Annotated in this window: 103 protein-coding genes and 2 pseudogenes (2 of these 105 cut by a window edge); 49 read left to right on the top strand and 56 right to left on the bottom strand. The window is 64.5% G+C overall.

All coding sequences use genetic code 11. From position 1 onward, the window contains the following. From CCOS864_RS16185 to CCOS864_RS16175, 3 genes are all read right to left on the bottom strand, one after another. On the bottom strand, window positions 1–192 hold the start of the coding sequence (locus CCOS864_RS16185; RefSeq protein ID WP_115087275.1) for a polyamine ABC transporter substrate-binding protein. It extends 903 nt beyond the left edge of the window; only the first 192 of its 1,095 coding nucleotides appear in the window; its start codon is at window positions 190–192; its stop codon lies off the left edge, out of view. Window positions 193–231: 39 nt separating this feature from the next. Further along, on the bottom strand, window positions 232–1,047 hold the full coding sequence (locus CCOS864_RS16180) for a carbon-nitrogen hydrolase family protein (protein WP_115087274.1): 816 nt from the start codon (window positions 1,045–1,047) through the stop codon (window positions 232–234). A 94-nt stretch (window positions 1,048–1,141) separates the two neighbouring features. After that, window positions 1,142–1,729, bottom strand: coding sequence for an SMI1/KNR4 family protein (locus CCOS864_RS16175; RefSeq protein WP_115087273.1), 588 nt, complete (start codon window positions 1,727–1,729; stop codon window positions 1,142–1,144). A gap of 241 nt (window positions 1,730–1,970) precedes the next feature. On the opposite strand from CCOS864_RS16175, the gene CCOS864_RS16170 reads away from it, so the two are divergent. The 3 genes and pseudogenes from CCOS864_RS16170 to CCOS864_RS16160 all read left to right on the top strand — a co-directional run. Next, the gene (locus CCOS864_RS16170; protein WP_115087272.1) at window positions 1,971–2,504 is read left to right on the top strand and encodes a sigma-70 family RNA polymerase sigma factor; all 534 of its coding nucleotides are present in this window, start codon (window positions 1,971–1,973) and stop codon (window positions 2,502–2,504) included. Beyond that, entirely contained in the window at window positions 2,504–3,469 is a 966-nt protein-coding gene (locus CCOS864_RS16165; protein ID WP_115087271.1) for a FecR domain-containing protein, read from the top strand. Before CCOS864_RS16170 ends, CCOS864_RS16165 begins: the two co-directional genes overlap by 1 nt. Window positions 3,470–3,882: 413 nt before the next feature. Continuing rightward, window positions 3,883–5,952, top strand: a pseudogene (locus CCOS864_RS16160) (TonB-dependent siderophore receptor); the annotation flags it as partial. Between the two features lie 133 nt (window positions 5,953–6,085). On the opposite strand, the gene CCOS864_RS28600 reads toward CCOS864_RS16160, so the two are convergent. Together CCOS864_RS28600 and CCOS864_RS16150 are read right to left on the bottom strand one after the other, a co-directional pair. Next, window positions 6,086–6,607, bottom strand: coding sequence for a methylated-DNA--[protein]-cysteine S-methyltransferase (locus CCOS864_RS28600; protein WP_115087658.1), 522 nt, complete (start codon window positions 6,605–6,607; stop codon window positions 6,086–6,088). Window positions 6,608–6,620: 13 nt separating this feature from the next. Further along, window positions 6,621–7,178: a helix-turn-helix domain-containing protein gene (locus CCOS864_RS16150; protein ID WP_010221765.1), complete on the bottom strand. Its 558-nt coding sequence runs from the start codon at window positions 7,176–7,178 to the stop codon at window positions 6,621–6,623. Between the two features lie 96 nt (window positions 7,179–7,274). Here CCOS864_RS16150 and CCOS864_RS16145 point away from each other — a divergent pair, with 96 nt between their 5' ends. Next, window positions 7,275–8,198 carry a DMT family transporter gene (locus CCOS864_RS16145; RefSeq protein WP_115087269.1) on the top strand — a complete coding sequence of 308 codons (924 nt, stop codon included), beginning with the start codon at window positions 7,275–7,277 and terminating at the stop codon, window positions 8,196–8,198. A gap of 18 nt (window positions 8,199–8,216) precedes the next feature. On the opposite strand, the gene CCOS864_RS16140 is transcribed toward CCOS864_RS16145, so the two are convergent. From CCOS864_RS16140 to CCOS864_RS16130, 3 genes are all read right to left on the bottom strand, one after another. After that, window positions 8,217–8,903: a TIGR04211 family SH3 domain-containing protein gene (locus CCOS864_RS16140; protein WP_115087268.1), complete on the bottom strand. Its 687-nt coding sequence runs from the start codon at window positions 8,901–8,903 to the stop codon at window positions 8,217–8,219. A gap of 182 nt (window positions 8,904–9,085) precedes the next feature. Beyond that, on the bottom strand, window positions 9,086–10,459 hold the full coding sequence (ppnN, locus tag CCOS864_RS16135; protein WP_115087267.1) for a nucleotide 5'-monophosphate nucleosidase PpnN: 1,374 nt from the start codon (window positions 10,457–10,459) through the stop codon (window positions 9,086–9,088). An 86-nt stretch (window positions 10,460–10,545) separates the two neighbouring features. After that, on the bottom strand, window positions 10,546–11,664 hold the full coding sequence (locus CCOS864_RS16130) for a DmpA family aminopeptidase (RefSeq protein WP_115087266.1): 1,119 nt from the start codon (window positions 11,662–11,664) through the stop codon (window positions 10,546–10,548). Between the two features lie 166 nt (window positions 11,665–11,830). Between CCOS864_RS16130 and CCOS864_RS16125 the strand changes: the two genes are divergently transcribed. Together CCOS864_RS16125 and CCOS864_RS16120 are read left to right on the top strand one after the other, a co-directional pair. Next, on the top strand, window positions 11,831–12,622 hold the full coding sequence (locus CCOS864_RS16125; protein ID WP_115087265.1) for a response regulator transcription factor: 792 nt from the start codon (window positions 11,831–11,833) through the stop codon (window positions 12,620–12,622). 3 nt (window positions 12,623–12,625) lie between these two features. Further along, window positions 12,626–13,249: a glutathione S-transferase family protein gene (locus tag CCOS864_RS16120; protein WP_115087264.1), complete on the top strand. Its 624-nt coding sequence runs from the start codon at window positions 12,626–12,628 to the stop codon at window positions 13,247–13,249. Window positions 13,250–13,445: 196 nt separating this feature from the next. On the opposite strand, the gene ampC is transcribed toward CCOS864_RS16120, so the two are convergent. Next, window positions 13,446–14,600, bottom strand: coding sequence for a class C beta-lactamase (gene ampC, locus CCOS864_RS16115; protein ID WP_115087263.1), 1,155 nt, complete (start codon window positions 14,598–14,600; stop codon window positions 13,446–13,448). A 131-nt stretch (window positions 14,601–14,731) separates the two neighbouring features. Between ampC and CCOS864_RS16110 the strand changes: the two genes are divergently transcribed. Beyond that, on the top strand, window positions 14,732–15,607 hold the full coding sequence (locus CCOS864_RS16110) for a LysR family transcriptional regulator (protein WP_115087262.1): 876 nt from the start codon (window positions 14,732–14,734) through the stop codon (window positions 15,605–15,607). Here CCOS864_RS16110 and CCOS864_RS16105 read toward each other — a convergent pair. From CCOS864_RS16105 to CCOS864_RS16080, 6 genes are all read right to left on the bottom strand, one after another. After that, the gene (locus CCOS864_RS16105; RefSeq protein ID WP_115087261.1) at window positions 15,597–16,646 is read right to left on the bottom strand and encodes an NAD(P)/FAD-dependent oxidoreductase; all 1,050 of its coding nucleotides are present in this window, start codon (window positions 16,644–16,646) and stop codon (window positions 15,597–15,599) included. The genes CCOS864_RS16110 and CCOS864_RS16105 overlap by 11 nt on opposite strands. After that, the gene (locus CCOS864_RS16100) at window positions 16,643–17,068 is read right to left on the bottom strand and encodes a hypothetical protein (RefSeq protein WP_115087260.1); all 426 of its coding nucleotides are present in this window, start codon (window positions 17,066–17,068) and stop codon (window positions 16,643–16,645) included. The genes CCOS864_RS16105 and CCOS864_RS16100 overlap by 4 nt, the downstream gene beginning before the upstream one ends. Further along, window positions 17,065–17,484: an LIC_13387 family protein gene (locus CCOS864_RS16095; protein ID WP_010221778.1), complete on the bottom strand. Its 420-nt coding sequence runs from the start codon at window positions 17,482–17,484 to the stop codon at window positions 17,065–17,067. The genes CCOS864_RS16100 and CCOS864_RS16095 overlap by 4 nt, the downstream gene beginning before the upstream one ends. 59 nt (window positions 17,485–17,543) lie before the next feature. Further along, window positions 17,544–20,204, bottom strand: coding sequence for a DUF4132 domain-containing protein (locus tag CCOS864_RS16090; protein ID WP_115087259.1), 2,661 nt, complete (start codon window positions 20,202–20,204; stop codon window positions 17,544–17,546). 3 nt (window positions 20,205–20,207) lie between these two features. Then, window positions 20,208–20,603 (bottom strand): hypothetical protein, encoded by a 396-nt coding sequence (locus CCOS864_RS16085; RefSeq protein WP_115087258.1) that lies wholly within the window; start codon window positions 20,601–20,603, stop codon window positions 20,208–20,210. Between the two features lie 81 nt (window positions 20,604–20,684). After that, on the bottom strand, window positions 20,685–21,497 hold the full coding sequence (locus tag CCOS864_RS16080) for an AraC family transcriptional regulator (protein ID WP_115087257.1): 813 nt from the start codon (window positions 21,495–21,497) through the stop codon (window positions 20,685–20,687). 79 nt (window positions 21,498–21,576) lie between these two features. Between CCOS864_RS16080 and CCOS864_RS16075 the strand changes: the two genes are divergently transcribed. Beyond that, window positions 21,577–22,569, top strand: a complete 993-nt coding sequence (locus CCOS864_RS16075; protein WP_115087256.1) for a bile acid:sodium symporter family protein — start codon at window positions 21,577–21,579, stop codon at window positions 22,567–22,569. Here the strand turns inward: CCOS864_RS16075 and CCOS864_RS16070 are convergent. From CCOS864_RS16070 to CCOS864_RS16050, 5 genes are all read right to left on the bottom strand, one after another. Continuing rightward, on the bottom strand, window positions 22,550–23,467 hold the full coding sequence (locus CCOS864_RS16070) for a bestrophin family protein (protein ID WP_115087255.1): 918 nt from the start codon (window positions 23,465–23,467) through the stop codon (window positions 22,550–22,552). The two genes, CCOS864_RS16075 and CCOS864_RS16070, sit on opposite strands and share 20 nt — an antisense overlap. A gap of 113 nt (window positions 23,468–23,580) precedes the next feature. Continuing rightward, window positions 23,581–24,486: a hypothetical protein gene (locus CCOS864_RS16065; protein ID WP_115087254.1), complete on the bottom strand. Its 906-nt coding sequence runs from the start codon at window positions 24,484–24,486 to the stop codon at window positions 23,581–23,583. Window positions 24,487–24,785: 299 nt separating this feature from the next. Continuing rightward, complete coding sequence (locus CCOS864_RS16060; protein WP_115087253.1) at window positions 24,786–25,649, bottom strand: hypothetical protein; 864 nt, start codon at window positions 25,647–25,649, stop codon at window positions 24,786–24,788. A 101-nt stretch (window positions 25,650–25,750) separates the two neighbouring features. Next, complete coding sequence (locus CCOS864_RS16055) at window positions 25,751–26,470, bottom strand: DUF899 domain-containing protein (protein ID WP_115087252.1); 720 nt, start codon at window positions 26,468–26,470, stop codon at window positions 25,751–25,753. Window positions 26,471–26,653: 183 nt separating this feature from the next. Continuing rightward, complete coding sequence (locus tag CCOS864_RS16050) at window positions 26,654–27,310, bottom strand: HAD family hydrolase (protein WP_115087251.1); 657 nt, start codon at window positions 27,308–27,310, stop codon at window positions 26,654–26,656. A 77-nt stretch (window positions 27,311–27,387) separates the two neighbouring features. Here CCOS864_RS16050 and lexA point away from each other — a divergent pair, with 77 nt between their 5' ends. The 4 genes from lexA to CCOS864_RS16030 are packed head-to-tail and all read left to right on the top strand — an operon-like array spanning window position 27,388 to window position 33,124. Next, window positions 27,388–28,005 carry a transcriptional repressor LexA gene (gene lexA / locus CCOS864_RS16045; protein ID WP_208644385.1) on the top strand — a complete coding sequence of 206 codons (618 nt, stop codon included), beginning with the start codon at window positions 27,388–27,390 and terminating at the stop codon, window positions 28,003–28,005. Beyond that, window positions 28,005–28,622 carry a translesion DNA synthesis-associated protein ImuA gene (imuA, locus tag CCOS864_RS16040; RefSeq protein WP_115087250.1) on the top strand — a complete coding sequence of 206 codons (618 nt, stop codon included), beginning with the start codon at window positions 28,005–28,007 and terminating at the stop codon, window positions 28,620–28,622. Before lexA ends, imuA begins: the two co-directional genes overlap by 1 nt. A gap of 6 nt (window positions 28,623–28,628) precedes the next feature. Then, entirely contained in the window at window positions 28,629–30,044 is a 1,416-nt protein-coding gene (locus CCOS864_RS16035) for a Y-family DNA polymerase (RefSeq protein ID WP_115087249.1), read from the top strand. Then, window positions 30,020–33,124: an error-prone DNA polymerase gene (locus tag CCOS864_RS16030; RefSeq protein ID WP_208644384.1), complete on the top strand. Its 3,105-nt coding sequence runs from the start codon at window positions 30,020–30,022 to the stop codon at window positions 33,122–33,124. The genes CCOS864_RS16035 and CCOS864_RS16030 overlap by 25 nt, the downstream gene beginning before the upstream one ends. A gap of 109 nt (window positions 33,125–33,233) precedes the next feature. On the opposite strand, the gene CCOS864_RS16025 is transcribed toward CCOS864_RS16030, so the two are convergent. The 3 genes from CCOS864_RS16025 to CCOS864_RS16015 are packed head-to-tail and all read right to left on the bottom strand — an operon-like array spanning window position 33,234 to window position 37,155. Beyond that, the gene (locus tag CCOS864_RS16025) at window positions 33,234–34,082 is read right to left on the bottom strand and encodes an aldo/keto reductase (RefSeq protein WP_115087247.1); all 849 of its coding nucleotides are present in this window, start codon (window positions 34,080–34,082) and stop codon (window positions 33,234–33,236) included. Beyond that, window positions 34,082–34,906, bottom strand: coding sequence for an HNH endonuclease family protein (locus tag CCOS864_RS16020; RefSeq protein WP_148708545.1), 825 nt, complete (start codon window positions 34,904–34,906; stop codon window positions 34,082–34,084). Before CCOS864_RS16020 ends, CCOS864_RS16025 begins: the two co-directional genes overlap by 1 nt. Before the next feature lie 29 nt (window positions 34,907–34,935). Next, entirely contained in the window at window positions 34,936–37,155 is a 2,220-nt protein-coding gene (locus tag CCOS864_RS16015) for an AAA family ATPase (RefSeq protein ID WP_115087245.1), read from the bottom strand. Window positions 37,156–37,189: 34 nt separating this feature from the next. Between CCOS864_RS16015 and CCOS864_RS16010 the strand changes: the two genes are divergently transcribed. Then, window positions 37,190–38,395, top strand: coding sequence for a phospholipase effector Tle1 domain-containing protein (locus CCOS864_RS16010; protein ID WP_244211929.1), 1,206 nt, complete (start codon window positions 37,190–37,192; stop codon window positions 38,393–38,395). A gap of 10 nt (window positions 38,396–38,405) precedes the next feature. Here the strand turns inward: CCOS864_RS16010 and CCOS864_RS16005 are convergent, their stop codons facing one another. Continuing rightward, entirely contained in the window at window positions 38,406–39,302 is an 897-nt protein-coding gene (locus CCOS864_RS16005) for a LysR family transcriptional regulator (RefSeq protein WP_115087243.1), read from the bottom strand. A 137-nt stretch (window positions 39,303–39,439) separates the two neighbouring features. On the opposite strand from CCOS864_RS16005, the gene CCOS864_RS16000 reads away from it, so the two are divergent. The 3 genes from CCOS864_RS16000 to CCOS864_RS15990 all read left to right on the top strand — a co-directional run bounded on the left by CCOS864_RS16000 (window position 39,440) and on the right by CCOS864_RS15990 (window position 42,390). Then, a complete protein-coding gene (locus CCOS864_RS16000) occupies window positions 39,440–40,138 on the top strand; it encodes a CoA transferase subunit A (RefSeq protein ID WP_115087242.1) in 699 nt (232 codons plus the stop codon). A gap of 32 nt (window positions 40,139–40,170) precedes the next feature. Next, on the top strand, window positions 40,171–40,827 hold the full coding sequence (locus tag CCOS864_RS15995; RefSeq protein ID WP_115087241.1) for a CoA transferase subunit B: 657 nt from the start codon (window positions 40,171–40,173) through the stop codon (window positions 40,825–40,827). 132 nt (window positions 40,828–40,959) lie between these two features. Continuing rightward, entirely contained in the window at window positions 40,960–42,390 is a 1,431-nt protein-coding gene (locus tag CCOS864_RS15990; RefSeq protein ID WP_115087240.1) for a short-chain fatty acid transporter, read from the top strand. Between the two features lie 47 nt (window positions 42,391–42,437). Here CCOS864_RS15990 and CCOS864_RS15985 read toward each other — a convergent pair whose 3' ends face one another. The 3 genes from CCOS864_RS15985 to dkgB form a co-directional block, all read right to left on the bottom strand. After that, complete coding sequence (locus CCOS864_RS15985) at window positions 42,438–42,875, bottom strand: carboxymuconolactone decarboxylase family protein (RefSeq protein WP_115087239.1); 438 nt, start codon at window positions 42,873–42,875, stop codon at window positions 42,438–42,440. A 102-nt stretch (window positions 42,876–42,977) separates the two neighbouring features. After that, a complete protein-coding gene (gene pdxR, locus CCOS864_RS15980; protein WP_115087238.1) occupies window positions 42,978–44,408 on the bottom strand; it encodes a MocR-like pyridoxine biosynthesis transcription factor PdxR in 1,431 nt (476 codons plus the stop codon). A gap of 142 nt (window positions 44,409–44,550) precedes the next feature. Further along, a complete protein-coding gene (gene dkgB, locus CCOS864_RS15975) occupies window positions 44,551–45,360 on the bottom strand; it encodes a 2,5-didehydrogluconate reductase DkgB (protein ID WP_115087237.1) in 810 nt (269 codons plus the stop codon). 160 nt (window positions 45,361–45,520) lie between these two features. Between dkgB and CCOS864_RS15970 the strand changes: the two genes are divergently transcribed. Further along, window positions 45,521–46,141 carry a TetR/AcrR family transcriptional regulator gene (locus tag CCOS864_RS15970; RefSeq protein ID WP_115087236.1) on the top strand — a complete coding sequence of 207 codons (621 nt, stop codon included), beginning with the start codon at window positions 45,521–45,523 and terminating at the stop codon, window positions 46,139–46,141. Between the two features lie 89 nt (window positions 46,142–46,230). Here CCOS864_RS15970 and CCOS864_RS15965 read toward each other — a convergent pair whose 3' ends face one another. The 5 genes from CCOS864_RS15965 to CCOS864_RS15945 all read right to left on the bottom strand — a co-directional run bounded on the left by CCOS864_RS15965 (window position 46,231) and on the right by CCOS864_RS15945 (window position 51,916). Then, window positions 46,231–47,517 carry a ComEC/Rec2 family competence protein gene (locus tag CCOS864_RS15965; RefSeq protein ID WP_115087235.1) on the bottom strand — a complete coding sequence of 429 codons (1,287 nt, stop codon included), beginning with the start codon at window positions 47,515–47,517 and terminating at the stop codon, window positions 46,231–46,233. Continuing rightward, window positions 47,514–49,247 carry a gluzincin family metallopeptidase gene (locus tag CCOS864_RS15960; RefSeq protein WP_115087234.1) on the bottom strand — a complete coding sequence of 578 codons (1,734 nt, stop codon included), beginning with the start codon at window positions 49,245–49,247 and terminating at the stop codon, window positions 47,514–47,516. The genes CCOS864_RS15965 and CCOS864_RS15960 overlap by 4 nt, the downstream gene beginning before the upstream one ends. Before the next feature lie 44 nt (window positions 49,248–49,291). Then, window positions 49,292–50,113: a WG repeat-containing protein gene (locus CCOS864_RS15955; protein WP_166675702.1), complete on the bottom strand. Its 822-nt coding sequence runs from the start codon at window positions 50,111–50,113 to the stop codon at window positions 49,292–49,294. Window positions 50,114–50,190: 77 nt separating this feature from the next. Next, window positions 50,191–50,670: a GNAT family N-acetyltransferase gene (locus CCOS864_RS15950; protein ID WP_038995679.1), complete on the bottom strand. Its 480-nt coding sequence runs from the start codon at window positions 50,668–50,670 to the stop codon at window positions 50,191–50,193. Window positions 50,671–50,704: 34 nt separating this feature from the next. Next, window positions 50,705–51,916, bottom strand: coding sequence for a multidrug effflux MFS transporter (locus tag CCOS864_RS15945; RefSeq protein WP_115087232.1), 1,212 nt, complete (start codon window positions 51,914–51,916; stop codon window positions 50,705–50,707). Between the two features lie 90 nt (window positions 51,917–52,006). Between CCOS864_RS15945 and pdxR (CCOS864_RS15940) the strand changes: the two genes are divergently transcribed. After that, the gene (pdxR, locus tag CCOS864_RS15940; RefSeq protein ID WP_115087231.1) at window positions 52,007–53,467 is read left to right on the top strand and encodes a MocR-like pyridoxine biosynthesis transcription factor PdxR; all 1,461 of its coding nucleotides are present in this window, start codon (window positions 52,007–52,009) and stop codon (window positions 53,465–53,467) included. A gap of 64 nt (window positions 53,468–53,531) precedes the next feature. Further along, entirely contained in the window at window positions 53,532–54,296 is a 765-nt protein-coding gene (gene tam, locus CCOS864_RS15935; protein ID WP_115087230.1) for a trans-aconitate 2-methyltransferase, read from the top strand. Here tam and CCOS864_RS15930 read toward each other — a convergent pair. Beyond that, the gene (locus CCOS864_RS15930) at window positions 54,293–54,676 is read right to left on the bottom strand and encodes a DUF2784 domain-containing protein (RefSeq protein WP_010221808.1); all 384 of its coding nucleotides are present in this window, start codon (window positions 54,674–54,676) and stop codon (window positions 54,293–54,295) included. The two genes, tam and CCOS864_RS15930, sit on opposite strands and share 4 nt — an antisense overlap. A 124-nt stretch (window positions 54,677–54,800) precedes the next feature. Here CCOS864_RS15930 and CCOS864_RS15925 point away from each other — a divergent pair, with 124 nt between their 5' ends. Then, complete coding sequence (locus CCOS864_RS15925) at window positions 54,801–55,430, top strand: LysE family translocator (RefSeq protein WP_115087229.1); 630 nt, start codon at window positions 54,801–54,803, stop codon at window positions 55,428–55,430. Window positions 55,431–55,486: 56 nt separating this feature from the next. Here the strand turns inward: CCOS864_RS15925 and preA are convergent, their stop codons facing one another. The 3 genes from preA to hydA all read right to left on the bottom strand — a co-directional run bounded on the left by preA (window position 55,487) and on the right by hydA (window position 59,689). Next, window positions 55,487–56,761 carry an NAD-dependent dihydropyrimidine dehydrogenase subunit PreA gene (gene preA, locus CCOS864_RS15920; protein WP_115087228.1) on the bottom strand — a complete coding sequence of 425 codons (1,275 nt, stop codon included), beginning with the start codon at window positions 56,759–56,761 and terminating at the stop codon, window positions 55,487–55,489. Then, window positions 56,762–58,129, bottom strand: a complete 1,368-nt coding sequence (locus tag CCOS864_RS15915) for an NAD(P)-dependent oxidoreductase (protein WP_115087656.1) — start codon at window positions 58,127–58,129, stop codon at window positions 56,762–56,764. A 114-nt stretch (window positions 58,130–58,243) separates the two neighbouring features. Then, on the bottom strand, window positions 58,244–59,689 hold the full coding sequence (gene hydA, locus CCOS864_RS15910; RefSeq protein ID WP_115087227.1) for a dihydropyrimidinase: 1,446 nt from the start codon (window positions 59,687–59,689) through the stop codon (window positions 58,244–58,246). Window positions 59,690–60,020: 331 nt separating this feature from the next. Between hydA and CCOS864_RS15905 the strand changes: the two genes are divergently transcribed. Together CCOS864_RS15905 and CCOS864_RS15900 are read left to right on the top strand one after the other, a co-directional pair. After that, window positions 60,021–61,508 carry an NCS1 family nucleobase:cation symporter-1 gene (locus tag CCOS864_RS15905; RefSeq protein WP_115087226.1) on the top strand — a complete coding sequence of 496 codons (1,488 nt, stop codon included), beginning with the start codon at window positions 60,021–60,023 and terminating at the stop codon, window positions 61,506–61,508. Between the two features lie 45 nt (window positions 61,509–61,553). After that, window positions 61,554–62,837: a Zn-dependent hydrolase gene (locus CCOS864_RS15900; protein WP_115087225.1), complete on the top strand. Its 1,284-nt coding sequence runs from the start codon at window positions 61,554–61,556 to the stop codon at window positions 62,835–62,837. 92 nt (window positions 62,838–62,929) lie between these two features. Here CCOS864_RS15900 and CCOS864_RS15895 read toward each other — a convergent pair whose 3' ends face one another. Continuing rightward, the gene (locus CCOS864_RS15895) at window positions 62,930–63,799 is read right to left on the bottom strand and encodes a LysR family transcriptional regulator (RefSeq protein WP_115087224.1); all 870 of its coding nucleotides are present in this window, start codon (window positions 63,797–63,799) and stop codon (window positions 62,930–62,932) included. Between the two features lie 190 nt (window positions 63,800–63,989). Between CCOS864_RS15895 and CCOS864_RS15890 the strand changes: the two genes are divergently transcribed. From CCOS864_RS15890 to CCOS864_RS15880, 3 genes are all read left to right on the top strand, one after another. Then, entirely contained in the window at window positions 63,990–65,306 is a 1,317-nt protein-coding gene (locus CCOS864_RS15890; protein WP_115087223.1) for an MFS transporter, read from the top strand. An 18-nt stretch (window positions 65,307–65,324) separates the two neighbouring features. Next, window positions 65,325–66,716 carry an FAD-dependent oxidoreductase gene (locus tag CCOS864_RS15885; protein WP_115087222.1) on the top strand — a complete coding sequence of 464 codons (1,392 nt, stop codon included), beginning with the start codon at window positions 65,325–65,327 and terminating at the stop codon, window positions 66,714–66,716. A gap of 94 nt (window positions 66,717–66,810) precedes the next feature. Beyond that, window positions 66,811–67,518 (top strand): YebC/PmpR family DNA-binding transcriptional regulator, encoded by a 708-nt coding sequence (locus CCOS864_RS15880; RefSeq protein ID WP_115087221.1) that lies wholly within the window; start codon window positions 66,811–66,813, stop codon window positions 67,516–67,518. Window positions 67,519–67,589: 71 nt separating this feature from the next. Here CCOS864_RS15880 and CCOS864_RS15875 read toward each other — a convergent pair whose 3' ends face one another. Continuing rightward, window positions 67,590–68,879: a leucine-rich repeat-containing protein kinase family protein gene (locus tag CCOS864_RS15875; RefSeq protein ID WP_115087220.1), complete on the bottom strand. Its 1,290-nt coding sequence runs from the start codon at window positions 68,877–68,879 to the stop codon at window positions 67,590–67,592. Between the two features lie 142 nt (window positions 68,880–69,021). On the opposite strand from CCOS864_RS15875, the gene CCOS864_RS15870 reads away from it, so the two are divergent. Beyond that, complete coding sequence (locus tag CCOS864_RS15870; protein ID WP_115087219.1) at window positions 69,022–70,911, top strand: propionyl-CoA synthetase; 1,890 nt, start codon at window positions 69,022–69,024, stop codon at window positions 70,909–70,911. 134 nt (window positions 70,912–71,045) lie between these two features. On the opposite strand, the gene zapE is transcribed toward CCOS864_RS15870, so the two are convergent. Then, window positions 71,046–72,146, bottom strand: a complete 1,101-nt coding sequence (gene zapE / locus CCOS864_RS15865; protein WP_115087218.1) for a cell division protein ZapE — start codon at window positions 72,144–72,146, stop codon at window positions 71,046–71,048. A 281-nt stretch (window positions 72,147–72,427) separates the two neighbouring features. Here zapE and CCOS864_RS15860 point away from each other — a divergent pair, with 281 nt between their 5' ends. The 7 genes from CCOS864_RS15860 to CCOS864_RS15830 all read left to right on the top strand — a co-directional run bounded on the left by CCOS864_RS15860 (window position 72,428) and on the right by CCOS864_RS15830 (window position 78,724). Then, entirely contained in the window at window positions 72,428–72,916 is a 489-nt protein-coding gene (locus CCOS864_RS15860; protein ID WP_115087655.1) for a Csu type fimbrial protein, read from the top strand. Window positions 72,917–72,948: 32 nt separating this feature from the next. After that, window positions 72,949–73,476 (top strand): Csu type fimbrial protein, encoded by a 528-nt coding sequence (locus CCOS864_RS15855; RefSeq protein ID WP_115087217.1) that lies wholly within the window; start codon window positions 72,949–72,951, stop codon window positions 73,474–73,476. A gap of 17 nt (window positions 73,477–73,493) precedes the next feature. Then, a complete protein-coding gene (locus CCOS864_RS15850) occupies window positions 73,494–74,027 on the top strand; it encodes a Csu type fimbrial protein (protein WP_115087216.1) in 534 nt (177 codons plus the stop codon). Window positions 74,028–74,030: 3 nt separating this feature from the next. After that, window positions 74,031–74,534 carry a Csu type fimbrial protein gene (locus CCOS864_RS15845; RefSeq protein ID WP_115087215.1) on the top strand — a complete coding sequence of 168 codons (504 nt, stop codon included), beginning with the start codon at window positions 74,031–74,033 and terminating at the stop codon, window positions 74,532–74,534. Between the two features lie 40 nt (window positions 74,535–74,574). Further along, entirely contained in the window at window positions 74,575–75,366 is a 792-nt protein-coding gene (locus CCOS864_RS15840) for a fimbrial biogenesis chaperone (protein ID WP_115087214.1), read from the top strand. Between the two features lie 68 nt (window positions 75,367–75,434). Continuing rightward, window positions 75,435–77,762, top strand: coding sequence for a fimbria/pilus outer membrane usher protein (locus CCOS864_RS15835; RefSeq protein WP_244211933.1), 2,328 nt, complete (start codon window positions 75,435–75,437; stop codon window positions 77,760–77,762). Further along, complete coding sequence (locus CCOS864_RS15830) at window positions 77,759–78,724, top strand: Csu type fimbrial protein (RefSeq protein WP_115087212.1); 966 nt, start codon at window positions 77,759–77,761, stop codon at window positions 78,722–78,724. Before CCOS864_RS15835 ends, CCOS864_RS15830 begins: the two co-directional genes overlap by 4 nt. Here CCOS864_RS15830 and CCOS864_RS15825 read toward each other — a convergent pair. After that, a complete protein-coding gene (locus CCOS864_RS15825) occupies window positions 78,688–79,896 on the bottom strand; it encodes an MFS transporter (protein WP_115087211.1) in 1,209 nt (402 codons plus the stop codon). The genes CCOS864_RS15830 and CCOS864_RS15825 overlap by 37 nt on opposite strands. Window positions 79,897–79,988: 92 nt before the next feature. On the opposite strand from CCOS864_RS15825, the gene CCOS864_RS15820 reads away from it, so the two are divergent. From CCOS864_RS15820 to CCOS864_RS15795, 6 genes are all read left to right on the top strand, one after another. Continuing rightward, window positions 79,989–80,438: a winged helix-turn-helix transcriptional regulator gene (locus tag CCOS864_RS15820; RefSeq protein ID WP_115087210.1), complete on the top strand. Its 450-nt coding sequence runs from the start codon at window positions 79,989–79,991 to the stop codon at window positions 80,436–80,438. Between the two features lie 105 nt (window positions 80,439–80,543). Beyond that, window positions 80,544–82,046 (top strand): APC family permease, encoded by a 1,503-nt coding sequence (locus CCOS864_RS15815; protein ID WP_115087209.1) that lies wholly within the window; start codon window positions 80,544–80,546, stop codon window positions 82,044–82,046. Beyond that, window positions 82,006–82,590, top strand: a complete 585-nt coding sequence (locus CCOS864_RS15810) for a DUF3156 family protein (protein ID WP_115087208.1) — start codon at window positions 82,006–82,008, stop codon at window positions 82,588–82,590. Before CCOS864_RS15815 ends, CCOS864_RS15810 begins: the two co-directional genes overlap by 41 nt. A gap of 117 nt (window positions 82,591–82,707) precedes the next feature. Continuing rightward, entirely contained in the window at window positions 82,708–83,652 is a 945-nt protein-coding gene (feaR, locus tag CCOS864_RS15805; protein WP_115087207.1) for a transcriptional regulator FeaR, read from the top strand. Between the two features lie 131 nt (window positions 83,653–83,783). After that, a complete protein-coding gene (locus CCOS864_RS15800) occupies window positions 83,784–85,007 on the top strand; it encodes a multidrug effflux MFS transporter (RefSeq protein WP_115087206.1) in 1,224 nt (407 codons plus the stop codon). 27 nt (window positions 85,008–85,034) lie between these two features. After that, on the top strand, window positions 85,035–85,619 hold the full coding sequence (locus CCOS864_RS15795) for a TetR/AcrR family transcriptional regulator (RefSeq protein ID WP_115087205.1): 585 nt from the start codon (window positions 85,035–85,037) through the stop codon (window positions 85,617–85,619). A gap of 82 nt (window positions 85,620–85,701) precedes the next feature. On the opposite strand, the gene CCOS864_RS15790 is transcribed toward CCOS864_RS15795, so the two are convergent. Both CCOS864_RS15790 and CCOS864_RS15785 read right to left on the bottom strand, forming a co-directional pair. Beyond that, window positions 85,702–86,067 carry a cupin domain-containing protein gene (locus CCOS864_RS15790; protein WP_115087204.1) on the bottom strand — a complete coding sequence of 122 codons (366 nt, stop codon included), beginning with the start codon at window positions 86,065–86,067 and terminating at the stop codon, window positions 85,702–85,704. A 34-nt stretch (window positions 86,068–86,101) separates the two neighbouring features. After that, window positions 86,102–87,400: an NAD(P)/FAD-dependent oxidoreductase gene (locus CCOS864_RS15785; RefSeq protein WP_115087203.1), complete on the bottom strand. Its 1,299-nt coding sequence runs from the start codon at window positions 87,398–87,400 to the stop codon at window positions 86,102–86,104. Window positions 87,401–87,564: 164 nt separating this feature from the next. Here CCOS864_RS15785 and hpaR point away from each other — a divergent pair, with 164 nt between their 5' ends. Continuing rightward, entirely contained in the window at window positions 87,565–87,987 is a 423-nt protein-coding gene (hpaR, locus tag CCOS864_RS15780) for a homoprotocatechuate degradation operon regulator HpaR (protein WP_115087202.1), read from the top strand. A gap of 86 nt (window positions 87,988–88,073) precedes the next feature. Here the strand turns inward: hpaR and hpaI are convergent, their stop codons facing one another. From hpaI to CCOS864_RS15740, 8 genes are all read right to left on the bottom strand, one after another. Then, complete coding sequence (gene hpaI, locus CCOS864_RS15775) at window positions 88,074–88,877, bottom strand: 4-hydroxy-2-oxoheptanedioate aldolase (RefSeq protein ID WP_115087201.1); 804 nt, start codon at window positions 88,875–88,877, stop codon at window positions 88,074–88,076. Between the two features lie 10 nt (window positions 88,878–88,887). Next, window positions 88,888–89,691: a 2-oxo-hept-4-ene-1,7-dioate hydratase gene (gene hpaH / locus CCOS864_RS15770; protein WP_115087200.1), complete on the bottom strand. Its 804-nt coding sequence runs from the start codon at window positions 89,689–89,691 to the stop codon at window positions 88,888–88,890. Window positions 89,692–89,702: 11 nt separating this feature from the next. Continuing rightward, complete coding sequence (locus tag CCOS864_RS15765) at window positions 89,703–91,007, bottom strand: MFS transporter (RefSeq protein ID WP_115087199.1); 1,305 nt, start codon at window positions 91,005–91,007, stop codon at window positions 89,703–89,705. Between the two features lie 48 nt (window positions 91,008–91,055). Next, complete coding sequence (locus CCOS864_RS15760; protein WP_115087198.1) at window positions 91,056–91,448, bottom strand: 5-carboxymethyl-2-hydroxymuconate Delta-isomerase; 393 nt, start codon at window positions 91,446–91,448, stop codon at window positions 91,056–91,058. Between the two features lie 105 nt (window positions 91,449–91,553). Next, window positions 91,554–92,411: a 3,4-dihydroxyphenylacetate 2,3-dioxygenase gene (gene hpaD, locus CCOS864_RS15755; protein ID WP_115087197.1), complete on the bottom strand. Its 858-nt coding sequence runs from the start codon at window positions 92,409–92,411 to the stop codon at window positions 91,554–91,556. Window positions 92,412–92,535: 124 nt separating this feature from the next. Next, window positions 92,536–93,996 (bottom strand): 5-carboxymethyl-2-hydroxymuconate semialdehyde dehydrogenase, encoded by a 1,461-nt coding sequence (hpaE, locus tag CCOS864_RS15750; protein ID WP_115087654.1) that lies wholly within the window; start codon window positions 93,994–93,996, stop codon window positions 92,536–92,538. 5 nt (window positions 93,997–94,001) lie between these two features. Beyond that, entirely contained in the window at window positions 94,002–94,775 is a 774-nt protein-coding gene (locus CCOS864_RS15745; protein ID WP_115087196.1) for a fumarylacetoacetate hydrolase family protein, read from the bottom strand. Then, complete coding sequence (locus CCOS864_RS15740; RefSeq protein WP_115087195.1) at window positions 94,775–95,446, bottom strand: fumarylacetoacetate hydrolase family protein; 672 nt, start codon at window positions 95,444–95,446, stop codon at window positions 94,775–94,777. The genes CCOS864_RS15745 and CCOS864_RS15740 overlap by 1 nt, the downstream gene beginning before the upstream one ends. 143 nt (window positions 95,447–95,589) lie before the next feature. Between CCOS864_RS15740 and hpaA the strand changes: the two genes are divergently transcribed. Beyond that, a complete protein-coding gene (hpaA, locus tag CCOS864_RS15735) occupies window positions 95,590–96,492 on the top strand; it encodes a 4-hydroxyphenylacetate catabolism regulatory protein HpaA (RefSeq protein ID WP_115087194.1) in 903 nt (300 codons plus the stop codon). 18 nt (window positions 96,493–96,510) lie between these two features. Here hpaA and CCOS864_RS15730 read toward each other — a convergent pair whose 3' ends face one another. From CCOS864_RS15730 to CCOS864_RS15715, 4 genes are all read right to left on the bottom strand, one after another. Continuing rightward, window positions 96,511–96,948: a hypothetical protein gene (locus tag CCOS864_RS15730; RefSeq protein ID WP_115087193.1), complete on the bottom strand. Its 438-nt coding sequence runs from the start codon at window positions 96,946–96,948 to the stop codon at window positions 96,511–96,513. Between the two features lie 97 nt (window positions 96,949–97,045). Beyond that, on the bottom strand, window positions 97,046–98,599 hold the full coding sequence (locus tag CCOS864_RS15725; protein WP_115087192.1) for an ABC transporter substrate-binding protein: 1,554 nt from the start codon (window positions 98,597–98,599) through the stop codon (window positions 97,046–97,048). Between the two features lie 4 nt (window positions 98,600–98,603). Beyond that, window positions 98,604–99,800: an LLM class flavin-dependent oxidoreductase gene (locus CCOS864_RS15720; RefSeq protein WP_115087191.1), complete on the bottom strand. Its 1,197-nt coding sequence runs from the start codon at window positions 99,798–99,800 to the stop codon at window positions 98,604–98,606. Between the two features lie 11 nt (window positions 99,801–99,811). After that, a complete protein-coding gene (locus CCOS864_RS15715) occupies window positions 99,812–101,035 on the bottom strand; it encodes a lipase family protein (protein ID WP_115087190.1) in 1,224 nt (407 codons plus the stop codon). A 273-nt stretch (window positions 101,036–101,308) separates the two neighbouring features. On the opposite strand from CCOS864_RS15715, the gene CCOS864_RS15710 reads away from it, so the two are divergent. From CCOS864_RS15710 to CCOS864_RS15685, 6 genes are all read left to right on the top strand, one after another. After that, window positions 101,309–102,382, top strand: a complete 1,074-nt coding sequence (locus CCOS864_RS15710) for a sigma-54 interaction domain-containing protein (RefSeq protein WP_115087189.1) — start codon at window positions 101,309–101,311, stop codon at window positions 102,380–102,382. A gap of 184 nt (window positions 102,383–102,566) precedes the next feature. Beyond that, window positions 102,567–104,249: a nitrite/sulfite reductase gene (locus tag CCOS864_RS15705; protein ID WP_115087188.1), complete on the top strand. Its 1,683-nt coding sequence runs from the start codon at window positions 102,567–102,569 to the stop codon at window positions 104,247–104,249. Then, window positions 104,237–104,731 carry a DUF934 domain-containing protein gene (locus tag CCOS864_RS15700; protein ID WP_115087187.1) on the top strand — a complete coding sequence of 165 codons (495 nt, stop codon included), beginning with the start codon at window positions 104,237–104,239 and terminating at the stop codon, window positions 104,729–104,731. Before CCOS864_RS15705 ends, CCOS864_RS15700 begins: the two co-directional genes overlap by 13 nt. A 198-nt stretch (window positions 104,732–104,929) precedes the next feature. Next, window positions 104,930–106,768, top strand: a complete 1,839-nt coding sequence (locus CCOS864_RS15695; protein WP_166675703.1) for an amidohydrolase — start codon at window positions 104,930–104,932, stop codon at window positions 106,766–106,768. A 48-nt stretch (window positions 106,769–106,816) separates the two neighbouring features. Then, a complete protein-coding gene (locus CCOS864_RS15690; protein ID WP_115087185.1) occupies window positions 106,817–107,323 on the top strand; it encodes a GNAT family N-acetyltransferase in 507 nt (168 codons plus the stop codon). Window positions 107,324–107,372: 49 nt separating this feature from the next. Continuing rightward, a complete protein-coding gene (locus tag CCOS864_RS15685) occupies window positions 107,373–108,068 on the top strand; it encodes a glutathione S-transferase N-terminal domain-containing protein (protein ID WP_115087184.1) in 696 nt (231 codons plus the stop codon). Window positions 108,069–108,174: 106 nt separating this feature from the next. On the opposite strand, the gene CCOS864_RS15680 is transcribed toward CCOS864_RS15685, so the two are convergent. After that, window positions 108,175–109,791 carry an inorganic phosphate transporter gene (locus CCOS864_RS15680; RefSeq protein WP_115087183.1) on the bottom strand — a complete coding sequence of 539 codons (1,617 nt, stop codon included), beginning with the start codon at window positions 109,789–109,791 and terminating at the stop codon, window positions 108,175–108,177. Between the two features lie 128 nt (window positions 109,792–109,919). On the opposite strand from CCOS864_RS15680, the gene CCOS864_RS15675 reads away from it, so the two are divergent. Continuing rightward, window positions 109,920–110,318, top strand: a complete 399-nt coding sequence (locus CCOS864_RS15675) for a DUF488 domain-containing protein (RefSeq protein WP_115087182.1) — start codon at window positions 109,920–109,922, stop codon at window positions 110,316–110,318. A 121-nt stretch (window positions 110,319–110,439) separates the two neighbouring features. Beyond that, entirely contained in the window at window positions 110,440–110,871 is a 432-nt protein-coding gene (locus CCOS864_RS15670) for a GNAT family N-acetyltransferase (RefSeq protein ID WP_115087181.1), read from the top strand. Between the two features lie 267 nt (window positions 110,872–111,138). Here CCOS864_RS15670 and CCOS864_RS28470 read toward each other — a convergent pair. After that, window positions 111,139–111,878 (bottom strand): annotated as a pseudogene (locus CCOS864_RS28470) (right-handed parallel beta-helix repeat-containing protein); its annotated part runs 106 nt beyond the window's last position; the annotation flags it as partial.

Below are 111,878 nucleotides of genomic sequence, written 5' to 3'. Positions count from 1 at the left end.
CTGCATCACATCGCTGTTGTCGAACACGTCATACACCGGGGCGATGCCCGAGGCCTGCTGAAATTCCTTGGTGGTGTTGGGGGCTATGTAGTCGTACCAGTTGTAGATGTGCACGCTGGGCGTGGCGGCCTGGGCTGCAGCGAGGTTCAGCAGCGCGGCCAGGGCCAGGGGCAGGCGACGGATCGACTTCATGGGGGCACTCCGGGATCTTGTTATTGTAAGGGGTAGCGCTCAGGGGATCAGCAGTTCGCGGCGGCCATCGGCGTGGTCCACCCTTTGGCCGGGCAGTTGCAAGCGCCGGTCGGCGAGGTAGTCGTAGTCGCGGCGGGCGTGCTCTAGTTGCTGCAGGTCCAGTTCGACCACCTGCCGGCAGGCTTCACGACCGGCTTCGAACAGCAGACGCCCGTGCGGGTCGACCACCGCGCTGCCGCCGGCGAATACCAGGCCGTCATCGCCTGGGCCGACGCGGTTGACCATCAGCGCGAAGGCCTGGTTTTCCTGGGCGCGGGCCATGATCGCGGTGCGATGCACCGGGCCGTAGGGGTCCATGTTGCCGTTGGTTACCACGATCAGGTCGACGCCCAGTTGCGCCAGGGCGCGGCTGCTTTCTGGCAGCTCGATGTCGTAGCAGATCAGCAGGCCGATGCGCAGGCCTTTCCAGCTCACCGTGGTGTAGCGATCGCCAGGCTCGAACAGGCCGCGTTCCGAGGGCCAGAGGTGGGTCTTGCGGTAGCGCAGGGCGATGCCTTGTGGCGTGAGCAGCAGTGAGGTGTTGTAGTAGCCGTCGTCGGCCTTTTCGGCAAGGCCGATCACCACCGCGACCCCGCGTTCGCGTACCGCTTGCAGCACGGCCTGGACGCTGGGGCCGTCCACGCTTTCGGCAACCTTGGGCAACTGCGCGGCGCTGGCGAAACCCATCAACTGGGTTTCCGGGAACACCAGCAGGTCGGTGTCGGCTGCACAACCGGCAATGGCTTCCAGGGTGCGTTGCAGGTTGTAGGTGGTATCGCCGTCGCGGCCGGCGAGTTGTATCAGTTCGATCTTCATCGGGGTTCCTTGCGTGGGGCTGGAACCGAGTATGCGGCGCGACGGCGTGGGCGGTAATCACGTTGATGGAGTAACCCTGAATGGGTAATGGCGCTCAGATCTCCCGTTCAACAAAGGCGAAGTCGTCGTCGATCAACTGCTGCAGGTACTCATCGAAGCTCTCGGCAATCACTTCATAGCTGTCCGGGTCGTGCAGGTAGCGCAGCACCTGGCCGACGGTGCCGGCGGCGGCGGGGTTGAAGTCGATGTACAGCTTCGAGGTGCCGCCGTTGTTCATGCAGTGGGAGAAGCACAGGCGCTGGTTCATGCCCAGGTCGATGTCGATGCCCGGGCCGACGGTTTCCGGGTATTCGTCCAGGAAGTCGCCGTAGATGCCGCGAATGCTATCGGTATAACCTCTGGCGTCTTCGAGGACCTGCTCGGCGGCGCTGAGGTAGTAGGGGTACTCGAACACGTCCGAACCGAGGATCAGGACGATGACTGTGCCGCCTGGGTAGTCACGGAAATGGGTACCGTCGATATGGCCGAGCAGTTCCAGCAGGCTTGCGGGACACAGCGGGTAATGGTTACTGAGTTTCTGCAAGGCTTCGGCCGAGGCGCCGTGGGTGAGGTTCAACTGCTCAAGCGACTCGCTTGGCAGCGCCTGACGCAGGCCGGTGAGGTACGTGGTGACGAGGGACATGAGGGGCGGTTCCTTCCTGAAAGAGCACAGATGATAGCCAGGCTGGCGTAAATTCACCGGGATTGCGAGCGCTGCACGCTCGATCGCGGGCAAGACCCGCTCCCACAGGGTTTGTGCAAGACCTGTGGGAGCTGGCTTGCCAGCGATGCGGCCGGTGGGCCAGCTTTAGTGCGGCGCTCTTCCAAGCCCTTCTATCATTCGCATAGAATGATAGAAATTCTCATTTGCTCTTCGAGTCGCCATGACCGATTCCAACCCCGCCCTGCGTCAGCAGGTCAGCCACCTCTACCGGGCTCATCACCGCTGGCTGACCGGCTGGCTGCGCCCGCGGGTGGAATGCCAGGACCTGGCCGCCGACCTGGTGCAGGATGTGTTCGTCCGCGTGCTCAGCGCCGACGATGCCAGTGACCGCCTGCGCGCCGTGCGCGAACCCCGGGGCTACCTGGCGACCATCGCCCGGCGCTTGATGATCGATCATTTTCGCCGCGCGCGGCTCGAGCGCGCCTGGCTGCAGGCGCTGGCCGAGCAGCCCGAAGCCCTGGACATCTCCGCCGAAGCCCGGGCCATCCTGCTGGAAACCCTGTGCGAGCTGGACGGCATGCTTGCCGGCCTCGGCGCCCGGGTGCGCAAGGCTTTTCTGCTTTCGCAACTGGACGGCATGACCTACAAGGCCATCGCCGAAACCCTTGGCATCTCGGTGGTTACGGTCAACCGCGACATCGCCAAGGCCCTGCACCATTGCACGCTGTACAGCCTGCAACACGAGGTCGACTGATGGCCGCCCTGGACTCGCGCCAGCTCGCCGCCCTCGAGCAGGCCGCCGCCTGGCGTGCGCGCCTCGGTGATGAAAGCGCCGGCAGCGCCGAACACGCCGCCTGGCACGCCTGGATGCAGGCCGACGAGCAGCACCGCTGGGCCTGGCAGCAGGTCGAACGGGTGCAGCAACGCCTGCAGCAGATGCCCACGCGCCTGGCCGGGCGCACCCTGGAACTGGCCGGCCAGCAGCCGGCGCTGGGCCGTCGTGGTGTACTCAAGGGGCTGGTACTGATGGCCGGTGCCGGTGGGCTGGGCTGGAGCGGCTATCAGCAGGCGCGCCAAGGCCCCTGGTTCGCCGACTACCACACCCGTACCGGCGAACGCCTGAGCCTGACCCTGGACGATGGCAGCCAGGTCCAGCTCAACACCGCCAGCGCCCTGGACGTACGTTTCGACCCTCAGCAGCGCCTGCTGGTGCTGCGCGACGGCGAGGTGCTGATCACTACCGCCAAGGACCCGGCCAATCGACCCTTCCGGGTACAAACCCGTCACGGCACGCTGCAGGCGCTGGGCACGCGTTTCTCGGTGCTGGCCGGCGAAAACACCACGCGCCTGGCCGTATTCGAAAGCCGTGTGCAGGTGCTGCCGGGCGAGCAGGGTGGCGGCGCGCTGCTGGAGGCCGGAGAGCAATGCCGTTTTGCCAACCCGGCGCTGGTGCTCAGTTCGCCGCTGGAAACCAACCTGGACGCCTGGAGCAAAGGCCTGCTGATCGCCAACGAGCAGTACCTGGGGGCGTTTGTCGCCGAGCTGGCGCGCTACCGCCGTGGCTGGTTGCGCTGCGCGCCGGAAGTGGTGGGGCTGCGCATCAGCGGCACCTTCAGGCTCGACGACCCGGCGCAGATCTTCCGCGCCCTGGAAAGCACGCTACCGGTAACGGTCAGCCAGCGCACGCCGTATTGGGTGACGGTAAAGGCACGCCAGTAAAAGTATTTTTCATGCAAATGATATTAATTCGTCTTGTCGTTCGACTTATGGAAGGCAGGCCCACTGCCTGAATGCCAACCAGAAGAGAACGCATCGAATGAGAACCCGCCGGATTCACCACGCCCTGCGCTGTTGCGCGCTGTTGTTGCCCTTGAGCATCGGCCACGCGCAGCTACGACCTGGGGCAGGACGATCTTGGCCAGGTGCTGACCCGTTTTGCCGCCGAGGCGGGAGTGGTGCTGTCGTTTGACCCGGCGCTGACCCAAGGCCAGCGCAGCGAAGGCCTGCATGGCCAGTATGGGGTCGAGGAGGGCCTGCGCGCCTTGCTCGCCAGCAAGGGCCTGGCGGTGATCAGGGAAGCGGACGGGCGTTACAGCCTGGTACGGGAAGTGAGCGAGGCGGGTGCGATCAACCTCAGCGCCACCGAGGTCACCAGCAACCAGTTGGGTACCATCACCGAAGAGAGCCGCTCCTACACCCCCGGCACCATTGCCACCGCCACACGATTGGTACTGACCCCGCGCGAGACGCCGCAGTCGATCACCGTGGTGACCCGCCAGCACATGGATGACTTCGGCCTCAACAACATCGACGACGTGATGCGCCACACCCCGGGCATCACCGTCTCGGCCTATGACACCGAGCGCAACAGCTACTACGCGCGCGGCTTTGCCATCAACAACTTCCAGTACGACGGCATTCCCTCGACCTCGCGCAACGTCGGTTACTCGGCCGGCAACAGCCTCAGCGACATGGCCATCTACGACCGCGTCGAAGTGCTCAAGGGCGCTACCGGATTGCTGACTGGCGCAGGCTCCCTGGGCGCCACCATCAACCTGGTGCGCAAGAAGCCCACCGCCGAGTTCAAGGGCCACTTCGCCCTTGGCGCCGGCAGCTGGGACAACTACCGCAGCGAACTGGACGTCAGCGGCCCGCTGACCGACAGCGCCAATGTGCGTGGCCGGGCGGTGGCGGCCTATCAGGACAAGCACTCGTTCCTTGATCACTACCAGCGCAAGACCAGCGTCTACTACGGCATCCTCGAGTTCGACCTCGACCCTGACACCTTGCTGACCGTTGGCGCCGACTACCAGGACAACAACCCCAAAGGCTCCAGCTGGTCGGGCACCGTGCCGCTGTACGATGGCAATGGCGACACCAACAATGTCTCGCACCACTTCAACAACGCGGCGAAATGGAGCAGTTGGGAGCAATACACCCGCACCGTGTTCGCCAGCCTCGAGCATCACCTGGACAACGGCTGGGTGGCCAAGGCCCAGCTCGATCACAAGATCAACGGCTACCACGCGCCGCTCGGCTCGATCCAGGGCTACCAGCCACGCAAGGACGGCACCGCCGGCATCTATGCGCAGAAGTACACCGGCGAGACCGTGAGCGACTCCCTCGACCTGTATGCGAGCGGGCCGTTCCAGTTGTTCGGCCGCGAGCATGAGCTGGTGATCGGCAACTCCTTCACCGCCTCGCGCTGGAAGGGCAACGACTACCGCAATGTCACCCATGCCAACAACAACATCGCGGACTTCCCCAACTGGGACGGCGACATTGGCGAACCCGACTGGGGCCCGGTGGCGGCGCGCACCGACGACAAGGTGCGCCAGAACGGCACCTACCTCACAGCACGCCTGCACCCGACCGACGACCTGACCCTGCTGCTCGGCGGGCGCCTGGTCAACTACAGCTACGACGGGATCGAGGACAACAACAAGGAAAACGACCGCCTGGTACCGTACGTTGGCGCGGTCTATGACCTCAACGACACCTACTCGCTGTACGCCAGCTACACCGATATCTTCATGCCCCAGGACGCCTGGTTCCGTGACCGTACCAACCGCCTGCTGGACCCGGACGAAGGGCAGAACTACGAACTGGGTCTGAAGGGTGAATTCCTTGACGGCCGGGTCAACGCCAGCCTTGCCTATTTCGAGATCCATGAGAGCAATCGTACGGTCGAGGACAACCAGTACAACGGCAACCCGACCAACCCCGACGTGGCCTTCGCCTGGATGGGCGTGAAAGCCAAGACCAAGGGCTTCGAGGCCGAAGTCTCGGGTGAGCTGGCGCCGGGCTGGCAATTGCAGGCCGGTTACACCCATAAAGTGATTCGCGATGACGATGGCCAGAAGGTTTCGACCTGGGAGCCGCAAGACCAGGTCAGCTTCTACACCAGCTACAAGCTCAAGGGCGCACTCGAGCGGCTGACCGTCGGCGGTGGTGCGCGTTGGCAGGGCAAGGGCTGGCAGGTGCTGCACAATCAGCCCAAGGACATCGACGAGGAATTCGCCCAGGATCCGTTCTGGCTGGTGGACCTGATGGCCCGCTACCAGTTCACCGATAGCTTTTCGGCCACTGTGAATGCCAATAACCTGTTCGATAAACGCTATTACACCAATATCGGTTTCTATAATTCGATGTCTTATGGTGACCCGCGCAACTTGATGTTGACCACCCGCTGGGATTTTTGACTGGCTAAATAACAACGCCCCCTGAACCCTATGTAAATACTGTCAGTAGGGCGCCTGCAGCTCCCACAGCAAATCTGTGTACGCCGTACCTGTGGGAGCTGGCTTGCCAGCGATGAGGCCGGTTCAGCCAACATCAGCCGTCGTCTGAATTGCGACGTTCGTGCTCCAGCAACCAGCGCTTGCGTTCAATCCCACCGCCATAACCGGTCAGCGCGCCGTTGCTGCCCACCAGCCGATGGCAGGGGATGGCCAGGCTCACCGGATTCAGTGCATTGGCCAGGCCTACTGCCCGCGCGGCTGCGGGGTTACCAAGCTGTGCGGCGATCTGCCCGTAGGTGCGGGTGCTGCCCACCGGGATCGCTCGTAACGCCGCCCAGACGCGCTGCTGGAACAGGGTGCCGCCAGCGTCAATGGGCACTGCATCAAACGCCTGCAATTGGCCCGTGCAGTAGGCCTGCACGGCATCGGCGAGCGCCGCCAGCCCCGCGGTTTCACGCAACTGCACGCCTGTGCCGAAGCGGCTACGCAGCAGCCGCAGCAGGCGTTTTTCGGGCGCATCGAATTCCAGTGCCAACAGTTGCTGGCCGTCACTGACGATCAGCACCTGGCCCATCGGCGCCGGCAAGTGCAGGCGGCGCAGCAGCAGTTCGCTCATCAGCATTCCTCGTTCAGGCGTGTTCGATCAGCATCACGGCCAGGGTGTCGGCGTCCAGCGCGTCGAACAGGTGCGGGGTATCGGCCGAATAGCTCATGTAGTCGCCGGCCGCCAGTGTCACCGCCTGCTCGACCGGCCCCACTCGGGCGCGGCCGTGGCACAGGATCACATGCTCAAGGGTACCCGGTGGATGCGGTTTTGACAGCCGTGGCTCACCTGGCTGCACCCGCACCCGGTAAATATCGCGCTGAGCCCCCGCCGGACAGGCGGCGAGCAAGGTGGCGGCGTAATTGGCCTGCTCGGCGTGGCTGGCGGCGCCTTCATTGGCGCGAATCACCTGCACATGCTGACGCGGCTGGCCCATCAGCCGGCTGACCGGCACTTGCAGCGCGCCGGCCAGGGCCCAGAGGGTTTCCAGGCTGGGGTTGCCGACCCCGGACTCCAGCTGCGACAGGGTGGACTTGGCCAGGCCTGCGCGCTTGCCCAGTTCGGTCACTGACAGGCCCAGGCGCTCACGCTCGCGGCGGATGGCGCTGGCCAGCAAGAGGATGGGGGAGTGTGCTTCGATCATTTGTTCGCTATACCGGTCAATTGTTCGTCTTGACGAACGGTTTTCATCTGTTCAGCATAACGGACCTTTGTTCGATATGACAGGAGTCAGCTCGCCATGCACCTGAAAACACGCGGCACCCTGGAGATGACCGCCGCCATGCTGATCTCCGGCACGGTTGGCTGGTTCGTCCTGGCCGCAGACCAGCCTGCGGCCGCCGTGGTGTTCTGGCGCTGCCTGTTCGGTGCGTTGGCACTACTGCTGGCCTGTGCCGGGCTGGGTTTGCTGCGGCGAGGGAGGATTAGCCGGCGCCAGGCATTGGCGGCGGCAGTCGGCGGGGTGGCGCTGGTGCTGAACTGGGTGTTGCTGTTCAGCGCCTATGGGCATGCCTCGATCGCCGTGAGCACCGTGGTCTATCATACCCAGCCGTTTATGCTGGTGGGCTTGGGCATGCTGTTGTTCGCCGAGAAGATGACCGCTGGCAAAGCCGGCTGGTTGCTGGCGGCGTTCGCGGGAATGCTGCTGATCGTCATGGCCGGATCGAGCGCTGATGCGGTCGCCGGTGATTACCGTCTGGGCGTGCTAATGGCGCTGGGTGCGGCGTTTTTCTATGCGATTGCCGCCGTTATCACCAAGCGATTGCACGGTGTGGCGCCGCAATTGATCGTGCTGATCCAGATGCTGGTCGGTGTAGGGCTGCTGGCGCCCTTTGCGCAGGTGCCGGGGTTGACGCGTGCGCCCGCTACCTGGGCCTGGCTGGCCACCATCGGCATCGTCCACACCGGGCTGATGTCGACCCTGCTGTACAGCGCTATCCAGAAGATCCCCACCAGCCTGGTCGGCGCCTTGTCGTTCATCTACCCGGTGGTGGCGATCCTGGTCGACTGGCTGGCCCTGGGGCACCCGCTCAGTGCGCTGCAACTGGCCGGTTCCGGCTTGATTTTGCTGGCGGCGGCGGGGATGACCTTTGGCTGGACGCTGCGGATCACGACCGCTACGCGGCCGATCGCTGGCAAGGCCAGCTCCCACAGGGGGCGCTGAGCGTCCCAGGACTATCCCTCAGAACCACCGATCGTTGCGTTTGCGCCCACGGCTCAAGGCCGGCAGGATCAAGCCAGCGAGCAGGCCGGCACCGGCGATGCCGCCGCCGTAGACCATATAGCGCATCAGCACCTGCTTGTTCTCGTCACCCAGACGCGCCTGGGTGCTGCGCAGTTCCGACTGGGTATCGCCGAGCTCGGCATTCAGCGCCTTGTTGCGTGCTTCCAGCTCGTCGATCAGCGCCTTGCGCGAATCAAGCGTCTCCTGCATGCCTTGCACGCGGGTTTTCCAGCTGTCGTCGATGGTCTTCAACTGCTCGCTGAGCTGGGTCACCTGCCCGGTCAGTTGCGGCAGGCGTTCGGCCTGGCCGGGCACGGCCTGCAGGTCGCTGCTGGTGATCCACACGGTGTCTCCGGACTCGCCGCGCACCTGGCTGTAGTTGCCCTGAGTGGTCAGCAAGGTGACCTTTTGCCCGGACTTGAGGTTGCCAACAATGCGGTGGCCATCGGTGGGGCCGCTGCGCACGTAGGTGGTCAGGCTGTCGCTGACCCAGCGTTCGCTGCTGGGCGCGGTTTCTTCGGCGTGCAGCGGGTGGGCAAGGACCAGCAGGGCGCCTATCAGGCTACCGCTCAGCAGGCGGCGCGCGCCCGGGGTGCAGGAGGAAAACAGCGCGGGCGCCGCAGAAACAGGACGAGAGATAGGCATGATGGTCTTCGCGTGAAATAAACAATAAAAGCCCGATGACTGGGCCGGTGAAGAGTCGGCGTGCGCGCAGGCCGCCAGCTGAAAGACCATATTTCTGCAGGCAGGTTCACTGAAGGGGGTAGGAAAATAGCAGCAAATGTTGCGGGCACTGGCTGTGCCCGCAAGCGGGGGAGGGGCTTGAATCAGCTCACGACGCGGTAGCAGGGCACGTATTCGGCACCGCCCGGCAGCTTCATCCGGTGCTGGTCGACGAACGCCTGCAGCAGGTGGCCGAGGGGTTCGAGCACGGCGCTGTCACCCTTGATTTCGTACGGGCCTTTCTCTTCGATCAGGCGGATACCCTTGTCCTTGACGTTGCCGGCGACAATCCCGGAAAACGCCCGGCGCAGGTTGGCGGCCAGTTCGTGCGGCGGCAGCTCGCGGCTGAGCTTGAGCCCGGTCATGTTTTCGTGGGTCGGGTCGAAGGGGCGCTGGAAGCCTTCTTCGATCTTCAGCAGCCAGTTGAAGTGGAAGGCGTCGTTGCGTTCGCGGCGGAACTGCTTGACCTCCTTGAGCCCGTCAACCATCTGCCGAGCCACTTCGGCCGGGTCGTCGATGATGATCTGGTAGTGCTCCTGGGCCTTCTCGCCGAGGGTGGCACGCACGAACGCATGCAGCTGCTGCAGGTACGGCGCGGCGCTTTTCGGCCCGGTGAGGATCACCGGGAACGGCAGGCCGCGGTTGTCCGGGTGCATGAGGATGCCGAGCAGGTAGAGGAACTCTTCGGCGGTACCGGCGCCACCGGGGAAGATGATGATACCGTGGCCGACGCGTACGAAGGCTTCCAGGCGTTTTTCGATGTCCGGCAGGATCACCAGTTCGTTGACGATCGGGTTGGGCGCTTCGGCGGCGATGATGCCCGGCTCGGTCAGGCCCAGGTAGCGGCTGCCGCTCATGCGCTGCTTGGCATGGGCGATGGTCGCGCCCTTCATCGGGCCCTTCATCACGCCCGGGCCGCAGCCGGTGCAGACGTCCAGCTTGCGCAGGCCCAGCTCGTGGCCGACCTTCTTGGTGTACTGGTATTCCTCGGTGCTGATCGAGTGGCCGCCCCAGCACACCACCATTTTTGGCTCGACGCCCGGGCGCAGGGTGCGGGCATTGCGCAGCAGGTGGAAGACGTAGTCGGTGATGCCCTGGGAGCTTTCCAGGTCGATGCGCTGGCTGGCCAGTTCGCTTTCGGTGTAGACGATATCGCGCAGGGCGCTGAAGAGCATTTCACGGGTGCTGGCGATCATTTCGCCATCGACGAAGGCATCAGCCGGTGCGTTCAGCAGTTCCAGGCGCACGCCACGGTCCTGCTGGTGAATGCGCACCTCGAAGTCTTTGTAGGCTTCGAGGATGGTCTTGGCGTTGTCGACGTGCGCGCCGGTGTTGAGGATTGCCAGCGCGCACTGGCGGAACAGGGTGTACAGGCTGCCGGAACCGGCTTCACTCAGTTGCTGTACTTCACGTTGAGACAGTGTTTCCAGGCTGCCTTTTGGGCTGACAGATGCATTGATAACTTCACGTTGGGGCATTCTGGGTTTCCTGTGAGCGGGTAAACGTCCATCTTCAGAACACCACCATACCGACAAATTGTCGCAGCAACGAGTGCCTTTCGCTGTCAGGCCTTGTCGGCAACACCTGGGGCGGCTCGCCAGCCGACGGCCTGCAGGGCATCGAGCAACTGCTCGGGTTTGAGTGCCAGTACCTTGCTGCCATGGGCTTCGAGGTCGGTGGCCGCCAGCAGGGCATTGACGATGGCTTCCTCCACGGCATCGGCCGCCGCGCTGAACAGCGCCGAGATATGATCGTTGTTGACCATCTGCACCGTGCTGGTCGGCGGCCCCGGGTGGCCAAAGTTGGCCGCCGGCAGGCTGTTGCCGGTCGAGAAAGCGATGAAGATGTCGCCACTGGAGTCTTCGGTGCCGCCGCCGACCCGTGCCAGCCCGACACTGGCCCGTTGCGCCAGGCGCGTGCACTGGTGCGGCAGCAGCGGCGCGTCGGTGGCCAGGGTGATGACGATCGAACCCATGCCCGGCTCGCCGACGTTGCGCGGTGCGCTAAAGGGCGAATGCACTGCACCCAGCACCTGGCCGACCGGGTAGCCGGCTACCCGCAAGGCGCCGCGCACACCGTAGTTGGCCTGCACCAGCACGCCGACGGTCCAGCCGCCGGCCGCGCTGTCCAGTACCCGCGAAGCGCTACCGATACCGCCCTTGAATTCGTGGCAGATCATCCCGGTGCCGCCGCCGACGCAACCTTCAGCCACCGGCCCCGATTGCGCAGCGGCAAGCGCCGCGTGGACATGCTCGGCAGTGACATGCTGACCCCAGATGTCGTTGAGCACGCCGTCGTAGGTTTCCAGTACCGTGGGCATGCACCAGTAGGTGCGCGCCTTGCCCATCTCGCGCTCGGCCGCCACCAGCGCATCGCGGACCACACCGACGCTGTGGGTGTTGGTGTAGGCAATCGGCGTGGTCAGCAAGCCGGCCTCGCGAATCCACTCAAGGCCAGTGGCATCGCCATTGCCGTTGAGTACGTGCACGCCGGCAAAGCACGGCTGCAGGCTGGCGGCCTGGGCCCGAGGCTCGATCACCGTGACCCCGGTATTGACCGCGTTGTCGCCGCTGCCGCGCTGCACGGTGTGATGGCCGACACGCACGCCCGGCACATCGGTGATGGCGTTGAACGCGCCAGGGGTGCCCACGCCGATACGAATGCCCAGATCACGTACACGCATTGATTCACAGCTCCTGTAGGAAGGTTTGAAGGGCCCGCAATGGCCGTTGCTCGCACAGCATGACAAGTACTCGGGCAACGGCAATACTGCGTGCCGGTGTGCAGAGTCTAGGAACTCGACCTGCCGCTGGCGATTCCCCCCAATCGTTACCCCCTAGGAGTTACCGGTGAACCTGCTATTCGAAGCCGCCGCCCATCACCACGCCCTGGCCCGGGTCATCGACCAGCTGGGCAGGCCGGGGTTCTGGCACCAGTTGATCGTGCTGCTCGATCAACTGGTGCCTTGCGACACTGCCCTGGCCTTGCTGGTGGAGCGCGACGGTGCGCCGCGGGTGCTGGAGGAATTCGACCGTGGCTTTCGCGATGCGCCTGCGGCGGCGCCACTGTACCTGGGCGGCCTGTACCTGCTCGACCCGTTTATCCAGGCCATGCGCGACGGCCTGGCCGATGGCGTGTACCGCATGGAAGAGGTGGCGCCGGACGAGTTTCGCAAGAGCGACTACTTCAACAACTACTTTCGCGCCCTGGTCGGCGAGGACGAGCTGCAGCTGATCCTCAACCTCGAACCGGGCAAGGTCCTGGCCATTTCGTTGGGTGCCAACCAGCGTTACCAGACGGCGACCATCGGCCAGCTGACCCTGCTGGCGCCGTGGCTGCTGGCCCTGATGCGCCAGCACTGGCAACAGCAGCATCCACAGCAGGTCAGCGAGCATTCGACCCCGGTCGAGCGTGCCCTGGAGCATTTTGGCAGCGACACCCTGTCGGCCCGCGAACTGGAAACGGCCCGCCTGGTGCTGCGCGGCAACTCCAGCAAGGCCATCGCCAAGCGCCTGGACATCTCCCAGGAGACGGTCAAGGTGCATCGCCGCAACCTGTACAGCAAGCTTGGGGTGTCGTCCCAATCGGAGCTGTTCAGCCTGTTCTTGCAACACCTGGGACAACACCACCATCAGGAGTGAATGATGCTACGGATACTGGGCAAGGCTTCATCGATCAACGTGCGCAAGGTGCTGTGGACCTGCGCCGAATTGCAGCTGCCGTTCGCGCGCGAAGACTGGGGCTCGGGCTTTCGCTCGACCGCGGAGGAGGCGTTCCTTGCGTTGAATCCGAATGCCATGGTGCCGGTGATTCAGGACGGCGATTTTGTGCTGTGGGAGTCCAACAGCATCATCCGTTACCTGGTTTCGCAGTACGGCGGCCAGCAGATGTACCCGGCTGAACCGAAGGCGCGGGCGCGGGTCGATCAATGGATGGACTGGCAGGCTACCGACCTCAATGGCGCGTGGAGCTATGCCTTTGTCTCGCTGGTGCGCAAGGCGCCGACCCACCAGGACCCTGAAGCGCTGGCGGCGGGTTGTCGCAACTGGGCGCGCAACATGACCATCCTTGAGCGTCAGCTGGAGCGTACCGGAGCCTATGTGAGTGGCGCGGACTTCTCCCTGGCCGACATTCCCATCGGCCTGTCGGTCAACCGCTGGCTGCAGACCCCGCTGGAGCGTCCGGCGCTGCCGGCGGTCGAGGCTTACTACGATCGCCTGAACGAACGTGAAGGCTATCGCTTGCATGGGCGCAACGGTTTGCCTTGAGGTCAACTTTAAACATTGCGTCGGGCCTGTGGGAGCCGGACTTGCCGGCGATCGAGCGCGCAGCGGTCGCAATTCAGGCAACGCTGGATGTGCTGGCTGCACCGGCTTCATCGCTGGCAAGCCAGCTCCCACAGGTCCGGCGTACACAAATCCACTGTGGGAGCGGCGGTGCGACGCCTCGACTTGCCCCGCGATTCTACTGATCCAAAGCCGTGAGGATCCGATGCGCCACCTTCACCCGCTCGGCAATCGGGTAGTTCTTGTTCGCCAGCAACACGATGGCAATGCGTTTTGACGGCACAAACGCCACGTAGGCACCAAAACCATCGGTCGAACCGGTTTTGTTCAACAGGGTGTCGGCCGGCAGCGGCCGCGCCGGTTTCAACCAGGTCACAGGTTGCGGCTCCAGCACCATCGACGGCGCATTGCCGGCCTGCAACTGCTCAAGGCTAACCGGGTAGGCATACTGCTCCCAACCCAGGCCCTGGGTCATTTCACCGACCTGGTAATAGCCGGTCTGCGTCGTGGCGATGGCCCGCTGCAGCGGTTTGCTCAGGCTTTGCGGCTGGATGTTCAGGTCCAGGTAATGCAAGAGGTCCACAGCCGTCACTTTCAAACCATAGGCTTCGGCATCCAGCGGCCCGGGGCCGACGCGCACGGGTTGATCCTGCTTGTTGTAACCCTGGGCGTAGTTGCCCATCTGCGCGGCAGGCACCTGCAGGTAGCTGTGCTGCAGGCCCAGTTGCGGTAGCAGCTGTTTTTCCATCAACTCGGCAAACGGCGTACCCAGGCTTTTGGCCGCGAGGTAGCCGAACAGGCCAAGGCTGGGGTTGGAATACAACCGGTGGGTGCCAGGGGCGTAGTCGGCTTTCCAGTGACCGTAGTAACCGGGCAGGTCGGCCTCGCCCTTGATCTCATCCGGGAACTGCAGGGGCAGGCCGCCGGCGCTGTAGGTGCCGAGGTTGAGCAGGGTGATGCCATCGAATGCCGTGCCTTTGAGCGCCGGCCAGTGCTTGCTGGCCGGGTCGCCGAGGCTCAGCTTGCCACTGGCCTGGGCAAAGCCTGCGAGGGTGGCGGTGAAGGTCTTGCTCAGCGAACCGATCTCGAACAGGGTGTCGGCGTTCACCGCCTGGCCGTTTTGTTTCGACGCTACCCCGTAGTTAAAATAGTGCTGTTGGCCATCGACGCTGATGGCCACGGCCATGCCGGGGATCGCCTGTTGCTGCATCAGCGGGCGGATGGCGCCGCTCACTGTTGATTCCAGCGGCGTCTCGGCAAAACTTTGCCCAGCGACCAGGCAAAGGGCAAGGGAGGCCAGAATCCCTGGCTTGAGGTTGGTTGTTTGGTGCATGATCGGCAACCTTTCCATAAGTGGACTGTTGTGAGCCTGGCTGCAGCAGGGAGCGCCAATCTAGGCGCTTTGCGCAGGTTGCACAAACGATGATATTTCGCAGCAGCCATTAGAAAAATTTGGGAGTCTGCATGATCCGACCGCACCTGCCCCTGAACGCCCTGCGGGCGTTCGAGGCTTCGGCCCGGCACCTTAGTTTTACCCGCGCGGCCATCGAGCTGTGCGTGACCCAGGCGGCGGTCAGCCATCAGGTCAAGAGCCTCGAAGCCCAGCTCAAGGTCACCCTGTTCAAGCGCCTGCCACGCGGGCTGATGCTCACCAGCGAAGGCGAGACCTTGCTGCCGGTGCTGCGCGAATGCTTCGACCGCATCGCCCAGACCCTCGACTGCTTCGACGGCGGCCACTACCGCGAGGTGCTGACCGTGGGTGCGGTGGGCACCTTTGCCGTTGGCTGGCTGCTGCCGCGCCTGCCCGAGTTCCAGGCCCTGCACCCGTTTATCGATTTGCGCCTGTCGACCAACAACAACCGCGTCGATGTCGCCGCTGAAGGCCTGGATTACGCCATTCGCTTCGGTACCGGCGCCTGGCATGGCATCGATGCGCAGCCGCTGCTGGAGGCGCCGCTGTCGGTACTGTGCGTGCCGTCGATTGCACTGCAGTTGCATACCCCCGCCGACCTGCTGCAACAAACCCTGTTGCGCTCCTACCGCAGCGATGAATGGGCCGAATGGTTCCAGGCTGCCGGGCTGTCTGGTGCCGTGCAGCCTTCGCGGACCATGGTCTTCGATTCGTCGCTGGCGATGATGGACGCGGCCCTGCAAGGCGCCGGGGTGGCCCTGGCGCCGCCGTTGATGTTCGAACGGTTGCTGGCCAGCGATGCCATTCGCCAGCCGTTTGCCCTGGGCATCAGCACCGGCAGTTACTGGCTGACGCGCCTGCAGTCGAAGGCCGAAAGCCCGGCGATGACGGCATTCAAAAGCTGGTTGTCGAAGGCGGCTACAGGCTGAAGCGTGAAGGCCGGCAGCCTCGCAGCTCGGGCGCAAGCTGGCCATCGATCAGCTCTTGCGCAACCAGGCGACCGACCACCGCTGCCAGGGTCACGCCCGAATGCATCACCGCCAGGTACAGCCCGCTGACAGCGGGCAAGGCCCCGATGATCGGAATGCGATCATCCGGCATGGGCCGCCAGCCAACCTCGGTGCTGATCAGTTCAAGCTCCTGGCCCCGATGCAAACTGTCCCGAATGGTATTCAGCGCCCGCTGGGCAATAGCCTCGGGGCCGTTTTCGCCGTCGGCATCAAGGTAGTCTTCAGCGGCCAGGACCCGCTCGGGCGTCGGTTGGCGGATTTCCAGTTCGTTGCTGGCGATCAGGGTGTGCACCAGTCGCTCGTGTGCCCGCAGGCGGATCAGGATCGACGGCGACGGGTGCAGCGGTAATGTCACGCCCAAGGGCTGCAGCAAGGCCTTGCACTCGGTGCCGGCCGCCAGTACCAGACGCTCGCAGGCAATCAGCCCGCCAGTTGTAACGAGTGCCGCGACGGCGCCGTCAAGGCATTCGATGGCCAGCACCTGGGTGTCGGTCAGCACGTTGGCGCCGTTGGTCTGGGCGCGCTCCAGCAGCAAACGGGTCATCGCTGGCGGGTCGATGGAGCCTTCCTGCGGCGCAAACAGCGCCTGCTGCCGGGGCGCTTTGAAATGCGGCTCAAGCTGTTGCACACGAGCGGGGTCGATCGGCTCGACGCCGTCAGCAGGCGACAGCGCCTGGTTGAACGACAGCGCGCCGGTCCAGTTGATCGGCGCCGTGCCCAGCTCGTTCTGCAGCCGGTGATACTCGGCAATCGCCAGGCCGCGCAGTTGGGCAAATTCGCCGGGCTGTGGTGCCGTTGTGTTGAGCCAGCCAAAGGCCTGTGAGGTGACGCCCAGGCCTGCTTGGCCCTTGTCGATCACCGTCACCTGGGCATGCTTGCTCAAGTGATAGGCAATCGAGGCACCGATGATGCCGGCGCCGATCACCACCACGCTCGGGCGTTGAATGCCTGTTGTCATTGGCGATTCTCCGGCCAGGTGGCGGTCGGGAAGTAGCTTTCCATCCCCGGCTCCTTGTGCTCGACGCCGTCGCGCTGCCAGTAACAGGTCAAGCGCGCGTAGTTGTCCAGGTCACCGTGGATCAGGCAGGTCGAGCGGTGCCCGGGGCAGGTGAAACGCAGCACTTTGGCCTTGGCAATGGCCGCGACCTCGACCTGGCCGATGGCGGTCCGGGTCTTGCCGTCGATGGTCTTCGCCAGCACCAGTTGACCGTCCAGATAGCGCAGGGTGGCCCGGCCCGAATACGTGGCGCCGTTGTCCGGTTGTTTGCCGACCAGTGCATAAGGCCCGACCACAAAGCCGTAGAGCGGGTCCGGATAGTCTTCATCATCGGCCACGCAAACCGTGCCGATCAGCATCAAACCCAGCAGCAACAGCCTCATAGCGGCAGGGCCTGAAGCATGACGGCGCCAACAAACAGCAGCAGCGCAAGGCTGATGCCGATCAGGGGAATGTTGAACCAGTAGCGCCGCGCCAGCAGCGCCATGCTCGCCAGGAACACAACCCCCAGGCCCAGCAGAAAGCCGTCACGCAGCAACGCCTGCGGTGCTGCCAGGGCCAGGTAGCCATACACCAGGCCGAACAGCATGGCGCCCAGGCTATGGCTGGCATTGAAACCCACCCAGGCACGCCACACCGTCGTCTGCCGGGAAATCACCGGGGAGATTTTTTGCATCTGTTCGCCCAGCGCCGGGTCACGCGGCTGGAACTTGTTGCTGGCGAAGGTATAGACCAGGTGCACAGTGCCCAGGAGCAGGGCGATGGCAGCGCTGGCACAGATCAGTAGTTGAGCGATCACGGGCAATCCTTTGGCAGGTGAATAAAGCGCCGCCGGTGGGCCAGCGGCGCACAGACAATCTACTTCAAGGCCAGCTGGCGGGTGATGGTCGGGTCGCTGATCTTGTCGTCGTCGATCAGCAACATGGCCTTGGAGAGGATGATCGACAGCAGGGCATCGCCCTCGAACGGCAGGTACTGCGGCGTGGTCTGTTGGCGCGCCTTGGCGTCGGGGACGATGCACAGGTACTGATCGTTGGGCAGCATCAGGATATTGCCCGAGCCCAGGTGGATCTTGTAGCTGCGCAGCTTGCCGGTGACTTCCAGGAAGCGCCCGTGCAGGGCCCATTTGTCCTTGAGGCGGGTCATGCGCGGCAGCAGTTTTTCCAGCAGTTGCTTGCGCGTTTGTGCGGTGGCGCCCAGTTCGCCGAACGAATGGTTGTGCCAGTAATCGCGGTAACGGCCGTCCGGCCCGCCGTCGGCCCACAGCGGGTCGTTGGCCAGCGAGGCGACGCCGACGAACAGGTCGACATCGCGCATCACTTCGCTGAGCACCAGCGCCGGCACCTGCTCCAGCGGCAAGGGCGCGGCGTCTTCGGCGTTGTCCCAGCGGTTCATGGCATAGCCGCCGCCACCGGCATGGGCACTACGCTGTGCGGCGTCGATGGGGTAGAAGCGTACCTGGTCGGTGCTCAGGCGCAGGAAGGCCCCGGCTTCGTTGGTGTCGACGCCGTAGTCGTCGCCCACGCCCTCGATCCAGAACTCGGCGCGCAGGCCCCAGGCCGGCAGTTCACGGGTGGCCGGCGGGTAGGTGTCATCGACCATCAGCCGCAGTTTGTTGCGCCAGCCGCGGGCGGCGGCCAGGGCGTGGAACTGGTGCTGACGCAGAATGTGCGCAGCGAAGCGGTTGGAATAGGTGGCGGTGTTGCGCTCGGCTTCGGTCAGCAGGTAGACCTCGCGGTGGGCCTGCTTGAACGGCTGGGTGATCTGCAGCGTTTCGATGCGCTCGCGCCAGGCGAGGATCTCTTCCAGCGGGCGGCCGATCGGGTGCCAGAGGCGCACTTGGGCGTCGCTGGAAGGGCTGATGGTGTTGCCCTCGAGGCTTTGCAGGCGGTCCTCGCTGAACACCACGGCGTGCTGCTGGCCGCTTTCGCTGATCACCCAGATCAGCCGCCGCGCCAGGGTGCCGATCAGCGGATGGTCAAGGTAGCGCTCCTGCCATTGGCCGAACGCCCAGTGCTTTTCCAGCAGGAACAGGCTGTCCAGGCGCTCGGCCTGGGCCGGGAGCATGGCGCCGATGTCCTTGACCGCACCTTGCAGCTCCTTGAGCTCCTCCTTGTAGTCAGCCTTGACCTTGGCCGGCACCGATTTCTGCGGCGTGCCGTCGGCGCGGAACCAGCTCAGGCTGGCGCTCTTGCCGTCGACTTTGAGTTCGGCGACAAAGGCGCCGTCATCGAAGCTTTCGCGGCGCAGGCCGACCTGTTCCAGGCCGTAGGTCGGCACGCCGAGCTCTTCGATCTGGTCACGCGGCAGCTGCAGGGCTTCGGCGGCGCTGGTGAAGGCCTTTTCGATTTCCTTCTGCGCGGTACCGAACTTGACCCGCACCTTGAGCAGGGCCAGTTGCCCGACGGCTTCGCTGCTGGGGATCGACGACAGGGCGAATACCGCTGCGTTGCCGACCTTGGGCGCTCGCGGGCCGATGCCGCGCACCTTGCGGTAGGCGCTCAACGCGAGGCGGGCGATGGCCCGGGTCAGTTCGCTGTCGGCCAGCGGCGCGCTCATCCATAACAGGCCGCGCAGCACCGTGGCATTGCCATCGTGCATGCGCGCGCGGTCATCGCTGCTTTCCCAGCCAACGTTGAGCAGTGCACCGCAGCGCCCGGCATCGACCCGCGCAAACCAGCGCAGCAGGGCTTCCCGCAGCGAGGCTTCACCGACCTTGAGCAGCAGCGCCTGGGCGTTCTTCAGCCATTTCGCCGACGGCCGCGCCGAGGTCGCCGCAGCGGCCTGACGCAACAGTGCCAGCCAGTCTTCGCGCCCCTCGGGGCTGAGTTGTTCGAGGTCTTCGAGGGCCAGCTGGGTCCAGTGTTCGCACGGCGCCAGCACCTGCCAGGCGCCGTTGCCCAGCAGCGGGTCGAGCTTGGCCATCAGCTGTTCGCCGAAGTTGCCGTAGTGACCGAGGTCAGCGCACTGGCTGCGTAGCATGATCAGCAGGTCGCGCAGGTCGTCGGGCACTTGTTGGTAGTTTTGCGCAATGACCCAGTCAGTCACGGTCAGGGTCGGCAGGGTGCCGTAATAGGCAAAGCGGTAGCTGGTGAACCACTGCAGCACAGGCTCGGCCAACTGGCCGACGTCGGCGCCGTTTTCCATCAGCCAGGTCATCAGCGCCGGTAGCACGCCATAGTCGAAGATGTGCGAAAAGGCATGGCCGGCACTGGCCGTGCTCAGCTCACCGTTGTAGGCCACCACCCGTTCGATCAGGGCCAGGACCAGGCGCGTACGAAACGCCGGGTCGGCATCCAGGGCCATGATCGCCGGCAGTTTGCTCAAGGCAAAGACCATGGCATCAGGGCGGCCATGGATCTTCTGCACCAGCGGCAGCAGTTCGCTGATCAACTCATGTTCGTGGCGCAGTTCGGAGCCGGCCAGCAGCGGGTAGCCGTCCGGGCCGATGTGTTCGACCGGGCCCAGCTCGGATTGCGGGCGGTCATGGCGAAACGCCTGAAGTTGTTCGAGTGCCATGGTTCAGCCTCCTACCAGTGGGGTCAGTTTGATGAAATTGACCACGCTGTCGTGACGGATGGTCAGGACTTCGTCGAGGCTTTCGGCCTGACGCTCGTCGAGGAGGATGAAAAAGCCGTTGCGCTCGAAGGCGTCGCAGGCGATGTCGACCTGCTTGCGCCAGTCGATACTCGGGCGCTCAATCGGGCGCTCGCCATTGAGCGCGGCTTCCAGCGACTCGGGGGTGACCAGGCGCTGGCGCCGGCTGTGGTCGGTTTCATGGTTGCGCTGCTGGACTTCCTGATGGACCCGCTCGCGGATCAACTGGCGCACGGTGATGGTGTCGGTGGCAAAGTGCAGGGCGAAATCATCGAAGACTTCGCCCGAGACCGACTCGTCGCGGACGGTGAGCGTTGCCATGGGAACTCCTTTTCTGGCAAGAGGCAAAACGGATAGGCGCAAGGGTATCAGGCTGGCCAGGCGATTTCGACGTGCAGGCGCTTACTGATCGCTGCCGGTTCGCGCGCGAAAGAACTCACCCGGCGGCAGGCCGAACTGCTTGCCGAAGGCGGCGATAAACGCTGATAGCGACTCATAGCCGCAGGCCAGGGCCACGTCGGTGACCCGCTCGCCGCGCTCAAGGGCAGGCAGGGCGCTGAGCAGGCGCATGCGCTGGCGCCAGAGGCGAAAGCTCAGGCCGGTTTCACGTTGAAAACGGCGGCTCAGGGTTTTCTCCGAAACGCCTGCTTGCCGCGCCCAGTCGGCCAGCCCGGTAGGCGAGTCGGGTTGCGCCTGCAGGTGGCTGCACAGTGCGCGCAGGTCACGGTCGAGCGGCAGGGGCAGCATCAACTGCTGCTGTTCGGCGCTGTCCAGCTGGTCGAGCAACACCTGCACCAGGCGCCCGTCAGGGCCATCGCTGTCGTACTCCACCGGCAGTTCGCTGAAGGTGCGGATCAGCTCGCGCAACAATGGGTCGACCGCGATGACCCGGCATTGCGGGTCGCTCCAGCTCGGCGGCGCTGTTTCCAGGTAAAGGCTGCGCAGGCAGGTGCTGTCGGCACAACTGACCCGGTGCTGCACCTGCGCCGGTACCCACACCGCCCGCTGCGGCGGCACCAGATAGAAACCCAGGTCGGTGTGCACCTCCAGTACGCCGCGAATGGCGTAGGACAACTGTCCCCAAGGGTGCGAGTGGCGGTAGCCGAGCACCACGTTGGGCAGCGCCTGTACATGGCCATATACCGGGCGTGGCAGTGCGGTCAGCTGCTCCAGTGACTGCGGGGTGACTGCGGGGTGTTGTCCTTTTGGCGACACTGGCGGGGCGCTGGCGTTAGTGAAAGTCGGGCAAAGACCTTAACGTCTGCAACGCCACAATAACAAGCCGGGAGCGGCCATGAAGTACCTGCGGATGCTGTTCGACAATTTCACCCTGGCGTTGCTCGGGGTCATCCTCATTGCCACCCTGTTGCCTTGCGAAGGCAGTGGCGCCGTGGTGTTCGGCGGGCTGACCAACCTCGCCATCGGCCTGCTGTTCTTTTTGCATGGCGCCAAGTTGTCGCGCGAGGCGGTCGCCGCCGGTGCCGGGCATTGGCGCCTGCACCTGCTGGTATTTGCCTGCACCTTCGTGATGTTCCCGTTGCTGGGCATGCTGTTCAAGCCGTTGTTCCTGCCGCTGGTGGGCGATGAACTGTACCTGGGCGTGCTGTACCTGTGTGCCTTGCCGGCCACGGTGCAGTCGGCCATCGCCTTTACCTCGCTGGCCCGCGGCAACGTGCCGGCGGCGATCTGCAGTGCGGCCGCGTCGAGCCTGCTGGGCATCGTACTGACGCCGTTGCTGGTGGTGCTGCTGATGGGCGTCGAAGGTGACAGTGGCTCGAGCCTGGATGCAGTGCTGAAGATCGTTGCGCAACTGCTGGTGCCGTTCGTGGCCGGGCAACTGGTGCGGCGCTGGATCGGCACCTGGGTAGCGCGCAATGCACGCTGGTTGAAGCGCGTCGACCAGGGTTCGATCCTGCTGGTGGTCTACACCGCCTTCAGCGATGCGGTGGTCAGCGGTCTGTGGCATGCGGTACCGCCGTCGCGGTTGCTGGGCCTGGCGCTGGTCTGCTGCCTGCTGCTGGCCGTGGTGCTGTGGCTGACCAGCGCGCTGGGGCGCTGGCTGGGTTTCAACCTCGAAGACCGCATCACCATTTTATTTGCCGGTTCGAAAAAGAGCATGGCCACCGGCGTGCCGATGGCTCAGGTGCTGTTCGTTGGCGGTGGCATCGGCGCGATGATCCTGCCGCTGATGCTGTTTCACCAGATCCAGTTGATGGTCTGTGCGGTGCTGGCTCAGCGTTACGCCGCGCGCAGCGAAGCGTCGACGCTTACAACAGAACTCCTTTGACCGGTTGCAATTGCGCCGGTGCTGCTTCGCCTTCCAGTTCGCGCACGGCGATTTCCAGGTTGCGGCACATGGCATCCAGGGCCAGGTCGTTGGGCTGGGTGTCGAACGGGTCGGCAATCTGGTCGCCCAGGGCATCCAGGCCGAAGAAGGTGTAGGCCAGCACGCACACGGCAAAGGGCGTGAACCAGCCGATGCTGTCGACCAGGCAGAACGGCAGCAAAAAGCAGTAGACGTGGACGATGCGGTGCAACATGAGGATGTAGGGGTAGGGGATGGGCGTGTTCTTGATCCGCTCGCAGCCGCCCAGCACGTAAGACAGTCGGTTCAACTGCTGATCGAGGTTGGCCTGGATCACCTCGCCGGCACCGGCGTCGCGGGCCTGGGCCATGAAGCGCTGGCCGAGCACGCCGAGCAGGCGGCTGGCGGGCGCGTCGCTAGTGGCCAGGGCAGTGCGTGTAGACGTGTCGAGCAGGCGCTGGCGGTCGGCACTGGCCGGGGTGCCGCGTAACTGGTCGCGCAGCACGTAGGCGAAGGCGATCAGCGGGTCGAGCAGGGCGCGGCGTTGGCTGGCGTCGAGGTCGGGCAGCAGGCTCAGGGTCTGGCGGGTCAGGTTGCGGCTGACGATCAGCAGCTCGCCCCACAGCGTGCGCGCTTCCCAGAAGCGCTGGTAGGCCACGGTGTTGCGAAAGCCGAGGAAGATCGCCAGGGTCAGGCCCCAGAGGGTGAAGGGTGTGGCGGTGAGGATTACCTTGTACTCGAACAGGGTGCCGTGGGTGGCCACCACCGCCGAGCTGATCAACACGGTGTACAGCACCTTGCGCCAGATCGCCGGGATGATCGAGCCCTTGAGCGAGAACAGCAGGACGCGGATGGAGGGTTTTTGCGGCTGGATGATCATGCGAGGCAAGCCTTGGCAGTGGCGCGAAAATATCCGCGCCACTGTAAGGCAAAGGCGCCTGCGGTAGCTAGGCGCTGCAGAAGGTGAGGTGCCTACCAACTCACCTGGACAGGCTAGGCAGTTGTTAAGGTGAAGTTGTCGAGGTAGGCGTAGTCTCGGCAGATGACCACGATCCAGGCAATCTGTTCGCCGTCTGGAGCGTTGTATTTCACCTCATGGTGCCTGGGCTCTCCCGTGTATGACAAAGTGGTCAGCAGGTTGCCATGCAGCCCATAGAACTCGACCTCACCAGGAAATTGCCTCCAGGTCCAGAAGAACTTCAGCTCGGAGCACGGGAGCACGGGAGTGATCTGCAGTTTTTGCGGATTGTTCGGCTGATGGTGCTGTTGGCGTTGAAGTGTGATGGCTGGACCTTCTCGCATGCCGGGTTCTGCGGCTGTCGGTTCGATGAAGGCTTTGATGCCCAGAGGATCTTCGAGGAGCTTGATGGTCATGGTCTTGCTTAGCAGTTGAACTTCCTCACCCTGGGAAATCGTTTGTGCAGGCTGGCCATCGAGGTTCTCGGTGATGGTAACTGGGTATATCTGGATATCGTCGAAGCTGAAATCCGCGCCATGGTCACTGCCGTTGCCGGTATCGTCACGACCGATAAGTTCGATAGCGTGGGAATGTTCGCGGGCGCGGAACTGCCAGCGAAGGATCTGCCATTCAGGTGCGGTGACAGCAAACTCGCCCTCGAGGGGGATGCCATCCAGCTCAAATGACAGGTGAGGGGTCTTGGAGCTGTTGCCGTTGCGTTTTACCCGCATCGACAGACGATAGACGGTGTCGGGCGCAAGGCCTGTCAGTTCCTTGCTGATCACCCTGCCCAACAGGTTACCGGCAAAATTTTCGAAGTGCGCCCAGTGGTTGGCGCCGTCGGAGGTCACCGCCAGGGTCTGGCCGTTGGGGCCTTTCTGCCAGCCGTTCCATGGGTCAATGCCGGGTTTGAAATCGGTGAGATCGATAAACAGTGCCATACGTCCTGCCTCCGGGGTGGTGCCTGTCGGTCGACAGGCCTCGGTGCATTCGAGCACCGCCAGGGCGTGCTGACTACTGGCAAAAATGCTAGGTGCCGCGGCTATTCATCGAGCCCTTGAGCGAGAACAGCAGGACGCGGATGGAGGTTTTTTGCGGCTGGATGATCATCAAGGCAGGCCCTGTACAGTAGCGCGAGGATTTCCGCGCGCTACTGTAGGGCAAAGCCGGGAGGGTTCACAGTCTGGCGTTGATGGAACAGGATGGGCTCATACCATTGAGCACAACCTGTGCAATGGGGCTACAAGCTCCACAGGGTGAAATAGGCCAGCAATGAGGAGTCGTTGGCGTTCACTTCGATACGGGCGATATCAGTGTGCCCTGGCGCGGCATACTCAATCCAGTTGTTAACTGCGTTTCCGGAGGGGCGAGGAAGGGTTTGTGTATTTTGCAGGATGCCTTGAGCGTCATAGAACCTTACTTCGCCTCTTTCGTTGCGACTTCTCCACTCGAACCTGACTTTCTCGCACAGCCAGGCAAGGCTGATATTAACCTGCAGTGGCGAAGCCGGGGCGCCATCTACGTAGTGAATTGACAGGTACTGGTAGTCGTTCCCCGTAGGTAGAATGCCTGTTCTACCCCCCGGCTCAGCCTGCAAGCTTACGGTCATGGTCGGTAGCGGAAGGCTTTGGCCGTTGCTGATGTACTGGTTCGGGTAGCCATAGAAGCGCTCAGCGGTCTGCTTCGGGTAGATGCGGATATCGTCAAAGCCGAGGCCGTCTGCCAGCTCCCCCGTGATACCGTGCCCGAGCAGCTCCAGTCGGTGCTCTGCGCGGGCGGCCTGGAATGTCCAGCGCAGGGTCTGCCAGTGCTGATCACGCACTTCGAACCGCTCCTCCAGAGGCTCGCCGTCCAGCTCGAACCACAGGGTAGGCGTCAGCAGATTGTCGTGATGGCGTTTGACGCGCAGGGACACCCGGTATGTTTCTCCGGGTTCGAGTCCTGTCAACGTTTTGTTCAGGAGTCGGCTGGTGTTGTCAAAACTGACAAAGTGGTTCCCGTGATCGCGATTGATGATCAATTTGCTGCCGTCCGGACCTCTTTCCCAACCATTCCACGGATCCTCGGGAATTTCGAAACCGGTGTGCTCGATAAACAGTCCCATACGCCCTGCCTCCGGGGTGGTGCCTGTCGGTCGACAGGTCTCGGTGCATTCGAGCACCGACAGGGCGTGTTGACTACTGACAAAAATACTAGGTACCCCAGCTATTCATGGCAGCAGTGGGGTGGTTGGGCGGCACCTTCATAACGGTCGTGGTGGCGCACCCAGTCCATGGTGCCTTCCTCGTTGCGGCCCTTGGGCATCAGGTCGAGGAAGTTGTAGGTGCCGACCAGGATGTCCAGGCCCCGGGCAAAGCTTGAGTAGGTGTGAAACAGCGTGCCGTCGGCGTCGCGGTAGAACACGCTAAGGCCCGGCAGCTCGGTTTCCTCGCCCGCGTAGGGTTCATAGTTGTACTGATCGCTGCCCTTGCCGCCGACGCCGAAGTCCTGGTTGAAACTGCTGGCATGGGACGAGACCCAGGGAAACTTCCAGCCCATGCGTTGCCTGAACGCCTGGAACTGGGCGTACGGTGCACGGGATACCGCCACCAGCGACACATCGTGATGGGCCAGGTGCAGGTTGGCGCCGTCGAAGTGGTCGGCCAGGAACGAGCAGCCGGGGCAGCCTTCCTCCCAGCCTTCGCCGAACATGAAGTGGTAGACCAGCAACTGGCTGCGGCCGGCGAACAGGTCGCCGAGGTCCAGGCGGCCCTCGGGGCCTTCGAAGCGGTAGTCCTGTTCGACCCGTACCCAGGGCAGGGCGCGGCGGGCTTTGCTCAGTTCATCGCGCTGGTGGGTCAGGGCCTTTTCATGCAGCAACAGCTGGCGGCGGGCGCTGAGCCATTCGCTGCGCGAGACCACCTGGGGGTTTTGATGGTTGTCCATGGGTACGGCTCCGCTGGGGGATGTACTCATGGTCGATTGCCGGGTGGGGGATTCGACAGGGGTGAGTGCAGGGCTGATGAACGGTGGTGAAGCTATCGCCGGCAAGGCCGGCTCCCACAGAGACCTGTATGCACCGGGACCCTGTGGGAGCTGGCCTTGCCAGCGATGGGCGCGCCGCGGTCTTCAGCCAGACATCCGCCCGATCAACGCCCACAGCCGCTCATCCTCGAAATCCTTCACCACCAGTTGCGCACCGGCCTCAAGCAAGGCCTCGGGCCGCTGGCTGGTCGACAGCCCGACGGTGAAGATCCCCGCGCCACTGGCCGCCTTCACCCCCGGCACCGAGTCCTCGAACGCCAGCGACTGTGCCGCCCGCGCCTGCAGGCGCTCAAGGCCGGTGAGGTAGGGCAGCGGGTCGGGCTTGGCCCGGGCCAGTTCTTCGGCCACCAGTACATGTTCAAAGCGTTCATTCAGGCCCATGGCGCCGAGCATGTGCACGGCGTTGGCCCGCGGCGCGTTGGTGACCACGGCAACGCCGATGCGCTGGCGCTCGGCATGCTCGAGCAGGCGCAGCAGGCCGGCGGTAGGCTGCAAGGTGGGCGACAGGGCGCGAAAGCGCGCCTCCTTGCGGTCGGCAAACTGCTGGTGCTCGCTCACCGGCCGGTCAGGGAACAGATAGCGGCACAAGTCGGCATTGGCCCGGCCGCTGACGTGGGCATCGAACTCCGCTTCGGTGAACACCCGGCCTTCTTCGAGCAACAGCTGTTGCATGGCCAGCAGGTGGAGTTTGTCGGTATCGGTCAGGGTACCGTCGAGGTCGAACAACAGGGCATCAAGCATGGTCGGCTTCCGCTGCGGTGGCCGAGCATGATAACCGGATCAGCGGGGCTGGCCAGATGCGTAGGAAAAGAGTACAAATGTACTCCATGAATAAACTATCGCCCAAACGCCGCGCTATCCTCGACTTCATTCGTCAGCGCATCGCCGATCAGGCCCAGCCGCCGAGCCTGGCCGATATCGCCACGGCTTTCGGTTTTGCCTCGCGCAGTGTCGCGCGCAAGCATATCCAGGCGCTGACCGAAGCCGGCTTCATCGAGGTCACCCCCAACCAGGCCCGTGGCATTCGCCTGGCCGGCGCCTTGCGCCGCCCCGAGGTGCTGGAGATCCCCGTGCTCGGCCAGGTCGCCGCCGGCCGGCCGATCGGCCCGGACGTGGATATCCACGAACAGCTGATGCTCGACGCACACTTGTTCAGCCGCTCCCCGGACTACCTGCTCAAGGTGCGGGGCGACTCGATGATCGACGACGGCATCCTCGATGGCGACCTGGTCGGCATCAAGCAGCAGGCCGACGCCCGTGACGGGCAGATCATCGTCGCGCGCCTGGACGGCGAGGTGACCATCAAGCGCTTCGAACGCGCCGGCGGGCATTACCGTCTGCTGCCGCGCAACCCGGCGTATGCCCCCGTCGAGGTTGGCCCGGAGCACGACTTCGTCATCGAAGGGGTGTTCTGCGGCCTGGTGAGGCGCGGCTGATGGGCGCGGTGGTCAGCCTCGACGGCCTGCTCGACCAGCAACGGGTCTGGAAGGGCCGGCCGCAGGCCTTGCCCCAGGGCCTGCAGCCCACCGGTCATGCTGCCCTGGATGCGGCACTGCCCGGTGGCGGCTGGCCGGCCGGGGCACTGACCGAACTGCTGCTGGCGGCAGAAGGCTGTGGCGAGCTGCAACTGCTGTGGCCCAGCCTGGCGCGCCTGACCCAGGCCGGCGAGCGGGTGGTGCTGATTGCCCCGCCGTTCATTCCCTACCCACCGGCCTGGCAGGCGGCAGGGGTCGATCTGCAGTGGTTGGCGGTGGTCCAGGCGGGGCCAAGCGAGGTGCTCTGGGCCGCCGAGCAGTGTTTGCGCTCGGGCAGTTGCGGCGCCGTGCTGTGCTGGCCGCATAAAGCGGATGATCGCGCCTTGCGCCGCTTGCAGGTCGCTGCCGAAAGCGGCCAGACCCTGGCCTTTGCCTGTCGCCCGCAACAGGCCGCGCTCAACCCGTCGCCGGCGGCACTGCGCATTGCCGTCGATGCCCAGCCGGCCCAATGGCGGGTGCTCAAGTGCCGGGGCGGCCTGGCCCCGGCCACGCCCATTGCCTGTCCCGGGCGAGGCTGATGGATCATGCTCTGGGCCTGTATCCTGCTGCCGCAGCTGGCACTCGATGCCGTGCTGCGTGCTCGCGACGACGTCGACACGCCGCTGGTGCTGCTCAGCGGCCCGGCCCAGCGCCGGGTCTTGCAGGCGGTCAATCCACCGGCGGCCGCCTTGGGCCTGCGCGCCGGACAGTCGCTGACCACCGCCCAGGCCCTGGCCGGCAGTTTTACCTGCGTCGAGCACGACCCGGCAGCCATCGAGCAGTGGCAGCAATTTTTGGCCGCCTGGGCCTACCGCTTCAGCTCCCAGGTCAGCCTGCATTACCCGCGGGTGCTGTTGCTCGAAGTCGAATCCAGCCTCGGCCTGTTCGGGCCCTGGCCAGCCTTTGAAGCGCGGCTGCGTGCCGAGCTGAGGGCCCTGGGTTTTCGTCACCGTATTGTCCTGGCCAGCAACCCGGTGGCGGCGCGCATGCTCGCCAATGTTCACGATGGCCTGGCCCTGGAGTGCCCGGAGCAAACCCGCGTGGCGCTGGAGCAGATGCCCATCGACCGTGTCGGCCTGCCCGCCGAGGCCGCCAGCGCCTTTGCGCGCATGGGCCTGCGCCAGCTCGGCCAGGTCCTGGCCTTGCCTCGTGACGCCCTGGCCCGGCGCTTTGCCGCACCGGTGCAACTGCACCTGGACCGCCTGCTCGGGCGGCGACCCATGGCCCTGGAATTCTATTTGCCGCCGGACCGCTTCGATGCGCGCCTGGAACTGAACTTCGATGTCGAATCCCATCAGGCCTTGCTGTTCCCCCTGCGCCGGCTGATCAACGACCTTGCCGCTTTCCTTGCCGGGCGTGACAGCGGCGTGCAGCGCTTTGCCCTGCACCTGGAGCATGCCGAAGGGCCCGACACCTGCGTGCCGGTCGGCCTGCTGGCGGCCGAGCGTGACCCGTCGATGCTGTTCGAGCTGGCCCGTGGCCGCCTTGAGCAACTGCAGATTGCCGCACCGGTGCGCAACCTGCGCCTGCTGGCCGAAGACCTGCCGGCGTTTGTGCCACAACGCACCGAGCTGTTCGACCCGCGCCCACAGCAGAACCAGCCCTGGGAGCAACTGCGCGAACGCCTGCGCGCACGGCTTGGCGACGAGGCGGTGCGCGGTCTCACGGCCCAGGCCGATCACCGCCCGGAATGCGCCTGGCACAGCGGTAACGGGCCGCGTCAGGCGCCGCCATTGTCGAGTGCGCCGCGCCCGGGCTGGTTGCTGGTCGAGCCCCAGGCCTTGCCGGGGACTGGCGTGCACCTGCTGACCGGCGCCGAGCGCATCGAGTCCGGCTGGTGGGACGGCGGCGATGTGCGCCGTGACTACTACCGGGTGCGCACCGCCAGCGGTTTGCAGGGTTGGGCCTACCGCACCCTCGGTGAAGACGGCCCGTTGTGGCTGCAGGGCTGGTTCGCATGAACACGCCGGGTTACGCCGAACTGCATTGCCTGTCCAACTTCAGTTTCCAGCGTGGCGCCTCCAGTGCCCAGGAGCTGTTCCAGCGTGCCCGCCAGCATGGCTACCAGGCCCTGGCGATCACCGACGAGTGCACCCTGGCCGGTATCGTCCGCGCCTGGCAGGCGGCCAGGGCGGCGGACCTGGCGCTGATCGTCGGCAGCGAAGTGCGCCTGCACGACGGCCCCAAGCTGGTGCTGCTGGCGGAGAACCTCACGGGTTACCAGCACCTGTGCAAACTCATCACCCTCGGCCGGCGACGGGCGAAGAAGGGCGAGTACCAGTTGCTGCGCGAAGATTTCGACAAACCCCTGGAAGGCCTGTTGGCGCTATGGGTGCCGGACGGCGCCGAGCATGACCTGGCCACCGGCCGCTGGTTGCGCGAGGTGTTCGCCGAGCGGCTATGGCTGGCGGTCGAGCTGCACCGTGGCCCGGATGACCCGCGGCGCCTGCAACAACTGCTGGCCCTGGCCGACAGCCTCGGCATCGCCGCGGTGGCCAGCGGCGATGTGCACATGCATGCCCGCGGCCGCCGCGCCCTGCAGGACAGCATGACTGCCATCCGCCATCACTGCAGCGTTGCCGAGGCCGGGCAGCGCCTGTTCGCCAATGGCGAGCGGCACCTGCGCCCGCTGGCGCAACTGGCCGAGCTGTATCCGCCGGCATTGCTTGAGGAAAGCCTGCGCATTGCCGCGCGTTGCCGTTTCGACCTTGGCCAGTTGCGCTATCAGTACCCCCGCGAACTGGTGCCTGAAGGCCAGACGGCCAGCGCCTGGCTGCGTCATCTGTGCGAGCAGGGCCAGCGCTGGCGTTGGCCCGAAGGTATCGGCGACAAGGCTCGCCAGTCCCTGGAGCATGAGCTGGAACTGATTGCCGAGCTCAACTACGAAAGCTACTTCCTTACCGTTCACGACATCGTCAACTTTGCCCGGGGCCAGGGCATTCTCTGTCAGGGGCGTGGCTCGGCGGCCAACTCGGTGGTGTGCTTCGTGCTCGGCATCACCGAGCTCGACCCGATGAAAAGCCACCTGCTGTTCGAGCGCTTTTTGTCCCGCGAGCGCGACGAGCCGCCGGACATCGACGTCGACTTCGAACACGATCGCCGCGAAGAGGTGCTGCAGTACGTGTTCCGCCGCTATGGCCGTCACCGCGCGGCACTCACCGCAGTGGCCAGCACCTATCACGCCGCCGGTGCGGTGCGCGATATCGCCCGGGTGCTGGGTTTGCCGGTGCAGCAGATCAACGCCCTGGCTGATTGCTGCGGGCGCTGGAGCGACCGCCTGCCACCACCCGAGCAACTGCGCGAAGCCGGTTTCGACCCCGACAGCCCGTGGCTGCGCCGGGTGCTGGCGTTGACCGGCGAGCTGATCGGTTTTCCCCGCCACCTGTCCCAGCACCCGGGTGGCTTCGTGATTTCCGAACAGCCGCTGGACAGCCTGGTGCCGGTGGAAAACGCCGCCATGGACGAGCGCACGGTGATCCAGTGGGACAAGGACGACCTCGACCTGGTCGGCCTGCTCAAGGTCGATATCCTTGCCCTGGGCATGCTCAGCGCCTTGCGCCGTTGTTTCGACCTGCTGTATCGCCATCGCGGCCGCGAGCTGACCCTGGCAAGCATCCCGGCCGACTGCACGGCGACCTACGACATGATCGGCCGCGCCGACACCGTCGGCGTATTCCAGATCGAGTCGCGGGCGCAGATGGCCATGCTGCCGCGGCTCAAGCCGAAGAACTTCTACGACCTGGTGATCGAGGTGGCTATCGTCCGCCCCGGGCCGATCCAGGGCGACATGGTTCACCCCTACCTGCGCAGGCGCCAGGGGCTTGAGCCGGTGAGCTATCCGTCCGAGGCGCTGAAGCAGGTCTTCGAACGCACCCTCGGTGTGCCGCTGTTTCAGGAACAGGTGATGGAACTGGCCATGGTTGCCGGCGGTTATTCGGCGGGCGAGGCCGACCAGTTGCGCCGGGCCATGGCCGCCTGGAAGCGCCACGGCGGCCTGGAGCCGCACCGCGAACGGCTGACCCGGGGCATGCTCGACAACGGCTACAGCGCAGCATTTGCCGAACGCATCTTCGAGCAGATCAAGGGCTTTGGCAGTTATGGTTTTCCTGAATCCCACGCCGCCAGCTTCGCCCTGCTGACCTACGCCAGTTGCTGGCTCAAGTGTCATGAACCGGCGATCTTTGCTTGCGCGTTGATCAACAGCTGGCCCATGGGCTTCTACAGCCCCGACCAGATTTTGCAGGACGCCCGCCGCCACCGTATCGAAATCCGTCCGGTGGATGTCTGCCACAGCGACTGGGACTGCAGCCTGGAGCCGGGGGCAGGGCAGGCCCTGGCCATTCGCCTGGGCCTGCGCCAGGTGCGCGGCTTTCGTCTGCAGGATGCCCAGCGTATCGAACAGGCCCGGGCCGAGCGCAGCTGGCGTGATGTCAGCGACCTGTGCGAGCGGGCTCGCCTGGATGCCCGTGGCCGTGAGTTGTTGGCCGATGCCGGGGCCTTGCGTGGCCTGGCCAGTGACCGCTACCGGGCGCGCTGGAGCGTGGCGGCGGTGCAGGCGCAGTTGCCGTTGTTCGCCGGCATCGAGGCCCCGCTGGAAGAGCCGGTGGATTTACCGCAGCCGTCGCTGAGCGAGGACATGTTCGCCGACTACGCCAGCGTCGGCACCACCCTCGGCCCGCATCCGCTGACCTTGCTGCGCCGCCGCCTCAATGCCCTGGGTTGCCGCAGTGCGCAGGCGCTGGAGCAGGCAGGGCACGGCGACCGGGTCAGCGTGGCGGGGCTGGTGACCGGGCGTCAGCGGCCGGGGACGGCCAGCGGGGTGACTTTCGTCACCCTTGAAGACGAGTTCGGCAACGTCAACGTAGTGGTCTGGCGCGACCTGGCCGAGCGTCAGCGCCGGGTGCTGGTGGGCTCGCAACTGCTGCGGGTGACTGGGCGGCTGGAGTGCGAGAGCGGGGTGCGGCACCTGATTGCCCAGCGCCTGGAGGATCTGAGCCCGCTGTTGCAGGGGCTGGATGTGCGGAGCCGGGATTTCCATTGATTGGGGCTGCTACGCAGCCCATCGCCGGCAACGCCGGCTCCCACAGGGGATCGGTGTGCGCCGCCCTTGTGGGAGCTGGCTTGCCAGCGATGAGGCCCTCAGAAACGCCTTAAACCATCGACAGATGCTGCTTGCGCGTCGGCGGCGCAAAGGCCCGGTCAATCGCCCGCAAGTCTTCACTGCTGAGCACCAGGTTGGCCGCCGCCGCATTCAGGCGCACATGCTCAAGGTCTACCGCCTTGGGAATGGCGATCACGTCGTCCTGGCGAATCACCCAGGCCAGGCTCACCTGCGCCGGCGTCGCGCCATGGCGCTCGGCAATCTCGGCCAGGGTCGGGTGCTTGAGCAAGCGCCCGGCCTGGGCCAGCGGGCAGTAGGCCATGGTCGGCAGCTGGCGCTTGTGGCTCCAGGGCAGCAAATCGTATTCGATGCCGCGCTGGGACGGGTTGTACAGCACCTGGTTGACGGCGCAATCGCGGCTCACCTGATACAGCTCGCGCAGGTCGTCGACATCGAAGTTGGATACACCCCAACGGCCGATCTTGCCCTCGGCACGCAAGCGCTCGAAGGCTTCGACGGTTTCGGCCAGCGGGTACTGGCCGCGCCAGTGCAGCAGGTACAGGTCGATATGCTCGGTGCCAAGGCGTTGCAAGCTACGTTCGCAAGCTGCCGGAATGCCTTTGAGGCTGGCGTTGTGCGGGTACACCTTGCTGACCAGAAACACCTGGTCGCGACGCCCGGCAATGGCCTTGCCGACAACCTTTTCCGCGCCACCTTCGGCGTACATCTCGGCGGTATCGATCAGGCTCAGGCCCAGTTCGATGCCGTGCTGCAAGGCGGCGACTTCGGCGTGCTGCCGGCCCGGGTCTTCGCCCATGTACCAGGTACCCTGGCCAATCCTGGAAAGCCTGGAGGATGGCGTTTGCAATCGTGCGTGGAGGTCCTTTCTATCAGTCATCAGCAATTGAGTCCGTAGTTCTTGAAAATGGTGCGGGCAACGGCCAGAAAAGGTTCATTTGGCGCCAGGTGGCTTCTGGCATCTTCGAGCAATTGCCGGGCGTGCTCCTTGAGATCTTGCTTGAGCGCCGGATTGTCAGCCTGGCGCATCATCTCAATGGCTTTGAGCGCTCGTTCCAGTGCCGCCTTGACGCGTTTTTCCTTGAGCTGCCGTTGTTCGACGAGGTCGCGACGCAGTAATCCGTACACTTCGATGGAGACCTGCCCCTTCGGGCTGGGCACCAGGTTGGCATCTATCTGGATTGTTCTGGGGCGGACCAGGCCCTTGGCAAGAAACTCCAGGTGCTGCTCGGGGTCATCCACGCAAGGATTGAGCAGCAGCTCTATTTCATTTTTTTGCGCGGCGTGGTCGCGCCAGCGCAACATCTCATTGACCACAGGGAACAGATTGGCTTTGCCAGACATGCCCGTGCTGTCATCGGCGAAGGTCTTGCCGCGTTTACGGTTGCAATCGATGCACGACGGTAGCAGGTTGTCCCAGTCGGCGGCGAGCCAGTAGTAGCCGGGCTTGCTCATCTTGCCATTGATCACCACTGCGCCTTTGGGGCGAAAGTGCTCGATGTCTTCCGGTCCACCGGCGGCGTAATTGAATTCGCAGTAAGCACATTTCTTGTGGAACAGCACGCGCAGGGCTTCGACGATTTCCGGGTCTTTGTAGACGCTGAACTCGAAGGGCGGCGGCGGGGTTCCAGGCGTGGCATTGACGATATGCGCGATCGCGCGCTGGGTCTCGTCCTGGCCGGCTGACTGCGCCCCATCGAGCACGCTCGGAGCGGCGCCGCGTTGTACCCTGATCATGATTCAGGCCCTTTCCCGTCGTGCGCCACAGGCTGGGCGGGCTCAAGCTGGATTTCCGCCCACAGGCTCTTGAGTTCGATGAGCGCGTCATGCTCATCCTCCGCCGGCAGCTCGCGGGCGCTAGCCATGCGCTCGGCCAGGAACCTGTCGGCCGCTTCATAAACCATGTGTTCCCGTGGCGTCAGGCCCATCTTGTTATTGCCGCGCAACTGCTCGCTGACGGCCTGCAGGCGATCCTGCTGGCCAGGGCTGCGTTGCTCCATGGCCAGCAGGCGGTAGTACTCCTCGAACAGGCGGTCGATCTCCACGTCCTCGGTCGAATGCAGGCCGAAGTACTCTGAAGCCAGCAGTTGATCGACGCGCATGAAGCGCGGGGAGGGCAGTTCAGTGTTCTTTGTGGTCATGGCCGTGACCGGGCCGTCGAGCGTGCGGGTCAGTACGGCGATTTCACTGCTGTCCAGTCCCCTGAGGGTGAGGGGTTCATGGCTGGTGGCAATGAACTGGACCCGCGGAAATACCTCGCGCAGGCGCTGCACAATGCGCATTCGCCAGCGCGGATGCAAATGGGCGTCGACTTCGTCGATCAGCACAATGCCTTCAGCCGAGGACATATCCTGCCAGCCCAGGCGCATGATGCTCATGATGTCCATGGCCAACGCCAGCACGGCCTGGTAGCCACTGCTGACGGCGGTCAGGGTATCTTGCCCGGAGGGGCTCTTGACGATGATCTGATGGTTGCGGCGAACCAGTTCGACGCCGTCGGCGCTGGGCAGCAACGACGCCAGTGAGCGGGCGAAGCGATTGAATTCTGCCGAACTGGCGGTGTTGAGCCAGGGTACTCCGTTGTCGAGGAAACGTGTCGGGTCGAACAGGTTTTCCACTTTGCTTCGGGCAGCAGCAGACGGGTCGGTTGGCTGTGGTTTACCCATCAAACGCGTCGCGCCATAAGCCAGTACCATGACTTTGGGCTCCGCTGGCTTGATGCTGATTTTATTGCCACGCCGGGTCAGGGTCATGACGATAGGTTCCGACATGCCGGACAGCTCGACCCTGACTTCGCCGCGGGCCGCGCCTTTTTGCAGCAGGTCGGTGGCCTGTACGCCCAACCGTTCGACACCGCTCTGGCCAATCAGCGCGCACGCCAGTGCCTGGAGCAAGGTGCTCTTGCCCGTGCCGTTCTCACCGAGCAGCATGTACCAGGAGCCGACCTTGCCATCGCTGAACGAGGGCTCGAGTTGCAGGTGGTCAACCGCGCGGACATGCCTGAACTCCACGCGCTCGATGTACTGGGACATCCGATACAGTTGTTCTGGCGGCTGCGATTGCTCGATCGAGAATGACTCCAGCTCCTTGGTTCTTTGTGTCAGGTTTCTGGAGGCATCGCGCAGCGTCTTGCTGTTACTTGCGCTGCTTGAGGCACCCAGCGCGGTGTTGAAGCTGAGGAAGTCAGCCATGCGCTTATGGCTGCTGGGGAACTGCGCGACCACTTTCTCCGCCCAGGCCCGTACAAACTGGCGGCGCATGGCGCAGAACGGGCTCTGCGGCCTGACCATTTGAGCCAGGTACTCCAGGCTCTTTTTGTCGGGGCGCCTGTTCTTCATCAGCGCTTGCAGATGTTCGAGGTTGCGCAGGTCATCCGACCTGGCCTTGATCAGGTTGCTGCGGTTAAGCCCCAGCACATCGATGGTGGCCTGACCGCGTTCGGTTTCGCTGGTGATCTTGCCATCGCTGAGGAACAGGAACACCCCATCAAGGTCATCTTCAGCGGGATCGAGCAGCAGGTTCTGTTCCTGGCGCAGGGCTTCACCGATTGCACCGACTCTGGCCCGTGGCCCTTGCACCGGGAAGCGCGGCCCTTTGAGTGCGTTGCATTCAGCGCAACTGGGCAGGTAGTTGCTCCACTCGAACGCCAACCACCAATAGTGGTCATCGGACACGCCGCCACTGAAGTCAGTGCTGCCGTAGCGCGGCCTGAACAGCTCGATTTCCGGGCGGCTGACCAACTGCTCGCAATACGCGCACTTGTTGACCTGGCGCTCGCTCCAGAGCAGACGAATATCCGGGTGCAGGCGTGCGGCGATGCGTTGGAAGCCAAAGCGCGCCTGAGCCCTTTTCGCCGCAGGCTGTTGGTAGAACGCCTCGGCATCACTGCGTAGCCTGGTAAACGCCGCTGAAGAAAACACCTCTGGCATTGGCCCGCGTTCGATCCTGATCATCGGGTTAGGCTCCAGTGAGGAGGGTATTACTGCTGTGCACAATCACCTGACTATAGCTGCTGGAACGGCGGTGATGGCGATGAAGCATCATTGGCCTATAGTCGAGGCGTCAGCACAGGAGATTTTGCACATGGCGCGGCAACTCGTGATATGCCTGGATGGGACTAACAACCGCTTCAGCCAGCAACCGACGCACATTCTGCGCCTTGTGCGGGCGCTCAACCCTGACCCGCAGCAAGTCCTGTCTTACTATGACCAGGGCGTCGGTACGTTCGGCCTCAAGGAAACCCTGTTCGAATGGCAGAAGCTTCCGGCGCGGATCTTTGGCCTGGCCTTCGGCTGGGGGCTCAAACGCAATGTCGAGGGTGCGTACCGTTTTCTCGCCGAGCAATACCAGCCGGGCGACCAGGTGTTCGTGTTCGGCTTCTCGCGAGGTGCTTACGCGGCCAGGGCGCTTGCCGCACTGGTGCATGGGTTGGGGCTGGTAGCGGCCCATCAGACCCATCTTTTCGATTATGCCTGGTCCATGCTCCTGGCCCGTGACAAGGACAAGAACAACGAGCCTGATTTTGCCTTGCAGCGCCAGTTCAAGGAAACGTTCGGCCGCGACCTCGACATCACCTTTCTTGGCCTGTTCGACACGGTGAAATCCCTGGGCTGGATTTATGACCCGGTCAGTATTCCCTATACCGCCAGTAACCCGAGTGTGCTGAAGGTGCGCCATGCCGTGTCGCTCGATGAGCGGCGTTGTTTCTTTCGCCAGCACTTGTGGCGGGCCAAGCCGACGGACTCGACCGATGTCAAAGAGGTGTTTTTTCGTGGCGTGCACTGTGATGTCGGTGGTGGCTATGCGGTTGCCGAATCACCGCTGGCCCTGGTGGCCTTGCGCTGGATGTTTGCCCAGGCCGGTGCGGCAGGTTTGGCACTGGACGCCCAGGCTTGTCAGGCACAATTGAACCCGTTGGCCGGCGTGGCACCGGATCCTCTGGCAAATTCCCATGACTCGATGAACCATGCCTGGCGGGTCGCCGAATGGGTGCCGCGGCTGGTATGGAGCAAAGGCAGGCGCAAGCTGGTCATTGGCGCCATGCCGCCGTTTCGCCAGCCTTACCCCAGAGTATTGCCAAATGCCCTGCTGGTGCATGAATCGGTTGATGCGCGAATCAAGGCCGGCGGTTACGCGTCGGCAAGCATTATCAACGGTGTCACCCAGGTGACGTATGTCGCCGATCTGCCTTGAGTGAGCGTGCTCACCCTGGCGGATTGCCGGCGGTGCACTCCAGCAGAACGTCCAGCAGCGCCTGGGCCGCTGCCGAGAGTTTATGGTCGGCCAGCAGGGTCACGCCAATACGCCGTTCTATACTCGGCTCCACCAGCGGCACGCAACGCGCGCCCAGCTCCTGCATCTGGCCGATGCACAGCGCCGGCACGGCACTGACGCCCAGGCCATTGGCAACCATGCGGCCGATGGTCGACAACTGATGGCTTTCAAAGGCCACCGCCAGCTTGCCGTGTTCGGCGGCCAGGTGCTGCTCCAGCAGCAGGCGCACTGCCGAGGGGCGTTGCAGGGCGATGAAGTCTTCTGCCAGCAGTTCGCGCCAGCTCACCTGCGGCTGTTGCGCCAGCGGTGAATCGGCCGGCACCACGGCGACGAAGCGGTCCAGGTACAGCGGCCTGAAACACAGTGGCTCGCTGGCTTCGGGTTCGAAGCCGATGCCCAGTTCGACGCGCCGGTGGCGGACCAGTTCCAGCACCTGTTCGTTGATGACGTCGTGCACAGTGACGTTGACCCGCGGGTAGCGCTGGCGAAACACCTTCAGCGCCGCCGGCAGCAGGTTACCGGCAAAGGCCGGCATGGCGGCGATCGATACTCGCCCAAGCTGCAGGGTAAAGCGCTGGCGCAGCAGTTCTTCGGTGTTGTCCCAGTCGGCCAGCAGTTGCCGGGCCAGCGGCAGCAGCACTTCGCCCTCCGGGGTCAGGCTGACGCTGCGGGTGGTGCGGCTGAGCAGGGCGCCGCCGAGGTTGTCCTCCAGGGCCTTGATGGTCAGGCTCAGGGCCGGCTGCGACAGGTGCAGTTGTTCGCCCGCCTGGGCAAAGCTCTGGTACTTGGCGACGGTGACGAAGGCGCGCAGCTGTTTGACGTTCATTTGGCTAGACTATTCTTTTGAAAAATTAATCAATCGATCATAAAAACAAAATTAACAAATAAGTGCTCAGGGGTGAAGATGGTTCAAACGCTCGCCGACACCCCTGTCGGATCAACAACTACAAAAGGCGGATCAGCATGGCCGGACTGGACAAGCGCGTAGCAACCTATGAACAGGCCCTTGAAGGCCTGACCGACAACATGACGGTACTGGCCGGTGGTTTCGGCCTGTGCGGCATCCCGGAAAACCTCATCGCCGAAATCAAGCGCCGTGGCGTCAGGGGCCTGACCGTGGTGTCCAACAACTGCGGCGTCGACGGCTTTGGCCTGGGCGTGCTGCTCGAAGACCACCAGATCCGCAAGATGGTCGCCTCCTACGTGGGCGAGAACGCCGAATTCGAGCGTCAGTTGCTCAGCGGCGAGCTGGAAGTGGAGCTCACCCCGCAAGGCACCCTGGCCGAGAAGATGCGCGCCGGCGGCGCCGGTATCCCGGCCTTCTTCACCGCCACCGGCTACGGCACCCCGGTAGCCGAGGGCAAGGAAGTGCGCGAGTTCAACGGCCGCAAGTACATCCTCGAAGAAGCCATCACCGGCGACTTCGCCATCGTCAAGGGCTGGAAGGCCGACCACTACGGCAACGTGGTGTACCGCAACACCGCGCAGAACTTCAACCCGCTGGCCGCCACTGCCGGCAAGATCACCGTGGTCGAGGTCGAAGAGATCGTCGAGCCGGGCGTGCTGCTGCCGAGCGAAATCCATACCCCGGGCATCTATGTCGACCGGGTCATCGTCGGCACGTTCGAGAAGCGTATCGAAAAACGCACCGTCAAAGCCTGACCTGACCCCAGAACAACAAAGAGATCCTGACCATGGCACTTACCCGCGAACAAATGGCCCAACGTGTAGCCCGCGAACTCAAGGACGGCTACTACGTCAACCTCGGCATCGGCATCCCGACCCTGGTGGCCAACTACGTCCCGGCCGATATGGACGTGATGCTGCAATCGGAAAACGGCCTGCTGGGCATGGGCGAATTCCCCACCGAAGGGCAACTGGACGCCGACATGATCAACGCCGGCAAACAGACCGTCACCGCCCGTACCGGTGCCTCGATCTTCAACTCGGCCGAATCCTTCGCCATGATCCGCGGCGGTCATGTCGACCTCACCGTGCTGGGCGCCTTTGAAGTGGACGTGGAAGGCAACATCGCCTCCTGGATGATCCCCGGCAAGCTGGTCAAGGGCATGGGCGGGGCGATGGACCTGGTGGCCGGTGCCGAGAACATCATCGTCACCATGACCCACGCCTCCAAGGACGGCGAGTCCAAGCTGCTGCCGCGTTGCAGCCTGCCGCTGACCGGCGCCGGTTGTATCCGCAAGGTGCTGACCGACCTGGCCTATCTGGAAATCGAGAACGGCGCGTTCATCCTGCGCGAGACTGCGCCGGGGGTGACGGTTGAAGAGATCATCGAGAAGACCGCTGGCAAGCTGATTGTGGCGGATGATGTTAAAGAAATGACCTTCTGATCTGAGTTTTTCGTAGTTCTTGCTGGCCTCATCGCTGGCAAGCCAGCTCCCACAGAGTGGACCTTGTGGGAGCTGGCTTGCCAGCGATGGGGCCTTGTGCCGTTCCGATAAAACCAATAAAAGGAAAATCCCGTGGCCGCTGATATTCAAGACAGCCGCTCCGCCCGTTTCGCCCTGCGTTGCTCGAACTGGGCCGAACGCTGGTTCCCCGATTCCTGGGTGTTCGCTGCCCTGGCCGTGGTGCTGGTATCGGTTGCCGCCCTGGCCATGGGCGGCAAACCCGCCGACACCGCCAAGGCCTTCGGTGACGGCTTCTGGAGCCTGATCCCGTTCACCATGCAGATGGCCTTCGTGGTTATTGGCGGTTATGTGGTGGCCAGCTCGCCACCCGCGGTCAAGCTCATCGACCGCCTGGCGCGAATCCCCAGCAATGGCCGCTCGGCGGTATGCTGGGTAGCGCTGATCTCGATGGTCGCCTCGTTGCTCAACTGGGGTCTGTCGCTGGTGTTCGGTGGTCTGCTGGTCCGCGCCCTGGCGCGCCGCACCGACCTGAAGATGGACTACCGTGCCGCCGGTGCCGCCGCCTATCTGGGCCTGGGCGCCGTTTGGGCCCTGGGCCTGTCATCCTCGGCCGCGCAACTGCAGGCCAACCCGGCCAGCCTGCCGCCGTCGATCCTGGCAATCACCGGGGTGATCCCGTTCACCGAGACCATTTTCCTCTGGCAGTCGGGGGTGATGCTCGCCGCGCTGGTGGTGGTTTCGCTGGTCGTGGCCTACGCCACCGCGCCCGGCCCGAATAGCGCCCGCAGCGCCGAAGCCTGCGGCGTCGACCCGAGCTTCTCGGCACCGCCGACGCCCCAGCGGACCCGCCCGGGCGAGTGGCTGGAGTACAGCCCGATCCTGATCCTGTTGCTGGTGGCGCTGGCGGCCGGCTGGCTGTACAACGAGTTCTCGACCAAGCCTGCGATCACCGCGATTTCCGGGCTGAACACCTACAACCTGCTGTTCATCATGGCCGGGGCCTTGCTGCACTGGCGACCGCGCAGCTTCCTCGATGCGGTGGCCCGTGCGGTGCCGACCACCACCGGGGTGCTGATCCAGTTTCCGCTGTACGGTTCGATCGCGGCGATCCTGACCCAGGTCCAGGGCGCCGATGCGCAGAGCCTGGCGCACCATATCTCGACCTTCTTCGTGCAGATCGCCACCCACGACACCTATGCCTTGCTGATGGGCGTGTACTCGGCGGTGCTGGGTTTCTTCATCCCCTCGGGTGGCGGCAAGTGGATCATCGAAGCGCCCTACGTGATGCTGGTGGCCAATGACCTGCGGTATCACCTGGGCTGGGCGGTGCAGATCTACAACGCCGCCGAAGCGCTGCCGAACCTGATCAACCCGTTCTACATGCTGCCGCTGCTGGGCGTGCTGGGGCTCAAGGCGCGCGACCTGATCGGCTTCTCGTTCGTGCAGTTGCTGGTGCACGTGCCGCTGGTGCTGTTTCTGCTGTGGATCCTCGGCACCACCTTGCAGTACACACCGCCGGTGATGCCAACACCTGCGGGCTGATTGAAACACTGCAAGGCCCGCTCCCACAGTCTGTGTCCAAACACAGATCAGCTTGGGATCATTGCAAAGCCGACGCCAAAGCGGTTCCAGGCGTTGATGGTGGCGATGGCCAGGGTCAGGTTGACCACTTCGGCTTCGCTGAAGTGCTCGAGCAGGGTGCGGTACTGGTGCTCGGGGGCGCGCTGGTCGGGCAGGCGGGTCAGGCTTTCGACCCAGGCCAACGCTGCACGCTCGCGCGGGGTGAAGAATTCGGTCTCGCCCCAGACACTCAAGGTCTGCAGGCGCGCTTCGCTTTCGCCACTCTTGCGTGCATCGTTGGCGTGCAAGTTGACGCAATAAGCGCAACCGTTGATCTGCGAGGCACGCAGGCGTACCAGTTCCAGCAGCGAGTTCTCCAGCCCGGATTTGCCCAGGGCCATTTCCAGGCCGATCATGGCCTTGTAGGCCTCAGGTGAGTGTTTGGCCCATTCGATACGGTTGCTCATGTGTGCTCTCCATCAAGGTCTGCGGTAGGCGGCAATAGCGCTACCTTACCGCCAGGCCGGGCGAGCCCGAATAGCCAATTTTGTTCTTTGTCAGGAGGCCAATCAACCCATGGCCTGGAGGGTGTCGCGCAGCCGGTCTAGGGCCGGGTCGATGTCCAGCAGTTCGATGGCGCCAAAGCCCAGCAGCAGGCCCTGGCGCACCGGCACCCGGGCATGGAAGGGGGCCAATGAATAGAGGCCGACCTCGACCTTGCGCGCCATGCTGATCAGGAACTCGACGTCCAGGTTACCCCGGGCCAGGGCGCTCATGTGGTAACCGGCAGTGGCCGGCACGACCTCGAACCACGGCGCCAGGTCACCCTGCAGGCGCGCCAGGATCCGTTCGCGGCGCGCGGCGTAGACCTCGTGCACGCGGCGGATGTGCTTAAGCAGCGAGCCTTCGCCGATGAACTGCGCCAGGGCCCACTGGTTGAGGGTCGGGGTATGCCAGTCGGTCAGTTGCTTGGCAATGCAGATCGCTTCGCGCAGCGCTTCGGGGACGATGCAGTAACCCAGGCGCAGCTCCGGCAACAGGGTTTTGGAGAAGGTCCCGACATAGGCCACCAGGCCGTTGCGGTCGAGGCTTTGCAACGAGTCGGTGGGCCGGCCTTCGTAGCGGAATTCGCTGTCGTAGTCGTCCTCGATGATGATCGCGCCCAACTGCGCGGCGCGCGCGAGCAGGGCCTGCCGGCGCGCCGGGCTCATCGGCATGCCCAGCGGAAACTGGTGTGACGGGGTCACGTAGATCAGCCGCGCGCCTGCGGCGATCTGCTCCACACACATGCCTTCAGCGTCGACCGGCACGCACTGCAGTTCGGCGCCCTGGGCCAGGAACAACTGGCGCGCCGGGGTGTAGCCCGGGTCTTCCATTGCCACCTGGCAACCGGGTTCTATCAGCACCCGGGCGATCAGGTCCAGGGCTTGCTGGGCACCGTTGCACACCAGCACATCATTGCTGCTGCAGCGTACGCCGCGGGCGAAGGCGATATGCCGGGCAATCGCCTCGCGCAACTCCGGCAGGCCCTGATGGGCGCTGTAGCGGGCGCTGCTGTGGCGGATCTGGCGCAGGGCGTACTGGTTGCAGCGGCGCCAGTCATCGAAGGGGAACTGCACCTTGCTTGAGGCGCCGCCGATGAAATCGTAGCGCAAGGTCGGCAGTTTGAGGTCCGCCAGCGGGTTGGCGCGGGCCCGCCATTTGGCCAGGGTCGCGGCGCTGGCCAGGGGGATGGCCGCCGTCGGTGCCGGGGTACGGGTCGGGGAAGGGCTGATGAAGGTGCCTTTGCCGACCTGGCCGCTGAGCAGGTTGTCGTAGGTCAGGCGCGAATAGGCTTCGGCCACGGTCTTGCGCGACACCCCCAGTTGTTCGGCCAGCAGGCGGCTGGGTGGCAGTTGCGTGCCGGCGGCCAGGCGGCCGCTGTCGATGCCGTCGCGCAGCTGTTGGTAAAGCTGCTCGGCCAGGCCCTTGCGGCCTTGCAGGCTGATGTGGAGTTCCATGATGAAGGTGCGTCCGCAGGCGTTGTCTGCCGTTCAGGTTACCTGATTCGGCGCCGTTGATCCCCTGGCGCAACGCCAACGCCTGCGGCCGGCAACACCGCCTGCAGTACCTGAACCTGGCCCAGGCCTGCACCGCCCGCGGTTAGTCCCAGGCCGGCGCCAGGCGCTCGGGGCTGGTCAGGCGCAGGCCGCTGTCGAGGGTGGCGATTCTGCCCATGTCTTCATTGCTCAGCTTGAGTTCACGGGCCTTGAGGTTGCTGGCCAGGTTCTCGCGCCGGGTCGAGGACGGGATCACCGCATAGCCCAGTTGCATGGCCCAGGCCAGAGTCACCTGTGCCGGGGTGGCGGCGTGTTGCGCGGCAATCTGCTGGATGACCGGATCCTCCAGGACCTTGCCGTAGCCCAGGGTCATGTACGAGGTCACGGCAACGCCTTGACTGTGCATGAAGTCCACCAGTTTGCGGTTCTGCAGGTACGGGTGCAGCTCGATCTGGTTGGTGGCGATGGCGTCTTTGCCGACCACCTCGATGGCCTGGCGCAGCAGGTCGATGGTGAAGTTGGACACGCCGATCTGCCGGGTCAGGCCCTGCTTTTGAGCTTCGGCCAGGGCGCCCATGAATTCGCTGACGGGCACTGCGCCCTTGGGCGATGGCCAGTGGATCAGGGTCAGGTCCAGGTAGTCGCTGCGCAGCTTGCTCAGGCTGTCCTTGAGGCTGGGGATCAGCTTGTCGGCGGCCAGGTTGTCCGTCCAGATCTTGCTGGTGACAAACAGCTCGTCACGGTCGATGCCGCTGGCGGCCACGGCCACGGCCTGGCCGACTTCGGCTTCGTTACCGTAGATCTGCGCGGTGTCGATGGCGCGGTAACCGAGTTCCAGGGCGGTGGCCACCGAATCGATCACCACCTGGTCCTTGAGGCGGAAGGTGCCGAGGCCGAGGGCGGGAATAGTCATTAGCGGGTTCCTCCAGTGCGGACGTTGATAAACACGGCGTGCAGTATTGCGACTGTGCGGGCGCAGAAAAATGCCCGTGACGGCACAACCTTTTTGCTTGCAGCGCACGAATGCCCCCGGCAGTGGTAGCCTTGCAGGGTCAGTCGCAACGGATTCGCCCATGGCCCAGCACAAGCTCAGCATTCGTCAACGCAACGTTGACAACATCCTTCTGGCGGCCGAAAAGGTCTTTGCCGAAAAAGGCTTCGCCGGCACGGCCATGGCCGACATCGCCGAGGCCGCGGAGCTGCCGCGCAGCAATGTGCACTATTACTTCAGCACCAAGGCCGAGCTGTACCAGGCGGTGCTGTTCGGCCTGCTCGATGTGTGGAAGCAGGATGCCTTGTGCTTCGAGCTGTATGACGATCCGCGCATTGTTTTGAGCAGCTACATCCGGGCCAAGATGAACCATTCGCGTACCCGGCCGCATGGCTCCAAGGTCTGGGCCAACGAAATCATCCATGGCGCACCGAACCTTGGCGCGGCGCTGGATGATCCGCTGTATGACTGGGCGAAGATGAAAGAGGCAAAGATCCGCCAGTGGATCGAGGACGGGCGGATTCTGCCGGTAGAGCCATCGGGCTTGCTGTACATGATCTGGGCTTCGACCCAGCACTATGCCGACTTCAGCCACCAGGTGGGGCTGCTCAATGATCACCAGCCATTGTCGGAGCTGCAGTTCGAGCGGGCGGTGCAGACGGTGACCAGTGTGATCCTCAGGGGTATCGGGTTGGAGCCCTGATCAAAAGCATCGCTGGCAAGCCAGCTCCCACAGGTACTGTGGATGCTGATCTTGTGGGAGCTGGCTTGCCAGCGATAGGGCCCTGACCGTCAGAAGCTGAACTCCAGCTCCTCATACAGTACTCCCGGCTCCAACCCGTCGGTACTGTGCAACTCACTCTCCTTGCCCAGCGCCTCCAGCAACGGCCGCCGCGGCACTTCGGTGCCCGCCCCGGGGTTGCCATGCTTGCCGGGCATGGTCGACAACACACTGGTCAAGCGCTGCGCCGTACCGGCCTTGCCGCGCTTGCGAAAGCCGCCCCACAGGCTTTTCGGCGTGGCATTGAGGCTGCCATGGTGACCGACCTTGTACAGGTCGACATCCGCCAGAAGCTCGCGAATTTCTGGGTGACTTAACGCGTAACTCCAGTTCTCGATCTGCGCATCGCCCGGGAACAGCAGTTTCTTGCCCGCCACCTCGAACAGCAGGATCAGGCTGGTGTTGTTCATTTGCTTGTCCAGCGCGGTGACGATCTGCAGCAACTGCTCGCCACGGGCTTCGCGCACCCGCCGGGCGATCCAGCGGGTGCTCATGGGCAGTTTGCTGCCCCGGGTCGCCGGGTAGTCGGCAAAAGGCCCCGGATCGTCGTTCGGCGAGTTGACCTGGGCATCGAGCAACTGCCGGTGCAGGTGCCAGAACTCGGCCGGGTCACGGCTGCGCTGCTTGCGAATCGAGGCGCTCTGCTCGACGGTGGGCGGGCCGAGGATATGCGTGCGCACGCCGGGCAACAGCTCGGCCAGGGCATCAGCGCTGCCGAAGAAGGCAAAGGCGTTGCGTTTGCCCATGCTCGCCAGGTTCTTCACGGCGCTGGCATTGGAGATGTTGTCTTCGCCGATAAAGCCCAGCCGACTGGCCAGGTCTTCGGACAGCCCGTGCCTGCCCTGGTCGAGCAGCGTGACCACGGCGCTGGCCAGGGCATTCATGCTCTTGAGGGTCTGGGCCATGCTGCGTGCGCCGCGCAGGCCGGGCTGCTCGGGTGCGCTGGCGTCTTCAGCCAGCTCCAGCTGTTCGGTCCAGGGCTGCAGCACCAGTTCCGGCGCGAGGGTACGAATCACATCACCGCTGGCAGTACCGGCGCGGTTGGTGGCAAAGCCGCTGATGTGGTCGGCATGCCGGTGGGTCGCGACCACCGCATCGAGCTTGCCCGCGCACTTGGCCTTGATGTCTTCGGCAATGGCCAGCAGGCGCTGGCCCTGGGCGACGCCCTTGGGCATGCCCATGGAACCGAAGTCGATCAGTACATGGCGGCGCACCTCGCCGGGGTAGTTGAAACGCAGCAGGAAGCAGTCGCCAAAACCGACCTGGTAGGCATAGAGGGTCAGGCTGGTCGGGCTCATGCTTGCTCCTCGCGTAGCGGGCCCACCTGCCAGGCGCGTTGGCGGTGCAGTTGGGCCAAGGGGTTGCGCAGGTCCAGCTCGCTGCTGTCCAGGCCGGCCAGGTAGCTCAAGCGGCGCAGCTGCCACTGGCCGTCATTGAGCGGCCGCTGGACGTGGTACTTGATGCGCCCGTACTGATCGAAAATCAGCGTGCCGGCGCCGTAGACGGTGAGGGCGTCGGTGGTCTTGATCCAGGCCGGGCGCGGGCTGATGTTGCACACGCTCTTGAGCTCGGCGCCAAAAATGTTGGCCTTCATGATGTATTCGCACACGCTCTCGCGCAGCAGCAGGCCGTCGGTGCCCAGGCGGATGCTCGGGCGTACCGACACCACCTCGGTGTAGGCACGCTCGTCGATGCCCAGCACCGCACGGTTCTCCCAGAGAAAGCGGAATACCTCTTCGTCGTCGCGCAGCATCGAATCGAAATGGCTGTTGCGATATTGCACCTGGCCGTTGTCGGCAAAGCCGTGCCAGCAGCCGTCAGCATCGGTGCGCGCTGCTGGCGGGACGATGCCGAAGGCCTCGAAAGTGGTGCGGATGATCAGCCGGTAGTCGTAGCGCGAATCGTCCGGCGCCACCTGGGCATCGACGGTGAGCAGGGCGGCCAGGTAGTCGCCGAATTCCAGGTCCAGCGGCGGGCAGTAGTCCAGGGCGCGGATGGCGATGGTCAGCAACTGGTCGGCGGCCTTGGCGCCTTCCTCGACCACTTCGCGCAGGTTGTACAGGTTGTCGCCAAAATTGCCCAGCTCGCCCAGGCGCGCCACCCACAGGGCGAGCATGCTGCGCAGCATGGCGGCGGCGAAGATTTCGCCGCGGTTGTGGGCTTCGGCAAACTGCTCGTCCCTCAGGTAGTCGGCCGAGGGCGGCAGCATCACCGAGCGGCGCAGGGCATTGGCGCGCAGGCCTTCGAGCTGCTGGCCGAACTCTTCGCCGATACCGAACAGCAGCGATTCGGCGAGGTTCTGCTGGCTCAGCTGGTCGCCATTGAGCAGTCGGCGGTCGCCCTGCACGGTCAGCTCGATGCGCCCGCCATTGGTCAGGGCGAACTCGATGATTTCACGCAGGGAGAACACCGACAGCAGCGCCACGACATCGGCAAAACCTTCATGGAAGGCCGCCTGATCGGGCCCGGAAGCGTTCATGAAACCGCCGCGCAAGCCGTCGAGAATCGCGTGGGTGGCCTCGTGGGCGACGATGTCGTGGGACAGGCAGGTGAACACGTGCTGGCCGTCCAGGCCCTTGAAATAGCCGAACATCAAGGCCCGGTCAGCCCGCGAGTAAAAGGCGTTGGCTTCGACGAAGGCGTGCGGTACCACGTGCAACTGATGGCCGTCGAAGCCCCAGCCAACCCGGCGCCCCAGGGCCATCTCGAAGCGCGCCAGGGTGCGCATGACCACCGCGTACACGTGCTGGCAATGGAATGCCGGATTGCCCAGCAGCGCCTCGCCAGGCGGATCGAAAGGGTCGATCATGCAGCCGCTGGCGGCATCCTGCTGATAGGCGTGGGCGTGGTACAGCTGGTTGCGCGAGGCATCGAAGTCGACCACCTTCAGGCGGTAGCCGGTGGGGCCCAGGCCAAGGGTTTCCAGCGGCACGCTGACCCGGGCGAACAGCAACTCGCCGTGGGCATTACGCACCGCCGGGTCCTGGGCGAGGATGGTGAAGGTCTGGCTGTTGGCTTTCACGACCATGGGCAATGCTCCTGCGCACCAGGTTCAAATCGGCGGAACTGCTATCAGGGGAGCTTCAACGGCTCGTATTCCAAGGGTGTTTCATTGCCCTGGCGGTCGATCCGGTAATGCTTGCCATCGCGTTGGACGATGGCCTTGCCGTCACGAAAAAAACCGGGTCTGTCATAGATATAAGGCAGCACCACCTTGCCATTAAGGTCGATAAAGCCCCATTTACCTTCTTTTGCCGCGCTCAGCAGATTGTCGTTGATCAGCCGTCCGCCCCAGGTATTGTAGGCGAAGCCGTCGTATTCGAAAGGCAGCACCACTTTGCCGGATGTGTTCATCAGGCCGCTTTTTTTGCTGGCGCTGTCGTTCAGCAGCACATAGCCCTTCTCGGTAATGGGCCGCGAGCTGAAGCGCAGGGGTATCACCTGCTCGCCCTTGCGGTTGATCATGCCGAACAGGTTGCCTTTGGCGACTACCGTCAGGCCGTCCTTGGCTTCGTCGAAACCCTCTACCCAGTCATAGTCGAACGGCACCACGGTGCGGCCCCGGGTATCGATGTAGCCACACTCGGAATACGTCAGGCAGACACCTGCCAGGCCATCGCTGAACGGCCCGGGGCGCTTGTAGAGGGTCGGGATGACCAACTGCCCCTTGCGGTCCATGTAGCCCCATTTGTTGTTGATGCGAACGGCTGCCATGCCTTCGTGGTAAACCGGTTGCAGCTCGATGGACGGCGCAACGATGACCTTGCCGCTGGGGTCTTTAAGGCCATACAGGCCATTTTCCTTAAAACTGACCGGGTCGGCGGGGGTGGCGCTGCAGGCTGCCAGGGCAGCACCCAGGCACAATGACGGGAGGGAGCGAAACAAAGCCTTCAATTCAGTGCATTCCTTGGCAAGGCGAGAGCAGGGCAAGGCGCGCACCTTAGCCGATTGCGCCGCCCTTGCCCAGCCACTCAACCGCGGGCGAAGGCCTCAAGACCGGCGCCTTCGAGGCGGTAGCGGACCCATTCATCCTGGGGCAGGGCACCCAGGGACTTGTAGAACTGGATGGCCGGCTCGTTCCAGTCCAGCACGCTCCATTCCAGGCGTCCGCAGCCGTTCTCGCAGGCTTCGATGGCGATATGGCGCAACAGCTGTTTACCGGCGCCGCCACCGCGTTGCTCGGGGGTGATGTACAGGTCTTCGAGGTAGATGCCGTTGCGCCCCAGCCAGGTCGAGTAGCTGTAGAAGTACACCGCATAACCGATGGCCTGGCCGTCGCGCTCGCAGATCAGGCTGAGGGCTTTGGCGCCGTCATCGAACAGGGTGCGCTCGATGTCGGCCTGGGAAGCGATCACCTCGTGGACGGCGCGTTCGTAGTCAGCCAGTTCGGTAATGAAGGCAAGGATCTGGGCGGCGTCGTCGCGCCGGGCAGGGCGGATGGTCAGGCTCATGGCAGGCTTCCGGCAAGTGAGGTAATCGCCCATGTTAGCCGGAACTGGCCTTGAGGGTAATCGCTTCGCTGCGTAACAGCTTGAGCACCAGGGCAAAGGCCAGGCTGGCCAGCGCGGTCATGCCCGCCAAGGGGCCGGCACTGCCATCGGACAACTGGCCGATGACCAGGCTGCACAGGGCGGTGAAGGCCATCTGGATGAAGAAGAACAACCCCGAGGCGCTGCCGGCGATAGCCGCATAGGGTTGCAGCACCGCCCATTGGCAGGCCGGAATGGCCAGGCCCACCGAAAGCATGATCAGCAGCATCGGCAGGACGATCGCCAGCAATGCCTCGGGCCACAGGCGGGTGGCGAGCATCAGCAGCAGCGCGCCCCCCAGGTTGAGGAACATGGCCTGGCCGAGCAAGGCATCGGCGCTGTGGCGCCCACTGCGCCGGCGAAACAGCTGCGAGCCGGCCAGGTAGCCGCCGACGGTGACGGCGAAGACTGCGGCGTACTGCAGCGAACTCAGGCCCAGGCGGCGTTGCAGCAGGGTCGAGGACTCGGCGATGAACGGGAAGTAGGTGCAATACACGCAGGCAATCGCCAGTGAATAACGCATGAAGTAGCCGTCGCCGAGCAGCCGCAGGTAAACCTTCAGCACCGGCTCGTGGCGCTGCCCGTTAGCGTGCAGCGGGCGGGTTTCCGGCAGGCGCAGGGCGATCAGCAGCAGGCTCAGGGCGGCGCTGAGGCTCAGCAGCAGGAAAATCCAGCGCCAGCCCAGGGTGGTTTCGATCAGGCTGCCGAGCAGTGGCGCGATCATCGGCGACAGCGCCATGCCCATGGACAGGTAACCGAGCAGGTGGCCCTGTTGCTGGCGGTCGAAGTGGTCACGCACCATCACCCGGCCGATGACTGCCCCGCAACAACCGCCCAGGGCCTGCAACAGGCGTGCGGCAATCATCACCTCGACACTGCTGGCCAGGCTGCAGGCCAGGCTCGCCACCAGGTAAATAGTGCCGCCGAGCAGCAACAACGGGCGGCGGCCAAAACGGTCGCACAGCGGGCCGCTGATCAGCATGCTCAGGGCGTAGCCGACCATGTACAGGGTCAGCGTCAATTGCAACTGGGCGTCGCTGGCGTGCAGGGCCATGGCGATGTCGGGCAGGGCGGGCAGGTAGATATCCAGGGCCACCCGCGGCAGGCAGACAATCATCAGCAGTAATAGCAGCCAGGTTCGTGGGCCGGGCGAGGGGGTGGTGCGCATGGAGCATTTCCTTGTTGTTGGTGCGCAGACCTTAACGGCCAATGTGGTTTAATCGGCAGCGCCATTAAGAGCAAATTTGATTGGACCACTATGCGCACAGGCAAAGCCGCCATCGCCCTCGATCTACCGCTGCCACCGGCATTGGCCCAGGGCAAACAGCAAGGCGCTTATGCCGCCTTGCGCGATGCGATACTCGACAAGCGCCTGCCAGCCGGCACCCGCCTGCCCTCGACACGAACCCTGGCCGAGCGCTGGCAGTTGTCGCGCGGCACCCTGGAGCTGGTGTTCGAGCGCTTGCGCGATGAAGGCTATGTCAGCCGGGTGGCCGGCTCCGGTACGCGGGTCTGCGCGGTCGTTCCTGACCTGTTCATCGCTGCCGGCAGCGGCCCGCCACTGGCACTGGCACTGGCGCAGCAGCCGCTCAGCGAGCCGGCAGCCTCGAGCCTTACCGGTGTGCAGGTGGGGGTGCCGTTTGTCGCGCGCCTGGCCGACCCGGCACTGTTCCCGGTCAAGGCCTGGTCCCAGGCCCTGGGCAAGGCCCTGGCCAGCGCACCGACCGCCTTGCTCAGTTCGCCAGACCCGGCCGGCCTGCCGGCCCTGCGCGAACGGATTGCCAACTACCTGCGCAGCTATCGCGGCATACGCTGCAATGCCCAGGACCTGATCGTCACCAGCGGCATTCGCCAGTGCATCGACCTCGTGGCGCGCAGCGTGATCTGCCCAGGCGACAAGGCCTGCGTCGAAGACCCCGGCTACCGCACCGCCAGGTCGTTGTTCGAGCGGGCCGGGGCGCAGGTGGTCGCGGTGCCGGTGACGGCCGAGGGTATCGATGACCAGCTGCTCGAGCGCCACCTTGATGCCCGCCTGGCCTGCGTGACCCCCGCGCACCAGTCACCGCTGGGCGTGACCCTGTCGGTGTCGCGACGGCTGATGTTGCTGGACTGGGCCAATCGTGCCGATGCCTGGATCGTCGAAGACGACTACGACAGCGAGTTCAACTACAACAATGCGCCGCTGCCGGCGCTCAAGGCCCTGGATCAAAGCGACCGGGTGATCTACTGCGGCAGCTTCAACAAGACCCTGTTCGCCGGCCTGCGCGTGGGCTTCATGCTGGTGCCGGCCAGCCTGCGCGAGCCGTTGCTGGCCACCCTGCAGGGCACCGGTGGCGCAGTCGGGGTCACCGAGCAACTGGGCCTGGCCGAGTACATGGCCAATGGCAGCTTCGTGCGCTACCTGAGGCAGGCGCGCCAGGCCTATCAGCAGCGCCGTGATTTGCTGCTTGAGTGCCTGGCCGAGCAGGCTCCGGGCTGCTTTGCAGTGACCGGGCAGCAAGCCGGTTTGCACTTTGTCCTGTGGTTGCCAGAGGGGACGGATGAGCAGGACTTTTGCCAGCGCGCGGGCAGTCAAGGCTTGCAGCTACAGCCGATCGGCAACTTCTGCCAGCAGGTGCAACTGCCGCCTGCGGTGATGATCGGCTTCACCGCCCTGACAGCGGCGCAGCTGCGTTTTGCCGGGCGCAAGCTGGCGGCGCTGCTGCGTGAGGTTTCCTAATCGGCGGGTAACCGGCATGCTAGGGCCACGCTCGAATTCCCAAGGCCACTAAAGGAAACCTGCGATGACCTGGTCAGCCGCGCAGTACAGCACCTTCGAGAACGAACGCACGCGCCCGGTGCGCGACCTGGTGGCGGCGCTGCCCAACCAGACGGTGGCCAGCGCTGTCGACCTTGGCTGCGGTCCGGGCAACTCCACGCAAGTGCTTGCCAGCCGTTACCCCGAGGCGCAGGTCACCGGCCTGGACAGCTCTGCAGACATGATCGCCGCCGCCCGCCAGCGCTTGCCGCAGCTGGCGTTCGAAGTGGGTGATATCGGCAGCTGGAGCGCCGAACAGGGCGTCGATGTGATCCTCGCCAACGCCTCCCTGCAGTGGTTGCCCGACCATGCCCAGCTGTACCCGCACCTGGTGCGCCAGCTGGTGGCCGGTGGCAGCCTGGCCATCCAGACCCCGGACAACCTCGATGAGCCGGCCCACCGGCAGATTCGCGAGATCGCCAGGCTGGGTAGCTGGGCCGGCAAGGTCGGTGACCTGCAACTGCCGCCACGGCACACCGCCGCCTACTACTACGATGTGCTCAGCCCCCATTGCCAGCGCGTGGACGTGTGGCGCACCACTTACTACCACCCGCTGGCGGGCGGTGCGCCGGCGGTGGTGGAGTGGTTCAAGGGGTCGGCGCTGCGGCCGTATCTGGCGGCGCTGGATGCGCAGGAGCAGGCAGACTTTCTACAGTACTACCTGCAGGCCATGGAGCAGGCTTATCCGCCTGCGGCTGATGGCACGGTGTTGTTGCCGTTTCCGCGCCTGTTTATCGTCGCCACACGCTAGGCAATGCGCTGCTGGCGCCGCGCTTGCCATTGGCGCAGGACGCGCAGGTAGACCAGGCCGTTGACCAGCACCACCACCGAGCCGAGTACCAGCTGGATACCCGGCGTCAGCCCGGCCGGGTAGATGATCGGCCAGATGTAATGCTCGATGAAACCGCCTTCGTAACCGGCCAGGCCCGAGGCCTGGCGCAGGCGGTTTTCCCATTCGGTGAGCGGGCAGGTGAGGTGAAAGAACTCCACGGCGGTCCCCCAGCACACCGCCGGTAAGTGCCACCACATCGCACCGCGCCATTTGAGTACCAGCAAACCGCCAAACAGCACGAACAGGATGAACAACAGGTGAAACAGCACCAGACCATCGGCGCCCAGGCGGTACAGCATGACGATTCCTTCCTCGTGGATATGTTCCTCTAGCCACCATGATATAGGCATTCGCGGGATGGCACGATTGCCATGATCAGCCTGGCCGAGGCATGCTTGGGCCTTTCTGCCCGCGGAGCCCGCCATGCAAGCCTCGACCCTGCTGCTCTACGTTATCGCCGCCAGCGCGGTGATGATCACCCCCGGCCCGGCGATGCTCCTGGCCCTGAACAATGGCGCTTCCCACGGCATGCGCGTGGCCGGTTTCGGCATGGCCGGGGCGATGCTCTCCGACCTGCTGTTGATTGCGGCGGTGGGCTGCGGCCTGGGGGCGTTGCTGCAGGCTTCGGAGCAGCTGTTCAGTGTGGTCAAGTGGGTGGGCGCGGTGTACCTGCTGTACCTGGCCTGGGTGCTCTGGCGGGCGCCGAGCGGGGCCTTGCAACGTAGCACGGTGAGCGCTGGCGCCACGGGGCGTTCGGCCTTCTTGCGGGCCTTGTTCGTCGGCTTGTCCAACCCCAAGGGCTTGCTGTTCTTCTCGGCGTTCCTGCCGCAGTTCATTCGCCCCGAGCAACCGGTGGCCGAGCAGTACCTGGTGCTGGCGATCACCAGCGCGGCGATCGACGGGCTGATGATGGCCGTCTACGCCTATGGCGGGCGGCACGCCATGCGGCGCTTTTCGGCGCGCACCATGCAGTGGATCAACCGCAGTTGCGCCGGCATGCTGGCGGCGCTGGCGGTGGGCTTGAGCCTGTACCGGCGCAGTGACCTGCGCTGAGCGAATGCACGCGAGGGAGGATCAATGATCCTCCCTCGCTGTTTTTACCTTATGCCTCAGGACGCTTCGCGATAGGGGTTGCGCGGGTCATGCAGCCAGTCGAGGAACGGTTTGCCGGTGTCCTGCGGGACCATCTCGATGCAGTCCTGCACCGGGCAGGTGATCTGGCACAGGTTGCAGCCCACGCATTCGGCGTCGATCACCTCATAACGGTGGCTGCCGTCGGCCTGCTTGAGGTTGGCGATGGCCTGGTGCGAGGTGTCTTCGCAGGCGATGTGGCAGCGGCCGCAACTGATGCAGGCCGCCTGGTCGATCTTGGCTACCACCTGGTAGTTGATGTCCAGGTACTTCCAGTCGGTGGTGTGGCCCACCGCGCGGCCCTGGAACTCCTGGAGGCTGCGGTAGCCCTGGCTGTCCATCCAGCGCGAGAGGCCGTCTTTCATCTCGTCGACGATGCGAAATCCATGCAGCATCGCCGCCGTGCACACCTGCACCGCGCCGCAGCCCAGGGCGACGAATTCGGCGGCGTCACGCCAGCTGCCGATGCCACCGATGCCGCAGATCGGCAGGCCGTGGGTAGCCGGGTCGCGGGCGATTTCGGCGACCATGTTCAGGGCGATCGGTTTGACCGCCGAGCCGCAGTAGCCGCCGTGGGTGCTCATGTCGCCGACGATGGGATTGGCGACCATGCGCTCCAGGTCGACGCTGGTGATTGAGTTGATGGTGTTGATCAGCGACACCGCGTCGGCGCCGCCGCGATGGGCGGCGCGGGCCGACTGGCGGATATCGGTGATGTTCGGCGTCAGCTTGACGATCACCGGCAGCGAGCAGTACGTCTTGCACCAGCGGGTGACCTGCTCGACGTACTCCGGCACCTGGCCGACCGCTGCGCCCATGCCGCGCTCGGGCATGCCATGGGGGCAACCGAAGTTCAGTTCGATGCCGTCGGCGCCGGTGGCTTCGACCAGCGGCAGGATGGCTTTCCAGGATTCCTCGACGCAGGGCACCATCAGCGACACGATCAGTGCGCGGTCGGGCCAGTCCTTCTTCACCTGGGTGATTTCGCGCAGGTTGATTTCCAGCGAGCGGTCGGTGATCAGCTCGATGTTGTTGATGCCCATGACCTCGCGGTTGACCCCGTAGTGCGCCGAGTAGCGCGACGAGACGTTGACCGCGGCCGGGTCTTCGCCGAGGGTTTTCCAGACCACGCCACCCCAGCCGGCCTGATAGGCGCGGACCACGTTATAGGCCTTGTCGGTAGGCGGCGCGGAGGCCAGCCAGAACGGGTTGGGCGCCTTGATACCGGCGAATTCGATCGACAGGTCAGCCATTTATGCAGCCTCCACATTGAGCATCAGGTGCGCATGCATGGCCTCGGCGGCCAGCTTGCCGTGCTGCACGGCCTGGACGGTGAGGTCCTGGCCGAGCTGGGTGCAGTCGCCGCCGGCATACACGCCGGGCAGGCTGGTACGCAGCTGCTCATCCACACGAATGCGTTCGCCATCGCGGGCAAGCTGTTGGCCGCTGCTGTCACTCAACGCGCTGTCATCGAAGGCCTGGCCGATGGCTTTGAAGATCGCATCGGCGGCCAGTTCGAAGGTTTCCCCGGTTGGCTGCAGGCGACCGTCACACATGTGCGTGCGGGCAAAACGCATGCCGCACACCCGGCCCTGGTCATCCAGCAATACTTCCTCAGGCTGGGCCCAGGTCAGCAGGCGCACCTGGTTCTCCTTGGCGATGTGTTGCTCGTGCTCGGTGGCGCCCATGTCCTCGACGCCACGGCGATACACCAGGTTGACGTCACGGGCACCGAGACGGGCCATTTGCACGGCCATATCGATGGCGGTGTTGCCGGCACCCAGGACGATGCAGCGGTCGGCGACGGGCAGGGTGGTGAGGTCATCGGCCTGGCGCAGTTCGCGGATGTACTCGGTGGCGGCGAGCATGCCTGGCGCGCCTTCACTGGCCAGGCCCAATTGGCGCACGGTGTTCAGGCCCAGGCCAAGGAACACCGCATCGAACTGCTGTTGCAGCTCGGCCAGGCTGAGGTTGTCGCCCAGCACCTGGCCGTGACGGATCTCGATGCCGCCGATCTGCAGGACGAAATCCACCTCGCGCTGGGCGAAATCGTCGACCAGCTTGTATTTGGCGATGCCGTACTCATTGAGGCCGCCGGCTTTTTCCCGGGCTTCGAAAATCACCACGTCATGGCCGTGCCAGGCCAGGCGGTGGGCGCAGGACAGCCCCGCCGGGCCGGCACCGACCACGGCAATGCGCTTGCCGGTGCTGGCGGCGCGCTGGAACGGGTGTTGCTGGAACTCGGCGTGGTCCACCGCGTAGCGCTGCAACAGGCCGATCAGCACTGGCGCGCACTCCTGGTGATTGTTGCGCACGCAGGCCTGCTGGCAGAGGATCTCGGTGGGGCACACCCGCGCGCAACTGCCGCCGAGGATATTGGCCGAGAGAATCTTCTGCGCCGCGCCCTGGACGTTCTCCTGATGAATGTTGCGGATGAACGAGGGGATGTCGATTTCGCTGGGGCAGGCATTGACGCAGGGGGCGTCGTAGCAATACAGGCAGCGTGAGGCTTCGAGTACGGCCTGGCGGTCGGTGAGGGGAGGCGCCAGGTCGCTGAAGTGCTCGGCGAGGCTGGCGTGGTTCTGGTTCGGTCGGGGGAGGTGGTTGAGGGAATCGATCACGGTGGGTTCCTCTTTTTTTATTTTTTTGGGGAAGGCTTTGCCTTCCATCGCTGGCAAGCCAGCTCCCACAGGTTCGGCGGTGTCTGTGGGAGCGGGCTTGCCCCGCGATGCTCTTCAGCGCTTAACGGCGACCGGCCGCGAATGCTCAGCCCGCTTGCTGAGCAGATCGAACACCGCCGGGTACGCCGGCCGCTCGATGTAGCGCCCGGCACCACGCTCGGCGCGCAGGTCGCCGTTGGCCCAGACCAGCTTGCCCTGGCTGATGGTGTGGCTGGGGATGCCACGCACGGTCTTGGCTTCGAAGATGTTGAAGTCGACCTGCTGATGGTGCGTGGCGGCCGAGATGGTCCGCGTGCCTTGCGGGTCCCAGAGCACCAGGTCGGCATCGGCGCCGACGCGCAAGGCGCCCTTGCGCGGGAACAGGTTGAAGATCTTCGCGGTGTTGGTCGAGGTCAGGGCGACGAAATCCTGCATCGACAATTTGCCGCTGTTGACCCCTTCGTCCCAGAGCACCGCCATGCGGTCCTCGATGCCGGCGGTGCCGTTGGGGATGCGGCTGAAGTCGTCGCGACCGGCGGCTTTCTGCTCGGCGCAGAAGCAGCAGTGGTCGGTGGCGGTGGTGTGCAGGTTGCCCGACTGCAGACCGTGCCACAGTGCCTCTTGATGGCCGTCCTGGCGCGGACGGAACGGCGGGCTCATGACGTATCCGGCAGCGGTTTGCCAGTCAGGATGACGGTAGACACTGTCGTCCAGCAACAGGTGGCCGGCCAGTACTTCGCCGTAGACCTGCAGGCCCTTGTTGCGCGCGTAGGTGATCTCATCCAGGGCTTCGCGGGTCGAGACGTGCACCAGGTACAGCGGCGTGCCCAGGGTTTCGGCAATGCGAATGGCGCGGCTGGCGGCTTCACCTTCAACCTGCGAGGGGCGCGACAGGGGGTGCGCTTCCGGGCCGGTGATGCCCTGGGCCAGCAGCTTGCGCTGCAGGTGATAGACCAGTTCGCCGTTTTCGGCGTGCACGGTGGGTACCGCGCCCAGCTCCAGGCAGCGTTCGAAGCTGGCGACCAGGGTGTCGTCGGCGGCCATGATCGCGTTCTTGTAGGCCATGAAATGCTTGAAGCTGTTGACCCCGTGCAGGCGTACCAGCTCGCCCATCTCCTCGCGTACCTGCTCGCTCCACCAGGTGACGGCGACGTGAAAACCGTAGTCGCTGGCCGACTTCTCGGCCCAGCCACGCCACTGGTGAAAGGCTTCGAGCAAGGACTGCTGCGGGTTGGGAATCACGAAGTCGATGATCGAGGTGGTACCGCCGGCCAGGCCTGCGGCGGTGCCGCTGTAGAAGTCCTCGCTGGCCACAGTGCCCATGAAAGGCAGCTGCATGTGGGTGTGCGGGTCGATGCCGCCGGGCATCAGGTACTGGCCGCTGCCGTCGATCACTTCACAACCGGCCGGGACCTCCAGGTCAGTACCGATGGCCTTGATCACGCCGTCGGCACACAACACATCGGCCCGGTAGCTTTCTTCATGGGTAATCAGGGTGGCGCCACGAATCATAAGCGTCATCAGATGCTCCTCGCAGGCTTGACCGGTTGTTACCGGTTCTAGGTTTTGTACTTTTTTCAGCGTAGGCGAAAACCTGTCATCGCTGTCAGGAATTGAATCTAGTCGGCGATTTCGGATAGGGCAAATATTTAATTTATAAGCTTATAACTTAGTTAACTATCTGATTAATAAGAATTTATAGGATTTGCCCAGGCTTGAGGAAAACGACCAGTGGTCCTGTCCGTCTTGACAGGTTGTGGAAATGGTCAAGATTTCTCATGGGCATCCGTGATTGCCCACATGCCAGTGCAATGCAACCACCTCCCAAAAACACAACAACAGTGGAGCGGCCATGCAGCAGACCAGATCGCAGGTGAGCGAACGCGACGGCTTGTATGAACTCGACGCCGGCAGCGACGTCCTCGACAGCCCCCGGTACAACCACGACATCGCCCCGACCAAGGTGCACGAGCGCACCTGGAACAAATGGCACATCACCGCGCTGTGGGTCGGCATGTCGATCTGCGTGCCGACCTATACCCTCGGCGGCGTGCTCACCGCCTATTTCGGGCTGACCGTGGGCGAGGCACTGCTGGCGATCCTGCTGGCCAACACCGTGGTATTGATTCCGCTGACCTTGAATGCCTTTCCCGGCACCAAGTACGGCATTCCCTTTCCGGTGCTGCTGCGCTCGTCCTTCGGCATCCTCGGTTCCAACGTGCCGTGCCTGATTCGCGCCCTGGTGGCTTGTGGCTGGTTCGGTATCCAGACGATGTTCGGCGGCCTGGCCATCCACCTGTTTCTTGGTTCGCTGTCGGCGGACTGGAAGGCGCTGGGCGGCACCGGCGAGGTGATCGGCTTCATGCTGTTCTGGTGCCTTAACCTGTGGGTGGTGCTGCGCGGCGCCGAGTCGATCAAATGGCTGGAGACCCTGTCGGCGCCGTTGCTGGTGCTGGTGGGCGCCGGGCTGCTGGTGTGGGCCTTGCCCAATGTCTCGATCAGCGAGCTGATGGCCCAGCCGCCCAAGCGCCCGGAAGGCGCCAGCGTGTACGGCTACTTTTTTGCCGGGCTGACCGCCATGGTCGGTTTCTGGGCCACCTTGTCGCTGAACATCCCTGACTTCAGCCGCTACGCGAAAAGCCAGAAAGACCAGATCCTCGGGCAGATCTTTGGCCTGCCGCTGACCATGTTCCTGTTCGCCGCCCTCGGCGTGGTGCTGACCGCAGCTTCTGCCTCGCTGGTGGGTGAAACCGTGTCCGACCCGGTCAGCCTCATCGGGCATATCCAGAGCCCGATGTGGGTGGCGCTGGCCATGGCCCTGATCATCATCGCCACACTGTCGACCAACACCGCGGCGAACATCGTCTCGCCAACCAACGATTTCCAGAACCTGGCGCCGAAATGGATCGGGCGTACCACCGCAGTGCTGCTCACGGGGTTGGTGGGGCTGTTGCTGATGGGCCATGAACTGCTGAAAAAGCTCGGCTGGATCGTCAGCGAGGTGAGCCTGGAAAGCCTCTATTCCAACTGGCTGCTGGGCTATTCCAGCCTGCTCGGGCCGATTGCCGGGATCATGGTGGTGGACTACTTCATCACCCGCAAACAGACCCTGGACCTCGCCGGCCTGTACCGCGACGACGTCTATCCGGCCTGGAGCGCTGCCGGTTTCATCGCCTTTGGCGTGCCGGTAGTGCTGACCCTGCTGTCGCTGCACAGCACCGCCTTCAGCTGGTTCTACGACTTTGGCTGGTTTACCGGCTCCGCCTTGGGCGGGCTGATCTATTACGCCCTTGGCAGCCTCAAGGCGGCCCGCGCGGCCAACCTCAAACCCACCGTGTAGCCCCTATGGCCCGCAGAGGCCAGGCACGTGATGCAGGAGAAGAACATGCAAACAACTCAGGACGTTCTGCAATCGACCCAACGGCATATCAACGGCGAACGCTTGTGGCAGTCGCTGATGGACCTGGCCAGGCTCGGCGCCACGGTCAAGGGCGGGGTCTGCCGGCTGGCCCTGACCGACCTCGATCGCCAGGCCCGCGACCTGTTCGTCAAATGGACCGAAGAGGCCGGTTGTACCGTCACCATTGACGGCGTTGGCAACATCTTCGCCCGCCGTCCGGGACGCAACCCGCAACTGCCGCCGGTGATGACCGGTAGTCATATCGACACCCAGCCTACCGGCGGCAAGTTCGACGGCTGCTTTGGTGTGCTGGCCGGGCTTGAAGTGCTGCGCACCCTCAATGACCTCAAGGTGGAAACCGAAGCGCCGCTGGAAGTGGTGGTGTGGACCAACGAGGAGGGCTCGCGCTTTGCCCCGTGCATGATGGGTTCGGGGGTGTTTGCCGAGAAATTCACCCTGGCCGAAACCCTGGCCAAGACCGATGCCGAAGGTATCAGCGTCGGCGAGGCGCTCAACGCCATTGGCTATGCCGGGCCACGGCCGGTCAGCGGCCATCCGGTGGGCGCTTACTTCGAGGCACATATCGAGCAGGGGCCGATCCTGGAAGACCAGCACAAGACCATCGGTGTGGTGCTGGGCGCGCTCGGGCAGAAGTGGTTCGACCTGACCCTGCGCGGCGTCGAGGCCCACGCCGGGCCAACGCCGATGCACCTGCGCAAGGATGCCCTGGTCGGCGCCAGCGCGGTGGTGGCGGCGGTCAACCGCGTGGCCCTGGAGCATCAACCCCACGCCTGCGGCACGGTCGGTTGCCTGCAGGCCTATCCGGGCTCGCGCAACGTGATCCCCGGCGAAGTGCGCATGACCCTGGATTTCCGTCACCTGGAGCCGGCGCGGCTGGATTCGATGATTGCCCAGGTCAAGGATGTGATCAGCAGCACCTGTCAGCAGCACGGGCTGACCCACAGCCTGACGCCGACGGCGGATTTCCCGCCGCTGTATTTCGACGAGGGTTGCGTGGAGGCGGTGCGCAGCGCGGCCGGGGGGCTGGGGCTGTCGCACATGGATATCGTCAGTGGCGCCGGGCATGACGCGATCTTTGTCGCTGAACTGGGGCCGGCGGGGATGATCTTCGTGCCCTGCGAAGGGGGGATCAGCCACAACGAGATCGAGAATGCCGCGCCTGAAGACCTGGCCGATGGTTGCGCGGTGCTGTTGCGCTCGATGCTGGCGGCGGCGCAGGCAGTGGCGCGGGGCAGGGAAGCGGCTTGAGCTGAAGGCCCCATCGCTGGCAAGCCAGCTCCCACAGGGTAAGCAGGAGCTACTGTGGGAGCTGGCTTGCCAGCGATGGCCGCGCCGCGGTTTCAGAGGCTGTCCTGAACCATCTGCAAAAACGTCGCCACCAGCCGCCGTGAACTCTGCTCACGCAGGCACACCAAGGTCTCGGTCAAGCGCCGCTGGCAGTCGACAATCGGCAACGCACACACCCGCGCATCGGCGCCGAACTCGGCGGCCGACACCACCCCCACACCAATCCCCACCACCACCGCCTCGCGCGCTGCTTCCCGGCCTTCTACCTGGATCGCCGCGCGGATGCACAGGCCGGCGCGGGCCATTTCTTCTTCGAGCGTCTGGCGGGTCACCGAGCCCGGTTCACGCAGCACGATCGGCGTGTCATCCAGGTCGGCCAGGCTGATCGAGCCGCGGCTGGCCCATGGATGGTTATGGGACACGAAGGCCACCATCGGGTCACTGCGCATCGGCACGCACAGCAACCGCTCGTCATCCACGTCACGACCGAGCAGGGCCAGGTCGGCCTGGTAATTGAACAGCCGCAGCAGCGACTCGTCGGTGTTGCCGGTTTCGATCTTGACGCTGATCCCCGGGTATTGCTGGCAGAAGCGGGCGATCTGCGGCAGCACGTGCACCGGCGCATCCACCGCCAGCACCAGGGTGCCGGTCTGCAGGGCGCGGGAATCCTGCAGCAGTTCATGGGCCTCGGCCTCGCAGACGAACAGGCGCTGGGTGATCGCCAGCAGGCGCTCGCCCAGGTCAGTCAGTTGCACCGAACGCTTGTTGCGGTGAAACAGCAACACGCCGAAGCGTTCTTCGAGTTTGCGCACCTGGTCGGAGATCGCCGGCTGGGTCAGGAACAACCGTTCGGCGGCGCGGGTGAAGCTGCCGTGCAGGGCAACCGCGTGAAAAGCCTTCAACTGAGCATGGGACACCGACATCGCAGCACCTGTTACAAGCTGAGCTTATTTGTGAAATACGATAAATCGATTTTATTTATCAGTCAGTAATTGTTTCTATCTGAGCAGGTGACGGGTTCGACCGGCCGTCACGCAGTGCGCAACACAACAACAAGACAGGCGTTTTTTTCAAATTCTGCCGGCACACTCAGCTTCCGAGGTCAGATCCACCATGAACAAATACGTCGCAGATATCAAACGTTGGCGCGTGCAGATTTTTGCCATCACCTGGCTGGCCTACGCCGCGTTCTATTTCACCCGCAAAGCCTTTTCGGTAGCCAAGCTCGGCATCGCCGAAGACCCAAGCTTTACCCTCGACAAAATGGCCATGGCCAACCTCGACGCCCTCTACCTGACCGCCTACGCAGTCGGGCAATTTACCTGGGGCATGCTCGCCGACCGCTTCGGCCCGCGGGTGGTGGTACTCGGTGGCCTGGTGATCTCGGCGGCGGCGGCGGTGGTGATGGGCAGTTACGCGACCTTCCCGATCTTCGCCACCTGCATGCTGGTCCAGGGCCTGGCGCAATCGACCGGCTGGGCCGGCTTGTGCAAGAACATCGGCAGCTTCTTCCCGTCCTCCCAGCGCGGGCGGGTTCTTGGGTTGTGGAGTTCCTGCTATGCCTTCGGCGGCCTGGTGGCGTCGCCGTTCGCCGGCTGGTGGGCCTACACCCTGATCGGCAGCTGGCATGCGGCGTTTATCTCCAGCGCTGCCGTCGTGGCGGTAGTGGCGGTGCTGTTCTTCATTTTTCAGCGCAACAAGCCTGAAGACGTCGGCCTGCCGGCGGTGGAGCCGGAGCCTGAGAGCATGGTCCCGGGCTCGACCCTCTGCAGCATCTGGGCACCGCTGCGCGAGATCCTGCGCAACCGCACGGTGCTGACCCTGGGGCTTGCGTACTTTCTGCTCAAACCGGCGCGCTACGCCATTTTGTTGTGGGGCCCGGTGATCGTCTTCGAACAGATGCCCTCGGTGGGCAAGGTCGGTGCGGCGATCATCCCCACCGCCTTCGAGCTGGCCGGCCTGCTCGGCCCGATCATGATCGGCCTGGCCTCGGACAAACTGTTCGGTGCCCGCCGTATGCCAGCCTGCGTGATCAGCCTGGTCGTGCTGACCGTGACCCTCGGGCTGTTCATGGCTGCGCTCAATACCGGCAGCGTGATCCTGGTAGTGGCCTTGCTGTTCGTCATGGGCCTGACCCTGTACGGGCCGGACTCGATGATCAGCGGCGCGGCAGCCATCGATTTCGGCACCGCCAAGGCCGGCGCCACCGCAGCCGGCTTCGTCAACGGCTGCGGTTCGGTCGGGGCGATTCTCGGCGGCTTGCTGCCGGGCTATTTCGACAGCGTCACGGTGTTCATCGTGTTCGCCGGGTGCGCGCTGTTCTCCGCCCTGGTGCTGCTGCCGCACTGGAACAGCCGCCCGGCCAGCGCCGAGCACACACCGGCTGTCGCCCCCAACACGGCCATGGCCATCAAACCGCTGCGCACTTGAACCTAAAGGGAAGCCCACATGAGACCGTTCTGGCTGCAACAGGCGCTGGACCAGGAAGTTGCACCCACGTGCCCGCCGCTGGCTGGCGATATCGACTGCCAGGTGTGCGTCGTCGGTGGTGGTTACACCGGCCTGTGGACGGCGCTCATGCTCAAGGAGCATAACCCGGCGCTGGATGTCGTGCTGATTGAAGCCGACATCTGTGGCGCCGGGGCCAGTGGACGCAACGGCGGCTGTGCGCTGTCGTGGTCGGCCAAGTACTTCACCCTTGAGCGGCTGTTCGGGGTGGACGAGGCGGTGCGCCTGGTCAAGGCCTCGGAGCAGAGCATCTACGCCATTGGTGATTTCTGCCAGGCCCATGGCATCAATGCCGATTACCGTCTGGACGGCACCCTGTACACCGCCACCAATCGCGCCCAGGTCGGCGCCACCGATGGCGTGATTGCCGCCCTGGAGCGCCAGGGTATCAACTCGTTCCGCCGCTTGCCGGTAGAGCAGGTGCAGCGCCTGGCAGGCTCGGCCAAGCATCTGGAAGGCTGGTTCTCGCCAGCGGCCGCCACGGTACAGCCGGGCAAACTGGTGCGCGGCCTGCGCCGGGTCGCCTTGCAAAAGGGGGTGCGCATTTATGAAGGCACGGCCATGACCGGCTTGCAGGAAGGGCCGCAGGCCGTGGTCGAGACCGCCTCTGGCTCTGTCCGCGCCGGCCGCGTGGTGTTGGCCCTGAATGCCTGGATGGCGCGGGCCTTCCCGCAGTTCGAACGCAGCGTGGCGATCGTCTCCAGTGACATGATCATCACCGAACCGCAACCCGAACTGCTCCAGCAGATCGGCCTGACCAGCGGCATCAGCGTGCTCGATTCGCGGATCTTCGTGCATTACTACCACAACACCAGTGATGGCCGGTTGATGCTCGGCAAGGGCGGCAATACCTTCGCCTATGGCGGGCGCATGTTGCCGGTGTTCGACCAACCTTCACCCTACGAGCCGTTGCTGCGCCGCAGCCTGGGTGAGTTCTTCCCGGCGCTGGCCCAGGTGCCGATCGCCGCCACTTGGAACGGGCCGTCGGACCGTTCGGTGACCGGTTTGCCGTTTTTTGGCCGGCTTAATGGCCAGGGCAACGTGTTCTACGGCTTTGGTTACTCGGGCAGCGGCGTCGGCCCCTGCCATATGGGCGGGCAGATCCTCTCGTCGCTGGCCCTGGGCCTGGACAACCCGTGGACCCGCTCGCCGCTGGTCAACGGCCCGCTGGGCTATTTCCCGCCGGAGCCGATTCGGTACCTGGGCTCATTGATGGTGCGCAATGCCATCCGTCGCAAGGAGCAGGCCGAAGACAACGGCCACCGCCCGCGCCACCTCGACGTGCGCCTGGCGCGGTTTGCCGCCGCCGCGGGCAAGGCCGACAAGGGCTGAAGGGTTTTTTTGTCGATGGCTTGCGGAGCGTATAAACTGCTTGCCACTTTGGCCGGTCGCTACCTGAACCGGCACCTGAAACAAGAGAGTCGAGATGGGCGCACAGTGGAAAGCCAAGCATAGAGAAGTAGCAGCCAACGCCAAAGGCAAGATCATGGGCAAGCTGTCCAAGGAGATCCAGATCGCGGCCAAGTCCGGCGCCGACCCGGACATGAACCCGCGCCTGCGCCTGGCCATCGAGCAAGCCAAAAAGGCCTCGATGACCCGCGAGACCCTGGAACGGGCGATCCGCAAAGGCGCAGGCCTGGATGGCGATGCGGTGCAGTACACCGCCGTGACCTATGAAGGCTTTGCCCCGCATCAGGTGCCGCTGATCGTCGAGTGCCTGACCGACAACGTCAACCGCACCGTGGCGCAGATCCGCGTCCTGTTCCGCAAGGGCCAGCTGGGCGCTTCGGGCTCGGTAGCCTGGGACTTCAACCACGTCGGCCTGATCGAAGCCACGCCGAACAGCCCTGACGCTGACCCGGAAATGGCCGCCATCGAAGCCGGTGCCCAGGATTTTGCCGAAGGCGAAGAAGAGGGCGCGACCCTGTTCATCACTGACACCACCGACCTCGACGCCGTGCAGAAAGCCCTGCCGGGTCAGGGTTTCACCGTGGTCTCGGCGAAAATCGGCTACACCCCGAAAAACCCGGTCAGCACCCTGAGCGATGAGCAGATGGAAGAGGTTGAAGCCTTCCTGCAGGCGATCGACGATAACGACGACGTGCAGAACGTGTATGTAGGTCTGGCGGGTTGATGTAAACCGTAAGGGCCTCATCGCGGGGCAAGCCCGCTCCCACAGTGTGTGGGAGCTGGCTTGCCAGCGATTCAGACACCGCGAAGCTGCTGACAGACCTCGTCGAAGCTTGGCCGACGCATCACCTCAGCCTGCACACAACCCCGCTGCACCGCCCTCAATCCCTCGCAATCCCCCTCGCAACACGCCAGCAACTCCCCCAGCAACACCCCGAACGCCAATACCTCGATCCGCTGCAACGCTTCAGCCGCCACACTGCCATCCAGCGGGTGAAACGACGCCGCGCCAAAATCCCCCAGCAAGCAGTCGCCCGCCTCATCACACAGCACATTGTGCGCATACAGGTCGCCATGGGTAATGCCGTGCCCGTGCAGGTGCGCGCCCACTGCAGCAATGGCGCTGGCCAGGCGGCGCACGCTGGCCAGGCTCAGGCGTCGTGGCGGGTATGTATCCCGTGTGCAGGAATCCAGGCTCGGCGGCCCGGCGAGGTTGAACCAGCTCGGCTCGATCAACTGCATCACCAGCGCCGGTAGTTGCTGCGGGTGGTTGTCGATGCGTCCGGCCAGGCGTACCAGTTGCGGGTGATCGCCCGCAGCAATGCAGGCGCTCATCTCGTTGAGCGGCAAGCCGTCGCTGGTGATCTCGCCCTTGTACAGTTTGACCGCCACTGGCGCGCTCTGCTGCTGCCAGCGGGCCTGGTGAATGACCCCGGACGCGCCCTGGCCCAGCACCTGTTCGAGAGAGATCTGCTGCCAGTCGATGACCTGGCAATGGCCCGGGTCCTGCGGGGTGCAGTAACCCGCAGGCATGGGATTGCCGGCATGGGCCAGCCAGGCCAGGCGTGGCATCTGCAGCAGCCACTCGGGCAGGGCGGGCAGCTGGTTGGCCGATAGCCGCAGCAGTTCAAGCTTTGTGCAGCGCGCGAGATTCGCCGGCAGTTCGCGCAGGCGGTTGCCGGCCAGCATCAGCTTTTGCAGGTCCGGGCAGTTGCCCAGAGCCTCGGGCAAGGTTTCGATGCGGTTGTCGGTAAGCACCAGGGCCCGCAACCGTAGTGGCAGTGCGGCGCCGCTGACCTGTTCGATCTGGTTGCTCTTGAAGCCGACCATCTCAAGCTTCGGGCATTGGCCGATGCCTTCGGGCAAATGGCGAAAGCGGTTCTGCGAACAGAACAACACCTTGAGCTTGCGCAGGCGGCCCAGGTCGCCGGGCAAGTCGCTCAGGCGGTTACCGGTAAGGTTGAGCACTTCCAGACTGTCGGCCAGGTCGAAGATTTCCTCCGGGAACTGTTCCAGCCCGCAGGCCAGGTCGAGGCGGGAAATACCTGCCAGACGGCCGGCTTTGAGGTCTTCAAGGGTATGCATGGGGATCGCGGCAGGCTCGAAAATAAACGGCGCCCATCATACCGGCAAGATGCGACTTAAGTCCCATGGCAGACTGGCCGCCGCGGTCCATACTCGAAGCTCGCCCTTTATTAATAACAACAAGTTCAGGGTTTTACATTCGATGACATACCAGCACAGCTACGCCCGCTCCATCGCCGATCCTGCCGCCTTCTGGGCCGAACAGGCTGACCACCTGGCCTGGTACCGCAAGCCCCTGCAAACCCTTGCTGAAAACGCCGACGGCACCCACCAGTGGTTTGCCGACGGCCGGCTCAACAGCTGCTACCTGGCCCTTGATCATCAGATCGAGCAAGGCCGTGGCGAGCAGACTGCGCTGATCTACGACTCGCCGGTGACCGGCAGCCAGCAGCAGTTCAGCTACAACCAGCTGTGCGACGAGGTGGCGCGCCTGGCCGGCTTGCTGCGCGAGCTTGGGGTCAAGAAGGGCGACGGGGTGATCATCTACATGCCCATGGTGCCGCAGGCGGCCATGGCCATGCTCGCCTGTGCGCGCATCGGTGCGGTGCATTCGGTGGTGTTTGGTGGCTTTGCCGCCAACGAACTGGCCCTGCGCATCGACGATGCCCGGCCCACGCTGCTGCTGACCGCCTCGTGCGGGCTGGAGTTCGACCGGGTCATCGAGTACAAACCGCTGGTGGATCGTGCCTTGCAACTGGCCAAGCACCAGCCGCGCCAGGTGCTGGTGCTGCAACGTCCGCAAGCCCGGGCGGCGCTGGTCGAAGGCCGCGACCTGGACTGGCTCGAAGCCGTGGCCACGGCCAGCCCGGTGGCGCCGGTGGAGCTGGCCGCCGCAGACCCGCTGTACATCATGTACACCTCCGGCACCACCGGCAAACCCAAGGGGATTGTCCGGGAAAACGGCGGCAACGCCGTGGCCCTGAGCTTTGCCATGCGCCACATCTATGGCATGCAGGCGGGGGATGTGTGGTGGGGGATCTCCGACGTTGGCTGGGTGGTTGGCCATTCGTTGATCGTCTACGGGCCGCTGATGAACGGCTGCACCACGGTGTTCTACGAAGGCAAGCCGATCCGCACGCCCGACGCCGGTGCCTACTGGCGGGTGGTCGAGCAGTACCGGGTCAACGGCCTGTTCTGCGCGCCCACCGCCATGCGTGCGATCCGCAAGGAAGACCCTGACGGCGAACTGCTGCGCCGCTACGACCTGAGCTCCCTGCGCCAACTGTTTCTGGCCGGCGAAAAACTCGATTCCAGCACCCATCAATGGCTGGAGACAACCAGCGGCAAGACCGTGCACGACCACTGGTGGCAGACCGAAACCGGCTGGCCGGTGACTGCGCCCTGCGTGGGCCTTGACGGCAGTGCGGCGCGGCCGGGTTCGAGCAATCGTGCGGTGCCGGGTTATCACGTGCGGGTGCTGGACGATGATGGGCACTTGCTGGGCGCCAACCAGCAAGGTTCGATCGTGATTGCCTTGCCGCTGCCGCCGGGGTGCAGCCAGACCTTGTGGGGCGACCACCAGCGTTACCTGGATGCCTACCTGAAGACTTACCCGGGCTACTACCACACCGGTGACGGCGGTTATCTGGATGAGGACGGTTTCGTCTACATCATGGGGCGCACCGATGACGTCATCAACGTCTCCGGCCATCGTCTGTCCACTGGTGAAATGGAAGACCTGGTCGCCCGTCACCCGGCGGTGGCCGAATGCGCGGTGATCGGCGTGCACGATGAGATCAAGGGCCAGGTGCCGCTGGCACTGGTGGTGCTCAAGGACGGCCAGGATATTGCGCAGGCGCAGTTGCAGAGCGAGCTGGTGGCCAGCGTGCGCGAGCAGATTGGTGCTTTGGCGTGTTTCAACCAGGTGCGGGTGGTCAAGCGCCTGCCCAAGACCCGTTCGGGCAAGATCCTGCGCGCGGTGCTGCGCAAGATTGCCGACCAGCAGCCGTATACACCGCCTTCGACCCTGGATGATCCGGCGGTGTTGGTGGAGATTGAAGCGGTGTTGGCGAGCCTGGCGCGGGTTGGGTAAGCAGGTAGTAACCCGGTGGCCTCATCGCTGGCAAGCCAGCTCCCACAGGTCTTGCACCAACCTTGAGAGCACTGTCAATCCTGTGGGCGCCGGCATTGCCGGCGATCGAGCGCGCAGCGCTCGTAGTTCAGGTCTCAGCAGCCAGCCTGGCGCAACTGCCCCAGGCGGCTGCGGGTGCGGGCCAGGTCGCTGGCGCTGCCGCCCAGGCTGGCGGTCAGCGGCAGGCTGCCGATCAGCACCAGGTGCTTGTCCTGGTCATACAGCACATCGACCAGGTTGATGAAGCGCTGCTGGGCGGCAATCGAGCAGTCTTCAAGGTTCGGCAGGCAGTCGATGATCCAGTGATCAAAACGCCGGGCCAGTTCCAGGTAGTCGATCACCGCCGTCGGCTGCTCGCACAATTCGACAAAATCAAAGCCCACCGTGCGTTGCTCGCTCAGGCGGGCGCGCAGTGTGCGCTTGCCAACCTCCAGTAAAACCGGCGCGTCACCCGGCTCTGGCAACTGCAAGGCCTGGCGCTGTTCGCGGCTGCCCGGCCACAGGTAATGGCCCTGGGTAAAGCGCTGCTGGCCAGCCGCACTGGGCAGGCTGCGAAAGTCTTGCTCGCCGCCGACTTCCAGCACCTGCATCTGGCTGTTGATCAAACGGATAACCGGCTCGAACCGCTGGTGATACAGCGGGTTGGGCAACAAGCCTTGCGGCGCGTAGTTGGAGGTCACCAGCAAAAACACCCGCCGCGCGAACAAGGCCTGAAACAACCGGGTGATGAGCATGGCATCGCCAATGTCATGCACGTGGAACTCATCGAAACACAGCACCTGGCAGTCGTCGAGCAGCTCATCCAGGGTGCAGGCCAGGGCGTCGTCCTGCTGGCGATGATCAAACATGCCCTGGTGCAGGCGGGCGAAAAAGTCATGAAAGTGCAGGCGGCGTTTGTCGGCCTGGGGCAAGGCCTGGAAGAAACCATCGAGCAGCCAGCTCTTGCCGCGCCCGACCGCGCCATACAGGTACAGGCTACAGGCCTGGCCACTTTCAAGCTGTGCCGCCTGGGTAGCCATATGCTCGATCACCCGCAGTTGCCCCGCGCTCAGGGTGTAACCGCGGGCAGCGGCCTTGGCGCGAAAGTGCTGACGGACGGTCGCCGCCAGGCCGCTTTCATCAGCCACCGGCCGACTCAAACAATGGCGCAGGGCACGCAGGGGCGTACGTATCCAGGAAGGGGGCAAGACAGGCAAACCGGGTTCCTCGGGCTATCGGGACTCAAGGGCCAGCTTGAGCGAGGGCGGCTAATTTAACCAATATGATTGGGGGCGGCCAGTGATCTCGAAAGGGGATAACTGGCGATTTTTATCGCGGGGCAAGCCCGCTCCTACAGGGGAATCTTGTACGGGGCTTATACATTTCTCTGTGAACTGGCAGGTTCTTCCTTCGCTGCTACCCTCAAGGTCAGACCACTCCTGCGTTGAAGGATGACAAGGTGAAGGGACGCTCTTTGACGACGCTGCTCGGTCTGTTCATGGCCACCACGGCAGGCGCCGCCGATTTCATGGTTGAAGTCAAAGTGGAAGTGCAGCGCGGCTGCGTACTTATCCACCAGCCCCGCGATGCCGGCGCCCAGGCCCTGGGCGTGCTCGACTTCGGCCGCACCGCACGGCTGGACGACCCGGCCGGCCCGCTGAGCAGCCAGCTGATCGCTTTGCGCCCGCCGCGCCTGGAATGCAACCCCGACACCGCTTATCAGGTGCAGGTCGATGGCGGCCAGCACGGTGGCATCGGCGAGGTGCGTTACCTGGCCAGCGGCCAGCCTGCGACAAAACCCATTCCCTACCGTTTGTATCAGGACCCGGCCTGGCGTCAGCCCTTGCCGGTCAATGTCGTGCAGCATGCCCGGGTGCCGGATAGCGGCTCAGTGGCGCTGCCGTTGTACGCGCGCATCGACCGTCTGGCCGAAGTACCGGCGGTGGGGCGATATTCGGATCTGCTCAAAGTCACCGTCACCTGGTAACCGGGGCGGCGCCTGCTAAAGGAACTGGCGGTATGAAACGGGTATTGCTGTTGAGTGTTGGCCCACTGCTGTTGCTCAGCCCCGATGCCTTCGCGGTCATGAGCGGGCATATCCAGGCGCAGCTGGTGATCAGCAGTGCCTGCCAGATCAGCGGCGGGCCCGGCACCCTCGAAACCCCGGACGGCGGCGTGCTGGACTTTGGCCGCCAGGGCCCGAGCTGGACCAACCCGCTGCGCTCAGGCATTGAAGAAGCCACCGGTGACGGCAGCCTGCAGGTGCGCTGCAACCCGGCGGTGCGTGCCTTTACCGTGAGCATCAACGGCGGTGCCAACGGTGACGGCGCCACCCGACGCTTGAGCAACGGCCGCGAACTGATCCCCTATGAGCTGTCCGCCGATTCCTCGGGCCGGGCCCTTTATGCCATCGGCCAGACCCGCAATTTTTCGGTCAGCAGCGCCGCGCAGATTCCGATTCCGATCTACGGCGCGGTGGTCGCCCATCCCAAGGCGCTGCCCGCTGGCATCTACCGCGACACCCTGATGGTGACCCTGGATTGGTAGCACGCAAGGAGTGACACATGCACCCAAACCTCTCACGCTTCATTTTCGCAGGCCTGGGCCTGGCGCTCGCGGCTCAGGCCCAGGCGGCCACGGTAACCGGCAATATCACTGCCACCCTGACGCTGATCGCCAGTTGCCAGGTCAACGGTGGCGGCGGGGCCAGCGGCCTGAATTTCGGTACGCTGAATTTCGGCACCCAGGAGGCGCTCTTCACTGATGCCCCCGGGCAGGTGCTGGGCGGTGGCGGCGGGGCCATGAGCATCCTCTGCTCCAGCGGCACGGTGCCGGAGATCAAGGTGCGCGCCGGCGCTCACGACAGCCAGTCGTCCGGCGGCACCCGGGCACTTTACGATGGCGTGGCCAACTACGTGCCCTACGACTTCTACACCGATTCAGGGCACACCCAGGTGCTGGCCATCGACGGCACGATCACCTTGCCGACCAGCACCGGCGTGGCGCAGACGGTCAACCTCTACGGCCTGGCCAAGGGCAAGGCGGGCCTGCCGGCCGGGGTGTATACCGACACCGTAGCGGTCGAGCTGAGTTTCTGAGCCGTGACCCGCGCCTTGCCTGCGCTGCTGGCCCTGGTCGCTGGCAGTGCGCCGTTGCCGGTGGCGGCGGTCACCACCAGCACCTTCCAGGTCAGCGCCACGGTGGTGGCCGGCTGCCTGGTGGTGGGCGGGGTGAGCAACTACGGCAACCTGGACTTCGGCAGCTATTCGGCGCTGTCGACCAGCAGTGTGACCACCGCCTTGGGCGGCACCACGGTAACCCTGCAATGCACGCCGGGGGTGAGCCTGAGCATGAGCGTGGATGCAGGACTGAACAGCGCCAGCGGCACGCGCAACCTCAAACGCAGCAGCGGCACCTCGCTGGTGGCCTATCAATTGTTTCGCGACGCCGGCTTCAGCCAGAGCCTGGGCATCAACCAGAGCGTGGCGGTGAGCTACAGCGACCCGACCGCGATCAAGCTGCCGGTCTATGCCCGGGCCCAGCTGACCGGCAGCCTGCCGGCCGGCAGCTATACCGATGTGGTGCAGGTGGTGCTGACCTTTTGAGCCGCGCCGCCAGATGATTTCGACAATAAGGAGTGTGTGCATGGAAGTAGGCGCTGGCAGTTCGCGCTTGAACTACAACCTCTTGGCTGGCGCGGTGGTCCTGCTCTGCAGTGCACCGTTGCAGGCCGCCACCTCGGTACTGATCTGGCCGATTGACCCGGTGCTGGAGGCCAATCAGAAAGCCGGTGCGCTATGGCTGGAAAACCGCGGCGACGCCCCGGCCAACCTGCAGGTTCGGGTGTTCGCCTGGCGCCAGGGCGAATTCGACGACCAGTACCAGGCCCAGCGCGAGATCATCGGCAGCCCACCGGTGGCCAACATCGCCCCGGGGCAAAAGCAGCTGATTCGCCTGACCCGCACCGGCAGCTCGCCGGTCGGCCAGGAGCAGGCCTACCGCATCATCATCGATGAAATCCCCCCGGCCTTGCCGGCAGCGGCCAGTGCCGAAAAGCCGCAGGCGGCGATCCGTTTCCAGATGCGCTACTCGGTGCCGTTGTTCGTCTACGGCGAAGGCCTCTGGGGCAAGCCGGATGCCAGCGGCCAGCGCGGCGACAGCGCGGTGGGCAAGCCGGCGCTGAGCTGGCGCCAGGTGTCGGTGCAGGGCAAGCCGTATGTGGAAATCCGCAATACCGGGCCGGTGCACGCGCGCCTGACCGACATGGTGCTGCAGCAGGGCGGCCAGAGCCGGCCACTGGTGGAGGGCCTGCTCGGCTACGTATTGCCCGGCGCGGTCATGCGCTGGCCAGCGCCGCAGCCCTTGAGCGCCGCCTCGGTGCTCAAGGGCCGGGTCAATGGCCAGGAGCCGGCGCAAACCCTCAGTCAGGGCCAATGACCTGCAGCTAGCGGCAAGACAACAGGGGCCAGGGAGGACCCGGTAATGGTCGGATACTGTGTGTGAGCATTTCTTCGGCGCTGCAGGCCTGCGGCCTGACCGTGCTGGGCTGTGGTGCGCTGCTGGCCGGCGAACTGCCGCCGCCCCCGGCCAGCCTCGAGGCGGTTGCCGATGCGCCGTTGTTCCTGGAACTGGTGGTCAACCAGATGAGCAGCCCTGAGCTGGTAGCGGTGCAGCAGCGCGCCGGGCGCCTGTACATGGCCAGCGCCGACCTGCGGGCCGCCGGTATCGAACTGCCCGGCGAATACGGCGCCGAAGTGGCCCTGGACAGCATTCCCGGCCTGCACAGCGACTATGACAGCCAGGGCCAGCGCCTGGTCGTGCAGGTGCCGGCCAACTGGCTGCCGAACCAGCGCATCGGCAGCCGCCAGCTGTACCCGGCCAGCGAAGCCCGCAGCAGCTTCGGGGCACTGCTCAACTATGACCTGTACCTCAACGACACCGACGACGGCGGCCGTTATCTCGCGGCCTGGAACGAGCTGCGCCTGTTCGACAGCTGGGGCACGCTGTCGACCACTGGCCAGTGGCGCCAGTCCCTCGGCGGCAACGATTACGCCGGCAGCCAGGAAGGCTTTCGCCGCTACGACAGCACCTGGCGCTACACCGACGAAGCGCGCCTGCTGACCCTGGAGGTCGGCGACGTGCTCAGCGGCGCCTTGCCCTGGACCAGTTCGGTGCGCCTCGGTGGCCTGCAACTGTCGCGCGACTTTGCCGTGCGCCCGGACCTGGTCACCTACCCATTGCCGGCCTTTGCCGGGGAAGCGGCGGTGCCGTCCTCGGTGGACCTGTTCATCAACGGCTACAAGAGTTCCAGCGCCGAGCTGCAGCCGGGCCCCTACACCCTGACCAACGTGCCGTTCATCAATGGCGCCGGCGAGGCAGTGGTGGTGACCACCGATGCCCTGGGCCGCCAGGTGTCGACCACCTTGCCGTTCTATGTCACCAGCAGCCTGTTGCAGAAGGGCCTGGCGGATTTCTCGGTCGCTGCCGGTAGCCTGCGCCGGGATTACGCGATTCGCGACTTTGCCTATGGCCCGGGGGTTGCCGCAGCCAGCCTGCGCTACGGCCTGAGCGACAGCTTCACCCTCGAAAGCCATGCTGAAGCGGCCGAGTCCCTGGCCCTCGGCGGGTTGGGCGGCAACTGGCAGGTGGGCAACTGGGGCGTGGTCAACGCGGCCTTGAGCCAGAGCAGCTTCGACAGCCGCAGCGGCCAGCAACTGAGCTTCGGCTACCAGTACAACAGCCAGCGCCTGGGCTTCAACTACCAGCGCCTGCAACGGCGTGGCGACTACGCCGACCTGTCGCTGGTCGACAGCCCCTACACGCGCCTGAGCCAGCGCAGCGAGCAGGTGACCATGAGCCTCAACCTCGAGCGCTACGGCAGCCTCGGTGCCGGCTATTTCGATGTACGCGCCGGTGACAACTCGCGCACCCGCTTGCTCAACCTCAGCTGGAGCAAGCCGCTGTGGCGCAACAGCAGCCTGTACCTGTCGGCCAACCGCGAAATCGGTGACAGCCAGTGGGCGGTGCAGGCACAACTGGTGATCCCGTTCGACCTGCGCGGCACCCTGAGCTTCAGCGTCGAGCGCAACAAGGAAGGCGAGAACCAGCAACGGGTCAACTACAGCCGAGCGGTGCCCAGCGAAGGCGGGGTCGGCTTCAACCTCGGTTACGCCGATGGCGACCGCGAAGCCTATCGCCAGGCCGATGTCACCTGGCGCCTGCAATCGGTGCAACTGCAGGCCGGCGCCTACGGCAGCAGCGACAGCATGACCCGCTGGGCCGATGCCAGCGGCTCGCTGGTGTGGATGGACGCCGGGGTGTTCGCCGCCAACCGCATCGACGATGCCTTCGTGGTGGTCAGCACCGAAGGCTTTGCCGAGGTGCCGGTGCGTTACGAAAACCAGCTGGTCGGCCGCACCGACCAGAACGGCCACCTGCTGGTGCCCTGGAGCAGCGCCTATTACCGGGCCAAATACGAGATCGACCCCATGGAGCTGCCGGCCAACGTGCAGAGCCCGCAGGTCGAGCAACGGGTGGCGGTGCGTCGCGGCAGCGGCTACCTGCTGGAGTTCCCGCTGCAGCGGGTGGTGGCCGCGAGCATCGTCCTGGTCGATGGCAACAATAAGGAACTGGCGCTGGGCAGCCAGGTGCGCCACGAGCAGAGCGGGGCGCTGGCGGTGGTCGGCTGGGACGGGCTGGTGTACCTCGAGGGCCTGGCTGCGGACAACAGCCTGCAGGTGCAGATCGCCAATGGCGGCAGTTGCCGGGTGCACTTCAAGCTGGCGCCCGAACAGGACCAGGTGCCGCTGATCGGCCCGCTGGTGTGCCAATGAAGCGCCTGCTGACGCTCTTGGCATTGCTCGCCAGCCCGCAGGTGCAGGCCCTGTGCACGGTGATCGATACCGCGCCGGCCAGCTTCGGCAGCGTCAGTTCGACCCTGGTGCGCACCACGGTGCAGTCGGCGTCGACCCTCAACGCCGGGCTGCAATGCACAGGATCCCTGGCGAGCCTGCTGGCCAGCGACGATCACTTCTATGCCACCTTCACCCCGCCTGCGGGCAGTACCGGCATGCTCGGGCCCACCGGCGATGTGATCGCCTACACCCTGTACGCCAACAACACCACCAACTTCGCCATCAACCGTAGCCAGCCCTACGACTTTGCCCGCAACGGCATCATCGATGCCCTCGGCCTGCTCAATGGCACCACGCCCAAGGCGGTGCCGATCTACCTCAAGAGCCTGACCGGCAGCAACGTCGCCGCCGGCCTCTACCAGGAAACCCTGTCGGTGTACTGGAACATCAGCTACTGCTGGGGCATCGGCGTGGGCAGTATCTGCCTGGGCCGGCAGAACCTCACCGGCACCACCAGCCTGACCGTGAGCCTGACGGTCACCAACGACTGCCAGATCACCAGCCCCAACATCAGCTTCGGCAGCGCGCCGGTGGTCGGCGGTTTCAGCACGGTCAACAGCAACGTCAACGTCTCCTGCACCAAAGGCAGCAACTACACCGTGGGCCTGGACGATGGCCAGAATGTGTCCGCCGGGCGGCGGCGAATGAAGTCGGCGGCCAACAACTACCTGGCCTATGACATCTTCAAGAGCGCCGGCAGCGTGCGCTGGGGAAGCGTCACCTCTGCCCGCCGGGCCAGCAGCGACGCCGATATCAATCCCGGCGCGGGCACCGGTACCGGCAGTCAGGTCTTCAACTACAACGCCAAGGTCTACACCGACCAGACCACCCCGCCAGCCGGTACTTACCTGGACAACGTGATACTCGACGTGCAGTTCTGAGCCCGCGCGCCTTCGGTCAGCCACCAGTAACCCAGGGCCAGGGCGTTGAGCAGGGCGCCGTAGGCGCACACCAGCAGCCAGCCGCCCCAGGCGTAGGCCAGGGTCGAGGTCAGCGCGCCGAAGGCACTGCCCACCGAGTAGAACAGCATGTAGGCGGCGGTCAGGCGGCTGTGGGTGGCCTCCGGCAGGCGGTAGATCAGGCTCTGGCTGGCCACGTGCACGGCCTGCAGGCCAAGGTCGAAGACCACGACGCCGAGCAGCAGCGCCCACAATGAATAGCCGGTCAGGGCAATGGCCGCCCAGGACGCCAGCATCAGCAGCAACGAGCCGCCACTGACCCACTGGCCCAGGCCGCGATCCACCAGCGCCCCGGCCCGTGCCGCAGCCAGCGCGCCCGCCGCTCCTGCCAGGCCGAACAGGCCGACTTCGCCGGTCGACAACGACAGCGGCGGGGCGCTCAGGGGCAGCACCAGCGGCGTCCACAGCACCATCGCCGAGGCGAAGCTGAGCAGGGCCAGCACCGAGCGTCGGCGCAGCAGCGGTTCATCGCGCAACAGCAGCGCCAGTGAGTGCATCAGTTCGCGGTAACTGCCCGCAGCCTGCGCCGGTTCCTGGCGCGGCAGCACGCGCCAGAGCAGGGCGGCAATCACCAGCGTCAGGGCCGCCGACAGCCAGTAGATCGAGCGCCAGCCGGCCAGGTCGGCCATGGCCCCGGACAAGGTGCGGGCCAGGAGGATGCCGATCACGATACCGCTGGTGATCACCCCCACCACCTGGCCGCGTTCGCTGGCCGCCGACAGGGTGGCGGCATAGGCCACCAGCACCTGGGTGACCACCGCCAGCAGGCCGGTCAGGCCCATGCCGAGCAACAGCCAGGGGGTACTCGGCGCCCAGGCGATCAGCAGCAGGGCCAGGGCCGACAGCAGCGACTGGCCGACAATCAGCCGCCGGCGGTTGAGACGATCGCCCAGCGGCACCAGCAGCAACAGGCCCAGGCCATAGCCGACCTGGGTCAGGGTCACCACCAGGCCGACCAGGCCCGGGTCGATGGCAAATTCCCGGGCCATGGCGTCGAGCAAGGGTTGTGCGTAGTAGACATTGCCCACCGCCAGGGCGCAGGCCACGGAGAACAGCAAGACGACGGCGGACGGCAATCGATGTAGGGGCTGCATGGGTTCAAATCCTTCTGGTTGCATAATGAAACCAGTTGTACGCTAGAGAAACCGGTTTTATATTGCAACCACTTTTCCTGGCGAGATCTCCCATGGTTCAACGCACCCGCCTGCAAGACGCCGAATGCCCGGTGGCCCGTTCCCTCGATGCCATTGGTGACTGGTGGTCGCTGCTGATCGTGCGCGATGCCTTCGACGGCTTGAAGCGCTTCAGTGAGTTCCAGCGCAACCTCGGCCTGGCCAAGAACATCCTCAGCACTCGCCTGCGCCAGCTGGTCGAGCACCAGATCTTCGAGCTGGTGCCGGTGTCCGAGGGCAGCGCCTATCAGGAATACGTGCTCACCGAAAAAGGCCTGGGCCTGTTCCCCTTGATCGTTGGCTTGCGCCAGTGGGGCGAGGCGTTCTACTTCGCTGAGGGCGAGGCCCACTCGCAACTGGTCGACCGTGAACACGGCAAACCGGTCAAGGCCCTGGAGCTGCGTGCCGCCGATGGCCGCCTGCTTGGTCCGCACGATTGCGTGCGCCTGCCGGCCACGGGCTGAGCCTGGCAGCCAGCTCCAACCTTCACGGCAGCCACGGGCAAGACCGCCATTGCCACCGAGCGCAGAGTAGGACCACTGTCATCCTTCTGCTCGAGGTCTTTTGCCATGTCGCTCAACGACACGCTCAGTGCGCACCTGAATCGTGGCACGGTCGGCTTTCCCACCGCCCTTGCCAGTACCATCGGCCTGATCATGGCAAGCCCGGTGATCCTCACTGCGACCATGGGCTTCGGCATCGGCGGCAGTGCCTTCGCCGTGGCCATGCTGATTGCCGTGGTGATGATGCTGGCGCAGGCGACCACCTTTGCCGAGGCAGCGTCGATCCTGCCGACCACCGGCGCGGTGTACGACTACATCAACTGCGGCATGGGGCGCTTTTTCGCCATTACCGGTACGCTGTCGGCCTACCTGATCGTCCACGTCTTTGCCGGCACCGCCGAGACCATGCTGGCCGGGGTCATGGCCCTGGTGAACTTCGAGCACCTCAACACCCTGGCTGAGTCGGCCGGTGGTTCGTGGCTGTTGGGTGTGGGGTTCGTGATCATCTTCGCCATCCTCAATGCCTTCGGCGTCAGTGCTTTCGGCAAGGCCGAGATCATCCTCACCTTCGGCATGTGGACCACCTTGATGGTCTTTGGCGTGCTCGGCCTGGTGGCCGCGCCGGCCGTGGAACTGGAGGGCTGGTTCGGCGTGTCGCTGGTGGGTACCGACCTTATGACCATCCTCTCGCTGGTGGGCATGGCCATGTTCATGTTCGTCGGCTGCGAGTTCGTCACGCCGCTGGCCCCGGACCTGCGCCAGTCGGCCAAAAGCATGCCGCGGGCCATGGCCCTGGGCCTGCTCGGGGTGGCGGCGTGCATGTTCATCTATGGCGCGGCGATGAAACGCCAGGTCGAGAACGTGCTGCTCGACGCCGCCAGCGGCGTGCACCTGCTGGACACACCCATGGCCATCCCGCGCTTTGCCGAGCAGGTAATGGGCGATATCGGCCCGCTGTGGCTGGGCATCGGTTTTCTGTTCGCCGGTGCGGCGACCATCAATACGCTGATGGCCGGGGTGCCGCGGATTCTCTACGGCATGGCCGTCGACGGCGCCTTGCCCAAGGTTTTCACTTACCTGCACCCACGCTTTAAAACGCCGCTGCTGTGCATCCTGGTCGCCGCGCTGATTCCGTGCCTGCATGCCCTGTGGCTGGGCGGCAACACCGACCGCATCATGCACCTGGTGCTGGCGGCAGTGTGTGCCTGGAGCACGGCCTATCTACTGGTGACCCTGTCGGTGGTGATCCTGCGCATCCGCCGCCCGGACCTGCCGCGGGCCTACCGTTCGCCGCTGTTCCCGCTGCCGCAGATACTGTCTACCGTCGGGATTGTCCTGGGCATGGCGTTCATCACCCCGCCAGGCATGGACCCGGCCGACATCTACGTGCCCTTCGGCCTGATGCTGGCCGGCACGGCGGTGTATGCGCTGTTCTGGACGCTGGTGGTGCAGAAGGTCAATCCGTTCAAGCCGGCCTCGGTGGAAGAGGTGCTGGCGCGGGAATTCGCTCACCAACCGGGGACTGCTCATGGCTATTGCCCTGCGCCAACTGTGGCAAAAGCTGTCTGAACGGGCGCCGGCCGGCTATCGACCGGGGCTGACCCTTGAGAAGGTGCAACGCAACCTGGGCCTGGACAGCTTTGAAGTTGTCGCCCCCGGCCTGGGCCGCTTCGACTGGGCCGGGCAGGCGGTGCAGGTGCGCGAGCGCTGTGAAGCGCAATTGCTCATGCACCTGGTGCTGACCGAGTTCAGCCTGACGCTGCCTGCCACAGGGCAGGGCAATGCCCGCCTTGAGCTGCACCACAGCGGGTCATGGCGGCGCAGCGGGCTGCGGGTTCGCCTGCGCAAGGGCGAGCTGGCGTTGCAGGCCGAACTGCAACGCCGCTTGCAGGCGGAGGCGGCTTTGTTGCAGGCGCTGATGCCCCTGGACTTCAAGCGCCTGCTGCTGGAAAGGTGCGACGGCCAGTGGACCCTGACCCTCGAGCACATCGGCGCCAGCGAAGTGGTCAACCGCCTGCCGGCCTTTCGTCGTTACATTCGCCTGAGCCCCGAGCAACACCAGCACCTGCTGGCCGCGCTGCAAGGCTTGCCGGCGCTATTGGCCGGGCTCTGACCCGGCCATCTGGCATCAAACCTGCTTTCACTCTGGCTGCTTCAAGCAAGTTGCGCGCACATAGATAACATGTTAACTATTGCCCAACAAAAACAAGATGCCATTGCGGAGGTACCCATGAGTATCCATCACGCCAGCAGCCCTGCGCTGGAACGCTGGAACGCAACCATGCAGAACATCTGCGGGGTGTATGAGACGGAACTTACGTTCAACCCCTCGCTGTTCATCGGCGAGATTTCCACCTGGTCGCGCGGCGGCCTGGCCCTGGCCAACCTGCGCACCAATGCCGGGCTGATCCGCCGCAAGGGCCTGAACAGCGACCGCGACAACGACCAGCATTGCTTTCTGGTCAGCCAGCGCACCGGCTTTTCGCAGATCACCCAGAACGGCATCAGCATCCAGCTCGCACCCGGCGAGATGCTCCTGATGGATGCCGCCGGCGCCTGCGAGATCATGCCTTTCGGCCTGATCGAACATGCCTCGCTGTCGTTGTCGCGGGCCGAGGTGTGCAAGCAACTGGGCAACGACAGCCGCACCTTCGGCAAGATCTCCCAGACCCGCGCCTGCGGGCGCATGCTGCACCTGCTGATGGACCAGCTGTGCAAGGAGCAGAGTGCCACTGACGACGAGCAGGGCGAGGGGCAGGCACTGCACAGCGCCTTCCTGTCATTGCTCGGTTCGGCCCTTGAAGGCAGCGATGACCTCACGGCGCTGCCGGCCTCGTTGCAGGGCGCCAACCTGCGCAGCTACGTGCAAAAAGTCATCGATGACTCCCTCGGCCAGGCCAACCTGACCCCGGTCAACCTCGCCAACCGCCTGAACATTTCCGTACGCCACCTCTACCGCCTGTTCGAAGAGCAGGGCGACAGCGTCTGCCGCTACATCCAGCGCGCGCGCCTCAAGCGCAGCGCCGCCGACCTGGCCAACCCGGTGCTCAAGCGCGAGTCGATCACCACCATCGCCTACAAATGGGGCTTCACCGACTCGGCGCATTTCAGCCGTTCGTTCAAGAAGCAGTTCGAGCAATCGCCCAAGGACTACCGCGCCAGCAGCCTGGCCTGATCACCGTTTCATCGCCGCTGACTTGACCGCAGGATGCGGTCTGTATAGGCTCGCCTGACTTGGCTACCTACCGATAGGTAGGTTGAGCGATAAACGCCAGCCAGGTCCCGCTTTTATCTGGAATCGAGCCTATGCACAGTGCAGCCTCCACGCCGACCGCCCGGGTCGGCTTCGCCATTTCCCTGGCCCTGATCGGCGCCCTTGGGCCCTCGGCGGTCGACATGTACCTGGCCAGCATGCCGAGCATTGCCAGTGAGTTCGCCACTTCCTATGCCGGGGTGCAGTTGACCCTGACCGTGTTCCTCCTGGCCATGGGCGCCGGGCAACTGCTGTTCGGTCCGCTGGTCGATACCCTTGGCCGGCGCCGGCCATTGCTCGCCGGCTTGCTGGTGTTCGTCCTGAGCTCCCTGGCCGCCGCTGCGGCGCCAGACCTCAACAGCCTGCTGCTGGCGCGCTTCATCCAGGGCCTGGGCAGCGCCCTGACCCTGGTGGTGATCATGAGCATGGTCCGCGACGTCGCCGAGGGCGCGCGGGCGGCGCAGATCTTTGCCTTGCTGATGACCATCGAAGGCCTGGCACCGGTGATTGCCCCGGCGCTGGGCGGCTTTGTCGGTGCACACTTTGGCTGGCGGGCGATCATGCTGGTGCTGGCGGCATTGGGCGTGCTGGTGCTGTTCAACTCGGCAGTGATGCTCAAGGAGACCTTGCCCCAGGATCAACGCATGGCCTGGCAACCGCGTGAGTTTTTGCGCACCTACGTGCGCATCGCCTGCGACCGCCAGTTCCTGCGCCCGGCCCTGGCCTTGTCGGCGGTGTTCTTCTTTCTGTTTGCCTACATCGGCGGGGCGGCCTTCGTTTACCAGCACCATTTCGGCCTGTCGGTGGAAGCCTTTGGCACGCTGTTCGGTGCCACCGGTGTGGCCATTTTGCTCGGCGCCATCACCGCTGGCCGCCTGGTGGCGCGCAAGGGCCTGGTGCGTCTGGCCCGTTGGGGCGCGGCGTGCATGTTCGTGGGGGCCGTACTGGTGCTGGCTGGGGCTCTGAGTGCGGCGGGGCTGGTGGGCATCGTTGCCGGCATGGCCGTGGCGATGTTCGGCCTGGGCATTGCCGAAGCCACCCTGATGTCGCTGGTGATGTCCTCGCAGAGCAAGGCCCTGGGCTCGACCGCCGCCTTGCTCGGCGCCTTCCAGTTGATCATTTCGTCGTTCGCCACGCCATTGTCGGGCATCATGGCGCCATTGGGTGCGGCGTACTGGGCACTGCTACTCGGCCTTTCGGCGGTGTTCGTCGCGCTGCTGGTGCACATCAGCACCCGCCATGCCGAGCCGCACCTGCAGAGCCTGGCTGGCCATTGATCCGTATTTGTTGGGGGAGACACCGTTATGAGAAGCCTGACGCCGTCGGCAGAAAAGATCTGCGCGATTGCCGTCGAGCAGTTCGCCGAGCTGGGTTATGACGCCTCGTCGCTGAACGATATCGCCGCCGCCGCGGGCATGCGCAAGCCGTCGTTGTATGCGCATTTCGCTGGCAAGGATGACCTGTTCCAGGTGGTCTATGCGCGGGCCCTGCAAGCCGAACATGAGTACCTGGAGGCCTGCTTTGCCGAGAAGGTGACGGCCGGGGAGTTGCCGGGGCAGCGTTTTGCCGAGCGCTTGAATCAGCGCTACCAGGCGTCGGCGCATTTGCGCTTCATGCTGCGCACGGCGTTCTTTCCGCCCAGTGAATTGCGACCGGTGATCAGTGCCGGGTTCGAGGCGTACCTGGCGAGGTTGGGCGAGTTGTTTGCCCTGGCGTTGCACCGCTATGCACCGGGGCTGGATGAGGAGCAGCAGCGCTTGTATGGCGATGGCTACCTGGGGATTGTCGATAGTTTGAATGTCGAGTTGATCTATGCGGGGGCGGAGGCGTTCGAGCGGCGACTGGCGGCATTGTGGCGCTTGTTTGGGGAATCGTTGGCCAGGTTATAGGGCCTCATCGCTGGCAAGCCAGCTCCCACAGGTTCGGTGCATGCAGTACCTGTGGGAGCTGGCTTGCCAGCGATGCTTTTTGTCAGGCTACTGCAAAGTAATGCTTCACAAAACTCTCGCTGAGAATCTCCCACAACACCGGCGTGCCCTTGGTCACGAACCAGCTGTCACCCTGGTTGTAGGTGCGGCTGACGCCGGTTGCTTCGTCGGTCAGACGCACCTGGCCGGTCACCACCACGGCCTGTTCGTTGAATGGGTAGACCATGCGAAATTTGCCGCTGGTGGTGCCAAAGTAGGCGCTGCTGACCGGGTCGGTCGGCGCGCCGAAGGTCATCTTGCCGAAAGCACGCACTTCGCCTTTGAGTATTTCCGAACCCAGGTCGGCAACGGTGCCCCAGGCGTCGAGTTCGCTGAGCTGGATGTTCTGTTTAACGGCAGTCAGGGTCATGGCAGTGTTCCTTGAGGGTTGAAAACAATGGGTTTCAGCGCCGGCCATTCCAGTAGCCGGACAACTGGTGCCAGGACTTGCCCGCGGTCAGCAGCACCGCGCGCAGTGGGTCTTTGGCCGGGATGGTCGGGCGTGGCACCGAGCTGATCAGGTCATAGCGCGCCGAGCCTTCGCTCATGCCTTCGGCCAGTACCTTGCAGATGATGTGGCTGGGGGTGACGCCAAAGCCGGAATAACCTTGCACGTAAAAAGCGTTGCGCCGACCGGGCAGGGTGCCGATCTGCGGGAACAGGTTGGGGCTGCAGGCCATCGGCCCGCCCCAGGCCAGGTCGATCTTCACGTCCTTGAGGTAGGGGAAGATCTTCAGCATCAGGTTGCGGTTCCAGGCCTTGAGGTCGCGCGGGATGTGCTCGACCAGCGGCGTGGCGGCACCGAACAGCAGGCGGTTTTCGTTGGTCACGCGGTAGTAGTCGATCACCGGGCGGATGTCGCTGTAGGCGCCGCGAATCGGGCTGATGCGCTGGATCAGTTCGTCCGACAGCGGCTCGGTCATCATCTGGAAGGCGTAGGTGTTGATGGTCGAGCGGTGCAGCTCCGGCTCCAGTTTGTTGAGGAAACTGTCGCAGGCCCACAGCAGCTTGCTGGCGGTGACCGAGCCGCGCCCGGTGCGCACGCGAATGCGCTCGCCGTACTGCACCTGCAGCGCAGGGCTGTTCTCGAAGATGCGCACGCCGTGTTCGCTGAGCGCCTTGGCTTCGCCGAGCAACAGGTTCAGCGAATGCACATGGCCACCGCCCATGTGCAGCAGGGCACTGCTGTAGGCGTCGGAGCCGATGATCTGCTTGACCTCGCTGCCGCCGAGAAAACGGATCTCGTGCTGGGAATTGACCGACTTGAAGTCTTTTTCCCAGGCGCGCAGGGTCTTTTCCTGGCGGGCATTGAAGCCCATGTAGCCGTAGCCATGGCAGAAGTCGGCGTCGATGGCGTACTTGGCGATGCGCTGCTTGATGATGTCGGCACCCAGGTCGCTGATCTCGAAGATCTGCCGCAAGCCATCGTCGCCGACGTGCTGCTTGATCTTCTCCAGGTCGTGACCGATGCCGGCCATGATCTGCCCGCCGTTGCGCCCGGTGCCGCCAAAGCCCAGGTAGCGGGCTTCGAGCACGACGATGTTGGTGATGCCTTTTTCCGCCAGCTCCAGGGCCGTGTTGATCCCGGAAAAGCCGCCGCCGATGATGACCACGTCGGCGTCCACGTCCTCTTCCAGGGTCGGGAAGCTCAGGTTGTATTTTTTGGTGGCGGTGTAGTAGGTCGGCGTTTCGATGTTGATCATGGCGCTGCCTGAAAAGTGGAGTACTGATGGGCTCTATTAAGGCCTTGTACGGCGCCTGCGTCTTGACCCTGCGTGCCGCCGGGCTTGACTGCCGGTGCCAGGGCTGTGGCAAGGCGTTGATTTTGTTAAAGTGTTAACAAAATAGCCTGATGATTAGCCATTCCATGCCCCAACCGCGCCCGTCCCTGACCCTGACCTTGTTGCAAGCCCGCGAAGCGGCCATGCGTTTCTTTCGCCCCTCGCTCAACCAGCACGGGCTGACCGAGCAGCAGTGGCGGGTGATCCGTATCCTGCGCCAGCAGGGCGAAATGGAGATCTACCGCCTGGCGGAACAGGCCTGCATCCTCAAGCCGAGCATGACCGGGGTGCTGGTGCGCATGGAGGCGGCCGGGCTGGTCAGCCGGCGCAAGGCCGAGCAGGATCAGCGCCGGGTGCTGGTGAACCTGGCGGCCAGGGGCGAGGAGATTTTTGCTTCGATGAGCCAGTGCATGGAGAGCAACTATCGGCGGATTCAGGAGCAGTTCGGCGAGCAGAAGTTGCAGGCGCTGCTGGGGTTGCTGGAGGAGTTGAAGCAAGTCGGTCGGTGACCGCATCGCTGGCAAGCCAGCTCCCACAAGGTCCTCTGTAAACCGAACCTGTGGGAGCTGGCTTGCCAGCGATGAGGCCAGTACAGTCAATACACCGAAGGGCCGGATGAAGCCGGCGCCACCCCCCCCTTGAACCTGCCCGCCAACCCCTGCAAGCCCCTCATCAGCACCGTGGTATCCACCCCCACCGCGACAAACCCGGCGCCCAGTTCCAGGTAGCGCCGCGCCAAGGCCTCATCGGCACTGAGAATCCCCGCCGCCTTGCCGGCTTTTTGAATCTGCACAATGGCCTGTTCAATCGCCGCCTGCACCTCAGGGTGGCCGGGGTTGCCGCGATAACCCATGGACGCACTCAGGTCCGCCGGGCCGATAAACACCCCGTCAACGCCTTCGACCGCGGCAATCGCATCCAGGTTCTGCAGCCCTTCAAGGCTCTCGATCTGCACCAGCAAGCACATTTGCTCATCGGCCTGCTCCAGGTAACCGGGGATGCTGTTCCAGCGCGACGCCCGTGCCAGGGCACTGCCCACGCCGCGCACGCCCTTGGGCGGGTAGTGCATGGCGCGTACCAGCTGGCGTGCCTGTTCAGCGCTTTCGACCATGGGTACCAACAGGGTTTGCGCGCCGATATCCAGCACTTGCTTGATCAGCGCGGTGTCGCCGATCACCGGGCGGATGATCGCCTGGGCCGGGTAGGGGGCGATGGCCTGCAACTGGCCGAGCATGCCGCGCAGGTCGTTGGGCGCATGTTCGCCGTCGATCAGCAGCCAGTCGAAACCGGCGTTGGCGGCCAGTTCCGCGCAGTACGGCTCGGCCAGGCCGAGCCACAGGCCGATTTGCGCCTCGCCCCGTTGCAGGCGTTGTTTGAAGCGGTTGACGGGCATGTCCATGGGCAAGTCCTCAAACGAAACGACAGGCAATCGAACCGAGCATGTCGTAGTCGACATGGAAGGTATCGCCGGGGTTGGCCGCCACCGGGCGGGTGAAGGAGCCACCGAGGATGATCTGCCCGGCTTCGAGGGTGACGTCGTATGGCGCCAGCTTGTTGGCCAGCCAGGCGACGCCCTTGGCCGGGTGGTTGAGCACCGCCGCCGAGACGCCGGACTCTTCGATCACGCCATTGCGGTAGAGCACCGCCGGCACCTTGCGCAGGTCGATATCGCCCGGGCGCACCGCGCGCCCGCCCATGACCACGCCGGCGTTGGCGGCGTTGTCCGAGATGGTGTCGAAGACCTTGCGCGTGGCCTGGGTCTGCGGGTCGATCTGCTGGATGCGTGCATCGATGATTTCCAGCGCCGGGATCACCCATTCGGTGGCGTCGAGCACGTCGAACAGGGTCACGTTCGGCCCCTTGAGCGGCTTGCCGAGCACGAAGGCCAGCTCCACCTCGACCCGTGGCACGATAAAGCGCTCGAAGGGAATGTCGCTGCCTTCGTCGAAAAACATGTCATCGAGCAGCGCGCCGTAGTCCGGTTCGGTGATGTTCGACGACACCTGCATGGCCCGCGAGGTCAGGCCGATCTTGTGGCCGACCAGCTTGCGCCCGTTCTGGATCTTTTGCGCGACCCAGGCGCGCTGGATGGCGTAGGCGTCTTCAATGCTGATGCCCGGGTGCTCCAGGGAGAACTGCCGCACCTGTTCGCGGCTGCGTTCGGCGCGCTCGAGCTGGGCGGCGGCTTGCAGGATCTGGCTGTGGTCAAGCATGGCTAAATCTCTTACTGAGGGTTGACGATGGCAGCCTTGGTGCGCAGCACCAGCAGGCCGCCGAGGGTGATGAACAGCGCCAGCACGAACAGCGCCAGGCTGGCGCTCTGGGTGGTGTCGCGCATCCAGCCGATCAGGTACGGGGCGAGGAACGCGGCGATGCTGCCGAACGAGCTGATCAGGGCGATGCCGGCGGCCTGGGTGGTGTTCGACAGGAACGCTGGCGGCAGTTGCCAGAACATCGGCAAGGCGGCGCTGGCGCCCATGCCGGCGATGATCAACCCGCCCAGCACCATCACCGGGTTGCCTGGCGACAGGCCGGCGATGGCAATGCCCAGGGCCGACATCAGCAGCGGCACGCACAGGTGCCAGCGGCGTTCACGCTGACGGTCGGAGGAGCGCCCGCAGGCAATCATGAACAGGCAACCGGCCAGATACGGTACGGCGCTGAGCAGCCCGACCCGGCCATCGCTGCCGATGCCGGCGCCGTGGATCAGGGTCGGCATCCAGAACGCCAGGGTGTTGACTGCCAGCATCACCGCGAAGTACACCGCCACCAGCAGCCAGACCTGGCTGTCGCGCAGGATGCCGCCGAACGAGGTGATGGATTTGCGTTGTTCTTCCTGGTTCAGCTGTTCGCGCAGTTGCAGCTTTTCTTCGCTGCTGAGCCAGTTCACGCTGTCGAAACTGTCGGGCAGGCACTTGAGCACCACCAGGCCGAGCAGGATCACCGGCGCGCCTTCGATCAGGAACATCCACTGCCAGCCACGCAGGCCGGCGGCGTCGTGGAACAGTTCGAGGATGCCGCCCGACAACGGCCCGCCGACCACACCGGCCATGGGCACGGCGATGGCGAACAGCGCGGTGATCTGCCCACGGCGACGGGCCGGGTACCAGCGGTTGAGGTAGACCAGGATGCCGGGAAAAAAGCCGGCTTCGGCCACGCCCAGCAAAAAGCGCAGGACGTAGAAGCCCGAGGCCGATTCGACCCAGAGCATGCTGGTCGACAGCGTGCCCCAGACCACCATCAGGGTGGCGATCCAACGCCGTGGGCCGACCCGGTCCAGGGCGATGTTGCTCGGTACGCCGAACAGCGCGTAGGCGATGAAGAACAGCCCGGCACCGAAGCCGTAGACCGTGTCGCTGAAGTGCAGGTCGCTGCTCATCTGCATCTTGGCAAAGCCGATGTTGATGCGGTCCAGGTGAGCGAACAGGTAGCAGATCAGCAGCAGCGGCATCAGCCGCCAGGTGATCTTGCTGTGGGTCGAGTCATGTTGGGCAAGGGCAGCGTGTTCGGCAGTATTGGCTGTGCTCATGATCTTGTACTTTTTGTCAGAGGGCCGTGGGGGGAGGGTGGCTGTGCGTCAGCCCGCCTGGTTCTGGAGAAAGGCGTGAACGTTGTTCTGCTTGAAATTCAGTTGCGGGTGCAGCTCGATCATCTCGAACGAGAGCGCCAGCAGGCGTTGGCTTTGCAGCTCGGCAAAGTGCGCGGTGATCACCTCGAACAGCGCCTGGGCAACCTGGGTGCGGGTGTCCAGGTCACGGCCGTGGCCGACCTTCAGGGTCATGTGGACGAAGGCGTAGTCATGCTTGCCATCGGCCATGCGCCAGCTGTCCAGGCGCACGCCGCGGCTGCGGATGCCACCCAGGGGGAACACGCCGCTGGCGCCCAGGCTGGCGTGGACCTTCTCGAACAGGCCGGGCAGGTCGGCCTGTTGCTCGATGTTGTCGGTGTACTCAATGATGAAATGCGGCATGAAGATCTCCGTTTGAACGGCGGCAAGCGGCAAGCTACAAGCGGCAAGAGCGCGTGCTCTTCACTTGCAGCTTGTGGCTTGAAGCTTGTGGCTGCTGCCTTCGCGCTACAGCGGGAAGACAGCGTTGATCTGGCCGGTGCCGGAACTGCCGAACGGCTCGGTCAGCACCTCGACCGGCTTGTTGTAGTCGGCGCCGCCGAGCAGGCCCAGGAGCATCGCCGTGTCGTGCATGCCGCCTTCGCCGTAGCAGTGAGTGGCGTAGTCCGGAAGCATTGCGCAGAACTCCTTGAAACGGCCCTGCTTCCACAGCTCGACCACCCGCATGTCCATCTGCTTGTCGAATTCGCGGGTCCAGTTGTGGATGTTGGCTTCGGCGTTGCGGTCGTCCGAGAAGCGGTGCGACAACGACCCGGACGCCAGCACCAGGACCTTGCGGTCGCTCTTTTCGATGGCCCGGCGCACGGCGGCGCCGAAGGCGAAGCTATCTTCCAGGCGGTGCCAGGCGCACCAGGCGGCGATCGACACGACCTTGAGCTTTTGCGCCTCCGGTACATCCATGTGCATGTAGCGCATCGGTACCAGGGTGCCGTACTCAAGCTCCAGGCTCGGGATGTTGTGGGCCAGGGTGCGCACGTCGGCGGCATTGGCCTCAAGGCCGATCAGCTCGCCCAGCTCCGGGCAGCCGGGGTACTCGAAGTCCATGTTCTTGATGAAGTGCGGCAGCTCGTTGCTGGTGTAAGTGCCCTTGAAGTGCTCGCCACAGTTGATGTGGTAGCCGCTGTTGACCAGCCAGTGGACGTCGAACACCACGGCGGTGTCGGCGCCCAGTTCGCGGGCGCGGCGGCCGATTTCCTTGTGTCCGGCGATCGCCGCCTCGCGGCAGCCATGATGCTTGCCGGGCAGTTCGGACAGGTACATCGAGGGTACGTGGCAGACTTTGGCTGCCAGGACGACTTCGCCCATGATGGAACTCCTGGAGATTGTTGTTCTTGTGTGCTGTCAGTGCCATCGCTATCGCCGGCAAGCCGGCTCCCACAGGTTTTGAGGTGACATCAGACCTGTGGGAGCTGGCTTGCCAGCGATGACGTCAGACGCCCCAGCGCGGAATATGATGACTGCCCATCGAGATACACACGTTCTTGATCTCGGCAAACACCTCGAAGCTGTATTGCCCGCCTTCACGGCCAGTGCCCGAACCCTTGATCCCGCCGAACGGCTGGCGCAGGTCGCGCACGTTCTGGCTGTTGATGAACACCATGCCGGCCTCGATGCCGCGGGCCAGACGATGCGCCTTGCCGATGTCCTGCGTCCAGATGTACGAGGCCAGGCCATACTCGGTGTCATTGGCCAGTCGCAGCGCCTCGGCTTCGTCCTTGAACGGAATCAGGCACACCACCGGCCCGAAGATTTCTTCCTGGGCGATGCGCATGTTGTTGTTCACGTCGGCAAACACCGTCGGCTGGATGAACTGCCCACGGGCCAGGTGCGCCGGCAGGTTGGCCGGGCGCTCCAGGCCGCCAGCGAGCAGGGTCGCGCCTTCCTCGATGCCGATCCTGATGTAACCGGTGACCTTGTCATAGTGGGCTTGAGTGATCATCGAGCCTACCTGGGTTTTCGGGTCTTGCGGGTCACCGACGATCAGCCGTTTGGCCCGTGCGGCGAACTCGGCGACGAACTGCGGATAGACGCTTTCCTGGATGAAGATACGGCTACCGGCGGTGCAGCGCTCGCCATTGAGCGAGAAGATGGTGAACAGCGCCGCATCGAGGGCGCGCTCCAGGTCGGCGTCTTCGAAGATCAGCACCGGCGACTTGCCGCCCAGCTCCATGGAGTACTTCTTCAGGCCTGCGGTCTGCATGATCTTCTTGCCGGTGGCGGTGCCGCCGGTAAAGGAGATCGCACGTACGTCCGGGTGACGCACCAGGGCATCACCGGCGGTGGCGCCGTAGCCCTGGATGACGTTGAGCACGCCGTTGGGGATGCCGGCCTCGACGGCCAGGCGGCCCAGTTCGTTGGCGGTCAATGGCGACAGCTCGCTCATCTTCAGCACCGCGGTGTTGCCCAGGGCCAGGCACGGCGCAGTCTTCCAGGTGGCGGTCATGAACGGTACGTTCCACGGCGACACCAGCCCGCACACGCCCACCGGCTGGTACAGGGTGTAGTTGAGCATCTGGTCGTCGACCGGGTAGGTGTGGCCGTCCATGCGCGTGCAGACTTCGGCGAAGAAGTCGAAGTTGTGCGAAGCACGGGGGATCAGCACGTTCTTGGTCTGGTGGATCGGCAAGCCGGTGTCGAGGGTTTCCAGTTCGGCCAGCTGCGGCACGTTCTGCTCGATCAGCTCACCAAGCTTGCGCATCAGCCGGGCGCGTTCCCTGGCCGGGGTGTTGGCCCATTTCGGGAAGGCTTCCTTTGCCGCCGCAACAGCCTGGGCAACCTCGTCGGCGCCGCCGCTGGCGACTTCGCCAATGGCCTCGCCGGTGGCCGGGTTGTAGTTGACGAACACGTCTTTGCTTTCGACCTCGCGGCCGTTGATCCAGTGTTTGATCATGTTGCTCATGCCTCTTGGCGGTTGAGGGCGAAGAACTCGGCTTCGCTGACAATACGGTTGACCAGGCGCCCGACGCCTTCGACTTCGACCACCACTTCATCGCCCCGCACCACGTCGGCCAGGCCCTCGGGGGTGCCGGTGGCGATCATGTCGCCCGGCTGCAGGGTCATGAAGCTGGACAGGTATTCGATCAGGTAGGGGATGTCGAAAATCATGTCCTTGGTACTGCCTTGCTGCTTGAGCTCACCGTTGATCCAGGTGCGCAAGGTCAGGTTGGAGGCATCCGGCACCTCGGCGACGTCGACGATCCACGGCCCGACGGGGGTGGTGGCGTCGCGGTTTTTCACCCGCAAGTTGGGCCGGTAGTAGTTTTCCAGGTAATCGCGGATGGCGTAGTCGTTGCACACCGTGTAGCCGGCCAGGTACTCAAGGGCATCCTCGCGCTTGACGTTGCGCGCAGGCTTGCCGATCACCGCCACCAGCTCGCACTCGTAGTGCATGTAGGCGACGTTGTCCGGGCGCCAGCTCACCTGGTTGTGGCCGGTGTAGGTGCCCACCGACTTGACGAACGCCAGCGGTTCGGTGGGCGGTGTGAAGGCCAGCTCGGCGGCGTGGTCGGCGTAGTTCAGGCCCAGGGCGAACATGTTGCCGGTGGCCGGCGGCAACCACTCGACCTGCTGCTCTTGCAACAGCCGGCCATCAGCCAGGCGCACGGCGTTGTCGGCCTCGACGGTGACGGCGTGGACTTCGCCCTGGTAGCGGATACGTGCGTGTTTCATCAGCGCTTCTCCTGCGCGGCAACGATGCTGTTGGTCAGGCGCCCGAGGCCGCTGATCTCGACTTCAACCTGATCCCCGGGCAGCACATCGACGCGGCCTTCGGGGGTGCCGGTGATCAGCACATCACCTTCGTGCAGGGTCATGAACTCGCTGATCTCGGCAATCAGCTGGGCAACGCTGCGGACCATGTTGGCGGTGCTGTTCTGCTGGCGCAGCTGGCCATTAATGAACAGCTTGATGCTCAGCTGCTGCGGGTCGGCGACTTGCGCGGCCGGCACCAGTTCAGGGCCCAGGGCGCAGAAGCCGTCGCGGCACTTGGCCTTGACCGCCGGGCGGTAGTAGCTGTCTTCCGGCAAGCTGAATTCATTGACGATGGTGTAGCCGGCGACATGGCTGAGGGCATTGTCGACGCTGACCCGGGTGGCACGCTTGCCGATCACCACGCCCAGGGCCGGGCCCGGTTGCAGTTGTTCGATGCCTTGCGGATAGACCACGGGCTGGCCGTGGCCATTGCGGGTGTTGGGGGTCTTGATGAACAGCACCGGCTTGACCGGCGGCTTTTGATACGGCGGCTGTTCGAATTCGGCGAGACGCTGGTTCAGCAAACCCTGGTAGTTCAGCGCAACGCCGAACAGGGTACCGCTGGCAGCATCGTGCAAGGCACGGCTCATGGGGTTCTCCTGGCTGGGGCAGGGGCAGGGTCCCTGCTCGAATAATTGTTAATGTGTTAACGTTATAATTAAGATGTTAACGAAATGCAAGCGGCTTGCTGCAGGAGTAAGCTGGCGACAGAACAACAAGAGTGAGCAGGGCCATGAGCGAGCGCCAGCCAATCCCCAACATCAACATCGGTCAGGTCTATGACCAGCGCTACAGCGATGCCGAGGTGCACTACGACAAGCTCGGCAACCTGGCCGGGTTCTTCGGCCGCAACATGCCGGTGCACCGCCATGACCGGTTTTTCCAGGTGCATTACGTCAAGAGCGGCACGGTGCGGGTGTACCTGGACGACCAGCAGTACGTCGAATCGGGGCCGATGTTCTTCCTCACGCCGCCGACCATCCCGCATTCCTTCGTCACCGAGCCCGATGCCGATGGCCATGTGCTGACCGTGCGCCAGCAACTGGTCTGGCAGTTGCTCGAAGCTGATCCGGGGTTGGCGCCGGGGCCGCAGGTGGCGCCGGCCTGCGTGGCCTTGAGCGGCCTGGAGCCGAGCTATGCCGCCGAGGCGCGGCGCCTGGCCCTGCTGTTCGATGAGCTGCACAGTGAAATCAACGCCAGCGCAGCCGGGCGCGGGGCGGCGCTGGAAAGCCTGACGCGGCTGATCATGACCAGCCTGCTGCGCCTGTGCGCGCGCTCGCTGCCCGCACGGCAAACCCGTCATGAAGACTTGCAGGTGTTCCACCGCTTCAACGAACTGATCGAGGCCCACTACCTCGAACACTGGCCGTTGGCGCGCTACGCCCAGGGCATCGGCGTCACCGAGGCGCGGCTCAATGAAGTGTGCCGGCGCATCGCCGACCTGCCGTCCAAGCGGCTGATCCTCGAACGGCTGATGCAGGAGGCGCGGCGCCTGCTGCTGTACACCGGCAGCTCGGCCAACGAGATCTGCTACAGCCTGGGCTTCAAGGACCCGGCGTATTTCAGCCGGTTCTTTTTGCGCTATGCGCAGCTCACGCCGGGGGAATATCGTCAGCGTCAGGCGGGGTTGCGCTGATGTCAGGGGGGGGGCAGGTCAGGCTCTGTCGCCGATAGTGAATTTCCAGCAACTGACGGTGATGCTCTTGTGAGCATCCAGCACTGTGAAGTCGAAGCGGCCTACGAGGTACAGGCTGTTCTGATCCTGATTAATTTCATCAATTGTCAGCGTGCCATTGCTTATTTCAAAGGATGGCTGGCCGTACTTTCCGAACTCCATGGTTACTTGTACCTGGTCGCCCAATCCTTGTTCATCTACATCAGCGTCCACAGGAAACAGGTAATCTCTTGCCTTGGGTTTCCCCCAGCAGCTCAAGGTCAACAGGTACTCCTCAGCCTTGGAACCAGCGGAAACCTCAAACGTGTCTTCGGTGAAAATGGGTTTCCACATCGTCAGGTTCAACGGCTTGCTACCGCTCGTTGTCTCCAGAATCAGGTCGATGCCCACAAAAGCATTCTCGATATCGTCCATCATGACGCGGCTCTCCAGCAGAGGGGGGGCGCTAAACCGACGTGTAACCGTCGTTCCTTAACCTAGGGGGCCTGCCCCAACCCGTCTACTGGCAAAAATGCTAGGTGCGTAGCCAGAGGTTGTCGAAACGCCAGGTGCTGAACAGCGTCTGCTCGGCTGCGGCGCCACCGACCTGGCGCGAGAAGGCGTCGAGCAAATTCACGTAGCCCCAGATCAGCAAGCCGCCGCGCTCGTACTGGATCTGCTGGGCCTGGTGCACCAGGGCACTGCGCTTGGCCAGGTCCGGCTGGGCCATGGCCTGGAGGAACAGTTCGCTGAACTGCGGGTCGTTGAATTGGGTCTTGTTGGCCACGGCAAAGGGCGCATCGATGTGCATGGCGCTGGCCAGAAACGGCGCGCCGATGGTACCGCCAGTGCTCAGTTGCCACTGGTCGTGCTGCGGGCCGTCGAAGGTGGCCTGGTCGACCTGGCGCACCTTGAGGCCCACGCCGATGCGCTTGGCCTGTTCGGCGAACACCAGTGCCGAAGCCAGGGCCGGGCCGCTGGTGGTCACCAGCTCGACTTCGAGCTGTTCGTGGCCGGCTTCGCGCAGCAGTGTTGCCGCCCGTTGCGGGTCATGCGGGCGTGGGCCGAGGCGGTGGTTGAAGGTCGGGTCGTTCGGTGCGTACAGGTCGTTGGCCACCCGGCCCTGGCCATTCAAGGCACGGCGCACCAGCTCCGGGCGGTCGGCCAGCAGGCGGAAGGCTTCGCGTACCTTCGGGTTGTCGAACGGTGGCTTGCTGGTGTTCATCTCGAACGACAGCCAGTTGCCGCTGACCGAGGTCACCAGTTGCAGGCGCGGGTCGCGTTCGATGATCTGCAACTGTTCGCTGGGCAGCCCGTTGGCCATGTCGATCTGCCCGGCGCGCAAGGCGGCCAGGCGCGAGACCTGGTCCTTGAAGTCGATGATCTCCAGCTCGTCGGCGTAGGGTTTGCCGTCCTTGTAGTAGTTTTCGAAGCGGCTGAACACCGAGCGCTGGCCGGGTGTGAAGCTTTTCAACTTGTAGGGGCCGGCGCCGACCGGGTTGGTCAGCGGGTGGTAATCGACCGGGACGATGCCGCCGAAGTTGACCCAGGTTTCTGCCAGCGGCAGGTAGCTGCGCCCGTCCTTGAAGCGGATGCGCACGGTGCGCGCGTCGAGCTTTTCCAGGTTGTCGCGGTCGACCCAGTGCAGCAGCGCAGCATAGGGCGAGGCCAGTTGCGGGTCGGTCAGGCGGCGAATGGAGAAGATCAGGTCGTCGGCATCGATAGTCTTGCCGTTGTGAAACTCAAGGCCCTGGCGCAGGCGTACGGTCCAGCTGCTGGCGTCGGCGCTGGCCTCGGCTTCTTCGGCCAGGGCCAGGCGCGGTTGCATCTGCTCGTCCCATTCCCACAGCTTGCTGTACAGGGCAAAGCCGCGGACGATGCCGCTGCCGATGGGTTTGTGGGCGTCGAGGTTGCCGACCTGGCCGCCGGACAGCACGCCCAGGCGCAGGCGCCCGCCATGGCGCGGCTGGTCGCTGGCCAGGTTGCTGGCAGCAGGTGTATCGGGGCCGCAGCCGCTGAGCAGCATGCCGCCGCCCAGCGCCAGGCTATAGCCGAGAAAACGCCGGCGCTGGTAATCAAAAGGGTCCATGGCCTCAGCCTCCTGCCGCACGCAGGGCCGGCGCCTGGGTGTCGATCCGCCGTAATGGCGCTCGCTCGCCGCGAAAGTGCGGGAGGATGTGCTCGCCCAGGCGGTAGGCTTCTTCCAGGTGCGGGTAGCCGGCGAGGAAGAACAGGTCGATGCCTAACTGGTTGTACTCGCGAATCCGTGCCACCACGTTCTCGTAGCTGCCGACCAACGCCAGGCCCGGCGGGATGCCGATGTAGCCGAAGCCGGCCCAGACATTGGGGTAGATGAAAAAGTCGTCGAACGGCCGGGTTTCATCCTTGGCCGCGTATTCATTTTCGTAGCTCAGCTTGCGTGCGCTGCGCAGCCCGGCATGGGCGGCCACGGCCTTGACCGCGCCCTTGGCCACGCCTTCGTCGAAGAAGCGCTTGGCCTCGGCCAGGGCCTGGGCTTCGGTCTCGCGGGTGATCACATCGATCGACAGGCCGAAGCGGATGTTGCTGCGACCGTGCTTGAGCGCCCGCTCGCGAATGTCGGCGATCAGCGTGCGGATCTCGTCCGGGTGCTCGGCGCGCATCAGGTAGAAGTCGGCGTGGCGGGCGGCGAACTCCCGCGCTGCGATCGACGAGCCGGCAGTGCAGATCAGCGGCAGCTCGGCCTTTTTCTGCGGGCCGCGCAGGCCGCCGCCTTCGGCCTGGTAGAAGCGCCCCTGGTAGTGGAAGTTCTCCGAGTGCCAGTAGCCCTTGACCACGTCCATGAACTCGATGGCGCGCGCGTAGCGTTCATCGTGGTCGCTGAAGTCGCCGACCTGGCGCTGGACCGCGTCGGAGCCGCCGTTGATGATGTTCCACACCAGGCGGTTGCCGGTGGCGCGCTGGTAGGTGGCGGCCTGCTGCACGGCGACCCAGGGCGTGTAGTGGTAGGGCTGGAAGGCGGTGACGTAACTCAGGGTGCGGGTCTCGCGGGCGAGCAGCGAGCACACCGTCCACGGCTCTTCGCCGGACGGCGCGTTGACCATCAGCGCGCCGCCAAAGCCGTTGATCTCGGCGGCGCGGGCAATTTGCCCGAGGTAGTCGATGTAGGTGAAGTGATCGCCCACGGCGAAGTTCGACACGGCGCCGGTGCTGTCACTGCCGCTATGCCAGTCGCCGCGGTTGCGCGGGTCGCCAGGGAGGAACTGGGTTTCGCCGTGCAAGGGCAGGCGGGTAAAGAATTCGATGCTCACGGTGATAGTCCTTATTGCACGGTGGGGTTGCAGATCGGAGCGATGGGCTGGTCGCTGAACACCTTGCGGGCGAAGGGCAGCGAGTCCTTGAGCGAGGCGTTGACCGTCTCGCTGTGGCCCAGCCCCTTGTACAGGTGGCCTTCGACGATCGAACCGGTCTTGCAGGCGTCCTGCATCAACGCCACCTGGGTGGCGGCGGCCGGGGTCTTGTCTTCGGCGCCGGTGCCGATGAAGATCGGCTGCTTGAGTTTCAGGGTCGGGTAGGACACCTGCGCCAGCCACGGCTTGAGCTGCTCGCCGCTGTTGGTCTTGCGGGTGTTGGCCGGGGTCAGGCCGGTGCCGACCACATCGGCCACCAGTGACGACAGGCAGGTGCTGCGCGCCTGTTCGAACAGCGGCAGGGCCTTGTCGGTGTAGAAGTCGCGCGGGTCGATGCGCGGGTCGTACTGCTGGGCCGCCAGCAGGGTGTAGAAGCCGTAGGCCAGGGAGGCGTCGACCTGGTCCGGGTCCTGCTCGCCGACGTTTTTCGCACCCACGGTGTAGATCACCCCGGTGCCGACGCTGCCCTTCAGGCCCAGGTCCGGGGCGTAGGTCGGCGCATAGGCGGCCGAGGCAAAGGCGCCGGCGCCGCCCTGGGACTGGCCGACCACCAGCACCTTGTTGGCCAGCCCCGGCACCCCGGCAATCACTGCGCGAGCGGCGTCGAGGATGCCGTAGGCGGCCATGCGGTTGTTCAGCAGCGGGTGGCCGCCGGGCACGCCCAGGCCCTGGTAGTCGGTGGCGACGATGGCGTAGCCCTCGTTGAGCCAGCGCGCCAGGTACTGCACGTCGCGGTACGAACGCCCGGCCCAGGACGGCGCGCAGACATCCGCCACGCCCACGGTGCCATGGCCCCAGGTCACCACCGGCCAGCCGCCTGCTGGCGCCGTGCCCTGGGGAATGAACAGCGCACCGGAGACTGCCACCGGAGTCTTGCCGTCGATACCGTCGGTGGAGCTGTAGAGGATGCGCAACTGCGACGCCGCGCCGGGCAGGCTCAGGGTCTGTTCCAGCGGCTCGCTGCGCAGCAGTTTGCCGGGGCTGGCGGGGATGGCCTGGTTCCAGCTGTAGAACGCCGAGACCCGGCCATCGCCTTGCAGCGGGTCGGGTTTGGGCGCGAAGGTTTGCGCGGCCACGGCGCTGAACGACAGGGCCAGCAGGCTCAGGCCGAAGGCGAATGTTTTCTGCAGTTTCATCGAGAGGTCCTTGCACGGTGCGTGTGCCAGGCTTGAGCGAAATGCGTGCCAGAGCGCTGCAGGCCCTGCATTTGCGGGACTTCGTTGTCATCAAGGGGGATCTCGGGGGGCGTCGATGCTGGCCAGCAGCCACGGATTGCTGGGCGACTGCTGCTGGGGCAGCAGTGCCAATCGCATATCTCTTTATGGAATATATAAATACTAATTAATAATTATTTGTTCTAATTTGTTTCGGGCACTATGGCCCTGCGCTTTCACTGCCAGGAATGCACCATGTCGCTGATAACCCATCCCCATGCCCGGGAACTGACCAAATCCGTTCGCGCCACCGTTCTGGTGTTCAAGGACCCGCGCTCCCAGGAACTGCTCAGCCGCATCGAACGCCTGGCGCCGAGTGAAGCCAACACCCTGATCATCGGCGAGACCGGCACCGGCAAGGAGCTGGTCGCCCGCCACATCCATCAACTCAGCCGCCGCGGGCGCGAGCCGTTCGTGGCGGTTAACTGCGGCGCCTTTGCCGAAACCCTGGTCGAGAGCGAACTGTTCGGTCACGAGAAGGGCGCCTTTACCGGCGCCACCAACAGCAAGGCCGGCTGGTTCGAAGCGGCCAATGGCGGCACGTTGTTCCTCGATGAAATCGGCGACCTGCCGCTGAACATGCAGGTGAAACTGCTGCGGGTGCTGCAGGAGCGCGAAGTGGTGCGCCTGGGCTCGCGCACGCCGATCCCGATCAACGTGCGCCTGGTGGCGGCGACCAACGTCAACCTCGCCGATGCGGTGGTGGCCGGGCATTTTCGCGAAGACCTGTTCTACCGCCTGCACGTGGCAACCATCCGCCTGCCGCCGCTGCGCGAACGGCCGGGGGACATCCTGCCGCTGGCCGAGTTCTTCCTCGAAGAACACTGCCAGCGCCTGGGCTACAGCCGCGCCAGCCTGAGCCTGGAGAGCGAACGCAAACTGCTCTCGCACAGCTGGCCGGGGAATATTCGCGAGCTGGAGAACGCCATTCACCATGCCTTGCTGGTGTGCCGGCAACAGGTGGTGCAGCCGGCCGACCTGCACCTGGTGGACATGCGTTCGGTGGGCATTCGCCAGGAGGAACACAGCCAGCCGCTGCGCCTGGCCAGCGAGCCGCCGAACCTTGAGGCGGCGCTGACGGCGCTGTTCGAGCAGAACATTCCAGACTTGTACGAGCATATCGAGGAAACGGTGTTTCGCACCGCGTACCGCTTCTGCCATGGCAACCAGTTGCAGACCGGGCGCTTGCTGAACATCAGCCGCAACATCGTGCGGGCGCGGTTGGAGAAGATTGGCGAGTTGAAGCGCACGGACGGTGTCGCCCTTTAAGGCCTCATCGCTGGCAAGCCAGCTCCCACAGGGGCCGGTGCATACAGTTCTTGTGGGAGCTGGCTTGCCAGCGATAGGGGCAGCGCAATTTGAGCATCTGATCCGTATAAATACCCCCAACCTGAATCTGTAACCCAGTACACCCAAAAGCCATAGTAACGGCCTCCCTGATGAGGTCCGAACCATGTATCACTATGACGAGTATGACCGTGCGCTGGTGTTCGAACGCGTGGCGCAGTTTCGCGATCAGGTGCGCCGGTTCATGGCTGGCGAACTGAGTGAAGAAGAGTTCCTGCCCCTGCGCCTGCAAAACGGCCTGTACCTGCAAAAGCATGCCTACATGCTGCGCGTGGCCATCCCCTACGGCACCCTGGGTGCCCGGCAGATGCGCACCCTGGCGCAGATCGCCCGCGAGTACGACCGCGGCTACGGCCACTTCACCACGCGCCAGAACATCCAGTTCAACTGGATCGAACTGGCTCAGGTGCCGGACATTCTCCAGCGCCTGGCCGAGGTCGAGATGCATGCGATCCAGACCTCCGGCAACTGCGTGCGCAACATCACCACCGAAGCCTTTGCCGGTGTTGCCGCCGACGAGCTGCTCGACCCGCGGCCGCTGGCCGAGATCCTCCGGCAGTGGTCGACCATCAACCCGGAATTCCTGTTTTTGCCGCGCAAGTTCAAGATCGCCATCTGCTCGGCGATCGAGGACCGCGCAGCAATCATGATGCATGACATCGGCCTCTACCTGTACCGCGACGGCCGTGGCCAGATGTGCCTGCGGGTGATGGTCGGCGGCGGCCTGGGGCGCACGCCGATCCTCGGTTTGCAGATCCGCGAAGGGCTGCCGTGGCAGCACCTGTTGTCCTATGTCGAAGCCATTTTGCGCGTGTACAACCGCCATGGCCGGCGCGATAACAAGTACAAGGCGCGGATCAAGATCCTGGTCAAGGCGCTGGGCATCGAGGCGTTCTCCCGCGAGGTGGAGGAGGAGTGGCAACACATCAAGGACGGTCCGGCGCAACTCACCGAGGACGAGTTCCAGCGGGTCGCCGCCGCCTTCGAGCCACCGGCCTACGACAGCGTCATCGACGATGAGCTGGCCTACGACACCCACCTGGCCCAGGACCACGCCTTCGCCCGCTGGGTAGCCTGTTGCGTCAAGCCGCACAAGGTCCCCGGTTATGCCAGCGTGGTGCTGTCGACCAAGCCGGGTGACGCGTCGCCACCGGGCGACCTGACCGATGCGCAGATGGATGCAGTGGCCGACTGGTCTGAGCAGTTCGGCTTCGGCGAGATCCGCATTGCCCATGAGCAGAACCTGATCCTCCCGGACGTGCGCAAGCGTGACCTGCACGCGCTCTGGCGCCTGGCCTGCGAACGTGACTTGGGCACGGCCAACATTGGTCTGCTGACCGACATCATCGCCTGCCCGGGCGGCGACTTCTGCGCCCTGGCCAACGCCACCTCGATCCCTATCGCGCAGTCGATCCAGCGCCGCTTCGACGACCTCGACTACCTGCACGACCTGGGCGAGCTGAGCCTGAACATCTCCGGCTGTATCAACGCCTGTGGCCACCACCACATCGGCAACATCGGCATCCTCGGCGTCGATAAAAACGGCAGCGAGTGGTACCAGGTGACCCTCGGTGGCGCCCAGGGCAAGCACAGCACCCTGGGCAAGGTCATCGGCCCGTCGTTCAGCGCCGCCGAGATCCCCCAGGTGATCGAGCAGATCATCGCCACCTACTGCGCCTATCGCGAGCAGGACGAACCCTTTGTCGACACCGTGCGCCGGGTCGGCCTGGAACCCTTCAAGGAGCGGGTCTATGCCAAGCGCCCGGAGGAGCTGATATGCGTAATGTGATTGGCCTGCGCAATGGTGAGGCGCAGTTGATCGAGCACGATCCCTGGCAGCTGTTGCGCGAACCCGGCGAGGTGCTGCCCGACGGTCTGCTGATTTTGCCGCTGGCCACCTGGATTGCCCGCCGCGCCCAGCGGCCCGTGGGCCGTGACGGCTTGTGGCTGGGGCCTGACGATGAGATCGAGCCACTGCGCGCCTGGCTGCCCCAGGTGCCGCTGATCGCGGTGGACTTCCCCAGCTTTCGCGACGGCCGTGGCTACAGCCAGGCTTACCTGCTGCGCAGCCGCCTGGGTTGGCATGGTGAACTGCGCGCGGTGGGCGATGTACTGCGTGACCAGCTCAGCCATATGCGCCAGTGCGGTTTTGACAGCTACGCCGTGCGTGAAGACAAATGCGCCGAGGATGCCCTCAAGGGCCTTGCCGGCATGAGCGTGCTGTATGGGCGTTCGGTGATCGAACCACGGCCGCTGTTTCGTCGCCGCTGACTGGTACGGCGCCGGCGCTGGTCTATCGTTTAGCTTTTGTTCGCCCGGCAACGCCGCGCCTCAGGAGCCGCCATGAACCAGGATCAGGAAAGCCGCCGCCGTTTCATCGCCGCCAGTTCCGTGCTTGGCGCCGCCGGGGCCATGTACTCGACGGCGCCGCTGGCCGCGGGGGCCATTCTGCGCGGTACCGAAACGGCCGTGCCGGCCGAGCTGATCCTGCACAATGGCCGCTTGCACACGGTGGACCGCGAGCGGCCGCAAGCAAGCGCCGTGGCCATTCGCGACGGACGCTTCGTGGCGGTGGGTGATGACGCCCAGGTCATGGCCTTGCGCGGGCCGGCGACCCAGGTCATCGACCTCAAGCAACGCACGGTGATCCCCGGGCTCAACGATTCGCACCTGCACCTGATCCGCGGCGGCCTGAACTACAACCTGGAGTTGCGCTGGGAAGGCGTGCCGTCCCTGGCCGATGCCTTGCGCATGCTCAAGGACCAGGCCCTGCGCACGCCAGCGCCGCAGTGGGTGAGGGTGGTCGGTGGCTGGAACGAGTTCCAGTTCGCCGAGCGCCGTTTGCCGAGCCTCGACGAGCTGAACCAGGCGGCGCCAGACACGCCGGTGTTCGTCCTGCACCTGTACGACCGCGCCTTGCTCAACCGCGCCGCCCTGCGCGTGGTCGGCTTTGACCGCAACACGCCCAATCCGCCGGGTGGCGAGATCCAGCGCGACGCCAACGGCAACCCGACCGGCATGCTGATCGCCCGGCCCAATGCGATGATCCTTTATTCGACCCTGGCCAAGGGGCCGAAGCTGCCGCTGGAATATCAGGTCAACTCGACCCGCCAGTTCATGCGCGAGCTCAACCGTCTGGGCCTGACCAGCGCCATCGATGCCGGCGGTGGTTATCAGAACTACCCCGACGACTATGCGGTGATCGAGCAACTGGCCAAGACCCGGCAGTTGACCGTGCGCATCGCCTACAACCTGTTTACCCAGAAGCCCAAGGAAGAACTGGCCGACTTTAAAAACTGGACCCGCAGCGTCAGGTACGGCCAGGGCGACGACTTTCTGCGGCACAACGGCGCCGGCGAGATGCTGGTGTTCTCTGCCGCCGACTTCGAGGACTTCCTCGAACCGCGCCCGGACCTGCCCGGCAGCATGGAGGGCGACCTGGAACCGGTGGTGCGGCATCTGCTCGAGCAACGCTGGCCGTTTCGCCTGCACGCCACCTACGATGAGTCGATCTCGCGCATGCTCGACGTGTTCGAGAAGGTCGACCGCGACATTCCCTTCAACGGACTGCCGTGGTTCTTCGACCATGCCGAGACCATCAGCCCGAAGAACATCGAGCGGGTACGGGCGCTGGGCGGCGGCATTGCCATTCAGGACCGCATGGCCTTCCAGGGCGAATACTTCGTTGAACGCTACGGCGCCAAGGCCGCGCAGCACACACCACCGATCAAGCGCATGCTCGGTGAAGGCATCCCGGTCGGCGCCGGCACCGACGCCACCCGGGTGTCCAGCTACAACCCCTGGACCTCGCTGTACTGGCTGGTCAGCGGGCGCACCGTGGGCGGGCTGGAGCTGTACCCGCAGGGCCTGGACCGCGATACCGCGTTGTCGTTGTTCACCCACGGCAGCGCCTGGTTCTCCAGCGAGCAGGGCAAGAAGGGCCAGATCAAGGTCGGCCAGCTGGCAGACCTGACGGCCTTGAGCGCCGACTATTTCAGCATCGACGCCGAGGCGATCAAAAGCCTGGAGTCGGTGCTGACCCTGGTTGATGGCAAGGTGGTGTACGGCGCCGCCGAGTTCGCCCGGCTCGACCCGCCGACTTTGCCGGTGTTGCCCGACTGGTCGCCGGTGGCCAAGGTGCCCGGGCACTGGCGCCAGGGTGCGCCGCTGACCGCGCAAATACATCAGTGCGTCGGTGCCTGTGCGGTGCATGCCCATGCGCACCAGCGCGCGCGGCAAGCATCGGTGCCGGTCAGTGATTTTCAGGGCTTTTGGGGCGCGTTTGGTTGTTCCTGTTTTGCCTTCTGAGGGATCGGGCTACCATGCCGGTTCGCCCGTTGGACAGGATGTTGCTGCATGCCATTCACTACCCGTGTTGCCCGGCCCAGTGATGCCGAGGCGCTCAGCCATGTTGCCGGCCAGACCTTCGCCCTGGCCAGCCCGCCGGATTCTGCTGCCCAGGCTTTGCAGGAATACATCGACACCCGGCTGCAGCCCGAGCACTTCGTGCTGCACCTGCTCAATCCGCGAAAGCGCCTGCGGGTGCTTGAGCACCTGGGTAAAGTGGTGGGTTACAGCCTGGTCGACAGCGCGCCGGGATCCTTGGGGATTGCCGAGGCCGATGGCGTGCCGGAGCTGAGCCGCTGCTATGTGCTGCCCGAGCACCATGGCCTCGGCGGCGCCCAGCTGTTGCTCGACGACACCCTGGCGCCGGTGCGCGGCGGCATTCGCCTGACCGTCAATGAACAGAACACCCGGGCCATCCGTTTTTATCAGCGCAATGGTTTTAGCAAGGTCGGCGAGGCCGTGTTCGAATGTGGCCCGGAGCGTCACCGCGACTGGGTGATGGTCGCGCGGCGGTGACAAAACTGGTTACAGTGTCTGCCTCAATTTCTTGCTCAAGGTTCTGTTCATGACCGATCTCAGTGCATTCCCGATCACCCGTAAATGGCCGGCCAAACAGCCCGAGCTGCTGCAGCTGTACTCGCTGGCCACGCCCAACGGCGTGAAGGTGTCGATCATGCTCGAGGAGATCGGCCTGGCCTACGAGGTGCATAAGGTCAGCTTCGAGACCAACGACCAGTTGACCCCGGAATTCATCTCCCTGAGCGCCAACAACAAGATCCCGGCGATCCTCGACCCCAATGGCCCGGGTGGCGAGCCGCTGGCGTTGTTCGAGTCCGGGGCGATCCTGGTTTACCTGGCAGAGAAGAGCGGGCAACTGCTGTCGGCGGACCCGGCCCAGCGCTACGAGACCCTGCAGTGGCTGATGTTCCAGATGGGCGGGATCGGGCCGATGTTTGGCCAGGTGGGTTTTTTCCACAAATTCGCCGGCAAGGCGTACGAAGACAAGCGTCCGCGCGACCGTTACGTGGCCGAGTCGCGGCGCTTGCTCGGGGTGCTGGACCAGCGCCTGCAAGGGCGTGAGTGGGTGATGGATGCTTACAGCATTGCCGATATCGCCATTCTGCCCTGGGTGCGCAACCTGGTCGGTTTTTATGAGGCGGGCGAGCTGGTGGGCTTTGATGACTTTGCCAACGTCAAGCGGGTGCTGGCGGCGTTCGTGCAGCGGCCGGCGGTGGCGCGCGGGTTGAAGATACCTGCATAGGCCTCATCGCGGGTCAAGCCCGCTCCCACAGGATTGGCACTGTTCTCAGGATTGGGGCAGTACTTGTGGGAGCTGGCTTGCCAGCGATGAGGCAGGTACATTCAAATCAGAACACCTGCCGAAACAACCAGTACAACCCCCCCGCCAGCACAATCGCCGCCGGCAAGGTCAGCACCCAGGCCATCAGCAGGTTGAAGAGGGTACGCATCTGCAAGCCCGAGCCATTGGCGACCATGCTCCCGGCCACCCCGGACGACAGCACATGGGTGGTCGACACCGGCAGCCCGTACATGTCCGCCGCACCAATGGTGCACATCGCCACCAGCTCCGCCGAAGCGCCCTGGGCGTAGGTCAGGTGGGTCTTGCCGATCTTCTCGCCAACGGTCACTACGATGCGCCGCCAGCCGACCATGGTGCCCAGCCCCAGGGCAATGGCCACGGCAATCTTCACCCACAGCGGAATGTAGTGGGTGGCGCTGTCGATCTGCTGCTTGAACACTTGCACCTTGGCCTGGGTATCGGCATTGAACTGCGCCAGTTGGTGCTTGTCGATCAGGCGAATGGCTTCGGAGGTCAGGTACATGTCGTTACGCACGTTGGCCATGGCCTCTGCGGGCACCCGGTTGAGCGAACCATAGCTTTTGACCTCGGTGCCGATCATCCCGGCCAGCGCTGCCAGCGCCGGCAGCAGTTCTTCACTGGCCTGCGGCTCGCGGATGAACGCGCTGAGGGTCTGTCGCGGATCCGCCGGTGCGGCCTGCGGGGCGCTGCGCTGCAAGGCCTGCTGAGTGACCTCGGCCACCGCGGCGAACTGCAGCGACTGGTCAGCCGGCATGGTGCGGTTCAGGGCATAGGCCATGGGCAGGGTGCCGACCAGGATCAGCATGATCAGGCCCATGCCTTTTTGCCCGTCGTTGGAACCATGGGCGAAAGATACCCCGGTGCAGGTGAGGATCAGCAGCCCGCGAATCCACCAGGGCGGTGGCGTGTTGCCGACCGGCGCCTGGTACAGCTCGCGGCGCTTGACCAGCATGCGCAGGGCCAGCAGCAACAGCGCCGCGCAGGCAAAGCCCACCAGCGGCGACAGCAACAGCGAATAGCCAACCTTGCTGGCCTGGGTCCAGTCCACGCCACTGGTGCCGTCGCGCCCGTGCATCAAGGCGTTGGCGATACCGACGCCAATGATCGAGCCGATCAACGTATGCGATGACGAGGCCGGCAAGCCCAGCCACCAGGTGCCCAGGTTCCAGATGATCGCCGACAGCAGCAGGGCGAAGACCATGGAGAAGCCTGCCGAGGAGCCGACCTGCAAGATCAGCTCCACCGGCAGCAAGGCGATGATGCCGAAGGCCACGGCACCGCTGGACAGCAGCACGCCGAGAAAATTGAAACAGCCGGACCAGACCACGGCGACTGACGGTGGCAGCGAATGGGTGTAGATCACCGTGGCCACGGCGTTGGCGGTGTCGTGAAAACCGTTGACGAACTCGAAGCCCAGGGCAATCAGCAACGCCAGGCCGAGCAGCAAAAATGGGGTCCAGGTGGTGACCACGGTGCCGGTGGCGTCGATGTCGCGAAACAGGCTCCAGGCGGTGTACAACAGCCCGCCCACCAGCAGGCTGAAAAACAGGGTCAGGGTGGTGCGGCCGGGTTTGTGGTTGAGACGGGGGCGGGGGTCAAGGTTGGCCAGCGATGGGCTGCCAGCCAGGGTCGGGGTGGTCATGATGACGGGTCCGGGTTACCAGGAAGGGTCGAGCCTTGCCCGGCCATGATAAAAACAATCGCTGACTTCATCGTGACCTCGGTCAAGGAAAGCCCTAGGATCAAGGGACCTGCCGATGGAGCGAAGCGATGATCCGCTGCAAACGCGTTTATGATCCGCTGCAAGCCAGCGATGGCCAGCGCGTGCTGGTCGACCGCCTGTGGCCGCGCAACCGGCGCAAGGACCAGTTGCAGGCCTTGTGGCTGCCGGAGGTGGCGCCGTCAACGGCGTTGCGTCAGGCTTTTCATGCCGGTGAAGTGGATTTTGCCGGGTTTGCCGAGCGCTACCGCCAGGAGCTGACGGCGCGGCCCGAGCATTGGTGGAAGTTGCTGGGCATGGCCGGGCAGGGCGATGTGACCTTGCTGTATGCCGGCAAGGACACCGAGCACAACAATGCGATGGTGCTGGCGCAATGGCTCGAGGATGAGCTGGAGCGCCAGGGGCCGGGTAGTTCGCCGGTGTGTTATGCCGACGAATTCAAATCTTGAGTCAATGGGGCTGCTTTGCAGCCCATCGCCGGCAACGCCAGCTCCCACATATCCTGGCCCTTGTGGGAGCCGGCTTTGCCGGCGATGCAAGGCGCAGCCTTGCTGAATGAGAACGACTAGAATGACTGTGCAACTGACCCCCGCCACCGACCAGCACCGCACCTTCGCCCGCGACCTCACCCGCCGGGCCATGCTGCCGTATTACCGCGAGTTCGACCTGCTCTGGCAGGAAGAAGCCTTCGACCAGGCCTGGGGGTGGCGCGAGCAGTGGTTGATCAGCGAAGCCCAGCAACCGCTGGGCTACTTCAGCCTCAGCCAGGACCGCCAGGCCCTGTTCATCCGTGAACTGCACCTGCTCGAAGGCTTTCGCGGCCGTGGCATCGGCAGTTGGGTATTAACGCAACTGGTGGACTGGACCCGCCAACGGCAATTGCCGCTGCTGCGCCTGATGGTGTTCAAGAGCAACCCGGCACGGTTCCTGTACCTGCGCGAGGGTTTTGTCTGTGTCGGCGAAGACGAGTGCTTTTTGCGTATGCAGCGCACGCTCGCCTAGCTCGACCCGCACCACGCAGCCCCGGCGCTGGGTGGCGTCGAGCAGCAGGCCCTGCACCGGCAACAAGTCACCAATCAGCAGGTTCTGCAAAATCGGCTTGCCCTCGAAAGTGTTCGGCCCCAGCACCACCTGCTGCAAGCCCTCGACCCGTACCACCGCCTTGCCGACCTTGCCCAGGGTGTTGCCGCTCAAGGTCAGCGGCCCGGGCAGCGGCGCGGCATTGCGCAGGCTGACGGCGTATTCCGGGCTGTTGCCGATGCGGTTGCCGATCAGGCTGACGGCGCCGACCTCGCTGGCGTCCACCGCGCTGCCCTGGCTGTTGCCGATCAGGTTGTCGCTGATCAACAGCGGCGCGGCAGCCGTCGGCGCCAGGTTGCGCAGCTGGATGCCGTTGCCACGGCTGTCGCCGATCAGGTTGCCGGTCAGCAGCAGGGCGCCCTGTTGCTCGCTGACCTCGATGGCCGCCTTGTGCGCGCCGAGGATCAGGTTGTGCTCGATGCGCCCGCGGGTCTGGCCGCGCAGGCGGATGCCGCTGTTGTTGTCGATGCCGCGCAACTGGTTGTTGCGCAGCGTCACCTGGCTGTCACGCACGTCGATGGCGTACTGCTGGGACTGGCCGAACTGGCTGTTGTCGATCTGCGCCTGGCTGTGTTGCAGCTCCACCGCGCTGGACAGCTCATTGAACTGGCTGTCGCGGATGATCAGCGTGGCCGGGCGGGTCGACGCGGCCTGTTGGCTGCTCAGGGCGGTGGTCAGGCCGCGCGAGAGGTTGGCGTTGTAGCCGAGGCGGTTGAGGGTCGAGCCCAGCACCTGGGTATGGCTGCCGGCCCAGGCCACCACGAACGGCCGCCAGGCACGGTCGGTACTGCCGGGTTTGTCGCCGGCGACACTCTCCAGGCGTGACTGGTTCAGGCCCAGCCAGCCCTGGTTGATCAGCGCCGTACCGGAGTAGCTGTACAGGTACAGGCTGGTGCCTTCGAGCAGCAGGCCGCCATCGCTGGCGATCA

Source organism: Pseudomonas wadenswilerensis (assembly GCF_900497695.1).
Lineage (GTDB): Bacteria > Pseudomonadota > Gammaproteobacteria > Pseudomonadales > Pseudomonadaceae > Aquipseudomonas > Aquipseudomonas wadenswilerensis.
The sequence above is the reverse complement of the archived record's forward strand: the minus strand, read 5'-3'. Positions and strand labels throughout refer to the sequence as shown.

Bases quoted from the DNA above. Each gene is read 5' to 3' on its own strand.
- CCOS864_RS16180 (WP_115087274.1), bottom strand. From the start codon at position 1,047: ATGAAGATCGAACTGATACAACTCGCCGGCCGCGACGGCGATACCACC.
- CCOS864_RS16175 (WP_115087273.1), bottom strand. From the start codon at position 1,729: ATGTCCCTCGTCACCACGTACCTCACCGGCCTGCGTCAGGCGCTGCCA.
- CCOS864_RS16170 (WP_115087272.1), top strand. From the start codon at position 1,971: ATGACCGATTCCAACCCCGCCCTGCGTCAGCAGGTCAGCCACCTCTAC.
- CCOS864_RS16165 (WP_115087271.1), top strand. From the start codon at position 2,504: ATGGCCGCCCTGGACTCGCGCCAGCTCGCCGCCCTCGAGCAGGCCGCC.
- CCOS864_RS28600 (WP_115087658.1), bottom strand. From the start codon at position 6,607: ATGAGCGAACTGCTGCTGCGCCGCCTGCACTTGCCGGCGCCGATGGGC.
- CCOS864_RS16150 (WP_010221765.1), bottom strand. From the start codon at position 7,178: ATGATCGAAGCACACTCCCCCATCCTCTTGCTGGCCAGCGCCATCCGC.
- CCOS864_RS16145 (WP_115087269.1), top strand. From the start codon at position 7,275: ATGCACCTGAAAACACGCGGCACCCTGGAGATGACCGCCGCCATGCTG.
- CCOS864_RS16140 (WP_115087268.1), bottom strand. From the start codon at position 8,903: ATGCCTATCTCTCGTCCTGTTTCTGCGGCGCCCGCGCTGTTTTCCTCC.
- ppnN (WP_115087267.1), bottom strand. From the start codon at position 10,459: ATGCCCCAACGTGAAGTTATCAATGCATCTGTCAGCCCAAAAGGCAGC.
- CCOS864_RS16130 (WP_115087266.1), bottom strand. From the start codon at position 11,664: ATGCGTGTACGTGATCTGGGCATTCGTATCGGCGTGGGCACCCCTGGC.
- CCOS864_RS16120 (WP_115087264.1), top strand. From the start codon at position 12,626: ATGCTACGGATACTGGGCAAGGCTTCATCGATCAACGTGCGCAAGGTG.
- ampC (WP_115087263.1), bottom strand. From the start codon at position 14,600: ATGCACCAAACAACCAACCTCAAGCCAGGGATTCTGGCCTCCCTTGCC.
- CCOS864_RS16110 (WP_115087262.1), top strand. From the start codon at position 14,732: ATGATCCGACCGCACCTGCCCCTGAACGCCCTGCGGGCGTTCGAGGCT.
- CCOS864_RS16105 (WP_115087261.1), bottom strand. From the start codon at position 16,646: ATGACAACAGGCATTCAACGCCCGAGCGTGGTGGTGATCGGCGCCGGC.
- CCOS864_RS16100 (WP_115087260.1), bottom strand. From the start codon at position 17,068: ATGAGGCTGTTGCTGCTGGGTTTGATGCTGATCGGCACGGTTTGCGTG.
- CCOS864_RS16090 (WP_115087259.1), bottom strand. From the start codon at position 20,204: ATGGCACTCGAACAACTTCAGGCGTTTCGCCATGACCGCCCGCAATCC.
- CCOS864_RS16085 (WP_115087258.1), bottom strand. From the start codon at position 20,603: ATGGCAACGCTCACCGTCCGCGACGAGTCGGTCTCGGGCGAAGTCTTC.
- CCOS864_RS16075 (WP_115087256.1), top strand. From the start codon at position 21,577: ATGAAGTACCTGCGGATGCTGTTCGACAATTTCACCCTGGCGTTGCTC.
- CCOS864_RS16070 (WP_115087255.1), bottom strand. From the start codon at position 23,467: ATGATCATCCAGCCGCAAAAACCCTCCATCCGCGTCCTGCTGTTCTCG.
- CCOS864_RS16065 (WP_115087254.1), bottom strand. From the start codon at position 24,486: ATGGCACTGTTTATCGATCTCACCGATTTCAAACCCGGCATTGACCCA.
- CCOS864_RS16060 (WP_115087253.1), bottom strand. From the start codon at position 25,649: ATGGGACTGTTTATCGAGCACACCGGTTTCGAAATTCCCGAGGATCCG.
- CCOS864_RS16055 (WP_115087252.1), bottom strand. From the start codon at position 26,470: ATGGACAACCATCAAAACCCCCAGGTGGTCTCGCGCAGCGAATGGCTC.
- CCOS864_RS16050 (WP_115087251.1), bottom strand. From the start codon at position 27,310: ATGCTTGATGCCCTGTTGTTCGACCTCGACGGTACCCTGACCGATACC.
- lexA (WP_208644385.1), top strand. From the start codon at position 27,388: ATGTACTCCATGAATAAACTATCGCCCAAACGCCGCGCTATCCTCGAC.
- imuA (WP_115087250.1), top strand. From the start codon at position 28,005: ATGGGCGCGGTGGTCAGCCTCGACGGCCTGCTCGACCAGCAACGGGTC.
- CCOS864_RS16035 (WP_115087249.1), top strand. From the start codon at position 28,629: ATGCTCTGGGCCTGTATCCTGCTGCCGCAGCTGGCACTCGATGCCGTG.
- CCOS864_RS16025 (WP_115087247.1), bottom strand. From the start codon at position 34,082: ATGACTGATAGAAAGGACCTCCACGCACGATTGCAAACGCCATCCTCC.
- CCOS864_RS16015 (WP_115087245.1), bottom strand. From the start codon at position 37,155: ATGATCAGGATCGAACGCGGGCCAATGCCAGAGGTGTTTTCTTCAGCG.
- CCOS864_RS16005 (WP_115087243.1), bottom strand. From the start codon at position 39,302: ATGAACGTCAAACAGCTGCGCGCCTTCGTCACCGTCGCCAAGTACCAG.
- CCOS864_RS16000 (WP_115087242.1), top strand. From the start codon at position 39,440: ATGGCCGGACTGGACAAGCGCGTAGCAACCTATGAACAGGCCCTTGAA.
- CCOS864_RS15995 (WP_115087241.1), top strand. From the start codon at position 40,171: ATGGCACTTACCCGCGAACAAATGGCCCAACGTGTAGCCCGCGAACTC.
- CCOS864_RS15985 (WP_115087239.1), bottom strand. From the start codon at position 42,875: ATGAGCAACCGTATCGAATGGGCCAAACACTCACCTGAGGCCTACAAG.
- pdxR (WP_115087238.1), bottom strand. From the start codon at position 44,408: ATGGAACTCCACATCAGCCTGCAAGGCCGCAAGGGCCTGGCCGAGCAG.
- dkgB (WP_115087237.1), bottom strand. From the start codon at position 45,360: ATGACTATTCCCGCCCTCGGCCTCGGCACCTTCCGCCTCAAGGACCAG.
- CCOS864_RS15970 (WP_115087236.1), top strand. From the start codon at position 45,521: ATGGCCCAGCACAAGCTCAGCATTCGTCAACGCAACGTTGACAACATC.
- CCOS864_RS15965 (WP_115087235.1), bottom strand. From the start codon at position 47,517: ATGAGCCCGACCAGCCTGACCCTCTATGCCTACCAGGTCGGTTTTGGC.
- CCOS864_RS15960 (WP_115087234.1), bottom strand. From the start codon at position 49,247: ATGGTCGTGAAAGCCAACAGCCAGACCTTCACCATCCTCGCCCAGGAC.
- CCOS864_RS15950 (WP_038995679.1), bottom strand. From the start codon at position 50,670: ATGAGCCTGACCATCCGCCCTGCCCGGCGCGACGACGCCGCCCAGATC.
- CCOS864_RS15945 (WP_115087232.1), bottom strand. From the start codon at position 51,916: ATGCGCACCACCCCCTCGCCCGGCCCACGAACCTGGCTGCTATTACTG.
- pdxR (WP_115087231.1), top strand. From the start codon at position 52,007: ATGCGCACAGGCAAAGCCGCCATCGCCCTCGATCTACCGCTGCCACCG.
- tam (WP_115087230.1), top strand. From the start codon at position 53,532: ATGACCTGGTCAGCCGCGCAGTACAGCACCTTCGAGAACGAACGCACG.
- CCOS864_RS15930 (WP_010221808.1), bottom strand. From the start codon at position 54,676: ATGCTGTACCGCCTGGGCGCCGATGGTCTGGTGCTGTTTCACCTGTTG.
- CCOS864_RS15925 (WP_115087229.1), top strand. From the start codon at position 54,801: ATGCAAGCCTCGACCCTGCTGCTCTACGTTATCGCCGCCAGCGCGGTG.
- preA (WP_115087228.1), bottom strand. From the start codon at position 56,761: ATGGCTGACCTGTCGATCGAATTCGCCGGTATCAAGGCGCCCAACCCG.
- hydA (WP_115087227.1), bottom strand. From the start codon at position 59,689: ATGACGCTTATGATTCGTGGCGCCACCCTGATTACCCATGAAGAAAGC.
- CCOS864_RS15905 (WP_115087226.1), top strand. From the start codon at position 60,021: ATGCAGCAGACCAGATCGCAGGTGAGCGAACGCGACGGCTTGTATGAA.
- CCOS864_RS15900 (WP_115087225.1), top strand. From the start codon at position 61,554: ATGCAAACAACTCAGGACGTTCTGCAATCGACCCAACGGCATATCAAC.
- CCOS864_RS15895 (WP_115087224.1), bottom strand. From the start codon at position 63,799: ATGTCGGTGTCCCATGCTCAGTTGAAGGCTTTTCACGCGGTTGCCCTG.
- CCOS864_RS15890 (WP_115087223.1), top strand. From the start codon at position 63,990: ATGAACAAATACGTCGCAGATATCAAACGTTGGCGCGTGCAGATTTTT.
- CCOS864_RS15885 (WP_115087222.1), top strand. From the start codon at position 65,325: ATGAGACCGTTCTGGCTGCAACAGGCGCTGGACCAGGAAGTTGCACCC.
- CCOS864_RS15880 (WP_115087221.1), top strand. From the start codon at position 66,811: ATGGGCGCACAGTGGAAAGCCAAGCATAGAGAAGTAGCAGCCAACGCC.
- CCOS864_RS15875 (WP_115087220.1), bottom strand. From the start codon at position 68,879: ATGCATACCCTTGAAGACCTCAAAGCCGGCCGTCTGGCAGGTATTTCC.
- CCOS864_RS15870 (WP_115087219.1), top strand. From the start codon at position 69,022: ATGACATACCAGCACAGCTACGCCCGCTCCATCGCCGATCCTGCCGCC.
- CCOS864_RS15860 (WP_115087655.1), top strand. From the start codon at position 72,428: ATGGCCACCACGGCAGGCGCCGCCGATTTCATGGTTGAAGTCAAAGTG.
- CCOS864_RS15855 (WP_115087217.1), top strand. From the start codon at position 72,949: ATGAAACGGGTATTGCTGTTGAGTGTTGGCCCACTGCTGTTGCTCAGC.
- CCOS864_RS15850 (WP_115087216.1), top strand. From the start codon at position 73,494: ATGCACCCAAACCTCTCACGCTTCATTTTCGCAGGCCTGGGCCTGGCG.
- CCOS864_RS15840 (WP_115087214.1), top strand. From the start codon at position 74,575: ATGGAAGTAGGCGCTGGCAGTTCGCGCTTGAACTACAACCTCTTGGCT.
- CCOS864_RS15830 (WP_115087212.1), top strand. From the start codon at position 77,759: ATGAAGCGCCTGCTGACGCTCTTGGCATTGCTCGCCAGCCCGCAGGTG.
- CCOS864_RS15825 (WP_115087211.1), bottom strand. From the start codon at position 79,896: ATGCAGCCCCTACATCGATTGCCGTCCGCCGTCGTCTTGCTGTTCTCC.
- CCOS864_RS15820 (WP_115087210.1), top strand. From the start codon at position 79,989: ATGGTTCAACGCACCCGCCTGCAAGACGCCGAATGCCCGGTGGCCCGT.
- CCOS864_RS15815 (WP_115087209.1), top strand. From the start codon at position 80,544: ATGTCGCTCAACGACACGCTCAGTGCGCACCTGAATCGTGGCACGGTC.
- CCOS864_RS15810 (WP_115087208.1), top strand. From the start codon at position 82,006: ATGGCTATTGCCCTGCGCCAACTGTGGCAAAAGCTGTCTGAACGGGCG.
- feaR (WP_115087207.1), top strand. From the start codon at position 82,708: ATGAGTATCCATCACGCCAGCAGCCCTGCGCTGGAACGCTGGAACGCA.
- CCOS864_RS15800 (WP_115087206.1), top strand. From the start codon at position 83,784: ATGCACAGTGCAGCCTCCACGCCGACCGCCCGGGTCGGCTTCGCCATT.
- CCOS864_RS15795 (WP_115087205.1), top strand. From the start codon at position 85,035: ATGAGAAGCCTGACGCCGTCGGCAGAAAAGATCTGCGCGATTGCCGTC.
- CCOS864_RS15790 (WP_115087204.1), bottom strand. From the start codon at position 86,067: ATGACCCTGACTGCCGTTAAACAGAACATCCAGCTCAGCGAACTCGAC.
- CCOS864_RS15785 (WP_115087203.1), bottom strand. From the start codon at position 87,400: ATGATCAACATCGAAACGCCGACCTACTACACCGCCACCAAAAAATAC.
- hpaR (WP_115087202.1), top strand. From the start codon at position 87,565: ATGCCCCAACCGCGCCCGTCCCTGACCCTGACCTTGTTGCAAGCCCGC.
- hpaI (WP_115087201.1), bottom strand. From the start codon at position 88,877: ATGGACATGCCCGTCAACCGCTTCAAACAACGCCTGCAACGGGGCGAG.
- hpaH (WP_115087200.1), bottom strand. From the start codon at position 89,691: ATGCTTGACCACAGCCAGATCCTGCAAGCCGCCGCCCAGCTCGAGCGC.
- CCOS864_RS15765 (WP_115087199.1), bottom strand. From the start codon at position 91,007: ATGAGCACAGCCAATACTGCCGAACACGCTGCCCTTGCCCAACATGAC.
- CCOS864_RS15760 (WP_115087198.1), bottom strand. From the start codon at position 91,448: ATGCCGCATTTCATCATTGAGTACACCGACAACATCGAGCAACAGGCC.
- hpaD (WP_115087197.1), bottom strand. From the start codon at position 92,411: ATGGGCGAAGTCGTCCTGGCAGCCAAAGTCTGCCACGTACCCTCGATG.
- hpaE (WP_115087654.1), bottom strand. From the start codon at position 93,996: ATGATCAAACACTGGATCAACGGCCGCGAGGTCGAAAGCAAAGACGTG.
- CCOS864_RS15745 (WP_115087196.1), bottom strand. From the start codon at position 94,775: ATGAAACACGCACGTATCCGCTACCAGGGCGAAGTCCACGCCGTCACC.
- CCOS864_RS15740 (WP_115087195.1), bottom strand. From the start codon at position 95,446: ATGAGCCGTGCCTTGCACGATGCTGCCAGCGGTACCCTGTTCGGCGTT.
- hpaA (WP_115087194.1), top strand. From the start codon at position 95,590: ATGAGCGAGCGCCAGCCAATCCCCAACATCAACATCGGTCAGGTCTAT.
- CCOS864_RS15730 (WP_115087193.1), bottom strand. From the start codon at position 96,948: ATGATGGACGATATCGAGAATGCTTTTGTGGGCATCGACCTGATTCTG.
- CCOS864_RS15725 (WP_115087192.1), bottom strand. From the start codon at position 98,599: ATGGACCCTTTTGATTACCAGCGCCGGCGTTTTCTCGGCTATAGCCTG.
- CCOS864_RS15715 (WP_115087190.1), bottom strand. From the start codon at position 101,035: ATGAAACTGCAGAAAACATTCGCCTTCGGCCTGAGCCTGCTGGCCCTG.
- CCOS864_RS15710 (WP_115087189.1), top strand. From the start codon at position 101,309: ATGTCGCTGATAACCCATCCCCATGCCCGGGAACTGACCAAATCCGTT.
- CCOS864_RS15705 (WP_115087188.1), top strand. From the start codon at position 102,567: ATGTATCACTATGACGAGTATGACCGTGCGCTGGTGTTCGAACGCGTG.
- CCOS864_RS15700 (WP_115087187.1), top strand. From the start codon at position 104,237: ATGCGTAATGTGATTGGCCTGCGCAATGGTGAGGCGCAGTTGATCGAG.
- CCOS864_RS15690 (WP_115087185.1), top strand. From the start codon at position 106,817: ATGCCATTCACTACCCGTGTTGCCCGGCCCAGTGATGCCGAGGCGCTC.
- CCOS864_RS15685 (WP_115087184.1), top strand. From the start codon at position 107,373: ATGACCGATCTCAGTGCATTCCCGATCACCCGTAAATGGCCGGCCAAA.
- CCOS864_RS15680 (WP_115087183.1), bottom strand. From the start codon at position 109,791: ATGACCACCCCGACCCTGGCTGGCAGCCCATCGCTGGCCAACCTTGAC.
- CCOS864_RS15675 (WP_115087182.1), top strand. From the start codon at position 109,920: ATGATCCGCTGCAAACGCGTTTATGATCCGCTGCAAGCCAGCGATGGC.
- CCOS864_RS15670 (WP_115087181.1), top strand. From the start codon at position 110,440: ATGACTGTGCAACTGACCCCCGCCACCGACCAGCACCGCACCTTCGCC.